The sequence below is a fragment of the Stenotrophomonas sp. S39 genome (assembly GCF_016624665.1).
Taxonomy (GTDB): Bacteria; Pseudomonadota; Gammaproteobacteria; order Xanthomonadales; family Xanthomonadaceae; genus Stenotrophomonas.
Genome location: NZ_JACVTT010000001.1, coordinates 1 through 115,343 on the forward strand (window position 1 = coordinate 1; position 115,343 = coordinate 115,343).

Genomic DNA, 115,343 nt, shown 5'->3' on the forward strand with positions numbered 1-115,343 from the left:
GACCTGGGGCCGGGGGGGGGGGGGGGGGGGGGGGCCGGGGGGGGGGGGGGGGGGGGGGGAGGCCGGCTGCCCTTGGGGGGAGTGGATCTAGTCGGTCGAACCGTAGCCGTGGCAGAATGTGACGAATGTCGCACAATGGGCGCTTCTTTGCGTATCAGCTCATGCGATTGAAGGCGACTAAACTCTGCACTGAAGGGATTCGATATGCCTGCCAAGCAAAGCCACCTGTCCGCGACAGAACTACAAACATTGCGCCTTACCCGCGTGATTTTTCACGTGTGGAACCCGGTCCAAGATCCGGTGCTAACCCTGCTGGACGTTGAGGTGTCTTTAGGCTCGGGTACCTACGGGCCGTTCTTTGAGGAGCGGCTAAAGGCGGCCTCTAGAGGCACTCAATTCAAATTTTCAGGCGAACACCGTCCGACTTCTGAGCTTTGCCAGAGGCTCATTGAGGAGACGGAGAATTTTGTTCCCATTTCCAAGGAGCTGGCGTCGGCCTTTAGCTCGCATCACCGTGGCCGGCAGATGGCGGCGGGCGTGATTATTATTGCCTTGGCGGAAGTCGCCACTGCGGAGGGCACGCTGCCACTTGTGTTTATTCTCAAGCTAGATCACCGGCCGGTGCTGACCTACAGTCTTACGAAAGGGGGGGGTGACGTAAGGGCCCAGATCGATCACGTTCTTGATGCGTTGGTCGAGGATAAGGCTGCGGTCCAGCGCAGCGCGCTTATTGATGTCTCTACTCACTTCCTCTGGGACGTTCTCGCTGCAGAGCGCAACGAGGGGGTGGCACCCGAGTTGCGGCAGTTCTTCAAAGCGTTCTTGAGTGTTGAGCCTCGTGAGGACGCTAGTCTGCTGACTCGTCGGGCCGTCACTACAGTCGGCACCTGGGCCAGAGCCCTTTCCTCCGACGACATCCCGGACGGGGAGGTTGCAGCAGAGTATCGAGGCAGGGCAGTGCAGTACATGCTGGATCACGCTGACTTTGATTCGGATGAGTTCATCAGTACTGTCGTGCGTGACGAGAATCCTGAGAGGAGGGAGAGGGTCAAGAGTAGTCTTCGTGAGCAGTTGCGCGAGAGTGGTATCGAGGGCCAGGTGTTCCAGACTCGACCCAACTCTGTTCCTACGGCCGAGCGTCGGACTAAGATCGTCACCGATGCTGGCGTGCAGATCATCTTTGAAGGGGATCGTGAGACGCACCGCGTCGAGGTTCTGGATGATCCCGAGCACGGTTCGGGTGCTAAGAAGATCATCATCCGCGCACGATCCCTTACAGGAGATGGCTTAGTTTGACTTGGGACATGCCACTGATAGCGATGGTGCGTGAGCTTGCAGAGCGCTGCGAGCGCGATGACGGCGCCACGGACACGCTGACGCTTTCCGGCGACGGCGCAAGCTTGCACTTGCTTCGCCCTGCGGTGGAGGCGCTTCAGGGGCGAGGCCTCCCCATTCAGCTAAGGGCTGGTGGCATGCCTGCTGAGATTGATGACATACAACCTACGGATCGCTGGTCATTGATTGCTCATAAGGGCGGTCTTGTCTCCGTATTCGGTTTCCAGCCGCAGCAGGGCGAGAAGGTGGTGCTGTTTCTTTCGCTTGGTGCGTTTGATTCTTGGGCACGCCGTCAGCTTGATTTGGCGAAGGGGTACGAGTGGCCTGACCGATTGACCATTCTGGTTGCCGGACTGGGCAGCGCGGTCTTTGGGCCGCAGTTGCGCTGCTGTGGTCTGGGTCAAGAGGTGCCGAGGTTTGATCAGAGTACATTGAAGCTGTGCGCGAACGCTGTGTCGGCTCTGGTTCGGCTTCCATTGGAATCTTTGAGCCGCAAAGTGGGGCAGGCCATGCTTTCCGGTGGAGACCTGGCAGGTGATGCCTTTGCATGCTTGAGGCTTTGGGCTGAACGCGATATCGCCCAATTGCTGTCCAATGAAGTAGTCCAGCGTGGTGGCGGCCTTGAAGTTCTGCTCAGGGGCGGGCGGCGAGTTTCCATGCGACTGGAGGTTCCCGCGGACGCCCCCTCTCAAGAGCAACTGCAGCGAGTGCAAGATGCCGCAAGCTGGTGCTTCGCGGAGCACCGGGATGCTCGCCATTCGCTCCTGGTTGATCGCCTTGCTCTTGATGCAGAGGAGGGAGGAGGCTTCATCACGTTTCTGCGTATGTCCTTGAAGTCATCGCTCCAAGATGCCCGCGATCGCTATCGTCTAGTGGTGATTGAGAAAAAGGATGCAGCGATCAAGGAGACCCGCGACATCTTGAAGGAAGTCAGGACTCAGGCGGATGCGTATGCATCTAAGGTCCGTGACCTCACTACTGCCTTCTTGCGTGATCTATTGGCTGCGACTCTCCTGATCGGATTGGGCATGCTAGGTCGTATGAATTCCGATGGATTGGGAAAGCTCTTGGAATCGACGGCTGTCGATGTCTTCTTCAAGTTCCTGGCGGGTTACTTCGTGTTCGCCTGCGTCGTGCAGATATCATCAAATTGGCGAGATCTACATCTGACGACCACTGAATTTCAGCGCTGGTGGCGTATCTCCCGCACGAGCCTTCCTGGGAGCGAAGTTGATCGAATCCTTAGCGACGTCATTACGCCTCGTCGGCGAACGTTCTACATCGCACTGGGTGCTGTGGCGTTTTTCAATCTAATGATTGCTGGAGCGCTTGTGAACTGGAAGGTCATTCTTGACGCCATTCTTGCTTCGCAGGCGTCTGGTTAGGCTATCGAAGAAACTTGATACCTGTCCCGTATCTCACGGAGGATGAATGGCACGGATTCGGAAGATTGAGATTGAGCACTTCAGGTCAATTCAGTCGCTAGTCTGGCACCCCGGGCCTGGCATCAACTGCTTGATTGGTCCCGGGGATAGTGGCAAGTCAACCATCCTGGATGCCGTGGACTGGTGCATGGGGGCGCGCAGGAGTGTGTCCGCTTCAGACACCGACTTCTACGGGCTAGATGTATCTCGGCCCATTGTCATCACGCTTACCCTGGGGGAGCTGTCGGACCGCTTGAAGAGTTTCGAGGTCTACGGTGACTGCCTGCGTGGCTTTGATTCACTTACGGACGAGGTTCATGACGAGCCGGGAGCGCGACTTGAGACGGTCCTATCCCTTCGCCTCACCATCAATTCAGATCTGGAGCCGATGTGGAGTCTGTACTCCGAACGTACGGCGGCCGCCGACCCTCCCAGAATGCTGCAATGGAAGGATCGTGTTGCATTAGCGCCGGTTCGGCTGGGGCAGCATCCCAGCTACCACCTTTCGTGGACACGTGGTTCTGTACTCAATCGACTTAGCGAGGAACGAGCTGAGGTCGGCGCGGCACTGGTACAGGCAGCCAGAGATGCAAGGCATGGATTCGGAGCCCAAGCAGCACCTAAGCTGTCTGAGACGTTGGGCAAGGCCACAGAAGCCGCTAGGGTGCTAGGTATACCCGTTGGAACTGCAGTGACGGCATTGCTCGATGCCCATGCAGTTTCATTTGGTGATGGAATGGTTGCTCTGCATAGTGAAGCAGGTGTGCCCTTGCGGAATCTTGGTACGGGCTCGGCGCGCCTGATGATTGCTGCATTGCATCGGGAGGCTGCCGGTGATACAGGGCCGTTGCTGATTGATGAGGTGGAGCACGGGCTGGAACCCCATCGGATCCACACCTTGCTCGGGAATCTCGGAGCCAAGGCCAGTAGTCCTGTAGCACAAGTTTTTATGACTAGCCATTCCCCGGCCGTTCTCTCCGAGCTCAGCGCGCCTCAGTTGCGCGTGGTAAGGGCTGCTCCAGAGGGACATCAGGTGCTGTCCCCTGGTACCAGTAGCGCAGCTCAGGGGGCCATCCGGAGCTATCCCGCAGCTTTCCTAGCCAAGACAATCCTGATCTGCGAGGGTGCGAGCGAAGTGGGTTTGCTCCTCGGGATTGACCGTGACATGGTCGACCGAGGGGGAGCCTCGCTTAAGTCGCTCGGGATCTGGTGTCTGGAGGCGGGTGGTGGAGATGCTGATCGTGGATTTAGCCGCGCAGAGATATTCCTAAGTCTCGGATTTCGCGTGGCGGTTTTTCAGGACAACGACAAGGCCCCGACAGCTGCGGCTCTACAGAAATTTGTCAAGAGCGGTGGAGAGCTCTTCACCTGGCGAGAGGGGCGTGCATTGGAGGACGAGCTTTTTGCCAGCCTTCCTGCCGCTGCGGTCGGCGCCCTCTTGGACAAAGCTCAGGAGTTGACTGAAGACGGGGTCGTCAATGCTCACATTGCGACGGTCTCCAATGGAAAGCGCACATTGGAAGACGTTCTACAGGAGGGCCGCAGCGGCAGCTACTCCGACACTACGCGAGAGTTGCTTGGTCGCGCATCGAGGATGCGTAAAAACGGATGGTTCAAGTCAGTTGGAAAGATGGAGATGGTCTCGCGCGAGATCGTCTGCCCCAACGCCCAGGAGTCGGACACAGGATTCACCAGCGTTGTGAGGCGTCTCCTGGAGTGGTGCCGTGACTGAGCTTGAGCTGGACATCTTTGCATCAAGGCTGGGCTCAGTTATTGCCCCTGCCGGCTGCGGGAAGACTCAGCTCATAGCTGACAGCCTACGGCAGTACAAGGCGGTCAAGCCAGTTCTTGTGCTGACGCATACCAACGCCGGCCGCGCCGCGCTTGACAGTCGGATGGAGAGGGCGGGCGTGCCACGCAGCGCGTATCGATCCTTTACGATCGATAGCTGGGCGGGCAGGGTCGCTTCAAGGTTCCCGCTGCGGACCGGGGTGTCAGCGAGTGTACTTCGCCATGAAAACAAGGCTCTCGACTATCCGGCCATTCGGCAAGGCGCTTTGCGCGTTCTGCAGTGTGGGGATATCAACGATGTGTTGGCGGCGACCTACCATGGCGTGATTGTGGACGAGTATCAGGACTGCTCCCTCGCTCAGCACGGCATCATTCGGGCACTGTCAGCCCCGCTTCCTGTTTGCGTTCTAGGTGATCCGTTGCAGGCTATTTTTGGATTCCGCGAGCCGACAGTTGATTGGGACCTGCATGTTCGTGCCGATTTCCCCTCGGTCGGTTGCCTGTCTATTCCGTGGCGTTGGCGTCGTGTTGGAGCCGAAGCGCTTGGGGAGTGGCTGCTTGACGTCAGACGGCAGATCTTGGCTGGATCGTCGATCTCGCTTGACGGTGCGCCTAGATCGGTGCGGCACATTCCGCTTAGCGCCATCGAAAAGACAGCGAATCTTCAACGCATGGAAGCAGCGAGAACGCGGGCGCCGAACAAAGATGGCAGTGTCCTGGTCATTGGCAGAAGTGAGACGCCCGAGACTCACCGGAAGCTGGCGAGCGCTACCTTTGGTGCGTCTGTGGTTGAATCGCTTGATCTAAGGGATCTTTCCCAGTTCGCCGCGAGTTTTGAGCCGACAAAGTCTGACTCGCTTCAGGCTTTGCTAGATGTACTGGGCGAAATGATGACCAACCTAGGCGGAGCCGAACTTCGCCGTCGTCTGGAGACACTAAGGGCTGGCAGGGCAAAGAAGCCCGCCAGTCAGCTTGAGGCGGGCTGCATCAACTACCTAGCGGCTCCGTCGTTTGAGGCAGCCTCCGTGCTTGTTGAAGCTCTAGAGGCGAGCCCAGACGTGCGGGTGTACCGATATGAGGCCCTTCGGGTCTTGAAGTCTGCTCTCCAGTTGGCGTGTGGCGGTAGCGTTTCCTTCTATGAGGCTGTTGTCAGGGCCAGAGAGTCCAATCGACACACAGGCCGTCGGGCCGGGAGAGTTGCCGTCGGCAGTACGCTGCTTCTGAAGGGACTGGAGGCCGACATGGCCGTGGTACTTCACGCTGGGGAAATGGATCCGAAGAATCTGTATGTCGCGCTCACGCGGGGGAGTCGCGGAGTGGTTGTTTGCTCGAAAGCCAGCCGTCTGCTGTGAGCTACAGAAGTGAAGCACTTACGTAGCTTTGCATTCTTGGAAAGCATCGCCTTGCCTAGCCTGAACGCGTTCCTCGGGCGGTCAGAGGGTCACTTCTGTACCCTCCGGCTGCAGGTGATCGTTTGCCAGAGACGAATCGCTGGATTATAGGATTGCTTCACCTTTCGGCAGGTGTTGAGTATCTAGGCACGTTGATGCACGTTGGAACTTGGGTGGCTCAAGCGGCCACCGATCTCGCATCGTTTGAGAGCGCATCGTGTAACTTCTTCAATTTTACGTGCTGCCGCCTGTCTGGTGGCAGCAGAGGGCCAAATCGGAATGAGCGGACAATCCTCTCCAGTTGAGCTCTTGGGCATAGCGAGTGGCCTAGCCCCCGAGCTGGTTGACCCCGATGCAGGCGCGCCGCGTTTGCCAGCAGGGGCGCAGCAGCGGCTTCCGCATCCATCTTCCGCGTTTGAGGCGATCCAGGTAAGGCTGCAGGCCTGGGAGGTCGAGTACGAGAGAGCAAAGAGCAGGAACACCATCAAAGCACTGCGTGACGACTGGGCCAGTTTCACGGCGTGGTGTGGTCGAGCACGAACATGGTCGCTGCCGGTTACACCAGGGAGTCTGGTGCGTTTTCTGGGCGATCAGGTCGTGGTCGGCAAAAAGGCTGCGACGCTTCATCGGTACATTAGTAGCATCCGCACGGTACATAAGGCTGCGGGCTTGCGTAGTCCCACTGATTACCCCGACTGGGCGTTGGATTGGCAGGCACTGCTCGACGACCTGACCAGATTCAATCGGGCAGCTCCGGACCAGGCGACTCCTCTTACCAGGGAGCACGTGGCACAGATTCACAACAGTCTTGGCAGCAGTTTGCTCGATCTGCGCGATGCGGCGCTACTCGGCGTAGCCGCCGATACCCTTTGCCGTGAGTCCGAACTGACCCAACTTCGCTTGGAGGATTTCCAGTGCACTACGTCAGGGTGGATTGTGCGCGTGTCCACTGCCAGGGCAGGGCGCTCCGGGGGTCGTATCGTGGTTGATGAGCGTGATGTGAGCGATGAATCCAAAGCGGCGATCGACGCTTGGTGTGACGCCGCAGCGATCACCGAAGGCTTTCTGTTCGTTCCGTTAGGGCGAAGCAGTAGCGTGAATCCAGCTACATTGGACCGCAGCAGACCAATCAGGCCGAAACAAGTTGCTCGGATCATCCGTCATCGCGCATTGAAGGCCGGGGTGCCCGGCGCTGCTTCCATGAGCGGCCACTCCGCGCGGGCCGGCTCAGCAATGGACATGATCGAGAACGGGGCGACTGTCCATGACGTGCAGCTCGCTGGCGGCTGGCGGAGCCAAGAGACGGTCCTGAGGTACGCAGAGGCGGTCCACCGTTCTTGGAGTAAAGATAACGTGACCTCCGACGATGCGGAACTCCGTAAGTCGGTCTCGCGTCGCAAGCCTGGCCGCGGGGGGGACGTCTAGCTCAACCGAAGGCAGGGTGTAATGGAACGGTCCTTGGGCTGAGTTACCCGTTCGGAGCCAGAGGAATAGCCGGCTGTCCCTGACTGGAACGTCCGGTTGGAAACGAACGGTGCGGGCCGGATTGAGTCTTAGCCTGAGCGCGACTTCCCTATCACCTTGCACTTGGCCCACGTTGACTATTGCAGCAACACCAGGCGAGCCCCTAATACGTTCGTGCGCGGGACTGTAACAGATAGATTTGACCGTAACCGGCACGTGTTACGGTTGAATATCGATGTTACGGTCGCTTGTATGAGCGACCTCGACGCCGTTGCTCGCTATCTCCAGGAACTACGGCCCGTCGTGGTCGGTGAGCTCGAACACTGGCCCAGTTCCACGGCGCGGACCCCGTCCCACTTCATAGCCAGCCTGTTCGATCTGGCTGAGATTGATCTGCTGGGCCACCGAGTGCTGCTGGGTAACGTCCCGACGGAGGCGGAGCCGATGACACCCTCTCGACTGATCGGGCAGGGGCATTCGACTGGCTGAAAGGCCGACTTGAGGGTCGTTCTCGTACTCTTGGGGGGTGTCGCGCTACATCCGCTCCAGGCTCATCGAGTCTCGTTTGGATTTCGTTTTGCCTGGCAGCCAGCTGTTCGCTCCGAGCTCTCTGATGAGCCTGCGTGAGCGCGATTCGTCTCCACCGGTGTCCCTGTGCGTTGGGGAGCAGCTAAGCCATCCGGCACAAGCGGTTCTGATCGCCGCATTGCTGCGGCCCGACTTGGAAGGGCGAGGCATCCCTAGGGGCATCCCGTGGGCTCCGCTCGGCCTGGCGCGCGACGCAGGCTATTCGAATATGACCGCCTCGCGGGTCGCCAGTGAACTGGAGGCGGCTAATCAGGTAAGCGTTCAGCGCGAGGGACGAGGGATGAGGGATGAGCCTGCGGTTCCTGAAAACGCGCCAGTCCTCGTGGCAGGTTGCGCTGCCGCGGCTGCGCTCGCCGGCAATGCGCACCACCTGCAACGGCAAAGGTGGGATGGCCATGCTGCCGGCCGATGATGGAGCCAGTCGCCCGCCATGGAGGAGACAAATGCCCGGTCGTGCCCTGTTCGCCTAACCAGTAACGCACAGATCCACATTGGCGACCCAAGGCTCAAGCTGCTCTACCTATACATAAGGCCCTGGGAAGAGTCGAGAAGCCGGCATTGTCCATCCGATTCAGTAATCCGACACAACTGGCAGTGTTAAACCCTCAAACGGATGTTTGAATGACGTGCTATAAGCTGCTTTAGTGGTTTCGTGCCGCTTGAGAATAGGGCTGAGCGAAAGGGGCGAAATGCAAGCACAGGAAGATTGGTATCTAAAGATCAGGGCGCGGGACGTGACCGTCCGCGTGGTGCTGGCTGGGATCGGCCGCGGCACAATGACCAGCTTCCATGTGATGTATGGGCCCAGCCAAGCCGGTCTGGAGATTCTAGTCGAGTCGTATCAGGACGCAATGGTCAAAACCGAATCGCTGCTATCAAAGATGATGGGCGAGGGGTGGTATTGACGAATGAAGCCGACTCCTGGCTAGCGACGGCCTCCGCAGCCAACGCAGATCCGGCCGTTGGGGCCGTCTAAGGCCTCTCTTGCCTCGCTCATCCGCGTAAGATGCTTGCAGCCTCCCATTGCAAACCATTCATGAAGACAGAGGGCTTCCGCCACACCATGCGAGACACGATGGGTGGACATACCTACGTTGTCACCATCACCAGTCCGACCGATGAAGTATTCCGCTACTCGGCGACCGTAGACGGTGTGGACATTGAGGTACGGGAGATGAGTGTCATACGCAACAAGGGCGACGCTATGCAGCTGGCCCTTGCCGCCGTTGAACGGCACATCGCAGACCTGTCTCACAAGATCGCTCGCGATTCGACCACGGTAAGTTGATAGCATCAGCGTTGTTCTGGAGCTCCGGTTCTCGCAACCGGCTGTGGCTACCCGCCGTGAGTGGATCTCTGGCGCGCGTGGGAATCAGGGCCTGCCTCGCCCTGGGCCGCGGCCTTACGCCATGACCTGGCGCAGAAGCAACAAGCCACCGACCGGATTGCCGGCGTGATCAAGCGAGCGGTCCAAGCTTCCCCAGGGGGCCACGAACAGCCGATCCAGCACAGTGTTAGGCTGCATAAGGCAGCTCATGTCCCAAGCCGGGAAGCGCCGGGTTTCGATTACCGATTCCCCAAGCACATGGAGGTTGGTGTGGTCTTCGCTGGCCCTGATGCGTCCAATGGCGCCTTCGATGCCATCGTTTGGTCCCTCCACGTATTGGAGAAAGCGGGTTCCATCGAAGAGCATCGCTCCTGTCACGCCGGCTAGCCGGTTGAAGCGTTGTGCACCGCGCACGATCTGATGGAGGCGGGTGGAATCAATTCCCGCGGCGGCAACGCTTCGGTAGGCGACGGCTCGCAGCATGGATGGGCTCGTTTGAAGTGGATTGAACACGATACTCCCTGGTGGTCCGTCGCGCTTGGCCTATCCAGTCCATCGCCCACCTGACTAAATCGGCTTCACGTGAGGCTCAGCAGTGCAGCACGCTACCTTCTCCCTCGCCGCCTGATGCTAAGCCATACGCCACGGTTGGTAACTTGAATGTGCGAGCGGGACGCGAATCAAAGCTGTGGTGCGGCGGGTGAGACTGGACGGTTTCGCTTGGTCTGGGTCGAGCGCGAGAGCGCGGGTCCGCAGGCGGTTTCCAAAGTGCTGAAAGTCCACGCCCATTGCCACATGTGCGACAGTGATTTCGTTGCAAGCGAGCCCATTGGGCTGACATCGATCTCCGGTGGCGCCGTGCTGAGCTGCAGCCATTGCAGCAACCGCCAGGCGATAGGTCAGAGCCTCTTCGACGATCTCCCTCCAGCATCACGCTGACTGGCGCTTCGATCGACGCGTCAAATGCCGCTGCAAAGGCGATCCCGGCGGCACTGCTTGATCCAAAGGCGCCAAATCTCCTCCAGGCCCAGCATGGCACTCACGTTGCACCCCGGACAAGTGACCCAGACACCCGCGTTATCCGTCTGCAGTCCGCCACCGATGGTGACGGTGGACCTAGCTCGGCACGCTTGGCAGGTCACCAGGATAGCTGCAGATTCAGCCCTCGCCCCGTTGCTTAGCAGTGTGGGATCGACTTGGTGGATTACAAAGACGGTCGAAGATTGCATTGAACGGTCAACGCGAAGAGAGAGCGCTGTAGGAAGCGGAGCGAGCAGTGTGGGGTGTTTCTGACCAGAGATGAACAGGGTGACTGATGAATACGGGCGCATTGCCTGAACTGTTCAATCAACACGATTCCCGGTCTCCAAGCACAGATAGGAGGTCAGAAGTGGGCGGTTTCAACGGCAACAAATGACGCGGCTGGCCTTCACGCCGATATCACGCGATTGTGGCGATCTTCACTTCTAGCGGACAGGGGACTGCTGAGCGCCAATGGCCCGGGCGCTCAGAGGTGCTGCCACCCCGCGGGCCTGCAGGACCCCCGCCATGGACCTCCTTTTGTCTCTTGCTCTTGTGATCTTGGCCGCCGCAGCCGCGTTGGGGTTGATCCAACTCGCAATCGCGCTTTTTAAAGCGCCGTCCTGTCGGCAATGGCTGCGCCGCGGAGGAGCGAAATGATGCGTTCGTTTCGCTACGCCTACCAAAAGGCTCGCACTTGGCACAGCTCCGTGCCGACATCGATTTGGGCCGGATTCCGCTATTCGCTGACGGGCGACACCGGCTATTTCAAGTCGCACGGCGGATGGCGTCTGTCTCGCGTGCACCGAGCGTCTGAATCGGAAGGGGAGTGAGCGCCTCGACGCACCTGGACGCTTCGGCTGAGCTTGGCCAGATCCCCAAAGGATAGGCCCTACGCTGCCCGCTGGTTTGTTTCGCCCAGATGGCGGCCATTCGTGGTGCTGTGAGCCCACCCACCCGTGTGGCCGGAATGGTGGGCAGCGCGTAGGCGTTGCTCTCACCGCTGCCGCTGTCTGATACTGATCCCGCCCGCCGATCGAAGCTCCCACCCCGGCATTGCACGGGGGGGGCAAGCGGAACGAATTGATCAACCCGGACAACAAGAAGCCCGATGATACGCAGTAAGCTTGCTCACAAACGCGTTCTCGCCCAGGGCGGTCCCGTTCTGGTCTGGGTGACCTCGTTTAAAGAAAAGTATGTCTTCACCGCCAGTGGCATCGGGATCCCTGGACAATACGGGGTGGAGCTGCGGCAGGACACGAAAGCAAGTCGGAGAGCGCTGCAAGTGCGCTTTGCGGGATCGAAGTTTCATGAGGTGTTCGTGAGCGATGAATCCGCCTCAGTGATCAGTGTCCATCGGTCTTTGACGTCGGCTGGGCCGCGAGATGGAATCTTTTTTCTCTGCAGCACTTCGGTCGTTGAGGCCGCAGTCCTCGCACACCTCGGGGCGACGCTGCCAACCAGGGCGACTGTCTTGCAACCAGCTTGATTAGGGATGGTCCTACCCATGGCGCACGCTTAAAGGTTCAGGAATACCGCAACGTTGAAGCGCGCCCGCCTGCGTTTTCTACACAGCTGATCCACTCTTGACCGGCCTACACTGGTGCCCAGTTGGAGGTGGCCCTCAATGCCCAAGTGTGCGGTGGTGTTCGTGAGCGCGGCGGTGGAGGGCATCGGTGATGAGCGCTTGGCCGAAGTCATGCGTGCAGGCCGGGAGTTCAATGCCAAGTGCGGCTCGCATGCAGTCGTATGCTTCGACGGCAGCAGGTTTTTAACGTATATGGAAGGCGCAGCGAGTGCGGTGGCTGCCAGCTGCGTTTACACCGAGTCCGTCACCCTGCATACCGAAATCGTCGAGCTGGCGCGGGGATCCATCCAGCAGTTGCGGTTCCCTGCGCATGCATTGCTCTTCCTGCCGATTTCAGAAGCCGAGCTCAAAGCACTGATGAGGTCGAACTGGGTGAATTTTTCCCAACGCTTCGGAGGGAAATTCATCCCAGAAACGGGGATGGAGCGGCTTGCCGCATTGGCCGGCAATCGTCTCGATGACGTCCCGCGGTGATGGGTAACGGATTTCCTCTGTAGGCCGCCCGATTCACGTTGCACAGTGGAAGCAGGGGAGTCATCAACTTGAGGCATTCGACAGGGGCATGCCATGCGGTTGGAATTTACTCACAGCCACATCTACCCAGGGGCCACTGCGTCCCTGACAGGCGAGCAGGCTGAACCGGGCGAGAGATCCACCTGCTTGGTCGAACTCAGTGATGGCGTGGTCCTCTCGACCAGTTGTCTGATTCAAGGGGGTGAGATCATGCTCTCCATGCCGGACTACCTGACCGCCCGTGGGGCAAAGATTCCGGCAAAGGACTGGGTGCTGCGGAAGGATCTGGAAACCGGCGCCTGGAAGGCAAAATCAAAGGTTGCCGTGTAGCACTGGTTGCTCTTCCCAACCCGTCAAGTTGTTGGGTCTGAAGCAATCTTAGGAGCGTGTCATGCCAAACCGTGCGGTGGTTTTTGTGAGTGAGGCCAGCCCCTACCTTGGCCTTGGGCGGCTGGTTGAGTTGATGGCCGATGCGGAACGGTTCAACAGGCAGGCCGGCGTGACCGGGGTGACCTTGTACGACGGGGCCCGGTTCCTGTCCTACATGGAGGGTCCACCGGATGGCCTTCGCGTTGCCTACGCCAGGGCATCCGAAGCGCGCAGCCACCTGAACTTGATCGAGTTGGCACGTGGACGTGTCTCGCAACGCCGGCTGCCGCGGTGGCCGATGCGGCTGTTTGAGGCCAAGGAAGGCCAGCTGTAGAGCATCGCGATGGCAGACTGGGCCAGCTTCGCTCAGCGGGGCGATGCGGACGCAATGAATGCAACGGCGATGGATCTCCTTGTGCGCTTCACGGGAGGGCCGTCTGCCTCCGTCTACGTGCGGCTCCTCTCGAAGCCACTCAGCGAAGGAGGGGCGAAATGAGCATCGCGGCGACTGGTCTGCACCCGGCGGAAGGATGCTGGGGGCTCCTCTCGCGCTCCCGATGACGCGTTGGCAAAGCTGAGCAGATTCCGTCTGCCGAAAGCAGAAGTCGTCCCAACTGGCTTGAACCAGCTGCTGACCGTGTGGAAAATTTGACCCGACCTTGTGGAACGGCAACCCACATGAACATTCTCTTCGTGGACATTGAAACCTCCATCTGTGAGGTGGTTGGAGTTGGACTAAAAGAGCTCGGCTATGACGTCGAATGCTTCGAATCCACCTCAGGAGCCTTGCGCGCAGCGCAAGCGAGGCACGTCGACGTCGTCGTTCTGGATGTGCCCGCCAGCGCTGCCGCCCGACGTAGTGCATACAAGTTGGCAGACGAACTTCGGCGCGATGGCATCGCTTTCTTCTTTACCTCCACGCTTCATCCGAACGATGTGATCAGCCGGCACCGGGATCGGGGTGTTTTGTCCAAGCCCTACGGCGTCAAACAGATCGCTGCCTGGATCGAGGCGCTTGGCAAAGATGGCAGAGGCGAATCGGCCGGCGCGCGCGTGCGTTAGCTGACTGGTAAGATGCCCCCGCCCTCTGGAGTGCATTGGACCGCAGGCTCTACTCTTTACAGTGGGTTCGCAGGAAGCGAACGTCGCTGCTGCACATAAATGCCCGCCACTTGCATGATCAGAAGCACTGTCGTTCAGCGCCGTCACTTTCAAGACGGCGGCCAGATCGTTGTCCTGCACACCGCGTTCAAAGACTGGCGCCTGTATACCTCCTTCGCCATTGGTTTTCCCGGCGCCAGCAATCGGCCGCTTTCTGATCGAGCGGAGCAGGCCAGGCGCGCGCTGTTGGCCGCGGCGAACGAGATCAAAGGCCACAGTTACCAGGAAGCCTTCGTCAGGTCTCCTTTCGCCGCGCTTATTTCCATTCACAGCGCGTTGAGTGCTTCAAGCCACGGCGACGCCGTTTTCTTCCTGTGCGCCGACGAAGCCACGTCGGACGCGGTAGCCAACGCCCTAAAGATCGATTGAGCGTCAGCCGCCATATCCTGCCTGCTTGCCTTGTCAGCTATCTGGTGATGGCCATTCGTGCCGCCAGTGATGGGAGTGGCCTGGCGGCGTCCCTTCGGTTGGATGCCGGCATCCAGGCCCTTTCTGCCTCTTAGCCGCCGAGAGCTCCGAGGCCAATTGGCGTCCCAGCGCCTGACGCTTCCGGATGACACCGTGCGCTCAGATGGAACAAAGCGTGTTAGTGGTGCGCGCGACGTAAGCGCTTTTTTGTCAGTATTTCTTCCTTTTTTCACTCGTCCTTCACGAGACGGGATCGGCTCACGCGGCTACCCCGGTCTAAAGCACTCTTCCGAGAGCACAAAATCTAGAAATGGTGCCGTCATTTCACGCATTCTTCACGCGATCTCCCATCCGCAGTTTGGGGGGACTGTAAGAGTCTTTGGCCTGCCTCCCATTGGCTTCAGTTGCGGCGAGCAGCGCCGCTACTTTGCAGTCGGCCCCGCTGGCTGAGGTCTGGACGGTTTGTTCAAACCCGCAGGATTTACGTCGTCCCAGCGGAGGGCGCAAGGCTGCTTGCGGGCAGCTGATTGCTGGTGGCGCTCGCACCAACTTGCGGGCTCTAAGGAAGTCGTTGAAACAGGTTTTGGTATGCGATGGATGCGACTTTACCGAAAACCAAAAAGAGCATTCGGTACTCCATGGCGCACCATTACGAGCAGGATCAAGCCTGATGAATTGGTTCAGAAATTTAAACATCTCCAAAAAACTGATGCTGGCATTCGCCATAACGACCAGCATGACCTTGGCGTTGGGCATCTTCACTATTGTCCGCGCGTCACATTCGAAGCAGGAGTTGTCCAGGATTGAGTCCGTCTGGGCGCCTGGCAGCTACGCCATCGGAGAGATGCGCGCGCAGTTCGGCGATCTCCGCATCTACGAAACCTCCCAGGTCAGCGAGGCCACTTCCCCTGAGGCCGTCAAGCAATACGAACAGCGGATCGTGGCGGGCAAGGCCAAGATCAACGAGCTGGTGAAGCAATACGAGCGGTCCTTCGCCGATGGCGAAGATGCCGCGTTGTTCAAGCCGGTCAGCGCTGCGTTGAGCGATTACTTTGTCATCCACGATCGGCTTCACGCCGCGCTCCTCGCTGGCGATGCCGAGGCCGCGCAGACGATCTCGGTGACAGAATCCAGGGCAAAGCGCGTGGCGCTGTTCGACGCCATGGAGAAAGTCAGCGAATACAACCTTCGCGGCATGAAGGCGGAACTCGCAACCAACGCAGCAAGTCTCAACAACCTGATGTCGATCACAGGTTTGGTCGTGGCGGTGCTCTGCTTAGTTGCAAGCGTGTTGGGTTGGGCGATCAGCCGTTCGGTCACCCGTCCCATTGGTGAGGCGTTGGCCGCTATCCGCAGCGTGGCCAATGGCGACCTCAACGTGCGAACCGACTACCAGAGCCGCGACGAGGCAGGCCAGATGCTGCTCTCCCTCCGTCAAATGGTTGCCACCTTGGAGCGTTTTTCGAACGACACCAAGGTCATGGTCAAGCTTCACGAGGCCGAAGACATCTCGCACCGGATTCCGGAGGACCTGCCCGGTGTCTACGGCGAGCTGGCCAAGGGCATGAACACAATGGTGTTTGAGCACCTTGAGGCCATCCTGGATGCCATCCAAGTGCTCAACGAGTATGCGGCCGGTGACCTGCGGCGTGATGCGCGACGCCTGCCAGGCTCCCGGGCGGTGCTCCACGAATCAATGGACGCTGCCAAAGCAAGTCTGTTGGCGATCAACACGGAGATCAAGCGGTTGGCAGTGTCGGCTGCCGACGGCGACTTCTCCGCTCGCGGTGACACGTCTGCGTTCCAGCACGACTTTGCAGTGATGGTTTCTGACCTCAACCGTTTGATGGAGACAGCTGACCACAGCCTCAGCGCCGTCTCCACCTTGCTTCAGGCCATTGCCTCTGGCGACTTGACCCACCGCATGGAAGGCGACTTCCGCGGCGTCTTTGCGACGATGAGCCAAGACGCTAACGCGACCGTGGCTCAGCTGACCGATATCGTCTCCCGCATCCAGCAGGCATCCACGGCGATTAATACCGCGTCGACGGAAATCGCGGCTGGCAATGGCGACTTGTCGCGACGCACCGAACAACAAGCGGCCAACTTGGAAGAGACGGCGGCGTCCATGGAGGAGCTTACCTCCACGGTGCGCCAAAACGCCGAGCATGCACGCCAGGCCAGCGAGTTGGCCAGTGGGGCCTCGCGCGTGGCCGGGCAGGGCGGTGGAGTGGTCGGAAAAGTGGTGGAGACGATGGGGGACATCGAAGCCTCGTCACGCCGCATCGGGGACATCATCTCCGTGATCGATGGCATCGCTTTCCAGACCAACATCCTCGCACTCAATGCGGCCGTGGAGGCCGCTCGAGCCGGGGACCAGGGCAGAGGGTTCGCTGTGGTGGCCTCCGAAGTGCGCACGTTGGCGCAGCGCTCTGCCTCTGCAGCCAAGGAGATCAAGGGGCTCATTGAGGACTCTGTGGCCAAGGTCGCTCAAGGATCGGCGCTGGCTGACCAGGCTGGCCAGACGATGTCTGAGATTGTCAGCTCGGTTGAGCGCGTGTCCAACATCATTGGTGAGATATCTGCCGCCTCTCAGGAGCAGGCGTCGGGCATCGAGCAAGTGAACCAGGCTGTTTCTCAGATGGACGAAACGACCCAGCAGAACGCCGCGTTGGTGGAAGAAGCGACCGCCGCTGCCCGTTCCATGGAAGACCAGTCGGTACAGCTGGCAGCAGCTGTCGCGGTCTTCAAGGTGAGTAACGGCGCGCAGGGAAAGACGCCACCAACGGCCAGGGCAGGCACGGCCATGCCGGGTGCCGAGGACGGCTCCCGCCTTTCTCAACCCGCCTACGCAGGCAAGCCAACACCGCCGAAGGCTTTGCCAGCTCGTCCAGCACGGCAGGTATCTGCGGACGCAGCGCACTGGCAGGTGTTCTAACCGCCCGTCCAAGGCGAACGCGTGATGGCTCGCAGAGCACGGTCGCCCGAAGCTGCCGCTGAAGTCACCGTGGGGGAGGCCGCTTGGATGGCGGCCTCATACTCGCAAGCGCGCCGAAAGCTCGGCGCCTTGCGCCGCGAGGCGAGCGGGGGGCAAGGCGGCAATGGCATTGGCCGAGGTTGCGACCGCCCGGTGGCCACTCCGCTTTGGTGAATCATCGGCTCGGGGATGGGGGTATGCCAGCCAATGGTTCCCTCAGGATGCCCAGCCAAGGCTCCACGATCTCCTCGAACGCGAAGACATGGTCCCGGTGCTGGTCCATCCCCTGGAGGTAGTGCCGAATGCTGCGCTCAAACTCGTCTGCGACGTTCGCGTTGCCCGCGTTTGTGCGAAGCAGGAGTACTGTGGCCGCTTCCATCGCCGCGACGCGAATGTGCATGCGGCCCATCGCCTCTTGAAGACGCAACAACGCGTCCCTGACCTCATCGTTCACCGAGCCCTCCAACGAGCAGGCACATCAATGCACAAGAGAATCAATGGCTGCTGCTTGAGCCCGGGATCGTCAGACGAGCACGGTTGGCGGCGATCAAAAGGGCATTGCCAATTCTCTCCGCTTGCGTCGGAGTCATCGTCGAGCCGCACATGGTCGAGTCACCGGCCGCATTGCGAACTTGGTAAAGCCCGAGTGCAACCACTGCTGTTTCGGCGTCAATGCCGACTTCAAACCCGTCCAGTGGGAACCACGTTGCTCCGTCGAATTTCTCCATCGAGCGCCTCATGCACGGAATCGCGTTGTCAGCTAGAGATTACCGCAAAGCGTGGAACTTGGGACGCGCACGCGTCGGTTGCAACTGAAAGCGGCAGCACCGTGCAGCATTCGGCAATCAACCTGAATCGATCTCCAGCCGTTGCTGAATGGATAGGGCACGAGCCGGGTCAATGACGGCGACGCGTTTGCCGTTTCCCAGCTGCACGCCCTGCGGGCAGAGCTCAGCGAACCGGTCGCCGTGAGCGGGAGGCTCGGCACGCCAGGCAGACAGGCTCTCGATGACCAAGACTTCGTCCACTGCAAGGGCGAACAGCTGAACCGCGGACTGAACCAACAGCATTGCTGGACAACCCGTCCCAACTGCCTCGCCCCCGATGATCAAGCCCAAATCAACCACAGGGACGTCTTGCCCTCTGATGGAGACTACAAACTGGCGGTCCCGGGTTCGGGTCAGCGACTCTGGTCCGCGTATTTCCACGGCCGACTCGACATCCACACCGAACAAATCGCAGCCCACACGCACAATCACCAGCTCCAGCAATGGCTCTGGTGAGGCCTGCAGAAATGGATCGAAAGGCAGGGGAACGGTCAAGGTTTCTGTGGGCAGCAAAAGACCAAAGGGCGGTCGCATCATGCCCTTAATGTGTCGCCACCGTTGCAATTCATGCCCTAGGAAATCCGAAGCGTTCAGATTGGCAGGCCAGGGGCCTCACTCTGACAAGACTTGCCCCTCGTCCGAAGACGATGGGTTAGAGATGGCTGTCGCGTCCGTGCCGGCCATTCGCTTCATGAACTCTTCGAACCTCATCCGGCTCACCGCTTGATGGTTTTGGCTGTGCGGGCACACCATCACACCGGCGCCTTCTAAGTCCGTCAGGCCCTCGCCCGGTGCTAGCAGCGAGGTGAGACCACAGCTGCTACAAGTGGCCTCAACAGCATGGAGACGCGCGAGAGCGCCGTCGGAGGTCAGTTCTCCGTTGACAAAGCGAAGCAGAAAAAAGCCGGTATTAGCCACGGGTAGGGTCCTGAAATAGGCCAGAGGCAGTCAGCGGCCTCAGCGATCTCGGAGACTTCCTGAAAGCGATACGCACGCTGCAGGATCCTTCCGCGTGCTTCCATCCGGGACGGCTCGTCGGCTGGAAGACCGAGTATCAAACCGCCTCGGGTCAGAGCGCAAGGAGCTCGGCCAACTCAATGGCGCTGATGGGTCTGGAAAGCGCGAAACCTTGAATTTCGTCACACCCAAGGCCTTGGAGCTTGGCGACCTGATCGCTTGTCTCCGCTCCTTCAGCGACGGTGGAGTAGCCCAAATCATGGGCCAGACCGACGATCGCTTGGACCTTGAGCAACGCGCGTTGGTCTTCGGAAATATCGTCTATCAGCGACTTGTCGAGCTTGAGCGTGTGAATGGGCAACTCGGTCAGGTATCCGAAATTGCTGTAGCCGCTGCCGAAGTCATCCACCGCGAGCCGAATGCCTGACGAGGCCATCCGCTTGAGTTGCTCGCCCGGCAGCGAGTTGACCCGCAGCCATTCTCCCTCGGTGATCTCGACCTCCACGTCCTGGCAATCCAACCCCTGCGCGTGGATTTTGGCCACGAGTTCATCGGCCATTCCTTGCCGTGCGACATCCCGAGCGGAGAGGTTGATGGAAAGGCTCAACGCAAGGCCCGCACGCTTCCATTGCGCCAATTGTGCCAATGCATGGTCGATGACCCACTCGGTGACCCCCTCCATCAGTGCAGTGCGCTCGAAGACGGGGATGAATTCGGCAGGACTAACTGGGCCAAGCTGCGGGTGGTTCCAGCGGATGAGCACTTCCGCAGACACCGGTTGAAGGTTGCTGGATCGAAAGCGCGGCTGGTAAACCAAATGGAACTCGTCCTGCAGCAGCCCGTGCCTGGCGTCGGCCGCCAGACGGTAGCCCCGTCGCAAGCCTTCATCGCGCTGGGCGGAGTACCAGTTGAAGCTCTCGTGGGCCGCGATGGCAGAGTGGAGGCCGATCAGCATCTTACGGATGACGTCATCTGCGTTGTCTCGGCCGAGTTCCGCCTCGCAAATTCCCGCGTGGAAAAGCGGCGACATCGGAACCTCTGCTGCCATCATCGGGCGGGTAAGTCGCACCCGAAGTTCCTCGACCAGGCGCTCGATGGCCTCGCGGCTTGGGAGTTCCACGACGAAAGCAAAGCGGGTCACGCCGACGTGGTAGACCTCTGCCAACCCATCCAGGGCAACTTTCACCCGGACGCCAGCGCGTTTGATGAGGGCTTCCAGGGGAGCCATGCCCAGCACTTGGCCCGCCTCGTTTGCACGCGGAAGATCAAGGACGTCCACGAGCACTGCAAAGCATGTTCGGCCGGGCGACCTTGCTGACCAAGCTTTGAAGTCGATTGAAAACTGGTGCCGGTTGGGGAGGCCGCTGACCGGCTCTCGCCGCCCCGTCAGTGCACGCAGCTCCAGCTGGTCCATCACCGCCATGCCGAGCGTCTCCAGCTGACGCCGCTCGGCTTCCGAAAACTCCCGGGCCTGTTTGTCCATCACGCACAACGCGCCGATGGCGGTCCCGTTCTGCGCGATGAGCGGAGCCCCTGCGTAGAACCTTAAATGCGGGGCGCCGGTGACAAGAGGATTGGATGCGAATCGCGGGTCACGTCGCAGATCAGGCACGACCATGACTTCCGCTGAGCCAATCGTGTGCGCGCAGATCGAATCGCGGATGTTCATCTCGCTCATCGGCAGGCCCTTTCGGGCAATCAGCCGTTGGCGATCAACCTCTACGAGGGACACAAAGGCCACGGGGGCGCGGAAAGTATGCGTCGCCAACTCGGTCAGGCGATCCAAAGAAGCCCCGGTCACGTCGTTCAACGCGTTGAGGCTGCCCAATGTAGACATGCGTTCTTCGGAGCGGGTGGGGGACATGCGATGCAACCGATCAGTAGATGAACAGGTGTATCAACCATACGCCGAGATCCGACGCGCAGCCAAGTGGGAAACTACGAGGGGATTGCCTCCTGCCACAAATGGTCTTGCCTCATTGCGGGGCTGGTCAAGAGTTTCACCATTTCCTTGATCTGAGACGGCGACATTCTGAAGCGTTTATCCGTTTCGCAAAGGTGGATCTGCGTCACGACTGAGTCGGCTACCCGCCATTAGAATTTGGTGTCCTGGGGTGACCGTGAGGGAGGGGATCATGCCCATTCGCGCCATTGCCTATTCCAGTAGTGCAATTGAAGACTTGGCCACTGATCGCTTGGCAAATCTCATCAGCGATGCCGCCGCTTTTAATTTGCAAGCCGGAGTGACTGGAGTCCTGCTCTACGACGGGGAGAGCTTCCTCCAATACCTGGAAGGCCCCGAGGACGGTGTTCGGGTTGCCTATGATCGAGTGTGCCAATCGTCCAGCCACCGAGAAATTGTGGAGCTGTTTCGGGGGCGTGCGGACAAGCGCCATTTCCCATTCTGGACCATGCATTGCGTGACCGTGCGAGACAGTGAGCTCGACGCCGTCGCCCGTGGCGCTTGGTCTGGTGCGTCCGGTTTAACCCGATGGGATGCATCCGACGGTGCCGTGGTGCGGCTCAAGGCCGCCGTTGCCCAGGATCTTCCGTCGACTGATCCGATATCGCTTTGGCGTCAGGGATAGTTGGTTCAGCACCTTTGTGCTGTGGTCGCGCGCACCGACCAAGCAGTGCAGCAACTGCTCGGACCGCGCCCCATGATCCCGCCCAAACGGCCGCGATTTGCACGGCCGTGGGCAAGCGCCACGTCACCGCGTCTCCAACAGCAAGCACCGCCTCAAACAGTTTCACCGGCCTGACCGACTCCTCTCGATGGCGTGTGCGGGACCCTTGCGGCGCCCGGGCAGGGCGCCAGGCGAACATCCAAAGGCTCTCCTGCCAGAGTGGCACCAGAAGGCCACGCTTGGTGTGCAGGACAGGGGACGGAATCGTCAAATCAGGTTTGGCATATCCAAAATGTCTCCGTGGGGCAGAGAGTGGCGCCACTTGGTCAAGCCGTGGTTGGCGCGATCCTCTCTCCGCTGGATGCTCTTGCCCGACCGACGTCTCATTTCTGGTGGCGGGGCAGCGGTGGTGCCCGCTGACAGCCGCTCCCCGAAGCCCATACTCGTCTGAGAGGGGGGACCATGAACACCAAACGCAACGTGCGTGTGAGCGGGTCGGCTGATTACAGGCCTTGGCCAGAATTGAACCATGCTGCCCGGTCGCTACGCCGGATGGCCAGGGAAGAGGCGGGCTTCCGACTTCACCTGATGACCGGGTCCTTGGTGCTGACTGCCATGGCCGTCGAAGCCTTCTGCGCCACCGTGGGGCCGAAAGCGCTTCCCGAAGCTTGGCACCATGGACGAGCCCCAGTCGTACGGAAGCCGTTGGCCCGTCAGCTGGAGCTCATCGGAGCAGGGGTAGGGGTCTTCGTAGACTTCGACCTTGAACCCTGGACGTCGGTGCGCCAGCTGCTGGAGGCTCGCTCAGACCTGCTGGTGCCCAAGCCGGGTTTCGGCGTGGACGAGGTGTTGAGCGTGGACGAGGACGCTGATGCCAGATTCGATGCCCACATGACCGTGCAGGCGCAGCACCGAACGCTTCATGGGATCGCCGATCTAGAACGGGTGGCGGTCGAAGTAAACCGAGGGTTGCTCTACCTATGGGACGCGGCTGGAGGTGACGAACTGGCTCTGAACGTGCTGGAGGCCGCTCAATGGACGGTGACCGAGGTGCCGGGGAGCGGGCAGCCTTGAACCACGCCCGGTTTACCGGGTTGTATCGGGGCGGGGTTTGCGCATTCTGATGCACATGCCAGCATGAATAGGCGACCTTTTATCTGCTTCCTTGAAAATATTGGACGTATTTGTGGCCGCGTGATGTCTCAATCCTCGATCGATACGCGTAGCCCTGCTCTCGGCATCCTCAGCCCGGTTCAGAAAAAAGGGCGGTCACCTGGGCTGCCCATGACACACCGGGCAGCCCATTGCAGAAGAACAGGCCCGCGGAGCAATAGGTCAGAACAATTCGGAGAAGTGCTAGCAGGCAGCGTGTAAAACCGGCATCGGCGTCGCCAATTGGCGGCCTTTCCAGGACAGCAATACTGGCCTTTCGCCGGTAAAACCGATCAATCGCATTTTCCACACACAGCAGCGAGCCGGGGGCGTCGCTGCACGGTGATCATCAAAGACCCCTAGTGGAAAAATTGTGAATGGACTGGGCGTTGGCCGCAGCCTCGTCGGTGGCAACGCACGCGGCGGGAGAGGCGTTCAGCGCCTCAAAATCGATTGCGGAGCCTGCCCTTAAACGATCTTCGGAATATGTGCTGCTGGCCGATCCACCTCAACATGGAGGTTTGTAATCCGATGAATAACGTCCGGCCCAATGCTGGGGCTGATGGTTTCTCCGACTGGGAGTTGCTGTTCCGCCTGGAAATGATGGCCCGAAGCATGCGAGGCTTGTTTGATCACCGGCCCATCGCCCCAGGCGATGATCGCTTCAGTGGAGCATCAGCCGCCCGGGTGAACCCGATGGCCGAGGTGATGGAGCGGCTGGTTCTTTTGGGGGGTGTTGGCGATCCAAGTTCCCTGAAGACCAGCGATGCTCGCCAGGCCCTTCGACGTGCTCTGCTTACAAGCGAGATCGGGCGGGGACTGCTCCTGCCGCCCAACCTCCAAGACAAGCTAGAGCGCGATCTCTGCCTTGCCCTGGCTGAGGCGACTGACTCCATTGCAGACGGGGCCGCAGCAAGCGCAGCCATCAAGGTTCTGGTGGACCCGTGCACGCTCCGGCACCTGGCGGCCTTGGTCGAGAGCAACGAAGGGTCTGGGGTGTCTCCAGCGAGCACCGTGCAAGTCTTCCTGCAGACCTTGGCCGTGGGCCAATCTCAGGAGGAGTCCAACAGCCCCTCGTTCTTCGCTACATCCAACATCGCGGCGACGGACTGAACTCCGAGCTGGCGCATGATGGCCCTCTTGTGGGATTCGACCGTGCGCAGGGACAGGTGAAGCGCCTCAGCGATGTCCGGTGCGGAGCGACCGCCAGCGACGAGCTTTAAGACCAGTTGTTGCTTGGTGGTCAGGGACGGTCGTTGGCGAGCCAAGTCTTCCCGTGTCGCGATCAGCGATGCAGCCACGTAGGTGTATCCCGTTTGGACCGCTGCAATGGCCCGCTCAAGCTCTTGCACGGGGCACCGGCGATGCAGAAATGCCTTGGCTCCTGCCTCCATCGCTTGGGCTGCTACGGCGGCAGTGGCTTCAGCAGGCAAAAAAACGAATGCCGCGTTCGTGCCCTTTGTCAGCATCTCCCGCATCAGGGACACGCAGCTGGTGCCGGCAACGTAAAGATCAGCCAAGACAAGCGCTTCCGCTCCCAGGCTGAGGTCGGCCCTTAACGACTGAGCGGTCGTGGCAACGCTGACGTGCTCAAAATGCTCGCCAACCAAGGATGCAATCCCTTCCGCGACAATGCTGTAGCTGTCGACCACAACCAAACGGCGGTAGGGGAGGGCGGTGGTGCTGGCAGAAGACAAGGAGGGGTCCTTCAAGGTGTTGGGCGCAGGATGTCCGGGCGCGGCTAGAGACTACACCCCCGTCCCCCAACCGAAGCTGTTGGCCGGGAAAGCTAAACCATTTAGCAAGGTGCCGCTGGTGTGCAGGCTGTTCTCGTCGGCAGCAACGGGGCGGTAACTACCCCGAGCCTATGGTTTGCTCACGGCATCGCTCCGATGCCATCTGCGGAGAAGTAGCATGGGAACCAACCAGAATCAGCCGGGCCAGGATCAGCAGAACCAGAAGGGCCAGCAGGGCCAGCATAACCAGCAGGGTCAGCGCACGCCCGGTCAGCGCGATGACGAGAACCAGCGCCAGCAGCAGCAAGATCCCAGCCAGCAGCGTGAGCGCGGTGGTCAGCAGGGCAGCCAGGACGAAGAAGAATAACAATCGCCCCCGATCGCCGTCTCCCGGGCCCGGCTTTTGCCGGGCCCTTTGTTTGGGCAATACCTTTTCGCAGGCTGCCGTGTGTTTTCCTCACCTATGGCCGAAGGGCTCGGGGTGTAAGCTAAGGACACTGGATTAAAACGTGCAGGAGTTGGCCGTGAATCCCTCAACCGCTGGCATGGTCCGCTGGCTTAGTTTTCGTCTTCGCAACGGGCAATCGATTGGCCCCGATCGGCTGCTGCAGGCATGGTCTTGGGCCTGCGAACACCCTCGGTGCGCGGTCCGCCGAGAGTCCATGAACGAAGGGCATTGCGTTTACGCGCTGTACGGTCCCGAATCACTTGCATCGCCGAAATTGGCCGAACAGCGAATGCGTGAGTATTTGCTGGATGCAGGATACATCTTCACCATGGGCAGCCTTGGCAGGCGGGAAGCGGCAGCGCAGTGAGCACGCCGTGAGGCGTCGATGCCTTGACTAGGGAGTGCCGTCCGATGGGTGGGTCGTCGGCTTGCTGGCAAGGTGGCATGAGAGCGCCGCGGCCATGGCGGCCGCGCACAGAGCTGGAGCGTTCAACAGCTGGAACCCAAACCTCGGGAATGCCCAGGCTGCGCTGATCCCTCCGCCCACGAAGGCGAAGAGCACCAACGTCCCCAGGGCAAGCCGCCGCCAAGGCAACGGCGCCCCGCGGGTCGATTGGCCCAGCAGCAGCCCCATGTCCGTGAAAAAGCCTGTCAGGTGCGTGCTGCGAATTGCGGAGCCGCTGTAGTAAGTGGTCATGGCGTTTTGAAGGCCACAAGCCGCCGCTGCCATGCAAGCACCCCGGGTCTCGCCCTGGACGAGCGCCCACGCTGAGGCCATCAGCAGCAGGGACTGGCCAGCAAGAAGGCCCACGTAGTGCCATGACAGATCGCGTCTGCGCAACGTTAAACCAGCGACGTAACCACCGGCCACGAAGCTGGCGACCACTGCACCGAGCTGCAGAGCAAGGCCCCACCGACCATTCCCAACGGCGATCGCACCAAGCGAGGTCGTGCCAGTGAGGTGGCTGAGTGCTTGGTGCTCAAACCCCAGGTAGCCGGCTGCGTTCACCATCCCAGCGCTATACGCTAGAACGGTCGTTCCCACCCAAACACCGCTCGGAACGTGCAGACCCACGCCTTGCTCCTGGCATTGTCACAGTGTCCAGTTTGCCAGCCGGAGCGAGCGTTCGGGGCGTCACGACGCAGAGGGGTGGTCCGACCGGCTTCGCTTTTGGTAGAGAACCACTTGGTTCCGTCCAGCATCCTTGGCTCGGTAGAGGGCTTTGTCTGCCTGCCGGATGGCCAAATCTGCGTCACCCTCGGTATCGGGGAAGTGGCTTACACCGGCGGAAATCGTGACCTGTCCCACCGCAGGGAAGGCATGCTCCTCGATCGCTTTGCGCAGCCGCTCTGCCACAAGCACTGCCCCCCGGGCATCGACCCCGGGCAAAAGCATCAAGAACTCTTCCCCACCGAAGCGGCACAGGACGTCCTGCGGCCGCGCATTGGCGCGCATGCAGTGCGCTAGACCGGCGATCACGTCGTCGCCCACGCTGTGACCGTAGCGATCATTCACGGCCTTGAAATGGTCGACGTCGAACGCGATGACCCCAAAGTGGGCGCCGGAGCGGCTGAACTCGCTCAGCGCACGCTCAAGGCCGCGACGGTTGTAGAGCTGCGTCAGCGGGTCGGTGAGCGCAGCGACGTCCAGCTTTCCAATGCGCTCGCTGAAGGACCTGAAGCTCACCAGCACGGCCCTTTTAAGTTGCGCCGCCTCGAAATACCACGAATTGACCAAGCGGACCTTGGAGATTGCCTCGCTGACGTCCTTGGCCTGTGCGTTCCTGGCCAGCTGCCACAGCGGGGCAGAAATGCTCCTTGAAAAGAACCAGATCAAAACCAGCGAGAGAATGCCCAAGGGGGCGGCGTTGCGCAGCACGGTCGACATAAGCCCGCCCAAAGGGGCCAATGTCGCCTCCAGGGGGCGTTGGGCGACCACGCCCCATCCCACGGCAGGCACCGGTGCAAAGCCGGCCAGCATGTGGACGCCGTGGCTGTTGACGGTGTGGAGAGCGCCGGCGCGCCCCTGGCTTACCGCGCGCACCACCTCGTTGCGGATGGCTGACTCTCCGACGCGGTTAGGTTCGGGGTGATACAGGAGCTTCCCATCCCGACCCACCACGTAAAGGTAGGAGCCGTCCCGATAGAAGTGAGTCCCCAACAGGGTGTGCAGGACGTTCTTTTCTTTCAGGTGAATGGACGCGGTGACATAGCCCGCATAGGCGCCTTTCGCGTCAAACACGGGGTGGGAAATGGTGACCACCAGGTTGCCGGTGGGCGCGATGAACGGGTCGCTGACCAGCGGGGAACGACGCTCCAAGGCCTGTTTGTTCGCCGCGCTGGTGAGGGCTTTGCCCTGAAGCTCGGGCATCGCTGGGGAGGCGGCCTTGACCACGCCTGCAGCGTCCACCACCGCCACGGAGTTGAACGAGTCTGTTTGCTGCTTGAGCCGCTCGGCTTCTTCGTCGGGCGTGGAGGGTTGGTCCAGGTGACGGCCGATGTGTGCGGCGCTGGACGCCAGCTGCTGCTGTGCACTGAGCACGAAGTGCTGAGTGGTTTGCGCGAGCTTGTTGGCGTAGACGCGATTCGCTTCCAGCGTGCTGTCGATCAGCTGCTTACGCTGCACCTGATAACTGGCCCACACGGCGTTGCCGAGCATCACCAACGCAGACAGCGTCGCCAATGCAAGGATCAAACGCTGCAGGTTGAGTTGTCGACTGGATGGAATCACTGGGCGCCCCCCGCGCCGGCGCGTAGATCACCGTTTGTTATCGGCCGGAGTTTTCCGAACTGAAGCTTGATCGTGGGCGGCTGTCCCACGTGATTCCGATGTGCTTGTTTCTGCCAAGAAAGTGCCACGTTGCCCGGACAGTCAATGGTCCTCAGGGCGCGGGTCCAGTGGTCATTTCGAAGGGACCTGAATGGACCGAGTTGCTCGCTGTGCCTGCCGATTTCGGGGAGGTTTGATGTAGCCCAGACGGGAAGCGGCACAAAAACTCTTCAAAGCGTGCGCGGCTGATCGCCTGGTGCGTCGAACAGTGCGGGCAGGCGAGCACGCCTGCACCGTTGAGGTCGGTCAAACCCGCGCCGGGCGAAAGGTCCGATGCACGTCCGCAGCTGGAACATTCAGCTGCCACGCGCGTCAATCGGAGGATACGGCCCTCGTCGGACTGCTCAGCGTCAACCGCTTTCAGCGTGAAAATGCCAGTATTAGGCACGGGGAACCTCTCGAAATCGTACTCGGCGAAGCGGCATATCACCGTTAGAAAATCACCTGACCAGCTCTGGACGTTGGGGCGGTCGGCACAAGGGGGACGATGATGTTGGCTCCCCCGTCGCCATCTTGTGAACAGGTTCGCGCTTAATCCGACGCGTTGGCCACCGGAAAGTGAGGCCGCAATACCGAGCAGAGCAACTCCATTCCTGGGCTGTGGGCCACCGATCGTTGCCCAAACTCGTCCCATCCCGCGTTGATCAATCCAGACACGACCGTTTGGCCGGTGTCCAATCGGGTCATTGCCCAGTAAGGGACGGCGCGCTGAGCGATGGGAGCGTCGAGAAGGGGACTCATCAGTCTGTGCGAGCGGCTTTGCTCAATGCGCCGGATCACGGCTTCCAATCCATCGGAGGGCCCCTCGATGTATTGGAAAAACCGGGTTCCATCAACGAGCATGGCTCCGGTAACGCCCGCCATCCGGTTGAACGTCGCCGACTGGGACACGATGGAGCGCAGCTTTTCATCCGAAAAATCAGGTGCGGTGTAGCTTGAGCACGCAAACGCTCTGAGCATGGAAGGGGTCCTGGTGTGACGGGCATCACTATACGGCGGGTGCGGGTAGCGCGTCCCAGTCATCCGTTCAGGGTTCTCCGGCGCCCTTTCGCGTTCAGGCTCAGTGAGCGGGCCTTGCCGCAAGCTGCGTCTCATCCGGCCATCCGCTTGTGCGAAAGCGCTTGAGTTTGAGGCGGCGATCGCTGGCTGCTTGAGGTCTCTTGACGCTCCCCTTCACCCCGTGGCCTAAATTAAGTGCGCGAGTCGCGGTTGGCTGAGGGCATGAGGCCCGATCGGAGCGGCGGCTCACCCCCTTCGCGCCATTTGCAGGAATTGAAGTGCTTCCCAACCGATCCGTCTTTCCTCGCGCCAAAGGGGCCGCTGCCGAGCGGATCAGGAACCACGACTGGGCGAGCACGCCTTTGGGAGCGTCGGAAAATTGGCCATCCGCGCTCAGGAGCGTGGTGGAACTGATGTTGAATTCGCCAGAGAGCATGTATCTGGTGTGGGGCTCAGAGCTCATCTTTTTGTTCAACGATGCCTACACGCCGATCTTGGGCCCACGTCTGGATCGAGCCATGGGAGCGCCCCTGCGCGAGCTGTGGGCCGACGCGTGGCCGGCGGTGAAAGAGCCGATCGAAAAAGCCTTTAGAGGCGAAGGGTCTCGGTTTGAGAACTTACCCATCGCGATGAACCGCTATGGCCAGCACGAAGACACGTGGTGGACCTTCTCGTTCTCCCCGCTCTATGGCGAGCAGGATGGGGTCGCCGGCGCCTTCTGTGTGACCAAAGAGGTGACCAGCCTGATCACGGCCCAGGAGCGGCTCGCCCGTGAGAACGAGCGACTTATCGCGCTGTTTGAGAAGTCCCCGCTTTTCATCGCCTTTTTGCGTGGTCCTGACCATTGCGTCGAGTTGGTCAACCCCGGCTACAGCAATCTCATAGGACGGCGTGAGGTCACCGGCCGGCCTATCGTTGAGGCCCTGCCCGAGGTGCTGGATCAGGGGTATTTGCGGCTGCTGGATGAGGTCTACCGCACCGGAGAACCTTACATCGGAAGCAAAGTAGCCTACGACAGTGGAATCGCTGAATCCGAAGGGAGTCCACTCCACATCGTCGATGTCGTCTTCCAGCCGGTAAGGGGCGACGACGGCGACGTTTGCGGCATTTTCGTTCAGGGCTTGGACATCACCCCTCAAGTGGCCCTTGAGCGCCACCTGTCGCTCACCGAGGCTCGGCACCGGCAGATCTTGGACAGCGCACGCGATTACGCCATCGTGGCCACGGACCTGGAGGGAAACATCACGCTCTGGAACAGCGGCGCGGCAGAGACGCTGCGGTGGAGCGAGGGGGAGGTGCTGGGAGAACACGCTGACCTTTTTTACCTGGACGAAGATCGCGCATCCCGCCGGTTCGAGCACAATATGAAAGAAGCCCTGCTTAGCGGAGGGCTGAGCGGCGAGCGTTGGTTGCGGTCTCGCAGCGGGAAGAAAATTTGGGCGCACGGCGCCATGACCGTGTTGCGCGGAGAAGAAAACCAAGCGGTGGGTTACGTGGTCGTCTTTCGGGATCGTACTGCGGAGCGCGACGCGTCCGAAGCCTTGGCGCAAAGCGAGCGGCGCCTTGGGGCACTGGTGGCCGCGGCCACCCAGTCGCTTTACTCAGTCTCCCCCGATTGGCAGCACGTGGAGCAGATTTATCGCCAAGGGGACATGGCCGAGCTCAAGGCCACTGGGGGCAACTGGCGTGAACAGCTGATCCATCCCGAGGACAGGCCGGAGGTGGAATTGGCCATTGCTCATGCCCGGGAGTTGGCTTCGCCGTTGGAGGTAGAACACCGCGCCTTGCTGCCAGACGGCGCCGTGCGTTGGATCCAGTTGCGGGCGGTCCCGTTGATGGACAGCGAAGGGAACGTCAGCGAGTGGTTCGGTGCAGCCTCCGACATCACCGATCGCCGCGTGGCTCAAGAGCGTTTGCAGCAGCTGACCGCAACGCTTGAAGAGCGGGTGCAGGCCCGCACTGAAGAAATGATGGCGATGGAGGAGCGGCTGAGACAGGGCCAGAAGATGGAGTCCCTTGGCCAACTTACCGGCGGCATTGCCCACGACTTCAACAACATGCTCACAGCGGTTTCCATGGGTTTGGAGCTGTTGGAGATGCGCGTCGGCCAAGGCCGTCTGGAGGACCTGGGTCGCTACGTGGAGATGGCTCGAACGGGGGCCGACCGGGCTGCAGCGCTAACCCAACGACTTTTGGCATTCTCTCGCCGGCAGACGTTGGCACCGTCGGCCATCCACGTGTCGGCCATGGTGAACGGGATGCTCGACATCCTGTCCCGCTCTATCGGGCCCTCCATTGAGATCGAGACGCGGTTGGAGGCAGTGGAGGACATCGTGCGGGTGGATGCGCCGCAGCTGGAAAACGCCCTTCTCAACCTGTGCATCAACGCGCGAGATGCCATGCCGGATGGAGGACGCATCTCGATTGAGACCGAACTCTCACACGTCGATGACGGGCTGGCGGAGCGTTTGGCGCTGACGCCGGGCGCGTATGTTCGCTTGTCGGTCCGGGACACGGGGACCGGCATGGACGCGAGCGTTGTTGAAAAGGTGTTTGAGCCGTTCTTCACCACCAAGCCGATCGGGCAGGGCACGGGCTTGGGCTTGTCGATGATCTACGGGTTCACGCGCCAATCCGGCGGTCAGGTGGCCGTTGACTCCATCCCTGGGGTCGGGACCACGATGCACCTTTATTTACCGCAAAGCACGGCGGATGCCGATGACCGTATCCAGGAAGCGCCCGAGCTTCCCCTTGCCACGTCGCCTGGTCGCTCGGTCCTTTTGGTAGAAGACGAGACCGCCATACGCACGCTGGTGAAAGAGGTGCTGAGCAGTTTGGGCCACCGCGTGACGGAAGCTGCAAACGGCAGCGACGCGCTCGCTGTGCTTGCCAGCGAAAAGCACTTTGATCTGCTGATCACGGACGTGGGCCTGACGGGCTCGCTCAATGGGCGGCAGGTGGCGGACGCAGGCCGGCAGCGGCGTCCGACCCTGCCGGTATTGTTCATCACCGGCTATGCAGCGAGCGTTGCGGTGGGGGCCGGCCAGCTCGAGTCTGGCATGGAGATACTCACCAAGCCGTTCGCCGCCGGGGAGTTGGAGAGAAGAGTGACCGAGTTGTTGCTGGAAGCCGTCAAAGCGTCGAACGAACCGTTCCCAGCAACTCCCGCAGCGTGAACGGCTTCTTGAGCAGCATGACGTCGTTTTGGAGGAAGTGCGGGTCTGCGCCCGACGCGCCCGCGTAACCGGTGACCAGCAGGACCCTCAAAGAAGGGTGGCGTGCCATGGCGTGCTCGGCGAGATCGCGCCCGTTCATCCCTGGCAGGCCCACGTCCGAGATGAGCAGATCGAAGGCGGGCTGCTGCGCCAGGCGCTCCACAGCCGATTCGGCGTCACTCACCGCGGTGATGTCATATCCGCTTTCTTTGAGAACGTCCTGCGTCAATTCGCGGATCGCGACGTCGTCCTCCACAAGAAGGATGCGAGGGGTAGGGGAGGCAGTCACGGCAAACCCGGTTGATCAAAAATTCGAGGGATCATGCAGGACTGGGAGTAAAGCGCTGGTGCATCCGTGTGATGACGGCAATCACTGGCAGGCGAGCGCGCCGTCTCGCCTTGACGCGGTCTTGGCGCGAGCGCTGGATACTCCATCCCCACCCCTTCCCGGCTGGACACTTCCACTATGGCCCGATCCGCCCCCGAATTGCCGGCAGCGTCCCCCCACGCCCTTCGCGTGGAAATCATGCCGCTGGAGTGCGGTGACACCGCGGTGATCGTCGAATTTGAATCCGAACCACCCCCGTCGTGGCGAGCTCTTCTGACGAAGAAGTTGGCAGACGTGGAAGGGCTTGAGCTGGCTTCCGCCCAGTTTGAAGGGCGGATTCTCTACGTGCTGGGTGCGGAGGGGGGAAGGGGAGGAAGCGTCCACAGGGTGAGTCAATTGTTGCGGTCTCTTCCCGGACATCCTGGGGGCTCAAACCTGCTGGATGAGCCTATGGGCCGGGGCGTCCCGGGGCCGGAGCAGGCGCTCGCGACGCACGCCTGAGCGCATTGTTCAAAAGACGAGTTAAACGCCCGGCCGGACGAGAGGCCGAGGTCGGTTCGATGGCGCTAGCATCGCAGATTGATCACGCAAGGCAGCTATGTACGTTGAGGTATACCACCGGGTGGGATTTTGGGCTCGGATCACAGGGGCGGAAGGTTGGCGCTGGCGGCTGGTGGCGCCACGTGGGCATGTTTTGATGGCTCCCCGGGAGACGTTCGCCAGTCGGCAGGCGTGCTTGGCGGCCTTGGCGCTGCTGCAGATCGGGCTCAGTTCAACGGTGGAGTCGGCCGGAGATGCCCCGAACGCGCTGGGCGCGGCCCCCTCACCATGTCCCGCCCTTTCAGCGCCATGACGGCCGCCCCAGGTTGTGCAAGTCATGGTCACACCGCCGGCATCCAATGCGGACCAGGTCTGAGCCATCGGGGGCATTCGCTTGAGTGCGACTTCCTGGGGCGCAGGATGAGCAGGGGCGGGATAGAAGGGATCAGTTGAGGCTGGAGGCGTTCGCGTGCACACTGCTTTTGAGCAGTCAGGGTTCGAGGGCCATGGGCACTTCCAAGCCGGCCAAAGATTTGAGACGGGTCACCTTGTCGGTGGGAGAGCATGTTTACACCTCCGAGATTTGGCGGATCAGTGAAAGCCGCTGGGTCCTCCTTGCTGTCGAGGTGCACGGCGTGGGTGGGCGCTCGGGTTTGGGAATCAAAGCGCCGTCGTGCCTCCAAGTGTTGGAAGCGGGGGAGCGGATAGCGTCTGAAATTCTCAACAACCCCTCTGACTGATCGGGCGCTGGAGGGTTAAATCGACTGTATGGGTCCCAAGGACGGCAGATGAGCATTTTGAACGTGTTGCTGAGTGCCGACCACTTGGCTGTGACCGTCGATACCCTGGCGCAAGACGCGCAAACCGGGGCGCACTCGGAGGGCGCCAAGTTGCTTCTGCTGCCTCAGCACAACGCCCTCTTGGCCACGCGTGGGTCGGCCCAGTTTTTCTTAAGAATCTACGAGCTCTGTCTCCAGGCCAGTTTCCGAGCGGACTTCACGATAGAGCGGCTGTCCGGCGAGCTCGGCGGCGTGATTGATCGCCTCTGGCCCAACTACGTGAGCGCGGCTGCAGCCGCTGGCATACCCATCAGCGCTATGCACACCGAGTTGGTTTTGGGCGGCTGGTCGGCGCACGCCCAGCGCATGGTCGCCACCGCTTATGCCAAGTCCGAAGATGGTCGTCCCGCCGTGGTCCAAGCGCTGGTGGGAGGCTTGGCGTCGCCAGGCGAGCCCTTGCGGAATCAGCCGGCGGGCATGGGACGGGCAGAGTTGATGGCAGCAGGACGCTTGCAAGCCGCTTACCTCAACGGCGACCGCGAGCAGCCATTGGCGGGCGGTCACCTGCTGGCGGCAATTCTCTCAAAGGGCCAAGCAACCGTTCTGGACCTGGGAAGTCTCTAGGGGTCAGGGCAAAGCGTCGATTTGCTCGGCCACGAACCTCAGTCCATGACGCAAACCAAGCAGAAAGTCTGCATTGGAACCTGGCTGCGGAGGCACATGGTTGTCGACGATCATGGGCATTAGGTGGGCCCATGCCAAGCGCACCGCGGTGGGATTGGCAGAACTGGCCACCAACGCCCTTACCGCGTACTCCAAGGCGTTGGTTTTGCCCTCAGCGTTGGACAGGCGCCTCTCGCACTCGCTCAGGCGGAGCTCCAACTTGACCAACGCATCCGTCTCAGCCTCGTGCATCCCCCTCCTCCGTTGGCTGGCCACCGAAGCGCGGCCTGGCAGCAGTGTGGCCCCAAGCTCGAGCGTAGGAACCGGTGAGCGTTCAGCTGGGCTGCACAGTCAATCGTTCCCTCAGGCGAGCACACAGCGGTCCACTCTTCAATCAAGGCTCGCCCTGAACGGGTGGCGAGGTTGGGTGGCAGAGCTCTTCCAGCCTCGCACGTGCCACCGCCTGGCGGTTGTCACAGAGCGGGCAAGTGAGCACGGCGGCACCGTCCAAGTCCAGAAGGCCGTGCCCTGGCACCAACCGCAGTTGTCGGCCGCACTCCAGGCAAGCGCAGCTGACCCGCGTGACCTGCAAGAGCAAGCCGTCTGCCCGCAATACTCCTTCAACCTGATCGATGAAAAAACGTCCAATGTTGGGCATGAAAATGAACAAAAAGCTGAACCGAGCGGAATGCCCATGATGCACCGCGCCATCCCCAATGGAATCAAAGAGGACGTTTGAATTCTGAAGAATTCAGCTAAGGCCTCGACGGCGTTGGCCGCTCGCTCGATACACGAGCGCAGTCGGATCCCATTATCGCCGGAGCAGAATTATCACCATAAGGCGTGCAGTGCGCTGGTAGCCCGGGCATAGGGCCTCACGGCACTCTCGAAACGCGCTGAGCCAGTACGTTCACCAGCAAAAAGCCAGACCAGCGGCTAGTCGGTTGCGACCACTACTGAGCGTGTGTGTCGCTCGTTGGCCTAACGAGGCCAGTTGCTAGGGGTGCCGATCACGACGATGCCCTGAACTGCCGGGGCGTCACCTAGGGCGAGGGGGAGTCACCCCGTTGGTTCGGCGGCGCCAACTGGGGTCAGCGCCATGGCGGAGAGTTTCACGATTGTCGCGTCCATCGGACGCATGGACATCTTGCTAGGGCGAAGGTCAAGCGCCAGTGAACGCGCTTGGGTCGAACCGCGCGAGAGGGCTAGCCAACCTGGATGGCGGCCAGAGCGTCTTTGGTTGAGAGAGGGCGGCCGTAATGCCATCCCTGGCCGATGGCCTCTGGCGCGATTCGGTAGAGCAGCAGGTCTTGCTCTTCTGTTTCGACGCCTTCTGCGATGACATCCAGCCCAAGCTCACGCGCGATGCGATACATCCCTGGCAACACGGGCCGCAGGGGGGAGTCCTCGTTGACAGCGGCCACGAACATGCGATCGATCTTGATTCCTCGAAACGGCGATTGGGCGAGGTGAGAGAAATTCGCGCTGCCCGTCCCGAAGTCGTCGATCAAGAACCGGTATCCCAGAACAGAGAGGGCCTGCATGTTGCTCTTGGCGGCGGCAGACACGAGTTCTTCCCGCTCGGTGATCTCGATGCGAATTTGTTCGGGCAGCACGCCAAAATCGTTGGCAACGCTGCTGATGTAGCGAACGATGCACTCTTGGGCCATGTCCACGGGCTCGGCATTGATGCTCACGTAGAGGTTCCTGTGCTCCCGCAGAGCGGGCGCGAGGTCATTCATGGCGCGGGCCAAGACGTATCGAAAAAGATCAGGACTCAGGCCGAGACGGTGGGCGATGGGCACGAAGATGGCCGGCGGGATTTCATCGTCTCCCGGCGGGCGCCAGCGGCTGAGCGCTTCAAATCCCACGAGCTCCCGCGTGCCAATTCGACGCAGAGGCTGGTAGGCCAGTTCAATCTCGCTCCTCTTAAGCGCAAGCACCAGCCGTTGCTGGATGGTTTGCCGAGCCGTGATTTGGTGTTTGATCAGCAGGAACGCGAGCAACAACCCGACCGAGGCACCCACTGCCAGGATGGTGGTGAGCAACGCCGAGGGCAGTTCGGACACCACGTGCCTAGGGCTGGTGACGAACGCGCAGACGTCAGCCACCCGGCTGCAATGCTGAGCCTGGACGAGAGAGGGGGTGCCCACGCGGCTGGTCGGAGACAAGGTGCGGAACGTAAACGATCGGTCCTTCGTTTCGATGCTGATGGAGTTGCTGCGCGCAGGGTCCAAGCTCTCGAAGGCAGACGGAGAGGACACGGTGAACGTGTCGCCTTGGGCGATCAGATTGGACCCGGTGTAGGGGGAGCCAACGAGATCCGATGCGTGCCAAAGCCGGACAGCGCCGCTGGAGAAGCGTGGGGCGGGGAGGGTGTAGGGCCGCGAGCGCCCCCAAAGGGCGCTGCAGACAAGGCGTCCGTCTTGGATGCGACCGATGTCGCTCATGTAGCTGGAGCGAAACGCAATCTCTTTCAGCGAGTCAATGTCGGTGGCCGAGCAAGGCGGCTGTCCAATGCGAGAGGCTTGTTCGGCCGCGACGCGCCTTGCAAGGGATATGGACTCCGAGCGCGCCACCGCGGCTTCCGCCACTGCCTCCGCCCCTTCCTTGTCACGCACGTAGAGGATGGCTTGGGCGACGGCGAGCATCGCCAGAAGGCACACCGCCGTGGCTCCTACGACGGTCAGGACGTAGCGAAGCCGATCTTTTCGAACGCTCAAAGCAACCCCCGATCTGAAACGCGCCATCGCTTCGCTGGGCTTTTCGCCTCATTCACCTAGTAAGAGGCATATCGGCAAGCCGCCCATGAACTTCAGTCCTAACCCCACCGGCATGCAAGCCCTGATCGAACAACCATACACCTGCGCCTGAACTGTACAGCTGACGGACGCGAGCCAAGGGTCCGTCAGCGGTGACATCTGCGCCGCTTTTGATCACAGATGATCACTGTTACATGCCCACCTGGTGCGGACGCTTGGTGTTGGCCAAGCATGCGAAGCAGGGCGTGCTCTCCCCGCCGGGCCACGCCATACCCCGCTGCTGTGGCGCAAGAGGCAGGCGGACGCGAAGTGGTCAGCGGAGCCTACTTTGCTGCAGCGGGAGCGCTGGGCTGTTCTTTGATCAGCCAAGCGAGAAAAGCCAACCGGTTCGGCAGAATTTCAGGTCGAACTCCCAAGCGCAAATTGCATTCGAATTCGTCGAAGTAAGCCATTCCAGCGGAGAACTCCGCATTGTTCGGTCGCATCGATTTAGCCCTGGCAAGCGGCTCATCGACAGCCCCGCTGCAACATGCCTCCAACATCTCCATCAGCTGCGACTTACCAAGCTTGGTGAGTCCAAACTGGGCGGGCTTGCCTGGCTGGAACCAAACCAGGTCTTGGTCGCTCAAAGCGGCCAGCCGCGTCTGCGAGGGACGGAAACCTTGGGCTGCCATGCACAGGTCGGCGAAGTGTTCCAGATGAGCGGTCATAGCAGTCATTGTCTTCGCTCATACGAGGCCATGCGCCACTGTGATGCCCTCGGACCGAGGGCGCAAGCCTCGCCACGTTCAGCGTTGGCTGAGGCCTGAAAGCCAGTAAAGGCGATAGCGGCTTCCCGACAGCTCGAGCACTCCCTAGCTAGCGCGCCGGCCAGCGAGCACCGGGCGGGGTGGGGATGCCCATGGATCGATGACCACCATACTCAGACCGGCAGGTCGCCCAGGGTTCATGAGGGGGCTGCTACGGTTCGCCACCTTCGTATGCGTCCCAGCTGATCGAACCTATGGCCTCGCCTGAAGAACTGCGGCCTCCCTTCTCCATGAATTCCAATGATCAGCAGCGTTGTTCTTAAGAAGTACCCCTTGAGCGATGGTGCGAGCGTTTGTGTCTGGCGTACCACGTTCAAGGGCAAGGTCTTCTACACCGCGTGGGGGGTAGGAACCCCTGCAATGGAGCATGTCTCTGAGCGGACGGCGGTGGCTAAGCGTGCGCTTCAGGATCAGGCTGGCCAAGCGGGCATGCAGCACCAGCACGACGTGTTTGTGAGAACCCCCTACGCCGCAGGAATCAGCATCCACTCCACGCTCACGGAGGCCTACCACCACGAGGCCGTGTTTTTCCTCTGCGCTGATCCAGCGGTTGAGCAAGAGCTCATTGCATTTTTGAACGTTGTGGCGTCGTAACGCATCGCGTTGGACCCCACTGGCTTGCAGATCGCTAGGGACGTCTTGGTTTAGGGATCACATCGTGCCCACCGGGCGCGGATCTAGCGGCGGACCCAACGCAGGCACCGGGCGGTCGCGGCTCAGTCTGTCCACCGGGAGCAGTCTGTAAGGTCACGCCCGGCCCTATATGCAGACTTGACAGCGCTACCAGGCGCTTTCGTATGATCGCCAAAGTCATTTTCCTTGGGGGGACGAATGTACTTTGAGGTCTACCGCACAAGCGGGTGGATGGGCTGGGTGCCGTTGGGGAAAAAGTGGCGTTGGCGCCTGAAGTCGATCGATGGCACGACCCTGATGCAATCCCGTGAAACGTTCGACGACCGATCGGGATGCTTGGGCATGATCACCTTGCTTCAGTCGAACAGGTGTCATGTCACAGAGGCTGAAGCGGGGCGCGTGCTGCGCCGCGAGGGGGCAGAATGGTTCGACGATGGGGACGTCGGGCGCTTGATTCCCAATAGCCGCTAGCTTTGCATATCTCTTCTGCTTAGCCCGATGGTCAGTAACACGATCGGTGGCCTCACCGTCCCTCAGGCCGAACGACCTACGTTCACCCGGGCCAAGAGAAGTACCGGATTGAGGTAGAGTTATTTGGAGCCCCGAACGAGCAAAGCGCCCCCGGGCTAAACAGGGCTTTTGAACGAATCACATAACGCTTGAGAGCGCTCGCCTAGCGAAGAATGCTGTTCGACCGGCCGCAGGGATAGCGAACAACAAAGTTCCAGGCCTTTGGGATGATTCACCAATTCATGGCCTTGAGTACTTCTGCGTATTTCCGACTACGCAATCAGGATCCCGATCCCGTGCAAGGTGATGACCGCACTCCTCGAGCAAGACAGCGAAAGCCCAGGCTGCTAGTGATGACCTTTCAGCCGTCAGTTTTAACCTGACCTCTTCCCAGCACATCTTGAACGACGCTGCGGCCAGGCGCCAGATCATGGCGGGAGAGTGGCTCAGCGCCGCTGGAGCCACGGCCAGGATCAACAGCTACCTTTCATTCAAGGGCCGCAGCGCCAGTCAACTGGAACGAACCGGACAACTATTGGGCGTGTACGTGTCCCAGCCTACGTCCTGTTACCGCTATCCGACGTGGCAGTTCCGCCCAGACGGCCAGCTTGTCGATCGTTTGGCTGCGATAATGAGTGTGCTGCATGATTTCTGTCCTTTCCGCGCGCGCCGAGGCGGTGGTGTAGCCCCAGCGGCGCCCCTGGAGTCGTTTGATCAGGAGTGCTCATGTCGTCAAAGGCAGCTGTCGCTGGTCTGATGATTTAGTTATGTACTATGTATCACACACTACAGATAACAGTTTCCGATTCCGATAACTTTCCCTTATCAGGCGACGTGTGCAAATAGCGGCATTTTCGAACGTGGAGAGAGCTATGGCGAAGGGCATTAGCGAGCAGGACGTCCACAATGCGGCGGACGACATCGTCGGCTTGGGCGAGCGCCCGACGGTTGAGCGGATCAGAGCACACTTGGGAACCGGATCGCCGAATACCGTCACCCGCTGGCTTGAGACGTGGTGGCAGACAATTGGTTTGCGCCTGCGTCAACGCGCCATCGAAGCGACTGTGCCTGGGGTGCCCGAGCGAGTGGCCAATCTGAGTCAGCGCCTTTGGCAGGCAGCAATGCAGGACGCAGGGGAGCTGGCCCGGGGCCAGCTGGACGCGGCCCAACGCGGCTTGGAGGATCGCGAGCGACTGCTCAAGGACGATCGAGCGACCATGGCGCGGGAGATTGAGTCGAGCCAGAAACGCGAGCATGAGGCTCAGTCCGCAGCCGCGGCAGCCGTCGCGGCCGGCGAGCTACTATCCGCACAGGTCGCTCAACTCAGTACTCAGATACAGGACCTACTGCGTCAGCGCGATGGCGCGTACGCACGCGCTGAGCGCCTGGAGCAAGAGCTGCAGTCCACGCGCCGGAGCTTGGTCGAGGTCAATGCAGCTCATGAAGAGGAGAGGAGGGCGCTGCAAACGCACGTGAGAGCAGTGGAAGACCGCGCGCATGCTGAAGTTGACCTACAGCGCCAGACGGTACGCACCGCTGAGCAAGAGTGGGGTCGGGAGCGCGCAGGCCTCGCCAGCGCACTACGCCAAAGCGAACAGCAGACGAACGCGGCGGCCGACCGAGAGCAACAGGCCCTGCGACGCCTGGAAGGCGCGGTCACACGAGCCAATGGGCTGGAGGCCCAGCTAACCTCACTAAAGGAAACTACCAGCAGCTTTGCTGAGGCGCTCCGACAAGGCCAGTCCTCACCCCCTGGCCTTACAGATGCGGGCAAGCCGCGGCGAGCAGTGAAAAAGACGCGCAGGAGCACGCCCCGAACACCCGGCGTCGGCAGCGGGGAGGCCTGATCCCGGTAGCAGCGCGGCAGCGCCCGGCGGGGCAAACCTCGACCATGCAGTGCTGCCAAGCTCCAGCGAGTCAAGCCCGGCTTGACTCAGAGGTTACTTCGCCTCCGCTCGCTCGAGCTGCCGAAGGCCTTTTCGGTCGAAGGAAAGCTCCTGCTCTCCAAGCCGAAGCTTCGCCGATGCGGCCGACCCCAGCAGCGCCTCCGCAAGTTGCGTAGCAGGTGTATGGGGGTCGTCGATTTCGTCCCAGGACGACTGGAATAGACCAGCCGACAATCGCCCCGCAAGGAGTTCGGGGAACGGCTCGGATGAGCTCTGCTTCCATTCCAGAACCGTCTCAGCCAACCAGGAGGCCCTCTCGATATCCAGACGAAATTGCTGAAGCTTGAACTCAGCGTCGGCAATTCTTTGCAGCCAACGATTGAGCCACTTGAGGTACCACACCCCCAACGCGACCGCGGCGGCGCCCGCTAGAACCGAGCGAGCGGCGGAGATGATTAGGGAGGCCTGAGGAAGGCCTGCGTCAAACCTGACGGCAGTAAGAACTGTAATCGACATGAGCGCTGCTATGCCGAGCAAGCAGAGGATGTGAACGAGGATGTATTGCTTTCGAGTCTCGGGGGAGACGCGGAAGTTCAGCAGGCGCTCCTTTGTAAGCTCAAGCAAGCTAGATCGAATTTCGCGCCTAACGTGCGTATTGTTTCGGTCATCAAGCGTTTTCTGGAGCGTATCCAGGTCGCTTTGGCGGGCATCCAGCGCAGCTACTCTCTCGACGTGTGCTGCCTGAGCGGCTTCACGCTCTTGATTGAGGCGCTCTTGATCAAGCTGACGCATCTCATCGAACCGGCTCTCACGCACCGCCTCTCTGGCTGCAAACTCAACTTCAAGCTTGGATCTATGTTCCGCAGTCTCAGTCAGTAGGCGCTGACTCGTAGTCTGTAGAGCAAGCAAAACCTCACGGCCCGTTGCCAAGTTCAAGGGCGAGTCGTCATCCACCACGGTAAGTGGGCGGGAGAGCGCGAGCTTCAGTGCATTGTCCACGCGAGGAGCCAGAGGTGCCTGCTCCACAGTAGCTCCACGCATCTGATGCCTGAAGTAAGCAACTCTGTCGTACTCAGCAGACTGTGGGTAGGTAGTAGCTGTTGCCGGCCCGAGGCGATACCAGGTCCAGTTGTGTGGTCCCATCGACAAGCTGGCGCTTACCAGCGCTAAGCCGGCCATATCTATAAATTCGCCAATGGCCTCTGGGCTCACAACCCCAAACTGGCTGGTGAACTGTATTGTCAGCTCATCCGGAAATGCTGCATGGACGCTCTCAAATGCCTCAATCAGCGCACGATCATTGAGCTTGGCTACAAAAATTGAAACTTCTGACATGCATTGCCTCTATCAGACCCCTGAAGATGACAGGACTTTAGCGCTTGTCCGAATCAAAGGCTAACCTTAACGCGGCTAAGGATCGCCAAGCAGGAAGAGAATGGCGCAGCTCTCCTGCAACCGGTCATGATTGGGGGTGGGCATAAAAGACCTGAAGGCCCAGATGATCGAACACAAGGAACGGGGCTGACTGATTAGCCTAGGCACACCAGCCTCTCTTGTGGCCAGCCCCAGAGATGGAATTCGGCCAACATCGAGGGGCCCGGCAGGGCTGAAGGAGCGAGGCACTGGCCGCAGCTATGACTTTTATCGTAAGCAAATTGGCGGGCTGGCCACTCAACGGTCAGTACAGGCCACAGTCCAGCGCTGCTGTAACGGTCTGTCGGGCCGCCTGAGCTCAGGCGGCCGGCAGCATAAAAATCAACATTGCCGTATGGCCCCTCCCTCTGTGGCATGGCAGAGTCAGGCGGCGAGAGGTCTCGCAGCCCCTTATTGAGTTGATTTGATACGCGCGTGGAGAGGCAATATGAAGGTGTGCGGATTGTGCGGAGTTCAGGTGCCACGACTGGCTAACAGCCACATCTATCCAGCATCCATGTCAAAGGAGCAGGCTGCCGGCGGCGAACTCGTGTCCGCTCGCCCGGACCGAGGATTTGTGTCCCTTGTAACCGCCGGATTGCGTGATCGGATCGTATGTGGAAAGTGCGAAGCTCTTCTCCATCCCTTCGATGAGGAAGCAATCAACTTCCGCAGACACGCCCTAAGACTAGATGGACTGATCGGCTATAGGCACAACTCCATCCAACTACCCACCTTGAGGGGTGACGCGGGAAGCTCCACACCTTCGCGATGCAGACCCTGCTGCGATCAGCCCTCTCCGGCTTCACCCCGGAGATTGACCAAAGCCCATTGACTGACTGGATCAGCAAAAGGCTCATCAATCGGCAGTCTACGATCGAAGACGGTCCCGAGGTCTTCATTCGGGTAGTCCTTGGAGACCTCGGAAAAGTGTCCATGAATCCTATTCGTCACGATGTCGACGGACTATCGGTGTACAAGCTTTACATGCCCAATTTCACGATCAACATTGCGGCGTCTGAGGACGGAAAGCTTGGCCTACCGGCGAAGGGCTTGGCCCTGTCAGCAGGAATGGAAGTTCCAGTCTGGAGGAGCAAGATCAGAGATCATGAGTATCGATTTATGGCAGAAGGCCTGTCGCCGCTTGCAAGCAAGGTTGAAGACGTCTTCCTGAAGCTTGGGCGTTCACATCGAGGCAAGAAGCGGGCTAGCCTTTGATGCAGTGAACCTCGCGCCCCTGGGCTGAATGGAAGTATCCGCTTACCGTGGCGTAGCAAGCTACTGACGCACTGAATCGGCATCTGGTCAGTCAAGCAATGCAAGAACGCGGCCATGCACACGGCGTACCCCTGGCACGCCCTCACCCAGCATGTGCGCCAATGCCGAAGTGCCCTTGAATAGCCCCGCCACTTGCACTCGACCAACCCAAGCATTGGCTTGGCTTCGGTCACTAAAGACGGTATGCAACCCACGGTAGATGCCCAACAGAAGTGAAATACGCATCAGGACCTCAGCGCTAACCAGATCAAAATCACCGCGTCGCCAAAGTGCAAGTGCATCAGCGTCTGGCTCGCCAAGGAGAATGGACTGCTCGCGCTCAGAAAGAGACCATTCCTGGGCCAGGCGAAAGAATGTCCGCAGCGCTGGGCCCGCCAGCTCCTCGTAGTCTGTCATACCCATCTCGGCTCTAGTAAGAACGGGCCATCAGCTACGACGCAAATACGATGTGGTCGCACTCATCTGCCGGCCGCGCAAGCATATGTCCGCCCGTTGCAGCGATCCAAGCGCAATGCAACGACACCCCTGGTGCGCGCTGACGCCCGCATAAATTCTGAACAGGGTACTGCTTGTCTAGGGCAATGAATAGCCGATGCCATGGCGTCAACAGGAAAGGCAGTCTCGCCACACTTGGGGTGTGAGCCTACTGGTACGGCGCAGACGTCCGGCAGGAAAGGAGCAACCGTCAGCTCTTGATGCGCCGTTCAAAGTCGGCGATGAGTTTTCCCAACGACAGACCAGTCAGTCGAGCAATGTCACGTAGCTCCACGACGTCGATCCTGCGCTTGCCCGTCTCCACGTCACTGATGAAAGACTGGCTGCGCCCTAGCTTCTGTGAAACCTGGACTTGAGTCAGTCCAGCAGCCACGCGAGCTTCCCTGACAGCCTCAATCAGGGCAGCGTACTCCTTGCGATGGATGGACTTGGCCATGGCCGCGACGTCGTTGAGCGGCCTCAGAACCTATATCCAGTTCTCAGATATCTAAAAACCCGATATTCTGACGACTTCACACAAGGGGGATCCATGAACCAACAGCAGCAACGCCGCAACGCGCTAGCCGGAGGCCGACTTGGCCTTCTTCTTGGCGTGGCGGCTCTAACGACAGCCTGCGGCGGGCCGGCAGACAAGAAGATGGTTACAAACGGAAGCCAGCAAGAGTACCGGGCTTCAATCGATGCCATTGACGCAGAACTGACTCCTCACGAGAGAGAGGCCTTCAACTGGGCGGTTGCTGGGCTGGACCTGGAGAAGCTCAATCAGAGATATCCCAATGCATCCATCAGGGAAGTTGTGCGGAGCCAAGTGAAGGCCGTGAGGGAACAGAGCCCTAAGTCCATCCAGTCCTTGCGAGATCAAGCAAAAGCTCAGGAGCCGCTTCTCCTAGAGCTAGGCAAGATCAAGACGAGTGAAGAAAAATTCGCGATCGAGAGCAGCTTCTTTGGTCCCACGCCGATCATTGAAGCGCGTATCGCCAATGCATCATCACTACCTTTGAGCAAAGCCAGCTGGCTGGCAAAGCTCTACATAGATGGCCAACCGCAGCCAGTTGCGCAATCACGGGTGCTAAGTGACTTCCGCCCTATTGATGGCCTCAAACCGGGCCACCAGGTGACTGCTCGCTTCAAAGTGGGCTTTGTAAAGGGAGATGAGACCTGGACGACGTTGGCCATCCGCCAGGCAGCTACGACGCGCGTTGAACTCAGTGTAGTTCCTGATTCGGCGCTGGACTTCAGTGATAAGCCCTATCTGAAGGTAGATCATCAGAAGGCAATCGAGCAGCTGGAGTACCAGCTGAAGCAAGCTGACGGATTCGCAGACATCTGAATCAATGGAGCCCGGTCACTGACAGCGTGCAGTGCTACCGGGCCGCCTGCTGACAATTCCCCTCACGTAGAGTCTGCTACCTATGCAACCGAGCATCCTTGCGCTGGACCTAGAAGGCACGCTGATTTCGAACGCGGTCAGCCAGATTCCCAGACCCGGACTCTATCCATTTCTTGTGGCGGTCAGGGAACGATTTGAGCGCCTGGTCATCTACACGACCGTACCAGAACCAGCCTTCCGGAAGATTGCCAGCCTACTTGTGGCAGAGGGCTCCGCCCCTGATTGGTTTGCCCATCTGCCGTACGTCGCTTGGAGTGGGGCGACAAAGGATCTAAGCAACATCTCTACTAGCCTAGGTCAAGCTCTCCTCTTGGACGATCATCAAGCGTACGTCCACCCTGGCCAGGAGGAGTACTGGATCGAAGTTGAGTTGTTCGGCGCACCATACAAGCCAAGCGACTGTGGCTTGGCTGCCGCCCTTGACCAGATCAAAAAGCGCCTGGACGCGCCAATTGGCTAGGGAACCGGAATGCCAGAAACAGGGGAGGGTAGGCACAGGAATGACACGCCGCCTTGCTATACGGGCTGGCAACGTACACCAGACCAAACTATCCGCGACGCTGAACATGCGGACAGACTCTTAACTGCGTCACGACAAGGTCGCCCCCATGAAGCCTCGCAACCGATCTTCAAAGGACTGGCCACCAAAGCCCCAGGTCGACACGGGCGCCACTCCTGCCGTCAAAGACACTTCGGAGAAAGCAGTGCACATCCTTCGCGACGCAGCCATGCAGCGCGAGGCGTTAGCAGCGCAAGGGCTCAGCGCCGCTCAAGTCAGCACAATGCTCGGCCCGCTCTCTGACACTCACCGCGGACGAGTAGGCGAGATGCGCCGCGAGGGCCGGCTACTAGGCGTGTACATCGCCCACCCGACACCGAGCTATCGCTACCCCAGCTGGCAGTTCCATCTCGATGGCCGCCCCGCAGATCACTTGGCTGAGATCCTGGGGATCCTTCGCGACTTCGGGCCGTTCCAGCGCGAATCGCATGGCCAGGGCCGCACTACCGGATGGGGGGAGCTCGAGTGGTTCCTATCCCCCCACGTTCTGCTCGCCGGTTTCCCGCCGGCCGAAGTTCTGCTCGCCGATCCACAGCGCGTATTGCTCGCTGCCCGCGTTGAGTTTGAAGCTGCTGTCTGAAGGGTAGTGCATGCATCTTGTGGTGTGGACTAAAGCGGCCAACTGTCGACAGGTTCCAGCCAGTACCGTCTACCCAATGGCAGGAATGTCTCCATCGCAACGTCCAGCATGAGCGGCTGGCGCCAGCCGTGGCCTGGCAGGAAACAGAAATCTGTGGATGCTAGCGATCCAGACTGGGCTCGACCGAGCAGCCACCAGATCGTTTTGCCGATCTCTCGATCAAGCACGCGACGAGCGGACTCTCCGTCCATGTCGGATTGCAGGAAGTCCGGCGAGGCGTTCCGCATGCTAGCCCAGAGGACGTATCGCTTTCGACCGAGGCTTAGTGCCTCCCATTCCGCCAGCTGAGTTGATCGCAAGGAGTCGCCCAAAGACGGATTCAGGCGGTGCTTTCGGAGAAGGTTGGCAAGATAGGCCCGAGCTTCGCTCCTGCTAAGGGAAACTCCCAAGCTGCGTTTTACGCCAGAGTGGCACTCTCCAGCCCATCTCTTGAGCGAACCTGTTAGCAGTGCCTCCAGGTTCGCATCTGGGCGGGACCAGGATGACTGATAGGTCCAAGCCAATGGCTCATACAGCGACCGAGCCGCAGACCTAGGATCTTCAATTGGACTACGACGCAGCACTTGGAGCGTTGCAAGCGTATCCAATGCATCAGAAGCCAAGCCTCCCGAAGCGACCGGCGAGCTTATGCTTCGTGAACGCTCCAGCGCGCACCACGCGCAGGCGAGGAATGGGCCAATAGAACGAACAAATTCGTCCAGTTCTGGCCAAGGCGTAATGAGGGTCGGTTGGTGAACGACATAGGCCACAGAGCCCTCAAATCGCGCTTCCAGTTGTCAGGATATCAATCTGCCAATAGGCTGTCTATCTAACTTTCAGATATTCAGGGCGTCAAATTGCCGGCTCCCGTACCTCCCATTTCAGCCTGATTCGTTGAATCACAGGCCTTGTGAGAGTGTTCCCAGCGAGATTGAGCCCACCCGGAGCACTCTGAGCAAGCGCATGCGTATCCTCATCCTCTTCGATCTTCACCGTGAACTTTGGGGCACGTCAGACGCGAGCAGGAGGCACTTGATGGATCGCGTGCAACCAGACTTGGCGATCTGCAAGCCAGATGCAGTAGTCCTGGCAGGCGATATCGACACCGGAGACCGTGCGGTTCAATGGGCTAGTAAGAGCTTTTCTGGGACGCCGGTGATCTATGTGGCGGGCAATCATGAGAGTTACGGGCACAGCATCGACAGGGTCGAGGAGAAAATCAGGGAAGCCTGCTCCAAAGTTTCCGGCTTTCACTTCTTGAATGCTAGCGAGGTACTCATCGACAACGTCCGCTTCCTTCAGTAGGGGCAAAGGTCCTCCTTATCCCCCAGCACAACATTGTATTGGCGACCCGCGGAAGCGCACAGTTCTTCCTGCGCATCTATCAGTTGGGGCTTCAGGCGAGCTTCCGCACTGACTTCAGCATTGAGCAGCTCGGCAGAGAGCTGGGGCTGGTGATTGACCAACTTTGGCCTGCCTACGAGAAAGCCGCCCGTGAAGCAGGGATGGATGCAGAGGCTATGGGAACCGAGCTCGTCCTGGGTGGATGGTCCCCGCAGGCGGGGCACATGGAAGCCACGGCATACGCCAAGACCGCGGGCAGGGAATTCACTTGGGTGCAGCCACTTGTAGGCGGCGTGGCTTCACCGGGAGAGCCGTTGCAAGGTAGGAGCGACAGCTTTGAACCGGGAGATATCCTGGAGGCGGGCCGCCATCAGGCACAGTGGTTGAACAAGGCGATAGGGCGGCGAGTTGCCGGAGGAAGGCTGTTGGCCGCCTCGCTTCGCAGAGGGCATGCATCCATCGAAGACCTTGGCCCCATCTGAGACGGAGGGCTGAATGCTTGCTCCACTTCGGGACCTGATACTCGACGACTGAAGGCTTTGAGTTCTGCGCATTCAGGTTGATCAGCCTCACGTACGGGCGACACGGCCCTTCGTATAGTCGAATTCTGTTCAACAAAGGCTGGTCCATGCCAATTCGTGCAGTGGCATATGTCAGTGAGGCGCTGGATCTCGATGCCCGCGAGATCGATCAGATTGTTACGAACGCAGCTGCCTTCAACCTGCAGGCCGGCGTGACGGGGGTGCTTCTGTTCGACGGTATTAGGTTCCTACAGTACATCGAAGGCCCGGAGGATGGCCTTGGTATAGCCCTGCAGCGCGTGTACGGCGCCACGTCCCACGAGAACGTTATCGAGCTCAATCGGGGGAGGGTGGGGCGTCGCCAGTTCCCATACTGGTCGATGCACTGGATCCGTGTGGACCAGATGGAATTAGGAAAGGTTGCGATCTCGGACTGGACGGGTTTCGCTCGGGCTGGCTACGACCTACACGGAAGAATCACGGCCGTGGATCAGCTATCGCTGATCGTCTCTCCCCATCTGACGACCTGACGGCGTCGCAAGCCATGCTACGCCCAGGCGTAAGCTGGGCGGCATGCTCCCGTCTATCGGCTACCAAAGCTTCCGCATTGCCCCAATTCCCTCGGGCCGGGTCCAGACGAACAACCGTTGGGGTCTTTGGTGGAGTTTTAGGAGGGGTAGCCAGGTAGCCAGGTAGCCAGAATCACGCCTGACCATGAGGGCTGCCAGCGTCTAGACCCGGCAGCGACGGCCTCATCGGTGCGCGTGATGGCTGCGATGGCCCCGCAGAGACGTCCCGTAAAGACAAATCCACCGCACACAGCCGAACCCACCGCAAAGTAGCTACCAGGGGTGGTTGGTGATCTGCAAGAACTTATAAGACTAATCAGGCGTCCGTTCTTGGCCGAAAGCGGACGTCGATTGCGAGTAGCGCATCACGTATGGGGCGATCAGCTTGATCCGGACTTACATAGATGCCTTACAGCCCCTCAATGACGATCGTTGGCTATTGCGTTAGCACCAGGCGATCCCTTAATGCGTTCGTGCGCGGGACTGTAACAGATAGATTTAACCGTAACCGGCACGTGTTACGGTTAAAAGTCGATGTTGCGGTCGCCTTTATGAACGACCTCGATGCCACTGCTCGCTACCTCAAGGAAATACTGCCCGACGTGGTCGGTGAGCTCGAACACTGGCCAGTTCCACGGCGCGCTCCCGGCCCCGATTCATAGCCAGCCTGTCCGACCTAGCCGAGATTGATCTGCTGGGCCACCGAGTGCTGCTAGCCAACGTCCCAACGCAGGTGGAGCCGATGCCACCTTCTCAGCCGATCGGGCAGGTGCATCGTCTGTCTGAAAAGGCCACGTGAGGGTCCTTTTCGTGCTCTTGGGGGTGTCGCCCCACATCCACTCTGGGCTCATCGAGTCTCGTGTGGATTTCGTTGTGCATGACAGCCAGCTGTTCGCTCCGAGCTTCCTGATGAGCCTGCGCGAGCGCGATTCGTCTCCACAGGTGTCCCTGTCCGCTGGGGAGCAGCTGAGCCATCCGGCACAAGCGGCTCTGATCGCCGCTCGGCCGGAGCCCGACTTGGAGGAGGGCGGCATCCTTAGGAGCGTCCCATGGACTCCGTTCGACCTAGCGCGCGACGCAGGCTACTCGCGCATGACCGCCACGCGGGTCGCCCGTGAACTGGTGGCGGCGACCCTAGACACCCATCATCGAGAGACGGCACCTGGCCCATGACCCTCGCATCCGCCAGTCTGCGCCAGATTGCCTCGTGGCAACTATGATCAAGCTACTAGCAGGAGGATAGTTGGATGGATTTGCCTCAGAACATGCGGACCGGTGAGCTGGCCGAACTCGCCACCAAGCAGATGTTTGTTGCTTGGGGATGGGCAACCGCGGAGGATGGCCAAGACATCGGGTACGACTTGTTTGTCCAGCCGGACTCAAGTCGATATAAGGGCCAGCGCTTTCTCGTCCAGGTCAAAGGTAAAGGTACCGCCCGCCCTAGCCGCAGAGGAATCACCGCTCCGTTAAAGAAGGCGAGGTTGCGGCAGTGCTTGGCCAATCCCCATCCGGTGTTCATTGTTCGATCCACTGCCGATGGGGTGTTGTACTGGCTGCATGCTCAACGGTGGGCGGAGTCCAACCGCGATCGAATTGAAGGCGAAGGCAAGATTTCTCTGGGCATGGACATTGCGCAGCGATTGGAGGACAAGGACGCCTTTATGGCCTATCTCGACAAGGTGCTAGCCCCGATTGAGACCGTGCACGGAGCAGTGGCCGAGCTCGCACGGAAGAGGGGGCAATACCTTAGCTCCTTTGACCCACGACTCTCCGTCGCGGTCTCTACACACGGTGAGTCTGAGACATATACCCTCATGGCAGCTCAGGCCGGATTCTCCGTTCCTATCGAGATGGTCCATCGCGACCTCGAGAATGCGGCAGCAATGGAGGACGCCTTGAAGTTCGGACTGCCGGTGTCCATGGAACTTGAAGGCATGAAGGTTTCCGGCTCGCCGTTGTTCAGCGAGCTTCAACTTGACCAACTGCAGCCAGCAAAAGTTGACATCCATCGAGACGGAAAGCCAGGGACCGTTACCCTGGTAGCCGGAGTGAGCCCGGCGATGTCCGCCCCTTCCATGGAGATAGCAGTCGATGCATATCATGGGACCGCAGGCGCGACGATGCGCAGTCGCGGGCTCACATCGGCAATGTTTGAGCTTCGCGTGGACCTGAGCAACGACCCGCCAAGGTCCATCTTCAAGCTGGGTCTCGACATGTCGCAGTTCAGCAATGGGCCACTTGCTCGGGCCCCTGGCTTGGCCGAATTTGGCACATGGGCTACAGCGGCCCTCCTAGAGGATGGGTTCGTACTGGACACCAGCTTCAGTCGAACTCGAACGGTGTGGCCGCTCTCGAACACTAAGTCTCCAGCGCGAGGGATGCTCCGCCTGGTCCGCGACCTCTGTCGCCTCCAGTGCATAACGCGTCAGCTCAAGTCTGATTTCACGCTTCCCCCTGGCACTCGGCTCGTCGCGGACGACATCACGGCAATTGGGATGCTCTATAACGTGCTGAGCGGTCGCAAAGTAGCTGCTGAACTGCCGGAGTTTAGGGTTGAGGGGATTGTCGATTTCCCTGATCGAGCGACTGACTCCACATACTGCTGCAAGGTCAATCACGCAGTGCTGATAGCGGGCATGGTCGTTGGGACGATTCCTCTACTTATCAAATTAATCGACTATGAGCGGATTGACAGCCCTGTCGAGGGATCAATGATTCTGCGCGGTATCGATGGCAGCAGTGCCACCATTGTCTGACCGAATCTACCGAGCACGACTTACATGTCACTGGAGAGCAGAGTTCGCTCCCCGGCGGACGCACGGGAAAACCCTGAGCCACCTCTGCAGCTCAACGGCTTCAGCTATGCCTCTAAAGGATGAACTAGCGAAAATTCCCTCTGGATTTGCGTTCGAATATCTGCCGCGCCAATTCCTGATCGATGTGCGTATCCCCGCTATGCGGCGCGACGGTGACGAACAGAGATAGCTCTTCCGGAGAGAATGACCAACTTTCAGGAAGGCGCCACTTGCGCTTGGCCGCTCCGTCAGCGCTATTGCAGTCTCCGCAGATCAGTGTTGGCGGGAATCGGCCGTCGCCATGGCAGTGATGCTCGGCCAGAGTCACGGTGAACCCCATTCCATACTCATCTCCATACGCCTTGCGCCACGCGGGCCCACGGATCTCCGTCCAGCGGATCAACTGTTGAGCCGTTCGACCACAACAAGGGCAACGCCAGCCCGTACTGACGGCGTGGTGATACTTCACTCGGCAGTGCATGCCATTGAAGGCAGCGATCTCATCTGCGGTAGGAATGCGCGAGTACTTCAGGGACTTGGCCATAACGCCTCGAAGTGTTTGCGCGCAGTCAGGGGCACGTAGGGCGGGGGGGCCTTTCTAGGGACCGTGGTACCGCGCGCCAAGTGGTCGACCAAGGTTACGGCCTGGTATGCACAGCAACGGTGACATCCTCCCCGACCTGATTGTTACCCAGGCTAACCAGGAGCACGGCATCGTCGAAGTTCGACCGGGCAGCGACGCCGCGCTTCCCGATCTGCCCTTGGGCTCAAGGCTGCGAATCATCCCCAACCACGCCTGTGCCACCGCCGCCCAGCACGGTGCTTACCATGCGGTATCGACCGGCGGCGATGTTGTAGACGTCTGGCCGCGCTTTGGGGGCTGGTGATCGCCATGATCGTCATTACTGAAGCGCAGTCGGCCGCCATCGCCAGCCATGCACTTGCTTTCGATGCCGTCCGGGACGCGCTCATCGCCGCAAGCGGTGGAGACGCTGCTGTGTTCCCGGTGGTGCACGGGCATGGCACCGAGCCCACCAATCGCTTCACTATCAAATCGTCTGCTGGAGGTGGACGAGCAGGGCTGAAGATCGGGTCCTACTTCCCGACCAACGATACAGTGGGGCTGCCCAGGCACAGTTCGACCACGCTGCTCTTCGATCAATCAAAGGGGCGGATCGCTGCCGTAGTCGAAGTGCCAAGCTGAATGCCTATCGCACCGCCGCAGCGAATGCCGTAGCCACGCATGCATTGGCCCGCAACGATGCGAAGGTCCTAGCCGTCTTCGGGACCGGCCACCAAGCACGGTACGAAGTTGAAGCGATCGCACGCGTGCGCCCGATCTAACGTGTCTTGGTCGTTGGCCGTAGCCCGCGGCGTGCCGAGTCGTTCGTCAATGGCCTGCAGCAGTCCCGTATTCCTGCTGAGCTCAGTGACGCTCGAACAGCCTGCAGGACAGCTGACATGATCGTTACCGCCACCAACGCGGCCGCACCGCTGTTCGAGGCTGATTGGGTGCAGCAGGGGACGCACATTTCCAGCATGGGTTCTGACGCGCCAGGGAAACAGGAGCTTCCTGTAGAGCTGCTGTTGCGCGCCGAGCTCTTCTGCGACCTCTCGGATCAATCGCGCAGGATTGGGGAATTCCAGCACGTTCCGCAGGCCGTGCTGACCGAAATTGGCAGGGTGCTCACTGGAACTGCCCAAGGTAGGAGCACTGGCGATTCCGTTACGGTTTTCGACAGCTCCGGAATCTCGCTTCAGGACCTGTTCGTTGCCAGCGCGGTTATCGACCAGGTGGCCGCTGATTCTCAGTAGCAGGTCCAGGCGGCGCTGGTCCGCGCGGCGCCAGCCACCACGACGATGTCTGCTTCTGGCGGGAAGCGGACATGGCAGGGGTAGAGATGATTTCCGGGGCAGGGCAGGGTAGCTTTCGCCCCCAAGCTGGCGACAACAGGCCTACGCATACCGGGACGACCACTACAGGCTTCCATGGCAAAGTCATGATTACGAAGGCTGCCACCCGCACGGAAGTGCCTTGCATCGCGGATCGCATCGAGGTGGGACCCCGGCGGAGAATCTGGATCGGACCAGATGGTTCTGATGGCTGGTTTGAGTGCGAGTCAGCGTGCACCATTGCTCACTGGGAACGACCGCCTTGCAGCGCGTGTTCAAACCATTCCAGTACGCGCCGGCGGTGAGAATCCCCCAGCACCGCACAAATTGCTGTGTGTGGTGATTCGACCCATCTCGTAGAGCCGATATGCGCTCAAGAATGCAGGGACGATTGAGCGAAAGGCCGCACTCCACTTCTATGCAAAAACGCCATTGCTCGTAGGTCGCCGGGACAGCAGGAGTTGCTTTATTTTTCATGGATCGGCTCACGTTGGCTGGTTGACTGCTTTGCTTCGGCTAGCCAGGCACGAAGCACGGGGTCGAGGCCCGTGTAGCGCCGCCCCTGCCACCCGTTCGCGATGACTTCGCCGCCCTGGCCGATCAAGACCAAATTGGGCGGGGCGATGCCTCCGAGGGTCCGAACTGCTGGCAAGGACTGTAGTTTTCTGTAATCGATGGCTGGCCAAGGCATCTCTTGGCTGCGCATGTAGCGGCGCATGTCCAACTCCGACTCATCTAAGCTGACGTATACAACGTCCGTATCAGTCCCAAGCTCTCTGAGTGCAGCGCGTATGCGGATCAGTTCCGGGGTGAACGCGTGGCAAGGGCCGCACCACGAGGCACCGAAATACAATGCAAGGATGCTTGGAGGGCGTGACCACTTGAACCTGACCGAACGGACCTCGTTGGGCACCACCAGGTTCTGTTCGATCTGATGGCGGAGATCATTCTCAGACGATGCTGCGGCGCCGGCGATCATCACCAGGCCGAACACCCAGAAGGCGCGGCCTGATGCTGTACGACCAGCGCATTTAGAAGGCATATCGGATGCTTGCATAGTAGGCGCGTGCGAACCTCGGTCCATAGACGTAGTCGCTGTCGCGGGATGCACCGACCTCCAGGTCTTTTTGGCGCTGGTCGAAGATATTCCGGACGCCAAAAGAAACGTCGATGCTTCGTCCATCGGCTTGGTGGAAATGCCTAGTCCCGCCCAGGTCCGTCACCCAGAAATCTGGCGTTCTATTCAAAGAGGCGGTGTTGTGGTTGAGCGCATACATTCGACCGGTGTACTTCAGCCCAACGTAGGCATCCCAGTTCTGGCTGGGGGACCAAGTTGCCTGCGCCACCCCCGTCCATTCGGGCGTCTTGAGATAATCTCGAGTCGAAATGACCGTATCGCCACCATCGCCGGTGTCGTCAAAAACCACCTGCGCTTGGTCGTAGCGCGAATGGTACCAAGCGATTCCGGCGGTAAGCCGCAGGTTGTCCGTTGCTTGCCAGCCCAAGTTGGTTTCAACGCCGGCAACCCGGGAGCCACTTGAGTTGCTTCGGACCTGATACAACGATCCATCTTGTTCGGTTTGCACCTCGCTGAGCACGAACGTGTCGCGCAGCTTCGTCAGTGATACCGTTGCGTCCCACATCCACGCCGCGTTTGCGGGGTCGGAGCGCCAGTCAAGGCTGAGCATCCCCGTCAATGCTCGTTCCTCCGACAACCCCGCCTCATTGCGGATCCGAATGGGTTCGGCACCCAGAGTATCGACGTGGAGATCTTCGCTGAAGACCTCAGGTGCTCGGAAGCCGGTTGAGATGCCCGCCCTCAGCTTGAGCCGTTCGTTTGCCTGAAACGCAAACGCAATCCGGGGGGAGTAGACCGGGTCGTCAAGGGTGGAGCTTTTGTCGGCACGTAGTCCCAACACCAGGTCCATGGCGTCGCTGAGCGTCCATTCGTCTTGGATGAATGCCCCCAGGTTGGAAAAACTATCGTTCGACGATGTGCCTAAGGCTTGCCCGGCAGCATTGCGGTTCTCGTCCCTGATCGACTCGTGCTTGTATTGAATGCCGAACGCGATCGCATGGGCTCCCCGACGCCAGTTGAACTGGCTGTCGAAGTAGTGAAGCGGATCCTCGGTGTAGCCATACTGATTGAAAGAGGTGGCTGCAGCACCATCGCTGGCCGGGTCAAGTTGGGTTGCGTCAAACCCCGGGGCGGCGGGATCCGTCACGACATCGCCCAGTCCACCGTAGAAACTGTCCCGTTTGATGTAGGCAAAGGAGTACCCGACGGTGAAATCGACATCATCGTTAACAATCTGATCCCAGCGCACGCCGCCCCGGTGATAGTCCGTCTTGATGGACTCGGCAATGTTCGCCAACCACTCAGGTTGGTCCAGTCGATTGCCGCCGCGCCGCTTTTCATGGGTGAACTGATAGTTGGCGCGCAACGTGGTGCGCTCGTTGGGTGTGTACCACCCCTGGAAGCCGACAACTCGCTGCTCCTTTTCGGTGATTTCGCTATAGCCGTCATGATTGAAATCAATGGCGTCATTTTTGGCGGCTTGCCCCACCAGCGAAAGGCCGACGCGGCCGCTTTCTGAGACCACGTCAGCACGGCCATCGATCCCATGGATCGGCTCGCCCTTCTGAACATCCACGTTGTATCGCAGAAAGCCGCCGTTTTGCGTCGGTTGCCGTGGGATCAGGTTGATCACCCCGGCGACAGCGCCCGGGCCATACAGGGAAGAGCCTCCCCCCTTAACTACCTCAATTGTGTCAATGAACGCGGCCGGGATCTGCTCAAGCCCGTAGACCCCGCCTAAGGTTGAAAGCAGTGGGGTTCCGTCGAACAATATTTGGTTGTACGCGCCAGGCAGACCTAGAAGCTGCGCTTCAGAGGTGTTGCAATTCTGACAGTTGCTCTCTACGCGAAGACCATTGATAAGCTCTGCCGCCTTTGAGAAGTCCAATGCAGCGCGCAATTGGATGTCTTCCCCCCGAAGGACCTCAGTGCGAACCGGCACGTCAGACAGCAGCCGTTCTGTCCGGGTTGCCGTGCTGACCTTGACCTCGACGGCATCCAACTGTGTTGCGCTTCTGCGCAGGCCTTCATCGGCGCGAGCACCTGAGACCAAGCTCAACAGGAGCGCAGCCGCCAGTGTCGACAGGGAGGGGCGCGCAGGCCGTAACTCGCGGCGAAAAAGACCGTTGGGGAGGATCATCAGCACTACCTAAGGGGGGTCAAATTCTCGTTAAAATAACGTTATAACATTGCATTTCCTGTTCCTAAAGTCATGCTCAAAGGCGCTGGTCAGGGGAGGGCCGGCGCTGTTGTCACAGAGCACTACTCATGGTCGGCAGCCACCGGCCACATCAAGAGTCGTCGTAGCGTTCCAAGCTTGCCTCAGCGGCGAGCCAAGAGCATAGAGGCTGGTGGAATCCCATGTCGCGATGGGTGCGGATGCAATGTTATATCATTGCACGTAAGGGGCTGCTGGCCCCCTTGACCGTCCCTCACTTCGGAAATCCCCACTTGAACAGAACTGAGTACTTGGTGGCCAGCCTGCTGGCCTCCGCCATTGCCCTGGCGTTGGCCGCGCCGGCAGCGGGCCAAGAGGCCCAGCCATCCCTAGGTGCCACGTCGCAAGGCAGCCCTCGCTCTGACGAGCCTACTGTCACGGATGTGGCTCCAGTGATGGTGACCGGCACGCGTTTCAATGGGAGGCTCATTACAGAGTCGCCTGTGCCCGTCGACTCGGTGTCGCGAGAGGACCTCCGGCGTACTGCGTCTCCCCTTTTAGAGGATCAGCTGAAAGTCCAAGTGCCGTCCTTCAGCATTCCTCGGCCCTCTACAGCGGGCGCCGTCGACTTCTACACGGCTCCGTCACTGAGAGGATTGTCGCCAGGCCAGTTGCTGGTACTCATCAACGGCAAGCGTCGGCACGCATCAGGCGACCTTTCCATCCACAATCAGATTGGTCGCGGCGACGTGGCTTACGACCTGAATGCCATTCCCAGTGCCGCGCTTGAGCGCGTTGAGGTGCTGCGCGACGGAGCCTCGGCTCAATATGGATCGGACGCCATCGCAGGTGTGATCAATCTCCAACTCGCCCGCGACTTGGGAGCCGGGGCCGATACCAGTTACAGCGTGACAGATCAAGGCGACGGCCAGACTCTGGACACAAATGCATGGGTTGGCTTGCCGGTACGAGAGACGGGTTTCTTCCGCGCGACGGTTTCGTATCGAAAGAGCGACGGTACAAACCGGGCGAAGGAAGACACCCGGCAGCAGTACTTTGGCGGGAACGGCTCCCGCATGCCTTCCGGAAATTTCGGTTCCGGAACAGGACTGACTCCCTCCAATGGCGTCCTCGATCCGCGGGAGGCAACGGTCGACCGCAACACGTTCCGGCTCGGTGAACCGGAGTATCGGCAGAAGTCGATCTTCCTCAACTCTGAGCTCCCACTGACCGAGACTGTGGACCTGTACCTCTTCGGAGGCTATAGCCGCCTCAACGGTGAATCGGTAGGGTTCGCACGGAGAGCAGGTCAGGACGAGACCGTGCGTGCGCTTCACCCCGACGGTTATTCCCCCACGGTTCAAGCCGACCTGGAGAACCGATCCTTGGCAGTCGGTGTGAAAGGGCAAGACCTGGGCGGCTTCGCGTACGATATTTCAACGGTCTACGGGGAAAGCCTGGTCGATTCCACTCAAGTCAACTCCAACAATCCCTCCATGGGTGCAGGAAGCCCAACGTCGTCTTATCGGGGCGGCACTCGCTTTGGCCAGTGGACGACCAACTTGGACTTTACCAAGGAGCTCAATGTCTTCCAGGCTTCCCCCATGAAGCTGGCGTTCGGGTACGAGTTTAGGCGCGAAGCCTACGAGCTGGTGCACGGGGACGTTGCGAGCTACCTCAACGGCGGTGTTCCGATCTTGGACGGCCCCAATGCGGGGAAGGTGGCTCCCGTCGGTTTCCAAGCCAACTCGGGCATCGTGCCGGAAGAGGCCCGGAAAGAATCGCGTCACAGCCATGCCGGCTACATCGAGGCAGAGCAAAACTGGGGACCGCTGCTGGTGTCTGGTGCCATTCGCCACGAGCGCTACTCGGACTTTGGCAACACCACCAACTACAAGCTTGCTTCTCGCTTTGAGCTCTCCCAGGAGTGGGCGCTTCGGGCGTCCGTGAGCACCGGTTTTAGGGCACCTCAACTGCCGCAAAGCTACTTTGCCACGACCTCCATGACGATCGTCAATGGTGCCCAAACGTCGTCAAGGCTTTTGCCGGTCGGAAACTCTGTGGCGCAACTGCTGGGCGCAAAAGCGTTGAGGCCCGAAAAGTCGGACAACGTTTCGCTGGGGCTGGTGTACAACAGCGATGCTATCGCCGCCTCTGTGGACGTGTATCAGATCAAGCTTAAAGATCGCATCGCACTGTCCTCCACGTTCCAGGGTGCAGCGGTGGGCAGGATCCTCACCGACAATGGCTTCGCCGGGGTGAGCTCGGTCAGCTATTTGACGAACGCGGTCGACACGACGACGCGCGGTGTGGATTTGACGGTCCGGTATCAAAAGGAACTGTCAGACGCGAGCCGTTTTGTTGCCACGTTCAGTGGCAACTACAACAAGCAAGAGTTCGACCACATCGCAGGCACCCCGGACGCCCTGACGCAACTTGGTGTGACAACGCCGCTGTTTGATCTGACGCAGCAAGTGCGAGTCACGGACAGCATGCCTCGGGACAAGATGAGCTTGGATCTCGGGTGGGAAAAAGGGGACTGGGAGTTCCACTTCACCAACACACGGTATGGGAAGGTGGGGGCGGTCGCCTTTACCAGCCTCACGCAGGCGCAGATCGGCGTTCTTGCCCCTGGCTACTCAACCAACGCGGTGGCCATCGAGGGGAGTGATCGCAGCCAGCTGATCCAGTACTTCAGTGCGAAGATCATCAGTGATCTGGCTGTCACCTACAAGCCGACCAAGAACTGGGTGCTTTCAGTGGGCGTCAACAACCTCTTCGACGTGTACCCCGACAAAAACATCGCTTCGACCGTGGAAAGCGTGGCTGCCGGCACCAACGGGTCGGACAACGTTGGAATTTTCCCCTACAACTACATCTCGCCCTTTGGATACAGCGGCAAGACGTACTTTGCTCGCGCTCAGTTGCGCTTTTGATTAAGGATCCATTGCAATGAAGAAGAAACGACTCCCAACTGCCATTGCGTTGACGTTGGCTTGTGCGGCTTCGCTCACCGGTATCGCCGCGTCGGCTCAGAATGCCTCCGTGAGCAAAGACGCCACTCGCATCGGGCGAAGCGCCGTGCCGAAGGCCGCAGAGTTCCAAGAGCTTTATGACTTCGACGCTGCAGCGAAGACCCTGCCCGATGCAACGTTCCCCTATGAAGCGCGCCTTCACCGCGCGCACGTGATCATGCTATCGGAGCAAGGGATCATCACTCGCGAAGAAGCCGGCCAGATCCTCAAGGGGCTTGAGGAGGTGGACCGAGCAAGCCAGGCCGATGCAAGCCTGCGGACCTATCTTCCGTACGAAGCTGCGCTTATCCGGGAAATTGGGCCGGTCGCTGGAAAAATGCACACCGGGCGGAGCCGAAATGACCTGGCGAACGCGGTCAACCGCATGTTCTACCGAGACCAGGTGAATCGCATCGTCGAGGCGCTCATTGCCCTGAGGCGAACGGTCGTAAAAAAAGCCGAAGAGAACACCGATACCGTGATGGTGGTTTACACCCATCGAAAGGAAGCTCAGCCGATCACGCTGGCACACTATTTGATGGGAATCTCTGAAAGCTTGGGCAAGTCCATCCAGCGCTACGAGGAGTTGTACGTTCGCATGAATCAGACCCCCCTGGGTTCTGCAGCCGCCGCGGGGACGAGTTGGCCCCTCAACCGTGAGCGCACGGCCGATCTCTTGGGGTTTGATGGCCTTGTCGTCAACACGGTGGAAGGGACGGCTGGCTGGGATCACATCGCGGAGTTGGCGTCGGACAACGCCATCTACTTGAGTGGGCTGGGACGTTTGGCCTCTGAGATTCAGTTGTGGACTACCGACGAGTACCGCTCGGCAGAACTGGACGGCGCGTTTGCGGGGACTAGCAGCATCATGCCCCAGAAGAAGAACCCCGATTCCCTGGAGCGAACCCGACAGATTGCAGCGAACTCGGTTGGCGCTCTCACCTCCGTTCTGACCTCACTCAACGCTATTGAGTATCAGCACAGTGTCGCGCGTGTGCCGCTCGAGCCCCGTTCAATCGATGCCTTGCTTGCAGCAACCCATGCCATGACCGGCGTCGTGCGCACGCTTCATCCCAATAAACCGCAGATGCTCAAATATGCCGCCGAGAACTATTCGACCATGACGGACTTGGCGGACTTGCTCGTCAAGCAAGGGAACATCGATTTCCGCGAGGCGCACGAGATCATTGCATCGGTGGTCGTCAAAGCATTGGATGCGGGCCTGCGCGCAGACCAGATCAATGCATCAATGATTGAGGAGGCCGCCAAGGCGAATTTGGGCCATTCGTTGGGGATCACCCCCCAGCAGGTCAGCGATTCCCTTGACCCTGTCAAGAGCGTGGAGCGTCGCAATGGCGTGGGCGGTCCGGGCAAAATGGCTGTCGCGCAAATGATTGCTTCGACAAAGGTGGAGATAAACGGGGCCTCGCAACGCTTGGCAGAACGGCAGGCCAAGCTGGGCCAGTCCTCAAAACGTCTGGATGAGCAGGTTGCCAGATTACTCCGCCCCTAAGCACCACGGCCGGCGGACTCAGACCGCCGGCCCTCTTCAAAGGCTTCGTATGACTTCACAAACCCGCCGCCGCGTGGCAGTCGTGGGCGGAGGCGTTATTGGGCTCGCGACGGCGCGGTCCCTCGCCGAACGAGGAGCGGACGTGACCTTGTTCGAGCGTTCCCACATTGGCGCAGGGACGAGCGGATTGAGCTTTGCTTGGGTCAATTCCAACGGAAAGAACCCTCAGGCGTACCACGACCTCAACTGCGCTGGCATGCAGGAACACGTCCAGCTTCAGGTCCAAGCCCGGTCGCAGACCCAAGCGGCGTGGCTGGAGGCATGCGGCACCTTGGAGTGGGCCCGGGATGCTGAACAGGTTGCCCGCCTTCGCAGACGCGTCGATTTCCTGAAGCAGCGCCATTATCCCGTCAACCAGCTTTCCTTTGCAGAGCTTCATCGTCGCGTGCCGGATCTTCAATGGGACGGCTGCATAGATGACGTCTGGCAGTACCCCACGGAGTGCTTGGTTCACCCACATGTGCTGATGGGGTGGCTGCGGTCGCAAGCCTCTTCGCTCAGCTGCGTGGTCCGCGAAAATACGGGGGTCGTCGCGCTGGATGAGGCGCCCCAGCGCGTGACCCTGCAGCTAGCAACTGGCGACCAGTGGCGAGGCGAAGCATGTGTTTTGGCCACCGGGCGATGGATCCCGGAGTTGACGAGAAGACTAGGCACTCCTTTGGCGATGATCAACGCTGACGAACCCAATAAGCGGGCTTGTGGCTTCTTGGCGACGACGCAGCCGTTGACTGCTCAATTGGATTGCAATCTCATTACGCCAGAACTCAACATACGGCCCATCGGTGGGGGGCGCCTCATGCTGCAAGCACCCGATCTAGACCAATACGCGCACCCTGCATATGTACCAGCCCTCGATGGCTCGGTTGGCCAGGAGTTTGCAGCACGGCTATCACGCCTTTTCACTTACGTTCGTCCTGCATGTCTTCAATCCATCCAAGTAGGGCAGCGGTCGAGGCCTGCCGACGGGCTCCCCGCCGTTGGCTACTTGGTGCCGGAGGGGAGAGTATATGCAGTCGTTACGCACAGCGGCATCACACTGGCCCCCTTGCTGGGCCGGCTTGCGGCGGAGGAGCTGATGAGCGGCGAAAGGCACCCACTTCTTTCGTCCTTTTCTCCCGCTCGATTGATAGGGAAAACGCAACACGATTTTTCCGAGGTCGAGACCATCCACTATCCGGCCGCACAGTAGCGAGGACGCCTGGCGCTTCCGCCACCGCAGCCTAATGGTGAGCTGGTTCTGAGGGGAGTGGGTAGCCGCCGGGCGCGAGGAATGGGGAGCCCTCGCGCCCGGCCGCAAGCGACGACTGCCTTTCCAGTTTAGCAGCGCAAATTAGCACATGAGAGTGGATTGCATGCGCCTTTGGTAAGGTCGATCAGACCTAACCTCGCCGCTGCTGCTGCTCAGTCGGTATTTCTTTCAGCAGGCCAGCCATCTCTGACGAGAGTCCTCCCTCTCGCGGGCCAGTGCGCTCGCTGCTGACCGTATCACTCGCCGGGTTAGCGCGGTTAACGCCTTTTTCATGCTTTCCTTCAGAAGCTTCGGCCGAGAACCGCTACGCTGGATGCTCCTGCTGATAGGGCTCGCCGTGGCAATCGCGTTCTACATGGGCAACTTTCTATGGATCGAATCACGTCGCAGGAATCAGTGCGATGCCAGCATGCCGAAGCAGAAGCGAGCCACAGTTTGCTCGAATCCATGTCCACCGGTGTGCATCTGGACTGCGTTACCGGCATTCGGCAACACTGGCCGCTACCCATTGGCTTCCTAGCCTGGTCGCCAATGTCCCGGCATGGCACGAAAGCATCTACCATGCAGTCTTCGTGCTGGTAATTGTTTGGGCACTCCTACGCGGGGATCCACGCTTAGCGGATGAGCTGCTGTACGTCGGCGCTGCGGTGACGGCACCGATCCCCGGCCGTAGCCTCGCGGCGTTGGCCGACCTGCCAGGCAGCTGGAATCATTCAAGTACTGGGATAGCTTTGGATGCGAGCGCAATTGTCGCTGCTGTCATTCCCTGGCATCTGGCGAGGCATGCCGCGAATCGTGCGGCGGTGGTCCACAAAGACAGCATTTGGGTGGACCGCCAAAGGGGAGGAAGGTAGATGTGGGGGCGGGGACTAGGTATGCCGTTGGAGCTGATTGCGTGTCCCCAGGCCCTTTCCGGTGAGGTATTCCTGATTGGTAAAGCTTGGTGCCGACCGTCGTGGCAGTCGATGGCCTTCGTCGCTGTTCTCCATATCTTGGCTCCCCAGAGTGATTGGATGAATTGAGCCACACGATCTGCTGAACCCAGGCGATTGGGTGACAGCGGAGGGGGCGGAGCCACGCACAGTGAGCTTGAGTGGCTTGGCGACATTGGGCCGAGTACACCTGTGCTGCAAGAAAGCAGCACAGGATCTTTCCCGCCGTGTCTCCCGACTTTCCCCGTCTTCTGGAGGATTGATTTTCGGGAGAGGGGGCAGTTAGCCGACTACTCCGGGACGACCATTTTGTAGCTGGGCCAATAGATCCACTGGCCCAGCTATGCGATATTTTCAAAATCCTAGCAAAGTCCAATTCGCGCCTTCTAAGCGTTGCGTCATTGCTTCAATCCTCGGTTGCGCAATAGCGCATCCGCGGTTGGCAAACGGCCTCGGAAGCGGATGTAGCTCTCTGCCGGATCACGGGTGTTACCGCGCTCGTAGACCTCCTGCCGCAACTTTCGCGCAAGCTCCGGATTGAAGACATCACCGGTCTCAACGAAAGCATCGAATCCATCCGCGTCCATCGCCTCGGCCCACGTGTAGGCGTAGTAGCTGGCCGAGTAGCCGCCGTCGAAGATGTGGCTGAAATGGGGCAGACGATGACGCATGCCAACCTCCTTCGGAACGCCGAGATCGCGCAGCTGCGCCTCTTCCCAGTCACGTGCATTGAAGTTCTTTGGAAGTTCACTCAGCGAATGCAGCCGCATGTCAAGAATCGCAGATGACAGCTGCTGCACCGTTTGAAAGCCCTGATTGAACGTCTGCGCCTTCAGTAGCGCCTGCAGCATGGTCTCCGGCATCGGCTCTCCCTTGGCGTTGCGTGCATGTTCCCGGAGGATGGAGGGGGCGGTGATCCAGTGCTCGTAGACCTGAGAGGGAAACTCCACGAAGTCACGCGAGACCGCCGTCCCGGAAAGGCTTGGGTAGCGGGCCGTCGACAGCAGGCCATGCAGCGCGTGGCCAAACTCATGGAAGAGAGTCTGCGCCTCATCCAGCGAGAGCAGCGCCGGCTGGCCCTGTGCTGGCTGGGGGATGTTCTGGTTGTTCACCACGATGGGGGTATCGCCGAGCAGCGTGTTGGGAACGCGAATGCTATTCATCCAAGCACCTGGGCGCTTCGTAGGACGAGCAAACCAGTCGGCGTAGAACAGACCAACCTTGCGGCCGTCAGCCTCTCGAATTTCAAAAACCCGCACCCCGGAGGCGTACACCGGAATGTCCTTGCGCTCCACGGTTGTGAGGCCAAAGAGCTTTTGGGTGGTCTCGAACAGCGCGTCAACCATTCCTTCCAGAGGCATGAATTGCTTTACTTGGGCCTCATCGAGGGAGAAGCGCTCGCTTCGGATCTTCTCGGCGTAGTACCGCCAGTCCCACGGTTCGACTTTCTCGATACCGTCATTGGCCGCAAGAACCTGAATGTCGTGAAGCTCTTCCTTGGAACGCTCCAGCGCTGGGCGGTATACGGACATCAGAAGACCGAGCGCCGCCTCGGTGTTCTTCGCCATCGAGTCTTCCAGAACGAAGTCCGCGTGACTCTTTGCACCCATCAGCTTTGCCCGCTCGGCGCGCAGGCTCACGAGCTGGGAGATGATCTGGCTGGTGTTGTTGGCATTGGAATTGTCACCCCGATACGTAAATGCCCGCCATATCTTCTCCCTGGCCTCCCGATTCGGGGACAGCGTCAAGAAGGGCTCAGCTGCCGAGCGCGTAGCTGTGAAGAGATACTCCCCGGGCTTGCCTGCAGCTGCCGCGGCTACGGTGGCGGCGCTGACCTGGTCGGCAGGGAGGCCCTGCACCTCATCAAACGAAAGGGCTACATCGTTGGCCTTTTGGTCGGAGAGAAGCTTCTGGCCAAAGTCAACGCCGAGCTTCGCCAACTGTTCGTTGATCTCCGCCACCCGAGCTCTCGAGGCAGGGGAAAGTGCAGCTCCGGCCCGGACAAAGCTGGAATGCGTTTCCTCAACCAAGCGCAGCTGCTCGGGTGTAAGGCCAAGCCGGGCGCGCTTCTGGAAGACGGTATCTACGCGCTTAAAAAGGTTCTGGTCCAACAGAGTATCGTTGGACAACCGTGCAAGCTTGGTAGCGACGTCCTTCTGAATAGCCTGGTTGGCATCAGTGGCATCGGCGGACGCAACGGTGAAGAACGTACTCGAAACTCTTGCCAATTGCCTTCCAGAGCGCTCCATCGCCTCAACAGTGTTCTCAAATGAAGGCATTGCGCTGTTGCCAGCAATTCGAAAGCTGTCGGCCCGCGCCTCGGCAATAGCTAGATCAAATGCGGGCACGTAGTGCTCTGGGCGAATCAGGTCGTACGGCGGTGCGCCGTCCGGGGTGTGCCATACCCCAAGTAGGGGATTGGAATTGGGTGCCTGTTGAGCTTGTGCAACGGTCTGCGCAGCCAGCGCAGGCATGGCTGCAACGAGGCTCGCTGCAATCGCGGCAGAGAGGATGCAGATGCGTAACACCATGGTTTGACTCCGGGGCTGATGGGTTGTCGAGCGGATCGAAAGCGGCGGGGGGCGTGTGCTGGCTCGCGTCGCCGGCATGGCAAAGAGGGTGGTACTTACCCTTGAGTGGATGTTATAACATTGCATCTACGGGCTTGGGGGAATCGCCGCTCAGCAATCGGCTCTGACTCTGCATCGACCTCAACCCTTGGTGATCGTGATCCATCACTCCTCATGCGAAACTGCCGGCCACTGTTAGCTATAGAATCCGCATGACGACAACGCGCAACATCCTCTCTACGAGCATCGCTATGGGGATCCTTACAGCCCCCCTGTACTCACCCCATGCACTAGCACACACCGCAGCACCGCCTGCCGCCTCTACGCTGGATGCCATTAATGTCAACGGCATGGCTGAAGATGTAAGCAAGATTGCCTCGACGGTCACCATTGTCAGCGCCCAGCAGATCCAGCTCAGTGGCGGCAATCTCGGAAAGGTCCTTGACGGGCTCCTTGGTGTCAGGTGATCAATGAGATTGATCGTTTACGGGATGCTGTCCTGCTACTGGCTGGGGACAGCCCATACAGGGAGTACCTGCTGCGTTGGACGCTACGCGCACTGGAAACGGCCGGATTACGGCCTATTGACGCCAAGGAAGTACTCATAAGTATGGAGCCCGTTTCATCGAAAGCCAGCTGGCAATGTGCAACCGGGCCGCAGCCAAGCTCACCGATCGCGCACTGGCTTTAGCGATTATGCGACACACGGCTGACCTGCAGGCGCACGCCCTGGCAGCGTCAAAGCAGCTAGGCGGCCTGCTGCACGGATGTGACTACATCGTTGCGACCGAGCCGGCGTGAGCAGCAAGCACCGTGCGAAAGAAAGACGATCCACGCTCTGCGGACGAAGCACAAATAAAGGGTAGCCCTGTGAAAAGCACTTCGCCCCAATCCATCGCGGGGAACCTCGCGGTACCGCAGCGAGACGGGGTAGAGCTGAAGATTGAAGCAATCAGCAGTATTTGTGACAAGCGGGGGGTTAGGCTGACCCAGGCCCGTCGTCGCGTGCTTCGTATGCTGGTCACAGCTACAGGTCCTCTCAAGGCCTATACGATCCTAGAGGCCGTTCGGAGGGAGAGCCCTAATACGGCTCCGACTGCGGTTTACCGCGTGCTTGAGTTCCTGCGGCGCAACGGCTGGGCGATAAAACTGAATTCGATAAACGCTTTCCTCTTGAGACCCGCTGGGCCTCCGTGGAGCTGCACTTTTCTGGTGTGTGAGAACTGCGGTTCCGTGGAGACAATCCACGTTCCAGTACTGCCCGCAGGCTTCCTGGACGATCTCCACGTTCATGGGTTCACCCCAGCAAGCCATGCGTTGGAGATATCCGGCACCTGTTCGGCGTGCCGGAATTTGCAGGCCCAAGAAGATGGAACGGACCAATAGGCGTCAGTTCCTTTAGCTGCTTGGCGTCGCTCTTCTCACATCCCGCGCCGACTTGAAGCGCTTGCTGACCTCCGCCCAGTTGACCACCGACCACCATGATTGGACATAGGCAGGGCGCTTGTTCTGGTAATTGAGGTAGTAGGCATGCTCCCACACATCAAGGGCTAGGAGTGGGAATCCCGGTGTCTTGGCGGACGGCATGAGCGGGTTGTCTTGATTTGGCGTGACCGTAACGATTAGCGATCCGTTACGGTCAAGGACCAACCATGCCCACCCTGATCCGAACACCGACAAGGCAGCGGCGGAGAACTCTTCCTTAAACTTCTGTAACGAACCGAAGTCACGCTCGATCGCCGTCAGCAGAGCCTGGCTGGGCTCTGCACCTTCCCCGGGAGGTGCGAGCAGAGACCAAAACAAGCTGTGGTTGTAATGCCCCCCGGCGTTATTTCTCACAGCCGTTCCAGCGCTATCGGAGGAGGCAAGAAGCTGCTCCAGGGTGAGGCCACGTAGCGTGGCGGAATCCTTGATAGCCTTGTTGAGGTTGTCGACGTAGGCCTGATGATGCTTGTCGTGGTGAATCTGCATCGTCTCCGAGTCCACGACTGGTTCCAGCGAAGCAGCTGCGAAGGGCAGCGCCGGTACCAGGAAGGGCGCAGTCTTATCCAGCAGATCATCGCCTGGCCGAGCATGTCCGACTGGTGCGACGAGAATCGTGGCCGCGATGAAGAATAGATTGAACGCTCTCATAAGCCTACCTCTCGGTGTGGTGGATTGTGACTGAAACGGCGGGTGGATCAGCCCGCTGTCCGTCAACTCTGAAATTCGGGCAGAGTCATCGGCAACTGGCCGGTGATTTCCCTACGACCTCGGAAACAATCAGTGTCAGCGCATCTCCAATCGCAGCAGACAGTTCCCTCTCATGCGCCAGACCAAGTCTGTCCATCTCGGCCTCGCAAAGACTGACTATTCGCTTCCTGGCACCTGCCCTGGACGAATCGCACTGCCACTGTGGTTCGCCCAGCGGAAGCGCCGCATAGGCAACCGATCTGCAAGGCTGCGCAGGCTGGCCAAGGCGAGCTGGATCATGGGGCCTCCTCCAGCGGGCGTGACGCGCGATTGATCAAGTCCAGCACGCTGACCTCGTCAAACAGGGGCTCAAGCGAAGGGTCATGGCTCACCACGATCGCGGTGGTACCGGCCTGGCGGCAGGCCTTGCTCAGGAGTCTGAGGAATGACCGGGCGGATTCGGGGTCCAACGCGGAGGTAGGCTCATCTGCCAGCAGCAACTGCGGCTTGCCGATCAGGGCACGGGCAGCGGCGACGCGCTGCTGTTGTTTTCCCACACTCAAGCGGCCCGCTAAGCGAGCCAACAACGCATCGGCATTTAGCCCCAGCGCTTCCAGCAGCAGCGATATCCGCTTATCCCGCTCGGCCCGGCTATGCGCCCGGAGTTCGCGCGAGACAAAGTTGAGCCCCAGCGCGATGTTGTCCCGCACGCTGAGGAAGAGCAACAGGTTGAACTTCTGGAAGATGACTCCGCAGTGGTTAGCCCTGAACCGGTTATGCGCGGTACCCGCCAGGCTGGACAAGTTATGCCCGGCCACCTCGATCCGGCCCGAGGTCGCGTGCAGCACACCAGACATCAGCCCAAGCAGGGTGCTCTTGCCACTTCCGCTGGTGCCCTGTAATAGCAATTGTTGCCCCTGCTTCACTTCAAACGAGGGATATCCAGGATCGCTTCGTGCCCCGGGTAGCCAAACCGGACCGACTCCAGGCGAGCCGCGGCGGTTGTCACCGTGCCAACTCCACCCGCTGCTGCGCGCCGCGTAGTTCGACGCGGTCCTGACCATGCGCAGTGGCGGTCTCTACGACCGTTTCATGCAGCCCGGGGAAGTGGCGGCCCAGCGATAGCTGGAGGTGGTCCAGCGTGGACGTGCTCTTGCACTGGAACTGCAGCGCTGCTTCAAAGCCAGCGTGGTGATGGCCGACGTGCCCCACGTCGTGAGACGAAATGGCGGTGGAGAAACCCTCCGTTGTCACCTTGTGGGCCTTGAGCGAACACCCGGCACTGGCCGGAAATGCGATCCAGTTACCGCTCTCCAGCACCCGGACGGCCTTCTTCAGCGCAGCGGTCTCCGCTTCCGTTGCGGGCGGGCGTTCGAAGGCGAGGATGCCCATGCCCGGTGCGTTGAGCCGAACGTCAATGACTCGGTCGTCCACGCCAATCTGAATCTGGGCCTGGCCGTGGACGTGAGGTCCTTGATGCCTCACGTCGTGGGCCGATGCCAGTGCAGGAAGGGCGGCAAGTACAGCGAAAAGCTTCTTCATGATTTAGCGATGTTATAATATAACGGAATGCAGCTTACCTCTCGCACAAGTAGAAGTCACACCGCCCCATCGAAAGGACGCACTCTGCACAGAAGGTTTGACCTTGCAGCCGCATGGCTGTCGCTTACCTGCGCGCTGCATTGCATGTTGCTCCCCCTGATCTTGGCGTTGCTTCCGGGCGCGATGCTGGCGCTAAGGTCTTTCCAGCACCCGTGGCACGGGCCGCTCACCTGGCTGCTGCGCCTTTCCCGATGGGAGTGGGCCATCGCCGCCGTCGCGGCGGCGTTGTGCGTCACCAGCGTTGGCATCGCGTGGCAACGGCACAGAAGGTCACTGCCCATGGCACTCGCGGTGGCCGGCAGCGGCTGTCTGTTGCTGGCGTCCCTGCACCCGCAGATCAGGGACATCGTGGTTCTGCACGGACTGCTTTCCGCCATTGGGGGAACGCTGATGGCGTCCGCTCACCTGGTGAACAGGGGCATCACCTCCCACGCCGCTTGAGCGGCAAGGTCCCGCCGCGCAGCGGGGCCCCTCACGTACCCACGTCACCGCGTTCCAGCGCCCGCCCCGGGGAAAAGAAGTCGCCGGGATCTTTCGCCATGCCCTGCACGAGAATCATGATGAAGGCCCGTGTTCTATCCGCTTCCATTTCCGCACTGCTGATCACCGCCGCCCCAGCGCTCGCCCAGGAGGCAGCGCGTACCCCGACCGACCTGGACCAGCTCACCGTCACCGGTGACAGGGGCGTGGATCCTAGCCTCACCATATTGCCGGTCCAGGTGCTGACCGGGGATGAGCTCGTGCACCGCCGCAAGGGTGGGCTCGGCGAAACCCTGGAAGGATTGCCCGGCGTGCATCTCGACAACTTTGGCGGCGGTGCCTCACGGCCCGTCATTCGTGGGCAGACACTGCCGCGTATCGAGGTGCTCTCCGATGGCGCGAACCTCTTCGACGCCGCCTCGGTGTCGCCGGACCACGCCATCACCACCGACCCGATGCTGCTGGAGGCCATTGAAATCATTTGTGGCCCCGCAGCGGTGTGTATGGCGGCAGTGCCATGAGCGGCGCGGTGAACCTGATCGACGGGCGCGTTCCCAAGCGCCTGCCGACGAGTGGCGTCACGGGTGCGGCGGAAGTGCGCCTGGGCTCCGGCGACCAGGAAAGGACCGGCGTTGGTCAGGTCACCGCTGGCGTCGGCCAGTTCGCTGTTCATGCCGAAGTGGCCCGTCATCACAGCGATGACTACGACATCCCCGGCGGTCAGCTGAAAGACTCCTTCGCCGAAGGAACCACCTCGTCCTTCGGTGCCTCCTGGATCACCGACAAGGGATACATCGGCGCTGGGTACACGCTGCAGGAGAGCGACTACGGCCTGCCGGGCCATTCGCACAAGAACGGGGTCTGCCACACGCACGGCATTGACCTGCATTGCGCGGCGCATGGTGCCTACGAGGATCCGTTCGGTTCTTCCGATGACCACACCGCGAAGATCCGCCTGCGCAGCGAGCGCGCAGATGTTCGTGCCGACTACGATGACCCGTTGCCGGGCTTCCAGCACCTCCGTCTGCGCCTTTCGCATACGGACTACCGGCACGATGAGATCGACGGCCCGTCGCTGTTCAATCGCTACACGAACGAGGTGGACGACGGCCCCATCGAGCTGACCCACAACCCGGTGTTGGGCTTCACGGGCACGCTGGGCGTGCAGTACACCGATGGTGAGTTCAGTGGGCTCAACGTCAACAACATGCACGTCCCGTTCCCCGAGAATGGCTACGGGCTGGACAGCGCCCAGCGTCACGACACAAAGAACATCGGTGTGTTTTTGAATGAAAAGCGGTCATTCGGCCCGGTGGATCTGCTGTTCGCCGCACGAAAGGACTGGCGGGAGATCAGCATTCCCCGGCCGACCTTCCGGCATGCGCTGAATGCCGAGTACCAGGCGTTGTTTGCCGAATGGTACGGTCCCAACTGGGAGCAGTACCTGGAAGACGAAAGCGTCGAGGGCTTCGTCAAGAAGAATCCCGGTTCCAAGGTCAATCCGTTCTCCGCCTCGGTGGGTCTCAACTGGAATCTCGCCGAAGGCTATTCTGCTGTCCTGAGCCTAGGTCGAACCCAGCGCGCTCCGAGCGTCCGCGAACTGTATGCCTACGGCAACAACTTGGCCGCCAATAGTTATGAAGTAGGGTTGGTGCGTTCGCGAAGTGCTTCCCCGACGTTCCCGGAAGGCCGTACTGATGCCCTGGAGACGGCACGTTCCGTGGACCTGAAGCTGCGGAAGGTAGGCGGGCCGGTCGATTTTGAAATCGGCCTGTTCCATCAGGACATCAAGGATTACGTGTTCGCCCGGTTGATTGAGACTGACAGTGAAACCGGCGTGCCGCACAAGTACCTTCTTTACACGGCAGCTGATGCCACATTCACCGGCGTTGACGGCCAGATCAGCCTGCAGCTCAATACAGCGCACAGAACGACGCTGTTCGGTGACTACGTGCGCGCCAAGGTGAAAGGCGAGGACGATAATCTGCCACGCATTCCCCCCGGTCGCCTGGGCGTGCGCCACCACTGGTCGAATGGGCCGTACTCCGCGGATGCCGAGTACTACCACACGTTCTCGCAGGATCGCATCGCACAGTACGAGACCCGGACCGGCGGGTACGACATGCTCAATGCCACCCTGGCGTACCGCTTGGAACTCACGGAGCGCCAGTCAGCGGAGTTCTACCTGCGGGCGACGAATCTGCTCAACAAGACCGCGTATGTGCATACGTCGTTCGTCAAGGACCAGTCGCCGCTGAGGGGCAGGAGCATGGTGATCGGGGTTCGCTACGCGTTCTGACTCGGACGTAGCGGACGGTGGCCGCCTGGCCGCCGCCCGGAATGTCAACGAACTCGCGCAGAGTCGACCGGAACAATAAGCCATAACCCTTGGCTGATAGGGTCGGTCAACAGACGACTGCCGATAGACCCCGTCACCTCTCGAACGCAAAACCCAACATCGAAGTAGTCAGCGAGCACCCCACCGCTCGGCTGCCCCCCCCCCAGAGCACGACCAATGAAAATCTTCGGACAAAAGCGCTATGACGCGAACGAAAGCGCCAGTTACGCAGCGTAACAGGATCAGAAATGGCAAGGGGTTCAACGGAGTGATCGCTTATGTCTGTGCCTTCGCCACCGGCAACATATGAAGTTTCCCATCGGCGCCACGCTCCAGCAGGACCATATAGCCCAGCAGTTAAATTGGGCTGCCGAAGAAGAAATCCATGGTTCGGGGTTGATGAAGTATCAACTCATTCACGAGTTGGGTAGGTGACGTTAAGCCTGCAGAGCGAATGCTAAGTAGGTGGAATAGAGACCGACAAGCCAAGGCCATTTAATGGACGACAACATTCAGAATTGCGGCTCGGTTTTCCAGGCCAGGCCTATTGGCGAGCGGATGGATAGATTCGGGTCCTCCGAAGGAAAAATTCTTGAGCACATTCTTGACTCATTACACCAACCGCGCGGCCTGACTTATCACTTGACGGTCAGGGGGCGTGGACGGCTCCCTTCTGTGTACCCTGTATCGGACTTGGCTACCGCTTCCATAAGCGCAGCATCCTTGGCACTGATGTCGCTTATTGAAAGGCGCCACGGTAGTAAACTAGAGGTGAGCGTGGACCGCGCGCTTGCGTCAAGATGGTTCAAACAATCCATCTATCCTGTGGACTGGACTCTAACTCCCAGCTGGGACGAACTGGCGGGGGACTATCAATCCTCAAATGGTGGGATCCGCCTCCACACCAACGCACCCGCGCACAGAGCTGCAGCCTTGCGGGCACTGGGCCTTTCGACCGCCCACAAGAAGTTGGATCGCGATTTGGTTGCTGAAGCGGTCAGTACCTGGGAGTCTGCAAGCTTGGAGTCGGAGATTGTGTCACAGGGGGGATGCGCAGCTGAGATGCGTTCCACCCGGGCGTGGCTCGATCATCCGCAAGGCCGTGCTGTTGCCCGAGAGCCGTTAGTCGCTCATGAGCGTGCAGGGGCTAGTACAAGAAGCTCGAGGTGGGCTATCGATTTGTTACACCCACTGCGCGGTGTCCGCGTGCTGGATCTAACGCGAATCCTTGCAGGACCGGTGGCCACGCGTTTCCTGGCCGGTTGCGGCGCAGATGTGCTTCGTATCGATCCGGTGGACTGGAACGAGCCAGCGCTCGCACCTGAAGTCACGTTAGGCAAGCGCCGAGCTAGAATGGATTTGCGAAGCCGGAAGGGCCTGAAAGCTTTTGAACGGCTTTTGGCAGAATCCGACGTCTTGGTTCATGGCTACAGATGCGATGCATTGGAGAGTCTGGGGCTTGGCCCGCAGCGGCGGCGAGAACTCAATCCAGGCCTAGTGGATGTCAGTCTCGATGCCTACGGCTGGTCGGGACCGTGGGCGACTAGACGTGGCTTTGACAGCTTGGTTCAGATGAGCTGCGGAATCGCGGATACAGGCATGCGGGTCAATGCAGCTGGCCGGCCAGTCCCGCTTCCGGTGCAGGCCTTGGACCATGCTACTGGCTACTTGCTCGCCGCTGCGGTTCTGAAGGGGCTGGCAAATGTTCTGGATGATGGCCATGGTGGAAGTTTCAGGACATCTTTGGCTAGGACGGCGCTTCTTCTTACGAACAACTGCTCCAGTGGTGAGTGCTCTGGGGAACCATTAGCTGAGTTGATGGAGCAAGACTTCGCTGCTAGCTTGGAACCAACCGTTTGGGGCTCTGCTCGTAGGCTGAAGGTTCCCTACGCGGTTGATGGTGTGCAACTTGAATGGGCTCTGCCAGCAGGAAACCTTGGCGACAGCGTCGCCACTTGGTAGTTCTGAGAAAGCTTAGAAGACTGCAAGTTCAGAGCATCATGGGTCGAAGTGCTGCCGAGTGCGTTGCATGGAGCCGCTAATGTACGGCATTGAACGGGCAGGTCAGCTTGCAGCTCAACCAGTGCTGCCGGGTACTGCATGCTCAACGCCACTCTGGCGTATCGCCTAGACTGACGGAGCGGTAGCCAGCTGAATTCTATCGGCGGGCGACAAATCTCCTCAACAATAACGCGTATTTGCATACATCGTTCGTCAAGGACCGGTCGCCGCTGCGGGGCAGGAGCGCGGCGATCGGAGTTCGCTACAACTTCTGATCCAAGGCGCAGCGCGGCCGCCGGCAGGCGGCCGTCATTCTGAGTCTGTGACAAAAGCGTTAAGAGTGATATGTTATAGCATTACGCCATCTTTGACTCTTCCAAATGTCTCGTTTGCTTCATCTTCGTGCGCCTCAGTGCACGCTGGCTATTGCTGTTTCGCTTGCCTGTAGCTCCGCGGCCATCGCCGCCCCGGGAGCCCTTGAACTCGATCCCATCGTCGTCACAGCGACCGCAACCGATCGCTTGGCCAGCGATGCTCCGGCATCGATCAGCGTCATCGCGCGCGAGCAGATCCAGGCGCGTGCCGTGCTGGACCTCAGTGACGCGCTGCGTGGCACCACCGGTGTGACCCTGGCCGGCGTCGGCTTCGGCCGTCGTGGCATCCGCATCCGCGGCATGGACCCCGAGTACACGCTGGTGTTGCTCGATGGCCAGCGGGTGAATGCCGCCAGCGATGCGATTGCGCATGCCGACTTCGACCTAGGCTGGATGCCTGCTGCCGCGATCGAACGGATCGAAGTGGTACGCGGCCCCATGTCGTCCTTGTATGGCTCTGAAGCCCTCGGCGGCGTCGTGAACATGATCAGTCGACGGGCCACCGACGACTGGCAAGGGAACGTGGTTTACAACGGTGGCGTGGTGGGCGGCGACCGTGGCGGCAATACCACGCAGGCCGGCCTCTATGCGGGCGGGGCGCTCATACCCGGCACGCTTGGTCTCAGCGTGTTTGCAGAACACCGCCAGAAGGACGCCACCAAGGATCCTGCCGATGAGCGGCTTGACGAGCAGGAGCAGCGCCGGGTAAACACCGGTCGCGCCGTGCTGACGTGGACGCCAACTGACAGCCAGCGCGTCGACCTGTCACACCTGGAGGGCAAGGAGTTCCGTAAGCGCAATGCACTGCAAGCGGGCAACGCGCCTTATGTCTATGAGACCATCGACGACATTGAGCGCCAGCAGACCACGCTGTCCCACGAAGGCACATGGAGCTGGGGCCAGACCCGATTCAGCGCCTACCAGAGCAAGCTGGACCGGGAGAACCGCCGTGATGTCGGCGAAGCAACTCGACCGCAGAGCCTTCGGGATGACATCGTTGACGGTCGTGCGACTCTGAATCTCGGATCGTCTCACCGGGTAAGCGTAGGTGGCGAATGGCGTCGCGAACGTCTTGATGATGCCTCAGCCGCAGCCTCGGGCAAGGTGCAGGCCATCCAGACTGCGCTCTTCCTGCAGGATGAGATCCAGATCACTGAAGGACTCTCGGTGGTTGTGGGCGATCGCGCAGATCACCATTCCGAGTTCGGCTGGCACCACAGTCCGCGCGGTTATGCCGTATGGCATGTCAGTGACGCGTTCACGTTGAAGGGAGGTGTTGGCACCGGCTTCAAGGCACCGAGCTTGAAGCAGCTCTCGCCGGAGTACTCCGCCGTGGGTGGGGGAGGCCGCTTCACCATCGTCGGCAATCCGCTGCTAAAGCCCGAGCAGAACACCAGCTATGAGCTCTCGGGGGCGTGGCAGCACGATGGCTGGTCCATCCAGACCACGGTCTTCCAGAATGAACTGAAGGACCTGATCCAGACGGTTTGCGTGCGTGCCTGCGGTCTTCGTGGGCGCGAACTGCGCAATTACACCAATGTGGCAGAGGCAAGGATCCGTGGCGTGGAGCTTTCCGGAACGATTCCGCTCGCTGAAGGCCTTCGGATCGACGCCAACTACAGTTGGTTGGATACCGAGGACAAGGAGACCGGACAGGCCCTGAATGAGCGCCCCAAGCGGAGTGGAGCAGCCAATCTGGTGTGGGAGTCCGGTCCGCTGCAGGCGACGCTTCGCGGCGAGTACATCGGCCCACAAAAGCAGGCGTCCGGCACTACCCAGGTGACGTTGCCCGACTATGCGCTCGTCTCGCTGGATACCCGCTGGGCCATCACTCCCAAGCTCAGCATGGTGGTCGGCATCGACAACATTGCGGACAAGCGGCTTGACGAGACCGGTGCACTGTACGCGTATCCAGAAACCGGTCGTTACGTGCACGCTGGCTTTGATCTGGCCTTCTAAGTGCGCGCACTAGCCTGGCTGCTGCTGCTCGGCCTGACTGCCTCCCTGCCTGCATGGGCAGGGGGACTGCGGGTGGAGGTGGTGACAAATGATTTCGTCATGCCTGCGAAGATTGTGGCGGTTGATGCCCTGATGGCACCTGAGGGCGTGCGCGTCGAGCACCGGCTGGTGGGCGGTGGGCGTGCGTTGCCCGACGGATGGCCGGCAGGCGTCGACCTGGTGATCGTCGACAGCCCCAGACCCTCAGATGCCGAGCAGGTCATGGCGGCGATCAAACCCGCCCTGCTGCGCGGGCAGACGCCCTGGGTGAAGGTCGGTGCCGGACCGTCCGCATCGGCGGGCCTGGACACCGGCCACGCACGCCGCGTGGCCAGCTATTACGCCAATGGAGGCGCGTACAACTTCAGGGCGCTGGCCGAATGGCTCCGCCGATGGTCTGCACAGGATCCCGCGTTCGATACTGCTCCCACGCCACGCGTGCTCCCCGCAGTCGGGTACTACGCGGGGCCTGGCCAGCCAGCGTATGGCAGTCGACTTGAGCTGGAAAATGCCTGGGAGCAGGCCGGGCAAGCCGCCTGGCCCCGCGTAGCGGTGCTCATCGCCGCCAACAGCGTCAGTTCAATGCAGACCCAGGTGGTCGACGCGCTCATCACGGAAGGGCGACGGAAGAAGGTTTCCCTTTTTGGAGTCTGGTACGACCAGGCGCTGGATGATGGACTTCGTAACGCGGTTGCCTCGATCAACGTTTCCGCGGTCGTCAATCTCACCCATCTGCAGAACGGAGCGGCGCTTCCGCAGGAGTTCGCTGGCCTGGATGTTCCGGTAATACAGGGGTTGAACTACCGCCAAGGCAACAGCGAGCAGTGGCGCAAAGCGACCAGCGGCGTCCCGATGTCCCAGATGGCGACATTCGTCGCACTGCCGGAGACTTGGGGCACGTCGGACCCGACGGTGGTCTCAGCAACTGACAATGGCAGCCTGCAGCCTATTCCAGAACAGGTGCAAGCCCTGGTCGACAAGCTTGTCCGGATCGGAAAGCTGCGCACCGTGCCTGCCGCCAGCAAACATCTGGCCCTCCTGTTCTGGAACTCGCCAGATGGAGAAAAGAACCTGTCGGCTTCGCATCTGAATGTGGCGCGCAGTGTCGCCTCACTGCTGCCCAAGCTTCAGGCCGCCGGCTACACAGTGGAACCCGCCGGTGAGAAGGCGATCGTCGAAGGCGCGCAGGCACTGCTTGGCGGGTACTACCGTCCAGAGACGCTGGAGAATCTTCTTGCACGCGACCTGGCGGTGGCGCTTCCCTTGGAGCGTTATCAGCGCTGGCTGGCTACGCTTCCACCAATACGTCTAGCCGAGTTGAACAGCCGGTGGGGAGATCCTGCGCGCAGCCCGTTTGTCCGCACCGTCAAGGGAAAGAAGAGCTTCGTGTTGCCGCGGCTGCGCCTGGGTAACCTGCTGGTGATGCCGCAACCGCCCAGGGCAGGGCAGGTGGGCAAGGCCACCCATGACCTGGGCGCGGTACCCAGCCATTACTACCTGGCGGCCTATCTCTATCTTCGGGATGAGTGGCAGACAGATGCCATCGTTCATTTCGGCACCCATGGCACCCAGGAGTGGACACCCGGCAAAGACCGCGGACTATGGACCGGCGACTATCCATGGCTGACGGTGGGCGACGTTCCCGTCTTTTACCCCTACATCCAGGACAACATCGGCGAGGCCATGCAGGCCAAGCGCCGCGGTCGCGCCGTGGTCGTGAGTCACCAGACGCCTGCATTTGGGCCGTCGGGGCTTTACGACGAGCTTCGGGACCTGCATCAGCTGGTGCACGAATACCAGCAGCTGGATGATGGGCAGGTTCGCGACACGACTGCCGCGCAGCTCCAGGAGGCAGCGCTCAGCTCGGGTATCGCCGACGACATGGGGTGGAGTGCTGTGGACATGCAGTCCCGCTTTCCGGCCTTCCTGCAGGCGTTGCATGATCACCTGCACGAACTGGCCCGCCGCCAGCTGCCGCTGGGCCTACATACGTTCGGTGAGTCCGCCCCTGAAGAACTGCGGTTCATGACAGTGATGCAGCAGCTTGGCCCGGCCTACCTGCAGGCACTCGGGCTGGATGCAGAAGAAGCCAACACCGGCGACGCGGAGCAGATCCGCAATGGACGTCCTTACCAGATACTGCAGACGTACCTTCGCGGGGACGGGGCGTCCATCGGGCACCTGTCAGAAGCAGTGCGAACGCAGCTGGAGCGTGCCCGGCAGTTGGATGTCGCCCTGGCGGACACGCAGGAGGTCGAGTCCCTGTTGAGGGGCCTTGCTGGTGGCTTCGTTCCGCCGGGCGCGGGGGGCGATCCCATTCGTTCGCCCGAGGTGCGCAGTGGTCGGAACCTGTACGCGTTCGAGGCTGACCGGCTGCCAACGCGGGCCGCATTTGAAAGCGGGCGCGTGGCACTGGATCAGCTCATTGAAGCCTACCGCCAGGAGCACGGCACCGCTTTCCCGGAGAAGCTGGCCATCAGCTTGTGGTCCAGCGAAGCCATTCGACACCTAGGGGTGCTGGAGGCGCAGGTCCTTCATGCGATGGGGTTGCGGCCGAAATGGAACGAGGCCGGCAAGGTCATCGCACTGGACATCGTGCCGGACGTGGAGATGAAGCATCCCCGCATCGATGTCGTGGTGCAGGCCACCAGTGTGTACCGGGACCAGTTTGACCCCTTCCTGCGCATGCTCGCGGATGCGGTGGAGCGCCTGAGCTGCATGCCGGCCGCTGCGTCCAATCCCATCGCGCGCAACTCCGCTGCGGTCGAGCGTGCCCTGCGTCAGCGTGGGATGTCTGAAGAGCAAGCAAAGGCACTCTCGAAACTGAGGGTGTTCAGTAATGCGCCTGGTGAGTTCGGGAGTGGTTTGGGCCGCGCAGTGCTTGATCGCGCCGAGGGAGCCTCAAAGGACGACGCCACGCTGGCCAACGGATTTCTGGAAAACCTGCAGTATGGGTACGACGCCAAGGGCCGTGCCGTTACGCTACCAGGCGGCAACCTCTTCGCGGAGCAGCTTCGTGGCGTTCAGGCAGCAGTGTTGTCGCGCTCATCCAACGTCAATGGGCTGCTGAGCACGGATCACCCCTTCGAGTACCTGGGCGGGCTGGCCTTGGCCGTGAGACACCTGGACGGGGAGACGCCCTCGCTGTTCATTTCCGACCTGCGCGAAGCGACCCCAAAGACCACGACGGCAACCCGCTTCCTGGCAGACGAGCTCCGTGCTGGTCTGCTCAATCCGGCGTGGACGGCGGCCATGAAGGCCGAAGGCTACGCGGGAACGCTGGAAGTGCTGAAGACAACTGACAATCTGCTGGGCTGGCAGGTCACGGCACCGGGTACCGTACGCGAGGCGCAATGGCAGGCTGTGCACGACACCTATGTCCGCGATGCAAGGGGACAAGGCATATCGAGCTGGTTCGAGCAGGACAATCCAACTGCCCAGGCTCAGCTCATTGGTCGGCTTCAGGAAGCCATTGCCAGAGGTTACTGGGCCCCGGACGATCTGACGCGTAGGGAGCTTCAGGGCCGCCTCGACCAGCTGTTGGCACTGATCCGGCCAGATAGCAATGCCACGGCCCAGCAACACTCCCAGCTCGGCAGGGCAGGCTACGGAACCTTGCAGGGACCAGGAACCCCCATGCCCGCGGCCGCAAATCCCGCATCTGCTACACCCTCAGCAAGCTCTCCTGCGCCGGTACCGAGTGTTCGGGGACAGGTCATGCGCCAGACCGCTCCTGCACCGCCTGCCGAGTCCAGCAACAGCACCTGGCTGGCATTGCTCACGATCCTGATGCTCATCGCAACCGGTGCGTGGCTGCAGTCCCGATCCCATGTATCCCCCTCCATGCAAGAACGATGAACCATGAATGCCATTGAAAGAACGCTCTACGAGCTCTCCCATATCTTCCTCGCGCCCGTTCTTCTGCTCATCCTGGCAGCACTGGCCTACGCCTTCATCGCGCTGGGAGGATTCCTGTGGGAGGCCTTCAAGCGCTGGCGCGGCCAGTACAGCTCGGCGCTGATGCGCTGGCACGCCGGTGCCGGCGGAACCACGGATGACGCAGAACTTTGGATACTCAAGCGACTGGAGCTGCTGCGCATTGTTTCGCGCACGGCACCCATGCTGGGCCTGGTGGCCACCATGATCCCGATGGGGCCGGCACTGCTGGCCTTGACCAGGAGCGACGCGCAGAGCGTCGGTGAGAACATGGTCGTCGCATTCTCGTCGGTGATTCTGGCGCTGGTTGCCGCCAGTCTGACGTTCTTCGTCATGACCATTCGCAGGCGCTGGCTGCTTGAGGAGCTGCGTCACTTTGAACGACAGCAGGAGATGGGCTGATGCGCTTTCTCGAAGACGACGAAGCCGACGACCCCATTCTGTCTGTCGTCAACCTGGTCGACCTGTTCCTGGTGGTGACCGGCATCCTGATGATCGTCATCGTGAAGAATCCGGTGAACCCGTTCTCTTCAGCCGATGTCACCGTGATCGAGAACCCAGGTCAGGCCGATATGCGGATCACGATCAAGAAGGGCGAAGAGCTGACCAAATACGAGTCGACAGGCGAGATTGGAGAGGGGGGAGGTATCAAGGCCGGCGTGACCTACCGGCTGCCGGACGGCCGAATGGTGTACGTACCAGAGGGCGGCGCGCCGGAGTCCGCAGCCCCGTGATCAGCGTCCGTCGGAATGAGGCCGCGGACCTTCGTACGGCACCACGGTGCCGGAGTACCTCTTGATGGAGGTGGCCGTCAGCTGGTAGGACGACATCGCCATCGAAGATGCCGACAATTTCACCGCCATCGTGCCTTCTATCCACACCGGCACCTCCAGTGCACCGATCTCTCGCGGCCGCTGCAGCAGCACATGGACGACTTGATTGGAGGGTGGGGCAGGGACGTGAAGACAGGCACCGTAGAACGGGACGAGGAGCAACTCTTTAACGTTGCCGCTGTCGTCGAAGTCCAGCGGCACCACATACCCGGGGAGTCTCACCCGTTGACCATCCAGCGTGGCATCCGTGCCCGACTTCAGTGTCTTCCGAAGCGCAGCGGCCTGCGCCTCGTACTCTCGTACGCGTCTGTGTCGAATCGCCTCGTACAAGCCGGCCGTCAGTGTGGCTGATACCTTGGCGTTATGTTCAGCCTCACCGGCAGGCTGGAGGTCACTCCACGCCAGCGTTCGTACACGTTCACTTGCACCTGATGATGATGAGACGAGGAGCAGGGCGAGCATTAGCGTCTGCACCGTACCGTGTGGTAGCGGTCAACGCGTATCGACGTGTTCAAGGGATCACCCTCAGAACTCGTTCCGTTTCCGGCGATATCCGGAGACGAGCTCATTGTTTGTATCGGCGACGCTCTCTGAAAACTCAGACGCCGATGCGGTCAGCTTCGGAATGGACGAAAGGTCGGTTCCGGGGCCAATTCGTTCCGTGGAAGGCACATAGAAGTTGGCCGGAAGGTGGACCCCCTCCACGACCGCGTTGTGCCGGACTACGCTGCCAGCCCCCACCACGCAGTTGAAGAGCACACTGTTGAAGCCGATGAAGACCCGCTCTTCCACCTTGCAGGGTCCATGGACGATCGCCCGGTGGGCAATGGAGGTGCGTTCGCCGATCACCACCGAAGCACCGTCCTTGGAATGGACAACCACTCCGTCTTGGATGTTGGAGTGCGCCCCGATGCTGATCGGCTCGATATGGCCGTTGGCATCCATCTCGTCGGCGCGAATCACCGCGTAAGGCCCGACAAAGACATGTTCCCCGATCTCCACCCGGCCGCAGACAATGGCTGTGGGATCGACAAAGCTGCTTTCGTGAACCACCGGCAGGTCGCCACGCGGGTTGCTTCTGATCATTGTGGACGCTCCGAACTCGACAGTGCAGGCTTGAATGCATTCGGGAAGAAGGCGTCCAGCCCTGCCTGAATGATGGGTTGTGCAATCTTCTCCGTGATCAGCACCATGCGACTGGCCCTGTGTCCTTCGGGCCATTCTTCCAGCCAGGCCTCCGGACTGATCACCCCCTGCACACCGTGGAGCACCAGCGGAGCGGTTTCGGCCTCAACATTCAGAATGGCCTTGTAGCGGAGAATCTGTGATCCCAGCAGGGCGGCCACGGTGGAGAGCCAGGCCTGAAGCGCACTTCTGGACACCGGGGCGTTGGATTCAAATCCCATGACCTGGTAGCGACCGCCATGGGCGGGTTGGGGTGCGCCGGGAACACCGATACCCCCCAGCATTCCCAGGAAGGGCGATACCGGCTGGGGCACCTCCAGCGCCAACGCGGGCAACTGCAGCAGCGGTCTGCGCAGCTTCAGCTCCGGGTCGAAGATCGCCGTAGATGCGATCCGCCCGTGTTCGATCTCCTGGATCCGGGCGAAGGGATTTCGAATGCCCAGATCCGCATGCAGGGCAGAGGTGACGTTGCTCTCGGCGGCGTCACATTTGGTGACCAGGATCAGGTCTGCCACGGCCACTTGTGCAGCGGCCTCATGGAACTTTTCAAGGTTCTCACGGCCCGACGCCGCATCCACCAGGGCGACGACGGCTTCCAGATGGAAAACATCGTGCAGGGCCGGGTCCACCGCCAGCGCCTTGGCAATGGAGGACGGATCAGAGACACCGGATGTTTCAATAACCACCCGCTCGAACGGACGGCGATCCGCCAGACGCCGCTGCTCCAGCGCATCGAGCAGGGCGCGCGTCAGGTCGCCATGCAGCGTGCAGCAGACGCAGCCATCGCTGAGTTCGACCACGAGCTCATCCTTGGCTTCGATCATCAGCAGGTGGTCCAGGCCGACCTGGCCGAACTCGTTGATGACAACAAGCGTGTCCGTCAGCCCTCCGGTGGCGCCGAGGTGATTCATCAGCGTTGTCTTGCCTGCACCCAGGAAGCCCGTCACTAATGTCACCGGAATGGTGGCCGTCCTCATGACGCGGCTCCCCAGGCAACGAAGGCGACAGCGTCGTGCGGATGCAGGCTTTCCAGATGCCTGACCTCGATGGAACCGGCCGTATGCTTTAGGCTAAAGGCCGACAGAAGCAGGCGGGCGGCATCCTCCACGAACATCAGGTTCTGGCCGTTGCGCAGGGCAAACTCCTGCTCATCGGCGCGTTTCACTGGACCCTGTGCAGGCGTACTCAAAGCACACTCCGCATCCTCAATGAGCGACGCAAGGTTCCAGCGCTCCATTGGGCTGACCGAGACCTTGATCCTGGCAACGTTCCTCTGGCTGTGCGGGGTGGCCAGTGTGCCGTTCGCCCCGATCCACGCGGCTGCGTCTGCCACGGAGATTTCGCCCCGGCCGTCATGGTGCTTCCGGAATGCCTCCTCCATGAGTGCCTTGCCAGCGACGCCGAGCAGGGGCAGGTGGAGGAATAGGTGACGTCCACGGTCAGCCAGATGACAGGCTGGGCGTCCTGGAGGGTGGCCTCGACCTCGATGGCGTGGCTCGCCCAACCCTTCAGCCCCTCGGTGATCAAGGCAAACGCAGGTCTCACGAGCTCGGTTCGCAGCACCAGCCTGGCCGCATCCGTACCGCACTCCCGGTGACTGGCCACCGCATCCATCAGCAGGTGACACAGATCCGCCGGCTCAACAGGTGTTTTCGTGGCCGCGAACAGCAGCGTGTACAGGCGGGACATGTGGATGCCCTTGACGCCCGCTTCCGGCAGATTGACCAGTACGTCGAAGCTGCCTGGGGCAGCCATACGCATCAGCGGATCGCCCAGGCGCACCGGCATGCGGATATCCCGCATGCCCACCCAGTTCAGCGCGTGCGCGGCCGGTGCCCGCCCTTGGGCGGAGACATCGGGCAGCACCTTGGGCACCGTCCCCACTGTCATCGCACCCACTCCGGGAACGGATCGGGCAAGCGCTGCCATGCGGAAGGGCCTGCCGCGAGCTCGGCCTCGGTAAGCAGGCAGGCATCCAGCTATGGAATGTGCCGGTTCAGACCACGCGACTCCGAAGGAGATATCCTGATGACCGGCCGAAGAACCCTCGAATCTCACTGCCGCTATCAGCGCGGCACTGCAGCTGGGCAGCAGTAGGGAGTGGACGCTCGCACAGGCACCGCGTCCACTCTGTATGTCAAAACCATGGGTGAGCTATTTCCGGATCAAGATATTTTCGATAAAAGCGAACTCTCTGGTTGGTCGTTACATAATTGAGCAGCAGCAAGGACTCCCGCTACAGGGACGGCACAGTAATTCTTTGAAGATCAAGCTTTGCTCTAAGAGCATAGTGCTTTCGGGTCACATCAACGGTGGTGGTCAAGCGCGGATCTAGGTAGTCCTTGAACAGTGGCGGCCGGGTTCTGCCCAGATACAGCTGACGGTCTTGCTTGACTACCGCAGGCAACAAGACGTCGGACAGATCGCTGTCGGACGCATCGGTAACTAGACAGGGCGCATGGAGGAAGCCAAGCCTGCGCAGCAGGTACAGCCGATGCGAGCCATTGGTCAAGATGATCCGGCGGCCAACACGAGTGGCGCTAATAAGGTTGTCGCTGAAACCCAAGTAGATAACAAGTGCATGGCTGGCCGCGCCGAAGGGCTCATAGTCGGCGATGGCGCGAGGGTCGACCGTCGCTACGTCCAAAAACCTGAGGTCGTTGGACGCAGATGCAAAGGTGTAGCTGCCATCGGACTGAGTAAAACGCACATCCGGATGTGCGTGGCGTCCACTTCTCGTTGCTAGCTCCATGATTTCGCGTGCATCGGGTTCAGCAGCCGTCGCCGCAGCAAGCTGATCGATGTGGCGCAGGTTGATGCATTCCTGGAAGACCACCAGCCTATCGATTTCCACCATCTTCCAGCTGCGGGGAACCACGCTCGTCATGCGGTGCATCGAGGGCTGACGGAGCGCCTGTTCAGCCAGTGGCGACATCTCATCCGGTAGGGCGAGGGCGTTCACGGTATCGGCATCATCTGCTTCGCCCTGATTAAGGCGATGCACCAAGGCTCGAGCGTTTCGCCACTCCTCCACCAGCATGGCCTCATCAAGGCTGTTTGGTGGGCAACGCTCTCTAACGAAGCGGACGAACTTGGGCAACGGAAACAGGCCCTTCAGCAGAAGGGTGGGATCAAGGCCATCGTCATTGATCTCAATGGGCATCCATCTCACTCTCTTAGGAGTCGCTTCAGAGACGCCCGATCACGATCGACCGTCACGCCAAAATAAGATGTTATATCGTAACATTTGGGTGCCTTGCCGGCAATCGTCCTGAAACATGCAGGGCGACGCTGGCTCGGCTGCCATGCATCCACTGCATCGCGCGGGTGCATCCACTGACTAGAGGAGATGTTCATGAACGAACTGATTGAACTGGGCGTAGTGGCTGGAGAGCAGAATCATGAAGGCCAGGATGAACTGATCGAGCTGGGCTCGGTGGTTTCCGAAACCAAGGCGCACAACCACGGCACGTTGTGGGATGGCGTCTTCCCGACCACCTCGCCCTGATCCATTGCTCCATGCATGACCTGCGGTGCATGCCCCCTGCATGCACCGCTCTGATGCCTGCAGCAGCACGAGATGACGCGCGCAATGGACCAGCCTGAAGCCCGATACTTCCTTTCGAAGCACGCACATGTCTGTTTGACCGGTGACGCAATGGTCATTCTTGACCAGGCCTCCGGCAGCTATCTCTCGATTGATCGGCGCGGGGCGGCTGGGCTTGGCGGTCTGGTGCATGACTGGCCCCTGACCTCCGACGGAGCGCCAAGGCCGAGGATGCTTCAGTCGCTGCTTGATAGGCGCCTGATCACCCAAGATCCGCTGCGTGGCAAATCCGCAGCATGCGCCGCGTCCGCGTTGCCACGGCACTGGGTGCGCGAGGGCGAGGCGCGCGGATGTCCACCGATCACAGCCCGCGATCTGCGCCGCTTCCTGGCCTCAGTCACGCGTGCGGCCTGCAGCAGGACGTTCCTGCCTTTCAGGTACACGGTTTCCGCAGCGGGCAGGCGCGGCCAAGCATCCACGCCGGACAAGGTGGACTTGCAGCAGCTTGCTCTGCTGGTTCGCGTGTTCGATTGGCTGCGACCAATCGCATTCAGGAAGACCGATGAGTGCTTCATATACTGCCTGGCCATGCGCGAGTTCCTGTCGCGTTACGGCATCGTTCCTGCGTGGGTGTTCGCGGTGCGGACCCAGCCGTTCGCAGCGCACTGCTGGTTGCAGCATGGCGACCAGGTCCTGACCGACATCCCTTTCAACCTGCGCCGGATGACGCCCATCCTGGTGCTGTAACCGGCCTGAGGCATGTACCGATACATCGCTCTGTTCTGGAACGAACATTCCGAATCCGCCCACGCGCAGGCTCTGCACGTCATGGAACGGATCACGGCAAACCGCCCGGGAATCGACTGCGTGATGAGGGGCAGCGGGGCCGCGGTCTATGCCCAGAGTGACAACCCTGGCTACTTGGAATACAGCCGGTCCGGCTCGCTGGTGATACTTGGCAAGCTGTTCAACAAAACCTTCGGTGCCGATACCATTCCTTCACAGGCATTTCCCGATGCCGCCTCGGCAGAAACTGTCTGCAGTACGCAGGGCAGGAGCTTGGTGGAGCAATACTGGGGCCGCTACGTTGCGCTGGGCTACCAGCCGGATACCGCCAGCTGGTTCGTGCTGCGCGACCCGACGGCGGAGATTCCGTGTTACATGACCACGGTCGATCAGTTCACGGTGGTCTTTTCGAGCATGGAAGACTGCCTTATGCTGGGTTTGCGTGAGTTTAGCGTCGACTGGTCGTTCCTGTCCTACTCGCTGTTGTTCCCGTTCCGGGACGGCCTGCAGACAGGCTTCGAGCAGGTCACCGCGCTCGAGGCGGGCGAAGCGGTGACGATCCGTGCTGGCCGGCCGGTTGGCCGGCGCTTCCAATGGGACGTGGTGCGACAGGCCAGTGAAGCGCCCATCGAAGATCTGGAGGAAGCCGTGCAGCTGGCGCGTGCAACGCTGCTGGGCTGTATCGGTGCGCTGGCGAGCCAGCATCGATGCATCCAGCTTCAGTTGTCCGGCGGGCTGGACTCCTCCATTGTCCTCGCCGGCCTGCTGCATGCGCCGTCCGCACCGGAGGTGAAGTGCGTCCATCACTACGATGCTGGCATTGGTGCCGATGAGCGCATGTTCGCGCGCATGGCCGTTGCCGGTGCCCGTGAATCCTCCGGAAGAAGCTGCGAGTTCGTCGAGTACCAGCGGCAGCCGCATTGCGCGCTGGAAGAGATCATGGACTTCCCGCGAACCGCCCGTCCCGCGCATTGCTCGGGCTACCTGCTGCATCGGCGCGACGTTGATTTCGACGCAGATACGGTGCAGTTCACCGGTGTCGGCGGTGATGCGGTCTTCCTGCGCTTCAAGGGCAATGCCGCTGCCATCGACTATGCGTGGCGGCGAGGGATCGACCGCGACTTTTTCCGTGTCGCTTTCGAAACTGCGCAGTCGGGCGATTCGCTTTACGGGGTATTCAAGGATGCCTTCGCTCATGGCGTGTTCAAGAAGCCTGCCAGCATCAACGGCCGCTGGGGCAACCCGTGCGAATGGGTGAAGGTGAATGCTTCCGAACAGGATGGCACGCCGCCGGCTTGGCTGCAGCACGCACGCGCACAAGGGCACAGGCTCTCTCCGCACAAGCTGGCGCACATCGGCCGGATGATCTTCCCGACCAGCGTGCTGGATCCGTTTGAGGGTGCCGGACGCTGGCACGGCGTATCACCCATCAGCGCACAGCCCGTGGTGGAACTGTTCGCCCGCCTGCCGCTGCACCTGCTGATGGCCGGCGCGGAAGACCGGACGATTGCGCGTCGTGCAATGCAGGGCCTGCTTCCGCAGTCGCTGCTCTCGCGCAAGGTAAAGTCCTACCTAGACGATCACTCGGTGGCCGTCACCCAGCGGCATCAGCAGTTCATCAGGGGCCTACTGGTGGATGGCCTGCTGGCACGGCGGGGCTACATCGACAGCGAATCGGCCGACGCGGGCATCCGCAGGGTCAGCCCCGACCACTCATCCCAGGTGCTGGGCATCTTCGGTCCGCAAGTCAACATCGAAGCCTGGCTCAGGCGGTGGATGGGCGCACCAAGCATGCCCGCGGCCGGCGTCGCCTAGATGCTCCCGCTCATTTCCTCAAGGTAGAGGCTCTCCAGGTCATTGGCGGTGATCGTGCTGGCATCCAGTGTCCTGCGCAGCCTGCCGGCCTGCATCAGTCCGATGGTCGTTGCCACTTCGCGGGCACGGAACAGATCGTGGGTGGCCATCAGGATCGCCGCGCCGCGGTCGCGCTGGCGCACGATCAGCTCGTGGAATTCGGCCGAAGCGGTCGGGTCCAAGCCGGACGTTGGCTCATCAAGGAGCAGCGCCTTGGCTTCCTTGATGATGGCCAGCGCGATGCCCACCTTCTGGCGCATCCCCTTGGAGTAAAGCCCGACGCGTCGCCCGAACGCCTCGGGCGCCAGCCCGGCGGACCTGAGCGCTTCCTTCAGCCGTGCGGGCGAGCGTTGCTCCACCGCAGCCAGGCGCGCGAAGTAATCCAGGTTTTCATAGCCGGTCAGTTCGTCATACAGCGCTACGTTCTCCGGGATGTACAACAGGCGCCGGCGCGCCTCCTGCGGCCGCTGCCAGGCACTGAGCCCGTCAACCTCGGCGGATCCGGAGGTGGGTTCGAGGAAGCCCAGGAACAGCTTGATCGTGGTCGATTTGCCGGCACCGTTGGCTCCCAGCAGGCAGAAGATCTCGCCGGGGCGCACGATGAAGCTCACATCATCCAGCGCCCGATGCGTGCCGTGTTCCTTGACCAGATGCGTTGCAGTCAGCATGTGTGATGTACCTCAGGGAGTGGCCAGCCGACGCCGCATCGACCAAGCCGAGATCAGCAGAAGCAGGGTGGCGACGGCCAACGCGGCCAGGTCTATCAGTACACCGCGTTGCAGGGCGCTTGCCGTGTCCTGGAATTCGAAACGGGGCAGGGCGTCGTACTCGTCCAGCGTCTGTGGCACGTCACGGTCCAGATAGTCCTTGTGCAGCTGCCGACGTGCCTGCCAATACGCGAGGACCTGCCGCTGGAACGCCAGCGCCCGGTCGGCGTCGGATCCGGCGAGGCGGTCCAGTGCATCTTGCACCGCGACCGACGGCAGCAGCAGGCGCGCCCGGTCGAGTGCCTGGCGCCGCACGTCCTCAGCCTTCGTATGCGCGGCGATTAAGGGCGCGATGGCCTGATCGGCCTGGACAAGATCGACGTAGGCCACGCGAACGGCGTCTGCAATGCGCGGCGTGGGCGAACGCGTGGCGGGTGGTTCTGCCGCGTGGCGCAGCTGTTGCTGGCGGGCAGTGTCGGCCAGCTGTGCCTTCAATGCGGTCGCCAGCTGCATCTGCGAGGGCGGTGGAACCCTCATGTTCAATGCCGCCAGGGCCAGCGATGGGGCCATGACAACGATCAGCAACCACAGTGCGCCAGCGGCGATCGCGGCCTCAGTGGTGCGCCGGGCGAAGCAGCCGATAAGCACCGCCAGCGCCAGCCAGAAGCTACCGTAGGCGAGCACGATCAGGGCGAGCACAGCTAGGCCGGAAGGACTCGTTGCCCCCGAGCCAGCGGCAACGGCAAGGATGATGACCAGTGCAGGCAGCAGTACGACGGCGCTGCGGGCCGATGCCTTCACCACGATCAGCCGTCCTGCCGGGATGGGCTGTGACAACACCAACGCTGTGATGCCGCGCTCGCGTTCGCGCGACCAGAGGTCGAAGGTGGTCGCCAAGATGACCAAGGGCAGCAGAAACACAATGACGAAAGCCAGGTCGAATCGGCCAGCGGCCTGCACGGCAGGATTGCCGATGTCGGACCACACATGCCTGAGCAGCTGGGTACGGTCACCCAGCGCAACCACGTCGGCGGTGTAGGGGTAGGCTTCCGCCTGCCCGATCGACAGCGCCGCCATCGGGCCGGGACGAAGCACCGGTTGGATGCGGGGCAGTACCGACGGTGCCTTGCCAACGAATCCCCTGCTTCGGTGCATCGCACCCTGTTCTTCCGCGTTGATCAGGCTGATGGCTGCCTCGCGCTGCCCGACCCACGCGCTGCCATTCCATGCGGCGTAGGCCGTCAGCACCACCAGCAGGCCAAGCAACACCGGCAATGCCCGGTCACGCAGCAGGCGACGGATCTCATGCCCTGCGATCGACAGGCTGCTCATACGGCACTCCCGAGATGCCGCGTCGAAGTAAAAACCAGCCCCAGGGCCAGCAGCACCCAGGCCAGCAGGATGGCGAAGTTTACCGACTGTGACGCAGCGATGTGGCCCAGCGGCGGCTGTTGCGGGCTGTATGCCACGGAGCGGGTAAGGGTCGCGATATCGGCCAGATGCTTGCTGCCGTTCGCGGCCTTGTGCTGTTTCACTTCCAGGTTGAGTGCCTGGATCAACCGGTAGCGATAGTCTTCAACCCCGCGCAGGAAGGCCAGGTGTGCAGGGAAGTCGGTGCGCGCCAGTGCCCGTGACGCGGCCTGCAGCGCAAGGGTGGGGGACAACGTTGCGAAGGCGCGTTGCGTGACGGCCTGCCGCTGGTAGGTGGTATAGATGCGTTCGAAGTGGCGGTTGTAGGTCTCGGTGGAATTGGCTTCGGCGAACTCCAGCGCGACACCACGGAAGTTGACCGGAAGATCGTCTACGGTTTTCACCTGGTAGCGTGCCAGCATCTCTGCTTTCAGTGCATCCAGCCGCTTGTCCGCCGGGTCGTGACCATCGGCGCCGTGCTCCGCGTCCTCGGTGACCGCCGCCCGGAACGCGGGTGCGGTAGGCGTGGGGTCCAGCGATTCGGCCAATGCGGGGGCCACCCGTGGCGCGAGCAGGGTGGCTACCACCCAGAAGCCGAGCAGCATCACCAGTGAGGTGCGTGCTGCGCCGAAGCGCGCCGAGACACCGATGGTGATGGCGCAGAACACTAGGAGATAGAGCGCATAAGCCGCGACCATCGTAACGAGCGCCATGATGTCGGCCGTGCCGAGGGTGCGGCCGGTCATACCCGGAAGACTGACCGCCAGCAGGGCGAAAACCAGCAGCAGCGATGCCGTTGCCAGCGCGATCAGGCGGCCACCGATCAGCACGTGGGCCGATGCACCACTGCCGAGTTCCTGGCGGAGAGTCTCGCGGGCGACATCGCCGGAAAGGCTGGCGAATCCGGCAAGGATGATCAGCAGGGGCGCCACGACCTGCAGTGCCCATGCTGCAGAGAAGCCATCGAACCGGCTGAGCGCGGCGCCGGCGTCGACGGGTCGGTGCCTGGCCGGGTTCTGCGCGTGGCCTTCAATGAACACCGACGTGCCGACGAAATCCGTGATGCCCGGATCGAGTGCCGCCAGCGGCCGCACCGGCGCGGGAATGGCGCGGCCGACATGCGCGGCGGCATGCGGATCGATCGTGCCCAAGCTGTCCCACAGCTCCGCCTCCTGCTCCGCTACGATCTGGCGCTCGAGGGTCTGCTGGGCCAACCGTGCTGCGCCCGTGCCAATCGACGCTCCCGCAAGCAGCAGCAGGGTCAGCGCTAGCCACAACAGGCGCCGCTCGCGCCACATCAGCTTCAGCTGGGTCGCGGCAACGGCCAGCGTCTGGCGCAGGGCCGATGCGGGCCTGGAGAGGGCGGGAAAGCCATTGCTCATGGCGGGCGCCCTACCAGCGATGGGTCAAGGTCACGGACAGGAACCGGCCGAGCGCCGTTGCATTGGTCGGGTCGAAACCTGTGTTGATGCTGTTGACGATGAAGGGCGGATTCCTGTCGAACAGGTTCTGCACGTTGAAAGCCAGCGAGGTACCCTGACCGGCGCCGGCAGAACCGCTGAAGTCATAACTGAGATTGAGGTCGACTGTCGTCCACGAGTTGACATGGGAGTCGGCCCGGTTGGCGGGATCGCGATAGCTGTCCACGTAGTTCACGAATAGCCCGCCGGCAACCTGCCGGTGGCTCATGGCGAGGCCACCGCGTACCTTCAGGTCGACCGGGAAGTACACCATGTTCACCGCGTCGACCTCGGGCGAGGTGGCGGTCACGCGGCGCATGGAATCGATGATGTATTGTCCGGCAAGGTTCAACGCAATACGGGTCTGGCCGGCGTCGAAATCGTAGGAGGCATTGAAATCGACGCCGCGCTGCGAAGTGAACGCGTTGTTGCGGAAGCGGTTGTCGAGGATGACTTCGCTGCTGGTCTCATCGGTTCCTGGCGTCAGCGCGTAAGGGCCCACCCGCGATACGAACAGGCCCAGGCCGGAGGCGCCCAGCTGGCGCGCCTGTTGGATCTGCTGCGGCGTCGGGTTGACGGTCAGCAGGTCCGCGTAGGGCGCGGTGGACTGCAGGAACAGCGACGGGAAACTGCCGCCGAAACCGCTTCCGATCCGGTCGGCATACTCGATGTGGTAGTAGTTTGCGTCGATCTTAAGGCCCGGCAGCGACGGGGGCGCTAACGAGAAGCCACCGGTCCAGGTCTTGGCACGTTCGGGCCCCAGATCCGGGTTGCCGTTGGAGAGCATCATCAGCACCGTGCTTCCGTTGGCCGCGCTCGGGTTGGGTACCTTGGCCACCACCACCGTGTTGTTCAGCTGCATGTCTTGGTAGACCGGCGCCCGGTAGGAGCGGCCGTAGCTGGTGCGGAATGAAAGTCCTTCCGTTGCTTCCCACAGCAGGCCGAGCTTGGGATTGAGGGTGGAACCGAAATCGCTGTAGTCGTCGTAGCGCGCGGCCGCAGTCAGCGACAGCCGGCGAACGCCAGGCATGTCTGCCATCAGCGGAATGTTGAGCTCAGCGAACGCGGAACGGATCGTGCGCTGCAGGTCCAGCGGCTTCTCAAGCCCACGGTGGTCGAGCAGTTCATAGCCATCGCGGCGGTAGCCCGCACCGAATGCCGCACGCACGCCGCCGCCCGGCAGATTGAACAGCTCGCCGTCGGCGATAACTTCCAGATAACGCGATTCGGAGTTCGTATCCGTCGGCGGTGCGGTGCTGGCCGAGCTGCCGGTGATGGTGGTTCTCTCGTAGGAGACGTCGCTCCTGCCGAATCCGGAATTCAGACGGGCCTGCCACTGGCGCGGAAGCTCGAGGGTGAGCCCGGCGAACACATCGAACTGCCGCGTGTGCGGGAACAGTCGGGTCTCGTCAGCAGTCCCGGAAATTGTTGTGTCCATCTCGCGCTGGGCAAAGGAGCCGGTCAGGTTTAGCGTCAGCACATCACTGAGCTCCTGCACGCCGTCCAGATACAGGCTGTGCCGCTTCGAGCCGGGATAGATGTCGTACGGCCTGACCGTTACGTTCCGGGAAAATTCCTTGTCGACCGCAGCGAGGTTGCCCTGCTTCAGGAATTCGTAGCTGGCCATCAGGTGGCCACCCTCCCAGGACCAGCCGGCCGACTGCGATGCCTGGTACTCGTCCATGTTGCCTCGGGTGACGCTGCCATAGCGCAGCGATGTCTCATAGCCGGTGAAATCGCGGCGCAGGACGATGTTGACCACGCCGCCGACGGCGTCGGTGCCGTAGATGGCAGAAGCGCCATCGGTGAGGATCTCCATGCGCTCAATGGCACTCAGCGGGATCAACGAGATGTCGACGTATTGGTAGCGGTTCGAGGAGGTCACACGATGGCCGTTGATCAGCGTCAGCGTGGTGCCCGTGCCGAGGCCACGCAGGTTGATGGCCGTGCCTTGGCCGAAGTTGTTGCCGGTATCACGGTCGACACCGAGGTTGCCGACATTGGCGCCGTTGGCTCCGCCACCGAAGTTCTGCGGCAGCTTCTCGAAGAGCTGCTGCAACGAGGCCATCCCGGTTCGATCGATGGCCTCCCGGTCGATCACGATGACCGGGGAGGCGCCACCCCCGATGGCATCGCGGATGTTGCTGCCAACAACCATCACCTTGTCCAGCGTGGTGGTATCGGATCGCTGATCGCTCTCGGCAGGATGGCCGGGAGTGCTGGCGTCCTGTGCCATTGCCAGAGCGTTGAGCTGCAGTGCGGCGGCCAGACTGGCGGCCACGAGTGCCGCCGGCGTGGCGGTGGATGCGTTGTTCATGCGCCGGTCCATCGATCTCATCGGATGTTGATCTGCGGCACGAGACATCGCGCCTTCAATGGCGATGTTATATCATATCATTCAGGGTGCGTAACGACATCCCGCTGTGCCGAGAGGCGGGGGCGGGCGCGCCGCCGCCACACAGGAGCCACTGGACAGATGCCGGACCGACCCTGATGAAAATGTTTGCGCTGCCGCCACCGGTCACCGAGATCCTCACCGAGTACTGGAAGGCGGACCGCAGGCTGCTGCTGTTGATCGCCGCCATCGTCGTGCTTTCCAGCCTGGCCACGGTGGCAGCACCGTACCTGTTCTCGCGCCTGATCGACCGCATCAGCACGGAAGGCATCCGTCAACTGGCGGGAGGGTTCCTGCTCTACGCGTTAATGCTCGGCGCCGCAAGCATCCTGCAGAACACGGTGCAGTACCTGTCGTTCCTCAGTGGCGAGAACTTGGGTTTCATCACCAGCACCCGCTACTTCGCGCGGCTGTTGAAGAAGACCCACAGCTTCTTCCTGGATTACAACGCAGCCGAACTGCAGGTGGCCGGGGAGAAGGGCCGCAACGCCCTGAAGATCGTGGTGCAGCTCGGCCTGGTGGTGTTCATTCCCAGTGCACTACAGATCCTGCTGACCTTGGCGACACTGGGCGCACTTATCAACCAGCAGGTGGTGGCGATCGTGCTTGGCTATGGTTCTGTTGCGGTCACGCTCTCGGCCATCGCCACCCGCCGTGCGCGGATCCATCGTGACGCTGCGATTGAGGCAGGCCAGCAGAATGCGCGCTTCGTCGGCAATGCAATGAACGCGATGGAGACGTTGCGCCTGTTCGGCGGCACCGCGTGGATGGTCCAGCGCTTCGAGGACAAGGCACAGGTGATCCGCGACAGTTGGCGCTCCTACGTGCTGCAGCGGATCGGCTTCATCGTGCTGCTGGGCACCTGCCTGATGGTCGAGTTTATCGTCACTTTCGCATTGTTGCTCCCGCGTTACCAGAGCGGCGACCTGAGCGTCGGCGACATCGTGCTATTCAACCTGCTATTACTGCAGCTAAACATGCCTTTTGAAATGATCGCGCGCTCGATCGATGACGTTGCTCGTTCGTGGGCACTACTGACGCCGCTGTCGGCGCTGTGGGCAGCGCCCGAAGAACGTCAGCCAGCGAGTACCGTCGGATTCCAAGGACAATGCGACCGGATCGAGTTTCAGCATGTTAGCCATTTATACGGCAATGGCCGCGGCATCTCCAATGCCTCCTTCCATACGCGGCGCGGTGGCATCAATTTCCTGATTGGGGAGACCGGGGCAGGGAAGTCGACGCTGTTCAAATTGGTACTGAAGTCGATCGAGCCCCAGCACGGTCGGATCATTGTGGACAGCACCGACCTGGCCCACATCGACCGGGCCGCGTGGAACGCGGCGGTTGCGGTCGTTCCCCAGGATGTTGTCTTGCTAAACGAAAGCTTGGCGGACAACATCCTGCTGGGGCGCCCCCGCCACGATAGTCGCTTGCGTCACGCAACCGGCAAGGCGTCGATACTGGCATTCATAGACTCACTGCCTCAGGGATTCGAAACGAAGGTTGGCGAGCGCGGCCTGAAGCTCTCTGGAGGAGAAAGGCAGCGCATCGCCATCGCGCGCGCGCTCTATGGAGAACCCGCAATCCTGCTCCTGGATGAGGCCAGTTCGGCGCTGGATGAGACTACGGAACGCGAGATCATATCGCACATGCGCGAACTCGCAGACGACGTACTTGTTTTGGCCATCACACATCGGCGGAGCGTGGCGACCAATGTCGACAACGTCATCGACATCACAATATGTCCAAGCAAAATCACGCATCGCTAGGTTTCGCTACGCGTATTGTCTTGGCATTGGGACTAGCGCGTCATCCCGCCAGGAAACCTGGAGCTCCAACTGAATCGGTCTCACCGCAGGCTTAATCTCCTCCCGAGACTCGAATGGAAGGTTACCGACGGGATTAGGAGACTACCGAAGGAACGCCATCAGTAATATCAAAATGCCAACGAGCAAACCGGTCGAGAAAACTGACGTGAACAGAGACCGCTGTGCCCTCTGTCACGACACCGGCACGCGCGGCGTATCCCGGTGTCTGGCCCGCTGGATGTGCAGTGGTTTGAACTCGAACGTGCTCTTCCCGAGGCAAATACGCCTGACTTCGCCTATAGCTTTGGCTACGAAGAACCAGACCTGACCCGGATCGAGGACCCTATGCAGAAGTCAGTCTGGTCGCTTTTTGACTGGCGACAGGAACGGCAGCTTGATGACGAAGAGCGCCGCAGGCATCAGTTCCATGTGTCCAGGCCGAAGGGCGGCCCCGTGATCGCCTGGTACCTTGGTCGGGACTACAACGGAATCCACTTTCCCCGTGGAAGCGTTGAGGTCGATGATGCTGTGTGCGGGCAGCTGACGCGAGCAGCTGCACAGGCCTTCCGTTCCGCAGCAGGAGAGATGCTCCTGTACGTGACGGACGAGGCAGTCACCTTCCACGCATTTTCGCCCTACCTTCGTTCCGTCGCCGTCGACACCGCTGTGCAGGATGCACTGGACGAGTGGTTGCTTGCCGGCGGCGCCGGAGGCGGGAATGCTGCTTGAGAAGCTGAGCTCGCTGCGCGAGTCCATGGGCTGTGGGTCTACGGAAGCGAGGACCTGTGCTTACTGTTGTACAGCTTGGTCAAGCGAACCCGCCCGCGCATCGTGGTCGAACTGGGCACCGGCTTTGGCGTCACCGCGGCCCGGATGGCCGGTGCATTGCTGGAGAACAGCAGCGGTGTCATTCACACCTACGATAATGGCTCGCACTTCTCCAGTGAGCCAGGCATTAGGTTTGTCGAGGGCCTGAAGGGACCGCTTGCCGATTCACTGCGGGAGATGGGGCAGAACTATCCCGCCTTCCTGCAGCACGTATTCCAGTGGGCCGGGGGCGAGAATCACGTTGTCGCCAGCTGGCAGGAGATCGGCTTTGCCGAGATTGCGCAGGCCCCGGCCTTTGACGGCGGAATAGACATGGTCTTCTCCGACTTCAATCACTCCCAGGACAGCATCCAGGCTTTGCTGGCGGCGTTTCTGCCGCGCATGGAGGAAAGCGCTTCGATCTTCATCGACAGCGCCTCCACCCAACGGCTCAGCTACCTGACCCATGAGGCCGTTGTGGACGCTCTGAATCAAAATAAGATACCCAGGACGTTCAACAAGAATCGTAGCGAGCAGGACATTGACGCGCTGCTGCGTATGGTCCAATGCTCGCGCTTCCGGCTGATGCATCTGCTGGAAGCCTGCGATAGAGCGCAGAACAGCACGGCGTGGATCTCGATTGAACCGGTGGACGTGATTCCGACAGCGGCCACCTTCCTGCATTAGAGAGATGTATATGTTCGGCTATTACTTTGCTCTGGCCCGCACCAGGCTTATGGAAACCAAGGGAATGAGCGCAGCGCTGATCCTGGCGCTGGGATCGGGCATCGCATGACGATGCTGACTGTCGTGCGGACAATGACGTGGGATCCATTCCCGGGACGGAGCGAGCATCTCTATCACCCCTTCATTGACGCGCTTCCCGCGTCTTGCGACGTCAGGCCGGGCAAGGACCCGCGCGTGACTCTCACCTGGATGGATTCGCAGAACCTCCTTCGGCAGGCACCCGCCTCCCTCCAGACCGCGCTGGCGTCTGCCCGTCTGCTGGTGGACGCGCAGCGCAGCGTGCAGATTCCATTCTTCACGCAGGGTCAGTATGTCACAGGAGATGCGTTCGCCATGTTTGGCATTCCCATGGCGCAGGGCAGGGCCTGGGCGCGTGAAGATGATGCTGCGCACGCCCGGGTTGTCGTGCTGGGCCAGGATCTCGCTGCTCGCCTGGGCAGTGAAGGCCTGGTGGGAGCCACCGTCCGGCTTGGCGGCCAAGCATTTAGGGTGGTCGGTGTCGCCGGTCCGTGGAGCCCGCGCCCCCGGTTCTATACGGACCTTCAGCAGGATGTATTCAAGGGGCGCGAAGACTTCTTCATCCCGATTAGTGTTGAAGCGGAATTGCAGATGGCGGTGTCCAGCAGCGTCTTCTCATGGAGCAGTGACAAGCCCCTCAATCGTCTGCAGGACGCCCGCACATCATGGGTCCAGTTCTGGTCGAGTTGCCTGACGCGGCCAGTGTCGAGCAGTACGAGCGCTTCCTGGGCAACTACGCACGTACACAGCAGCAGGCCGGAAGGTTTGACAGGACAACCGCGCCGCGGATGGTGTCCTTGAGGGACTTCCTGGTCGAGCATCGCATCATCCCCAACGAGGTGAAGCTGCAGCTGGCGCTGTGCCTGGGCTTCCTGATCGTTTGCCTGCTGAACATGAGTGCCCTGATCTTCGCCCGCTTCATCCGCCGTTCCCATGAGATATCGGTCCGTCGGGCGCTGGGTGCGCGTCGGCAGGACGTCATCTATCAGCTCTGCACCGAAGCACTGATCATCGGCGGCCTGGGCGGGGAGGTAGGGCTGATCGTTGCCGAAACCGGCCTCTACCTTGTACGGATGCAGCCGGAAGACTACGCCTCGCTTGCGAACATGGATCTGAGCATGGCCGCTCTCACCCTGGGTTTGGCGTGCGCCTCCAGTGTCATCGCTGCGTTCTTCCTGCGCTGCGCGCTACCTCAGGCCGCCTGGCCATGCAGATCAAGGCGTCAGAATGAACATTGCAGAAGTCACCCTTATCGTCCGCGCGCTCACCCGCAACCGCTTCATCGCGTCCATCCTCCTGGTGCAGGTGCTGGTTGCCACGGCGTGCGTGACGAACCTTGCGTTTCTGCTGTCCGAGCGGCTGGGAACCCTCACTTACAAGACGGGCCTAAAAGAAGCGAACTTAGGCGTCATCGAGACCGAATACCTAGGGCCTGCAGCAGCCAACCCTGCAGCCTCGATCAGGACCGACTTGCAGGCCATCCGCCAGCAACCAGGCGTCGAACAGGTAATCGCAGCAGAGTCGCTTCCGCTTGACCAGCAAAATTGGTCCGCCGGGTTCACCAACAAGCCGCTTAAAGGCAATGATATTTCCGGCATCGTAGAGGCCGAACCGACCGTCTATACGGCATCCTCGCCTGCAGCCAAGGTGCTGGGCCTGACCCTTGTTGCCGGCCGTGACCTGTCTGCCGGAGCATTCGTGCCGATGGAGGCTAACGCCGACTATGCCGGGCTCTACAAGGCGAGTGAGGCCGTTGTGTCGCAGGCACTGCCGGACAAGCTATTCCCGGAGGGTGGCGCCGTCGGCAAGTTCCTGTATGCCTACGCGCAGCATCCCATCCAGGTGGTCGGTGGTCAAGACGCTTTCCCGGCCTGTCCTGAAGACCGATGCAGACAATGACATGTCACTCATTCTGCCGCTGATTCCGGACGGACCTCGCGTGATGTTTGCCATCCGTGCCGCAGATGGGCGAGTGGCGGATGTGATTGCGTCCAGTGAGGTCGCGCTGTCGCAACGCGATGCGAACCGCATCATCGCCCGCAGCACCTCGTTCCGCGAGCTGCGCGCCGACTACTTCCGCCACTATCAGACCATGGCGATCATGTTCCTGAGCTCCGGGTTGGCGCTGTTGGTGGTAACCGCAACGGGCGTCTATGGACTAGCCAGCTTTTGGGTCCGCAAGCGGTATCGGCAGATCGGTATCCGGCGCGCACTCGGCGCCCGCAAGTCCGACATCCTGCGGTACTTCTTGGTGGAGAACCTGATTCTCACCGCTACCGGCTCTGTTGTCGGCACCGCACTGGCCATCGGCCTGAACATGGCCGTGGCCCGGTACTACGAGGCAGCCAGAATCGAGGCGCCATTTCTCGCGATTGGCGTGCTAACCGTACTTCTGTTGGGCTAGGCCGCAGCCTATGTTCCGGCCCGACGAGCAGCCAAAGAAGCGCCGGTGGCGATCCTGCGTAGCGCGTGATACTGACTCGCCGGTCATCCGGCCAGTGCTTCTGCCGGCGCACCGTTTCTTACGAGCGGTGCTGGTCAACGGTAGCGTCAAGCCCGCACCGCTGCGTGCGGGGCACGCGCCAGCGCGTCACCAGTCAGCAGTACGACCCGTTGAACCGCTTGGCCCAGACCCTGCAGGATGTGGCCGGGGTGGAAGCAGAGATCCGAAGCCAGTACAACGCGCTGGACCAAGTCACCCAGGTGACCGACCCGAAGGGACTCCACTCCACCTATGCCTATAACGGTTTCGGTGATCTGACTGGACAGATCAGTCCTGACAGTGGCGCCAGCAGCTTTACCGTTGATGTGGTTGGCAACCGCAAGACCTCCACCGACGCGCGTGGCGTTACCGCCACCTATTTCTACGATGTGCTCAACCGCCTGACCGGCATCGCCTATCCGGACCCCAATCTGGACGTAGGCTACAGCTATGACGTGGCACCAGCGATCTGCACTGCCGACGAGCGCTTTGCCAAGGGGCGCTTGGGGCAGGTGCTGCATGCCAATGGCAGCACCAAGTACTACCATGACCGGTTTGGTCAGATCACCCACAAAGTGCAGATCATCAACGTTGTGGCCAGCACGCTGCGTTATGCCTACAGCAAGTCCGGGCGCCTGACCGCATTGACCTAGCCCGACGGCAGCGTGGCCGACTACGTACGCGATACCCGGGACCGCATCAGCCAGATTGGGCTGACGCGTACCGGCCAACCGCGCCAGATCGTTATGAACAACGTGACCTATGCAGCCCTAGGCCCGGCTACCGATTGGACCTACGGCGATGGCCGCCAGTTGCAGTGCGCGTTGGACCTGGACTACCGCCCGCAGGCCGTGCATGGCCCGGCCGCAGGCGGCCTGTCCCTGAGCAATGGCTATGATCCGGTGTATTCGATCACCGAGCTGAAGAACGGCGCAGGCTCTGAAGTGTTGGCCAAGTGCGCTTATTACGCGCTCGGCCGCCTGACCCCGACCCAAGACAGCGCGACCGGCACGCCGATCGAAACCTACGGCTACGACGCTACCGGTAACCGAATCTCGCTGACCAATTCAGCAGGAACCGCCAATTACACCTATCCGGCTACCAGCCACCGACTGACCGCCGTGGATGGCGAAGCACGCTGTCATGACACGGGGGGCAATACCACCAGCATCGGCAGCAAAGCATTCACGTATAGTGATGCCAAGCGCATGAACGCGATGAAGCAGGGCAACTCGGTGCTGGAGAGCTATGGCTACAACCATCGCGGTGGGCGTGTGCTGCGCACGCCAGCGGGTGGTAGCGCGCAGACTACGTGGTCGGTGAGCTCGAACACTGGCCAGTCCCACGGCGCGCATCCGGCCCCGCTTCATAGCCAGCCTGTTCGACCCGGCCAAGATTGATCTGCTCGGCCTTCGCGTGCTGCCGGCCAGCGTCCCAACGTAAGCGGAGCCGATGCCATCGTCTCGGCTGAGCGGATAGGTGCATCGACTGGCTGAAAAGGAGGACTTGAAGGTCATTCTCGTGGTCTTGGGGGGCTACATCCGCTCCCAGCTCACCGAGTCTCGTGTGGATTTCTTTGTGCCTGGCAGCCAGCTGTTCGCTGCGAGCTTCCTGATGAGCCTGCGCGAGCGCGATTCGTCTGGCATTGAGTTATTTGCCCCGAGAGAGAACTCGAAGGCCAATGGAGTTCCATCCAATGATCAAGTCAGTTCAGATGAACGCTGGCTCGCAACGCTACTCGACTAACGTCGTCAACTGCAACGTGGCTACGTTTGCTGTAATTGACACTAGGCCACTGCACCCATAGGTTCAGCAAAAACGCAAAGCTATGGTTGCCCGTCTACTGGGCGGCTGCTTGGGCGATGAATTAATCCACCGGCCCTCACCCGGGTACAAGCTCAGGTCGGGTGCCGCATTAATAGATGCGGCAAGGTTTGTTGCCACCCGCACAGCGCTAAAGGCGTGGGGCGGTGAGATCCTTGGTGGCCGTAGTCCAGATCGGATTGTGCCAGAGGGCAAGCCGAAAAATCCTCTGGCTCATTTGCCGAAATGAGACAATCGATTCGCATGAACAGAGGGAGGGCTTCCAAACAGACGCTTGTACTCCCTGCTGAACTGCGACGCGCTTTCATAGCCCACGGCGTAAGCGACCCCCGCAGTGTCACGGAGCGGAGCGGAAAGACGGCTTCGGGCCTCATAAAGCCGAACGGTCTTCTGGTATTGCAACGGCGACATCTCCATCACAGCTTTGAAGCTTCGGTGATACACGGAGACGCTCATGCCGGCTTGCGCGGCCATTTCTTCAATGCTGATTGATCGCGCGTAGTGTTCGCGTATCCAACTCGCCGAAATCCTGATTCTGTCTAGCTTGGGGTTGGCGGACACGACGCTGCGTAAGGCCGCCGCCATGGGACTGCGCATCAATCGATACAGGATCTCCTGCTTGATCAGCCGTCCCATGTAAGCAATTTCGTCAGGTCGATCTCGCAATTCGCACAAGCGTCTCCACGCATCGAGAAGCAGCGGATCGGCATCCGAAACCGAAAAGCTGTCGTTACCGGCGAGATCGTTGGCCTCCGTCAGATGCAGAGCCAGGTCCGATAGCATATCCGCATCGAGCGACAGCACCAGAGCAAGGTAAGCCCCATTGTTGCGGTTGACCGTGACGCGAGCCATCACTGGCATATCGACCGCGGAGATGAAATGCTGCCCTTCGCCGTAGTCAATGATCCGTCTGCCGGCTTGTATCCGTTTCGCACCGCTCACCACCAGACAGACCATGGGCGCGTAAATCATGGGGACCAGTTCGGCGCAGGCCAGCATTCTCCCGACCTCAAAGCCCGGAATGGCAGGGGGGCAGCACTGTGCCGACAGCCGTTCGGCCAGCCGGCGGAGATGGCGGAGTTCGGGGTTGGTCATTTTGGGAGCATCCGGCAGCGGAGATAAATTGTTGCTGCTTGGGCAGAATTAGGCAAGGAAAAGGCAGCTTTTGGCATGACACACCCCAGACGATGCCGGTACTCTTGGTCTCAAGGAATCAAAAGGACGTTTTTAAATGAACACTCGTAAACTTGGCGCAACAGGCCCCGCGGTTTCTGCCATCGGATACGGTGCCATGGGCATATCCATGGCCTACGGTAGCAGTGATGAGGCCGCTTCGATCGACACGATCAGGCATGCCCACGCCCTTGGGGTCACCTTGTTCGACACAGCCGAACTCTATGGCTGGGGCGAGAACGAACGGATTGTGGGACGGGCACTCAAGCCGGTGCGCGACGAAGTCATCATCGCCACAAAGTTTGGCTTTACGCCAAGCTATGGCCTTGACAGCCGCCCGGCGCATATTCGCGAGGTAGTGGATAACAGCCTGCGCAATCTCGGGGTCGAGACCATCGACCTGCTATACCAGCACCGTGTCGATCCCCAGGTTCCGATCGAGGACGTGGCAGGCACGGTCCGCGAACTGATTCAGCAGGGTAAGGTGAAGTTCTTTGGCCTGAGCGAAGCCGGGCCTGAGACGATCCGGCGTGCGCATGCGGTGCAACCCGTAACAGCCCTGCAGACCGAGTACTCACTTTTCGAACGCGATGTCGAAGTGCTGTTCCCGACACTGCATGAACTCGGCATCGGCTTCGTCGCTTACTCGCCCTTGGGGCGTGGTTTTCTGACGGATGTGGTCAAGCCTGCTGCCGAATACGAAGAATCGGACATGCGACGCAGCGACCCGCGCTGGCAACCCGGCAACTTCGAGAGAAATGTCGATTCAGTTCGTCGCCTGACGGCCTATGCCCGGTCCAAGGACGCGACCGTCACTCAGCTCGCATTGGCATGGCTGCTGGCCAAGGGCGAGAACATCATCCCGATTCCAGGTACCCGGCACGAGAAGCGCATTGCGGAGAATGTCGCCGCCGCTGATCTCGTCCTGACCCTGCAAGATCTTGCCGAGATCGAAGCGATCATTCCCAACGGCGGCTTCGGTGCGCGGTATGGCGAGGGCAGCGTGCCGAAATGGTTCTGATGCTTCCGGTACAACATAGCGTGACAGCACGCTATTGAGCCATGGTCGCCGTATCGGGTGGCTGAACGGAGAATTTGCAATGTGCAATCGATGCGAACTGCCAACGCCAGCCGATGCGACACAAGCGGACGATCAGGGTCTTGCGCTGGGTTTAAATCGACGTTTGTTTGTCACCGCTAGCGCAGGACTGATTGCCCAGATGTGGCTGGGCGGGGATGCATTTGCAGCTACCGATGACAGCCCAAAACCGGGGAAAGGCATTCCCGCGCTCGGTTACGCTGCACTGGCCGCCGGTGTGGCTTTGAAGCCGTTCAGCTTCATGCGTCGCAATCTGCAGCCGGATGATGTCCTCATCGATATCCAGTATGCCGGAATCTGCCATACGGACATTCATTTCATGAAAGGGGACTTCGGTCCGCTGGGCTATCAGATGGTGCCGGGCCACGAGATCGTTGGCTGCGTTGCTGCGGTCGGTAGCGCGGTAACAAAGTTCAAGGTTGGCGACTTGGCCGGCGTCGGGTGTATGGTGGACTCATGCGGAATTTGTGCAAAGTGCAAGCGTGGGCTCGAACAGTATTGCGACAATGGTGCTACCTATACGTATGCTTCGAAGGATCGATTTAGCGACGACACGCAAGGTGGATACTCAAACAGGATCGTTGTGCGTGAAGCATTTGTCATCAAGATTCCGCCAGGGGCAAATTTGGCTGCGACGGCGCCTCTGCTATGTGCTGGTGTGACAACCTTCTCGCCCATGCAACACTGGAATATCGGAAAGGGCAAGAAAGTCGCAATCGTTGGGCTTGGAGGGCTCGGACACGTCGCACTGAAGCTTTTCAAAGCGCGCGGGGCCGAGGTGACCGTGTTTACGACAACCGCGGCGAAAATCCCCGATGCGATAAAGATGGGCGCAAGCGAGGCGGTGCTCTGGAGTGACAAGGAAGCCTTCAGTCGTCTGAAAGATCAATTCAATTACCTGCTGTCCACAGTACCTTATCCGTTCGATGTCGATCCATTCATGGATCTTCTGGATCTGGATGGGGTATTTACAAACGTGGGTGTTGTGCGGCCACTGCAGGCGAAGCTGGATTTGATTGGACGCCGGAAATCAATCACTGGCTCTGCGATCGGCAGCATTTCCGAAACGCAGGAGGTTATCGATTATTGCGTCTCGAGAAACATCGGTGCTGAAGTTGAAGTTATTCCTATTCAGCAAGTGAACGAGGCCTATATACGAGTACTTAACAAGGATGTCAGGTACCGCTATGTCATCGACATGAGTACATTGCACGCATAGGCCATCGGCGCACCGACAATGCGACCGTCAACACCGAGCTGTAGATAGCCTCTTGCCATGATCAGGAGGCCTGCCCGAACTCGGTCCTGTCGAATGCGATACTAACTTCGGGCCGGTCGATCGTGGTATTGAGCTTCTTGGGTTGGCGCCGCATAGCTGCCTGATCTGTCTGACTTGGCCGGCATAGCCAAAATCATCAGGTCGCGCCAACAGGCGGTGATTCAGGATCCTCAGTCTCAGGTCATGTGACCGGCGTCGGAGCACGTCTGGCTGGCGCAGAAGAGTGGCTCGAGCATGGATTGAGCAAGTCAAGCTAACAACTGCAACTTCTGATTGCTCCACTTTTACCAGCTACCGGATGGTCTGAGCTACTACTCTTTTTCTGAAACTGCATCATTCTGCTCTGCCGGCCTGGCAGCTTACTACATAGAGCATTCGGCCGTGTACTTGTTCACTGTTGCCAAGCGCACCGAAGTTCATGACCGGATTTGCTCAATGTAAAAATTGAAGGGCGCAGTCTACTTCTTGATGTTAGCCGAGCAAAGGTATGGCGCTCAGTATCAACTAGAGCAAGGTGAAGCTCAACGCACAGTGTCAACCTCGCAAGGTTGATGATGCCTGGTGGCAAGTGACCATCACTGCGCGAGGGAGATCGACGAGCTTCACGTGAAGCGATGGCATGCACTGGTGCAGAAGCTGAAGCTTCGAACGGCCCATATTGTGTGACATGATTAGCTCGCATGCGGGTCACGACCTCACCAAGCTTGACGTTGCTTACTGCGCGATTCCATCAGGCGCATGCCTGACTTGAGGATAACGGTTATGTTATTGACTAAATGAGCTCTGGAGCGGTCAATCGACATACCTGTATCTCATTTGGCTAGCCGTTCTCGCAGAGCCACGCGCCTTTGAAACGGCGCTGTACAATAATTCGACGCGCCGGCGCTTTCCTAGCTTTCGCAAACTGTGAGGGCAGAGGATAGGACACTTGCGCTGGCGCAGCTTCATCAGCAAGAACCAAGTGCGCGCAGCCGAGTTGCACTCAGGCGGCCGTAACTTGCGACTCTGCGCAAGTTACGGCCATAAAGGGTCATTAGTTTTTTCAATTTCCCTCATGAAAGACAGGATAAGTCCAGAGGGTGCGCTCGCCATAACTCGATTGAGCTTCCCACCAACGCAGTCGCGCTAGAGGATCGGCGGCGAATGCGGAATTTTCTGCCAGCGCTTTTTGAAATTCAGCGCGCAACCCGCTGTCACTTCCCATCATCCTGTCAGCCAGTGGCGCCAAGAGGTGCCGTGGCAGTGCAGCTTCCGGGGACAGGGCTCGGTCATACCAGCCCAATGCCAAAATTGAGTCCTGGCTGCTGGGTTCAAGTAGCGCGGCAGCCAAGAGCTGAAGTGGCTGGTCCGCAGGCACGCGCACTGTGCCGGCCAGGAGCCGGACCTTGGCTCGAGACCGGTTGAATCCTCCTCGCTGGAGGCCGTTTGTCATTCGTGTTCGCTCAACAAGAGAGGTCCGCTCACCGCTTATCGTTTCAGTGACGATACCGTGGGCGTGCAGCAAGTCGATGATGTTCTGATTTCCCGGGGGGATCAGCCAAGCAACCGGAAGCTTGGCGACCTCAGTAGTCCTTGTGCCGTAGACAGGCAGTCTTTGCGTCTGAGGCATACCCGTCCAGCGTAGCTCACGTGCGCCAGAAGCAGCTGATAGATAGCTGCCATAGTCATAGCTCTTGAAATCTCGATATTCGATGGGAGTCGGATCCCGTTCCCATCGAACGGCGATGCTCATCGAACGAGCAGAGCGGTCGGCCTCTTTCGCTCGCTCGATGATTGCGGCATCTCGGGCAACTGTGTGCAGTGACTGTTTCAGGAGGGCATAAGTGCCGAGGACGCGCTGTCGATAACTCTTGAATCGATGGTTTTCAACTAGAACCGTTGGGACGCTGATGAAGTCTCCATAGCCAGTGGAGTAGCGAGGGCTCTCGATGCTTATGCGGAGTCCCTGCGAGGGGGCATCCTCATTGACCCAGCTAGGATAGATCGCTGGGGAGTGACCTGCTGCAATGAGCGCTGCCTCGACGTCCTGACTGTACTGGCCCATCAGCCAGTCTGCAGTCGAGCGAGAGCGTGCGTACTTTCCCCAGCCGGCAAACGTCCAGGTAACATCGTACTGATAGTCAGTTCCATCGCTCGCATGCACGTCGATGTATAGGGCGGGGTCAATCTGATGCAGGAGCTTCACCACCGCTCTAACTTCCGGCGACTCCAGTCGAGCGAAGTCTCGATTGAGATCCAGCCCCTGGGCGTTGGTCCTCGTCCCCTTTCGGTCAGGTCCGCGCTGACTTGGCCTTCCAGACTTCTCGGCCTCGGAGTGACCGTCCACATTGAGCACGGGGATGAAGACAACATCGACGTGCTCCAGGAGATCTGCCTGCCCACGTACTGCGATGTCCCGGAGCAACATCATGCCGGCATCCAAGCCATCGATCTCGCCAGAGTGTATGCCTGCTTGGATAAGAACGACCGGACGGGTTGTCCCTCCCTTGCTCGCCTTGGCGTAGAAAATATCCCGCCCTTGGGAAGTCCGCCCGAGCTGATGAATCGAGATCATCTGTGACGATTTTGATAGGCGATGCAGGTATTCCATTGCCTCGTCATAGGTGGGAGCGCTCTGGAAGCCGCTTTCTTCGGCAAGGGTCTCCCAGCCATCGTGGAACTGTTGAGTCGGACGTTCATGCCCGCCCCAACTTATTTCAGGCGGAGGTACAGATATTCCGGTGGCACCTATAGACTCAAACGACAACAACGCAAGAGCTGCGAACAGTGATGAACGGACGATCATGACGATTGGGGCCTCTAATTTCATTCGCCTACAAGCTGAACGTTATAAATTAACATAAAGGCTTCAAGTGCGCCCGCGCCGACGTCTTCACATTCAATTACGTTCTACCAAGCCGCTGGTGGAGTTTGGATGTCGGGCTACTTGAAGAGGCTCTTCGTCAGGAAGGTTTGTGCGTAAGCATGCTTGGCATGTGCCCCCTGTATTTCATTAGGCTACGCGTACGGTCAGTGGAGTTCACGGGCCCATACCAACGTCTGATCCCTCCAGTAGGAACCGGCGTACGGTTGATATCGGGCGCCGAAGGTGTCAGTACCGTGTGCTTCGATCGCGTGCTTAACCTGTGTCATAAGGCCCTGTCTCGGGCGCGAAGCGGGTAGTTCAAGCTGCTCGCAGCCTTTGCTCGTCGCAACCTAGTAATTCGCATGGAAGCGGACGATGACGGTTTCGAGTGGTCGGACGCCGCTATCGCTACCGTTGCAGCGTGCACGCGTACAGCCGCCCTAGGCCGAAGCTCTGGCTAGTTGGCGTTCAACCTCCTCCACATCACAGTCGCAACGAGTTTTTTAAGAAAACGTTCAGCTCCTCTCGCCATATCTGTTGACCCGAATACTCACCGTGGCTGACGTGATGAATCTCTAAGCAGGGTGGGCTCGCTCGTCCGGATACTCCGCCGCGCGACCCCGATTGCCAAGTTGCCATTGGCTTATCGGATCAACTGATTCGCCCGGAATCCCTGGGTTGCAGACATTGGCTACGGCCCGTGAGATCGACGCAGCCCGTTGGACCGCCTTGCCGCCCAAGGTCAACTCAGGGAGCGCCAGTTGCCAGTGCGGAGGAGTACCTCCCCCGAGCGGCCTCGACGCAGAGGCGTGGGAGCGCGCACAGAAGTATGTTCACCGCACGCCGTTGCAGATCGCCAAGTCCTACAGTCCGCATATCGAGCAACCGTTTGGGTGGCGCGGCTTATCCCCGGTGCCGGGCAGTGCCTCTTTCCGACGACTGGAAGTGAGCAATTACGCCGTCAGGATGAACCGCATAACCTTTGCGAGCATCAGCCTGTCAATTTCGCCGGCTACACCCGGATGCCGGATCGATCTGACCGAAAGGCCGTCCAGCAACGATGCAACCAACGCACAGCGCGACACAATCTCAGGCGTGCGTTCGCCCAACAGGCGCTCAAACGACCGGCGCACATCCGCATCGCTTTCCTCAATCAGTTTGGCGATCTCGGGGTTGCGCACGGACTCGGCCAGGATCTCCATCGCCAAGCCGGCGTGCTCGCGCTCCATGTAGCGTCCGGCGGTGCGCTCTGAAAGGTTAGAGATGGCAGTGACAACGTCGGAACCCTCGGCGGCCCGCTCCACGTCCTGAACGAGCAGGGCAAGCTCGCTTTCTTCTTGTGCTACCAGAGCCTCGACGATGTCTTCCTTGCGGGCGAAGTAGTGGTAGATGTGCCCCGAGCTCATCCCGGCCGCGGCGGAGATCCGCGACATGCTCGAACGATGGAAACCATCGCGACGGAAACAGTCCGCCGCCGCATTGACCACTTGAGCTTTGCGTCGCTTTGCAGTGGGAGTTTCAGGACTTTCTGACATCACTTCACCCTAGTAGGCGTCTGTCTCGGCGCAGCCCGAAATTATGACCGAGGCCCGTTCGCCGACGTTGTTGCTGTTCAGCCTCGGTTTATCTTTCCGTGAGATAGACTCGCCGGGTCAAATTGGGTCGGTCGCTCGACCTACTCACGATGTCTCCTTCTTTCCCCCGTTCAGACAGCAAAATGACCTTTCCTCGAGTACGCGTGGTGGCCACGGCCGCCGCGATGATTGTCCTTTCCAGTGCGTTGGCCGGCTGCGGGTCCGACGGTGCCGAAGTGCAAACCGCTGCAGCCCCCGAAGTGGGTGTGTACACCGTCCACTCCGAGTCCTTGACGCTCTCAGATGAGCTACCAGGCCGCACCGCACCTTACTTGGTGGCCGAAGTCCGCCCCCAGATCGGCGGCATTCTTCAAAAGCGCTTCTTCGAGGAGGGCTCTTACGTGGAGCAGGGCCAGCCTCTCTACCAAGTAGATCCGGCCCCTTATCAGGCGGTGCTGAGCCGCACCGAGGCCACCCTGTCTGCCGCGCGCCTGCGTTCGGAGCGGTACGACATGCTGGTGGAGAACCAAGCCATCAGCCGTCAGTCGCGCGATGACGCAACCTCGCAGTTCCAGGAAGCAAAGGCCGCTGCGCTCAGTGCCCGGATCGACATGGGATACACCCGGATTCTGGCCCCGATCTCCGGCCGCATCGGGCGCTCTTCAGTGACCCAAGGGGCACTGGTGTCGGCCAATCAAGCCAATGAGCTAGCGACAATCCAGCAGCTGGATCCGATCTACGTCGATATTGTCCAGTCCTCAACCGCCGTGCTGAAGCTGAAGGCCGATGCGGCCGCCGGCGTTCTCCAAGTCAAAGAAGGCAATGGCGCGGAAGTGTCGCTGACGTTGGAGAACGGCGCGGAATACCCGTACAAGGGCACACTGAAGTTCTCCGAGGTGAGCGTCGACCAAGGCACCGGCTCGGTGACCCTGCGCGCGGTGTTCCCGAACAAGGACGGGATCTTGCTGCCCGGCATGTTCGTGCGCGCCAAAGTTCCTGCCGGCACCAATGAGCAGGCTTTGCTGGTCCCGCAGCGCACGGTCAGCCGTGACAATCAGGGCCGCCCCTACGTGCTGACGGTGGACAACGAGCAGATTGTGCGCCAGCAGTCCGTTGTAGTGGACCGCGCGGTAGGCAATCGCTGGCTGATCAGCAGTGGCATCAAGCCTGGTGATCGCCTGATTGAGGAGGGCATCCAGAAAGTCACCATCGGCCAGCAGGTAATCGCCAAGGGCGACAAGAGCGGTGGCAAGACCTCCGGCATCACCGTGGCACGCCACTAAGAGAACACATGTCCAGGTATTTTATCGACCGCCCCATCTTTGCGTGGGTGCTGGCAATTGTTGTCATGCTGGTGGGAGCGCTGGCCATCATCGGCCTTCCGGTCAACCAGTATCCCTCCATCGCCCCGCCAACCGTGGGCATCATCGCAGCTTATCCGGGTGCTTCGGCACAGACAGTTCAGGACACGGTGACGCAGGTCATCGAGCAGCAGATGTCCGGCTTGGATGGACTGCGCTACATCAAGTCGGAAAGCAACACTGATGGCACGGTGACCATTCTGGTGACCTTCGACCAGGGCATTAACCCTGACATCGCCCAGGTGCAAGTCCAGAACAAGCTGTCCCTGGCCACGCCTATGCTGCCGCAGGTAGTGCAGCAGCTGGGCCTGCGCGTCGTGAAGTATCAGGTCAACTTCATGGCCGTGGCAGCGCTGGTGTCCGAAGACGGGAGCCTGGACACCAACGCCTTGGGCGACATTGTGGTCTCCCAACTGCAGGATCCGTTGAGCCGCACTCCCGGCGTAGGTGACTTCTTCGTTATGGCGGCGCAGAACTCTATGCGCATCTGGCTGGACCCAGCCAAACTCAACAATTTCAAGTTGATGCCTAGCGACGTCATGCAGGCCGTGCGCGAGCAGAACGTCCAGGTCTCCTCAGGCCAGTTGGGCGGCCGCCCGACCAGCAACGGCGTAGACTTGAACGCGACAGTGCTCGGCAAGTCTCTTTTCCAGGAACCGAGCCAGTTTGAGAACATCCTGCTGAAGGTCAATGACGATGGCTCGCAGGTTCGCGTCCGCGACGTCGGCGGGGTAGAGCTGGGTTCGGAGAGCTATGCCATTACCGGCCAACACAATGGCAAGCCCAGTGCGGGCATTGCGCTGCGATTGGTGAGCGGCGGGAACACGATCGACGCGGTGAAAGCCGTGCGCAAGACGCTGGAAGACCTCAAGCCCACTCTGCCGGCGGGTGTAGAGATTGTTTATCCCTACGATGCAGCCCCGGTGGTTACCGAGTCCATCGGTGGCGTGGTCCATACCCTGCTAGAAGCCATCGTGCTGGTCTTCTTGATCATGTACCTGTTCCTGCAGAACTTCCGCGCGACCCTGATCCCAACCTTGGCCGTTCCCGTGGTGCTGTTGGGAACCTTCGGGGTTATGGCGGCGCTGGGCTTCACCATCAATACGCTTACCCTGTTCGGTCTGGTGCTGGCCATCGGCCTGCTGGTTGACGATGCCATCGTGGTGGTCGAAAACGTCGAGCGCATCATGGTGGATGAGGGGCTCGATCCCGTTGAGGCCACTAAGAAGTCGATGGACCAGATTTCCGGTGCCTTGGTTGGCATCGGCATGGTGCTCTCGGCGGTATTCGTGCCGATGGCCTTCTTCGGCGGCTCCATTGGCGTCATCTACCGCCAGTTCTCGCTTACCATCGTCACGGCCATGGTGCTGTCGGTCATCGTGGCACTGGTGTTCACGCCAGCGCTTTGCGCGACTCTACTCAAGCCAATTCATGGTCACCACGAGAAGAAAGGCTTCTTCGGCTGGTTCAACCGGACCTTCGATCGGAGTGCTGGGGCGTACGAGCGCGGCGTGATGCATGTCACCACCCGCCGCCGCCGGTTTGGGGTCGTCTTCCTGGCAATCGTGTTGGGGTTAGTGGCGCTGTTCCCACTAATGCCTAGCTCGTTCTTGCCCGATGAAGATCAGGGCTCGCTGACAGTTCAGCTGGAACTCCCGGCTAATGCCTCTGCCGAAAGAACCGAAGCGATTCTGGACGAGGTCACCCGCTATCTCATCGAGGACGAAAAGGATGTCGTCGAAGCAGTGTTCGGTGCCAGCGGCTTCAGCTACTCAGGTCGTGGTCAGAACTCGGGTCTGCTGTTCGTCAAGCTGCATCCGTGGAAAGACCGCAAAGGCACTGTGTTCGAGCTTCAAAAGCGCGCCAATGAACGCTTCGCGTCCATCAACGGGGCCCAGGTTATCGCCTTTGCGCCTCCGGCAATCGTCGAGCTGGGTAATGCCACCGGCTTTGACTTCTTCCTGCAGGACCTTAGCGGGGCCGGTCATGCCAGCCTGATGGAGGCTCGCGACCAGCTGCTCAAGGCTGCTGCCGAGTCGCCGGCGCTGGCCATGGTCCGTGCCAATGGCAAGGTCGACGAGCCGCAGTACCAGATCGATATCGATGACGAGAAGGCGCGCGTCATGGGTGTCTCCTTGTCCGACATCAACGCAACGATGACTGCGGCATGGGGCTCGTCCTACATCAACGACTTTATCGACCGTGGCCGCGTCAAGCGCGTCTATGTCCAGGGTATGGCCAACTCTCGTGTAACCCCGGATGACTTTGCCAAGTGGTTCGTCCGCAACCATGAGGGTGAGATGGTTTCGTTCGCAGCCTTCGCCAGCGGCCGCTGGGTAATGGGTTCGCCCAAGCTGGAGCGCTACAATGGCGTCCCCGCCGTTGAAGTTCTGGGCGAGCCGGCGCCGGGCTACAGCTCGGGCGACGCCATGAAGGCCGTGGAAGAGATCGCAGCCAAGTTGCCGCCGGGCTTCGGTATTGCTTGGACAGCACTATCGTACGAAGAGCGCGCGTCTGGTTCACAGGCTCCGGCCCTCTATGCGCTGTCGATTCTGGCAGTGTTTCTGTGCCTGGCCGCACTGTATGAAAGCTGGACCGTTCCCCTCGCGGTCATTCTGGTAATTCCCATTGGTGTGATCGGCACGGTGATCGCCACGCTGATGCGAGGTCTGGATAATGACGCCTTCTTCCAGATTGGTTTGCTGACCACCGTAGGCCTGTGCGCCAAGAACGCCATCTTG

Annotated in this window: 95 protein-coding genes and 4 pseudogenes (1 of these 99 running past the window's edge); 61 read left to right on the forward strand and 38 right to left on the reverse strand. The window is 60.4% G+C overall.

The genetic code is table 11. From position 1 onward, the window contains the following. Positions 1-204: 204 nt before the first annotated feature. From IAE41_RS00005 to IAE41_RS00045, 9 genes are all read left to right on the forward strand, one after another. A complete protein-coding gene (locus IAE41_RS00005; protein ID WP_200731498.1) occupies positions 205-1,296 on the forward strand; it encodes a nucleoid-associated protein in 1,092 nt (363 codons plus the stop codon). Positions 1,297-1,304: 8 nt separating this feature from the next. Then, a complete protein-coding gene (locus IAE41_RS00010) occupies positions 1,305-2,720 on the forward strand; it encodes a hypothetical protein (RefSeq protein ID WP_200731499.1) in 1,416 nt (471 codons plus the stop codon). A gap of 46 nt (positions 2,721-2,766) precedes the next feature. Next, a complete protein-coding gene (locus tag IAE41_RS00015) occupies positions 2,767-4,491 on the forward strand; it encodes an ATP-binding protein (RefSeq protein ID WP_200731500.1) in 1,725 nt (574 codons plus the stop codon). Next, positions 4,484-5,902 (forward strand): UvrD-helicase domain-containing protein, encoded by a 1,419-nt coding sequence (locus tag IAE41_RS00020; protein ID WP_200731501.1) that lies wholly within the window; start codon positions 4,484-4,486, stop codon positions 5,900-5,902. Before IAE41_RS00015 ends, IAE41_RS00020 begins: the two co-directional genes overlap by 8 nt. A 318-nt stretch (positions 5,903-6,220) precedes the next feature. Then, positions 6,221-7,366: a tyrosine-type recombinase/integrase gene (locus IAE41_RS00025; RefSeq protein WP_200731502.1), complete on the forward strand. Its 1,146-nt coding sequence runs from the start codon at positions 6,221-6,223 to the stop codon at positions 7,364-7,366. A gap of 291 nt (positions 7,367-7,657) precedes the next feature. Then, on the forward strand, positions 7,658-7,894 hold the full coding sequence (locus IAE41_RS00030) for a hypothetical protein (RefSeq protein WP_200731503.1): 237 nt from the start codon (positions 7,658-7,660) through the stop codon (positions 7,892-7,894). 386 nt (positions 7,895-8,280) lie between these two features. Next, positions 8,281-8,463 (forward strand): hypothetical protein, encoded by a 183-nt coding sequence (locus IAE41_RS00035; protein WP_200731504.1) that lies wholly within the window; start codon positions 8,281-8,283, stop codon positions 8,461-8,463. 219 nt (positions 8,464-8,682) lie between these two features. Beyond that, a complete protein-coding gene (locus IAE41_RS00040) occupies positions 8,683-8,898 on the forward strand; it encodes a hypothetical protein (protein WP_200731505.1) in 216 nt (71 codons plus the stop codon). Between the two features lie 131 nt (positions 8,899-9,029). Then, on the forward strand, positions 9,030-9,281 hold the full coding sequence (locus IAE41_RS00045) for a hypothetical protein (protein ID WP_200731506.1): 252 nt from the start codon (positions 9,030-9,032) through the stop codon (positions 9,279-9,281). 114 nt (positions 9,282-9,395) lie between these two features. Here the strand turns inward: IAE41_RS00045 and IAE41_RS00050 are convergent, their stop codons facing one another. Beyond that, entirely contained in the window at positions 9,396-9,803 is a 408-nt protein-coding gene (locus IAE41_RS00050; protein ID WP_200731507.1) for a BLUF domain-containing protein, read from the reverse strand. Positions 9,804-11,967: 2,164 nt separating this feature from the next. On the opposite strand from IAE41_RS00050, the gene IAE41_RS00055 reads away from it, so the two are divergent. The 6 genes from IAE41_RS00055 to IAE41_RS00080 all read left to right on the forward strand — a co-directional run bounded on the left by IAE41_RS00055 (position 11,968) and on the right by IAE41_RS00080 (position 17,317). Beyond that, a complete protein-coding gene (locus tag IAE41_RS00055) occupies positions 11,968-12,402 on the forward strand; it encodes a BLUF domain-containing protein (RefSeq protein WP_200731508.1) in 435 nt (144 codons plus the stop codon). A gap of 186 nt (positions 12,403-12,588) precedes the next feature. Beyond that, positions 12,589-12,771 (forward strand): hypothetical protein, encoded by a 183-nt coding sequence (locus IAE41_RS00060; protein ID WP_200731509.1) that lies wholly within the window; start codon positions 12,589-12,591, stop codon positions 12,769-12,771. A gap of 61 nt (positions 12,772-12,832) precedes the next feature. After that, positions 12,833-13,144 carry a BLUF domain-containing protein gene (locus IAE41_RS00065; RefSeq protein ID WP_234458182.1) on the forward strand — a complete coding sequence of 104 codons (312 nt, stop codon included), beginning with the start codon at positions 12,833-12,835 and terminating at the stop codon, positions 13,142-13,144. 344 nt (positions 13,145-13,488) lie between these two features. Next, positions 13,489-13,872, forward strand: a complete 384-nt coding sequence (locus tag IAE41_RS00070; RefSeq protein WP_199932148.1) for a hypothetical protein — start codon at positions 13,489-13,491, stop codon at positions 13,870-13,872. Positions 13,873-13,986: 114 nt separating this feature from the next. After that, a complete protein-coding gene (locus tag IAE41_RS00075) occupies positions 13,987-14,340 on the forward strand; it encodes a hypothetical protein (RefSeq protein WP_200731510.1) in 354 nt (117 codons plus the stop codon). Positions 14,341-15,049: 709 nt separating this feature from the next. Further along, entirely contained in the window at positions 15,050-17,317 is a 2,268-nt protein-coding gene (locus tag IAE41_RS00080; protein WP_200731511.1) for a methyl-accepting chemotaxis protein, read from the forward strand. A gap of 214 nt (positions 17,318-17,531) precedes the next feature. Here the strand turns inward: IAE41_RS00080 and IAE41_RS00085 are convergent, their stop codons facing one another. The 4 genes from IAE41_RS00085 to IAE41_RS00100 form a co-directional block, all read right to left on the reverse strand. Continuing rightward, a complete protein-coding gene (locus IAE41_RS00085; RefSeq protein ID WP_200731512.1) occupies positions 17,532-17,810 on the reverse strand; it encodes a hypothetical protein in 279 nt (92 codons plus the stop codon). A gap of 40 nt (positions 17,811-17,850) precedes the next feature. Next, positions 17,851-18,084, reverse strand: coding sequence for a hypothetical protein (locus IAE41_RS00090; RefSeq protein ID WP_200731513.1), 234 nt, complete (start codon positions 18,082-18,084; stop codon positions 17,851-17,853). Positions 18,085-18,201: 117 nt separating this feature from the next. Next, a complete protein-coding gene (locus IAE41_RS00095) occupies positions 18,202-18,720 on the reverse strand; it encodes a chemotaxis protein CheW (protein ID WP_200731514.1) in 519 nt (172 codons plus the stop codon). 532 nt (positions 18,721-19,252) lie between these two features. Then, complete coding sequence (locus IAE41_RS00100) at positions 19,253-21,004, reverse strand: sensor domain-containing phosphodiesterase (RefSeq protein ID WP_234458183.1); 1,752 nt, start codon at positions 21,002-21,004, stop codon at positions 19,253-19,255. Positions 21,005-21,275: 271 nt separating this feature from the next. Here IAE41_RS00100 and IAE41_RS00105 point away from each other — a divergent pair, with 271 nt between their 5' ends. The 3 genes from IAE41_RS00105 (at position 21,276) to IAE41_RS00115 (ending at position 24,032) form a co-directional block, all read left to right on the forward strand. After that, a complete protein-coding gene (locus IAE41_RS00105; protein ID WP_200731515.1) occupies positions 21,276-21,728 on the forward strand; it encodes a BLUF domain-containing protein in 453 nt (150 codons plus the stop codon). A gap of 501 nt (positions 21,729-22,229) precedes the next feature. Then, positions 22,230-22,841 (forward strand): hypothetical protein, encoded by a 612-nt coding sequence (locus IAE41_RS00110; protein ID WP_200731516.1) that lies wholly within the window; start codon positions 22,230-22,232, stop codon positions 22,839-22,841. Between the two features lie 609 nt (positions 22,842-23,450). Further along, positions 23,451-24,032: a hypothetical protein gene (locus tag IAE41_RS00115; protein WP_200731517.1), complete on the forward strand. Its 582-nt coding sequence runs from the start codon at positions 23,451-23,453 to the stop codon at positions 24,030-24,032. Here IAE41_RS00115 and IAE41_RS00120 read toward each other — a convergent pair. Then, positions 23,972-24,616 (reverse strand): response regulator transcription factor, encoded by a 645-nt coding sequence (locus IAE41_RS00120; protein WP_200731518.1) that lies wholly within the window; start codon positions 24,614-24,616, stop codon positions 23,972-23,974. The two genes, IAE41_RS00115 and IAE41_RS00120, sit on opposite strands and share 61 nt — an antisense overlap. A 157-nt stretch (positions 24,617-24,773) precedes the next feature. Continuing rightward, positions 24,774-25,025 carry a hypothetical protein gene (locus IAE41_RS00125; protein WP_200731519.1) on the reverse strand — a complete coding sequence of 84 codons (252 nt, stop codon included), beginning with the start codon at positions 25,023-25,025 and terminating at the stop codon, positions 24,774-24,776. A 292-nt stretch (positions 25,026-25,317) separates the two neighbouring features. Between IAE41_RS00125 and IAE41_RS22675 the strand changes: the two genes are divergently transcribed. Then, entirely contained in the window at positions 25,318-25,470 is a 153-nt protein-coding gene (locus IAE41_RS22675) for a hypothetical protein (protein WP_325166958.1), read from the forward strand. Positions 25,471-25,497: 27 nt separating this feature from the next. Here the strand turns inward: IAE41_RS22675 and IAE41_RS00135 are convergent, their stop codons facing one another. From IAE41_RS00135 to IAE41_RS00145, 3 genes are all read right to left on the reverse strand, one after another. Next, complete coding sequence (locus tag IAE41_RS00135; RefSeq protein WP_325166959.1) at positions 25,498-26,178, reverse strand: YoaK family protein; 681 nt, start codon at positions 26,176-26,178, stop codon at positions 25,498-25,500. Positions 26,179-26,238: 60 nt separating this feature from the next. Continuing rightward, entirely contained in the window at positions 26,239-27,786 is a 1,548-nt protein-coding gene (locus IAE41_RS00140) for a sensor domain-containing diguanylate cyclase (protein WP_234458184.1), read from the reverse strand. Between the two features lie 678 nt (positions 27,787-28,464). After that, positions 28,465-28,893: a BLUF domain-containing protein gene (locus tag IAE41_RS00145; protein ID WP_200731522.1), complete on the reverse strand. Its 429-nt coding sequence runs from the start codon at positions 28,891-28,893 to the stop codon at positions 28,465-28,467. A gap of 452 nt (positions 28,894-29,345) precedes the next feature. Here IAE41_RS00145 and IAE41_RS00150 point away from each other — a divergent pair, with 452 nt between their 5' ends. Next, on the forward strand, positions 29,346-32,108 hold the full coding sequence (locus IAE41_RS00150) for a PAS domain-containing sensor histidine kinase (RefSeq protein WP_200731732.1): 2,763 nt from the start codon (positions 29,346-29,348) through the stop codon (positions 32,106-32,108). Here IAE41_RS00150 and IAE41_RS00155 read toward each other — a convergent pair. Continuing rightward, the gene (locus tag IAE41_RS00155; protein ID WP_200731733.1) at positions 32,065-32,412 is read right to left on the reverse strand and encodes a response regulator; all 348 of its coding nucleotides are present in this window, start codon (positions 32,410-32,412) and stop codon (positions 32,065-32,067) included. The genes IAE41_RS00150 and IAE41_RS00155 overlap by 44 nt on opposite strands. 1,391 nt (positions 32,413-33,803) lie before the next feature. Here IAE41_RS00155 and IAE41_RS00160 point away from each other — a divergent pair. Beyond that, the gene (locus IAE41_RS00160; protein WP_200731523.1) at positions 33,804-34,418 is read left to right on the forward strand and encodes a hypothetical protein; all 615 of its coding nucleotides are present in this window, start codon (positions 33,804-33,806) and stop codon (positions 34,416-34,418) included. 3 nt (positions 34,419-34,421) lie between these two features. On the opposite strand, the gene IAE41_RS00165 is transcribed toward IAE41_RS00160, so the two are convergent. After that, positions 34,422-34,709, reverse strand: a complete 288-nt coding sequence (locus IAE41_RS00165; protein ID WP_200731524.1) for a hypothetical protein — start codon at positions 34,707-34,709, stop codon at positions 34,422-34,424. A gap of 175 nt (positions 34,710-34,884) precedes the next feature. On the opposite strand from IAE41_RS00165, the gene IAE41_RS00170 reads away from it, so the two are divergent. Then, entirely contained in the window at positions 34,885-35,196 is a 312-nt protein-coding gene (locus tag IAE41_RS00170; RefSeq protein ID WP_200731525.1) for a hypothetical protein, read from the forward strand. Between the two features lie 466 nt (positions 35,197-35,662). Here IAE41_RS00170 and IAE41_RS00175 read toward each other — a convergent pair whose 3' ends face one another. Both IAE41_RS00175 and IAE41_RS00180 read right to left on the reverse strand, forming a co-directional pair. Beyond that, positions 35,663-37,108 carry an EAL domain-containing protein gene (locus IAE41_RS00175; RefSeq protein ID WP_200731526.1) on the reverse strand — a complete coding sequence of 482 codons (1,446 nt, stop codon included), beginning with the start codon at positions 37,106-37,108 and terminating at the stop codon, positions 35,663-35,665. A gap of 434 nt (positions 37,109-37,542) precedes the next feature. After that, on the reverse strand, positions 37,543-37,938 hold the full coding sequence (locus tag IAE41_RS00180) for a hypothetical protein (RefSeq protein ID WP_200731527.1): 396 nt from the start codon (positions 37,936-37,938) through the stop codon (positions 37,543-37,545). Between the two features lie 330 nt (positions 37,939-38,268). Here IAE41_RS00180 and IAE41_RS00185 point away from each other — a divergent pair, with 330 nt between their 5' ends. Together IAE41_RS00185 and IAE41_RS00195 are read left to right on the forward strand one after the other, a co-directional pair. Further along, positions 38,269-38,622 (forward strand): hypothetical protein, encoded by a 354-nt coding sequence (locus IAE41_RS00185; protein ID WP_200731528.1) that lies wholly within the window; start codon positions 38,269-38,271, stop codon positions 38,620-38,622. 1,421 nt (positions 38,623-40,043) lie between these two features. Next, a complete protein-coding gene (locus tag IAE41_RS00195) occupies positions 40,044-41,018 on the forward strand; it encodes a DNA-binding protein (RefSeq protein WP_200731530.1) in 975 nt (324 codons plus the stop codon). 93 nt (positions 41,019-41,111) lie between these two features. Here IAE41_RS00195 and IAE41_RS00200 read toward each other — a convergent pair whose 3' ends face one another. Next, a complete protein-coding gene (locus IAE41_RS00200; RefSeq protein ID WP_200731531.1) occupies positions 41,112-42,392 on the reverse strand; it encodes a hypothetical protein in 1,281 nt (426 codons plus the stop codon). 849 nt (positions 42,393-43,241) lie between these two features. On the opposite strand from IAE41_RS00200, the gene IAE41_RS00205 reads away from it, so the two are divergent. After that, positions 43,242-43,688 (forward strand): hypothetical protein, encoded by a 447-nt coding sequence (locus tag IAE41_RS00205; RefSeq protein WP_200731532.1) that lies wholly within the window; start codon positions 43,242-43,244, stop codon positions 43,686-43,688. An 87-nt stretch (positions 43,689-43,775) separates the two neighbouring features. Here the strand turns inward: IAE41_RS00205 and IAE41_RS00210 are convergent, their stop codons facing one another. Both IAE41_RS00210 and IAE41_RS00215 read right to left on the reverse strand, forming a co-directional pair. Next, positions 43,776-44,144: a hypothetical protein gene (locus IAE41_RS00210; RefSeq protein ID WP_200731533.1), complete on the reverse strand. Its 369-nt coding sequence runs from the start codon at positions 44,142-44,144 to the stop codon at positions 43,776-43,778. A gap of 289 nt (positions 44,145-44,433) precedes the next feature. Beyond that, positions 44,434-44,679 carry a helix-turn-helix transcriptional regulator gene (locus IAE41_RS00215; RefSeq protein WP_116862248.1) on the reverse strand — a complete coding sequence of 82 codons (246 nt, stop codon included), beginning with the start codon at positions 44,677-44,679 and terminating at the stop codon, positions 44,434-44,436. Between the two features lie 93 nt (positions 44,680-44,772). On the opposite strand from IAE41_RS00215, the gene IAE41_RS00220 reads away from it, so the two are divergent. The 7 genes from IAE41_RS00220 to IAE41_RS00250 all read left to right on the forward strand — a co-directional run bounded on the left by IAE41_RS00220 (position 44,773) and on the right by IAE41_RS00250 (position 52,001). Beyond that, complete coding sequence (locus IAE41_RS00220; RefSeq protein ID WP_200731534.1) at positions 44,773-45,573, forward strand: hypothetical protein; 801 nt, start codon at positions 44,773-44,775, stop codon at positions 45,571-45,573. Between the two features lie 82 nt (positions 45,574-45,655). Then, a complete protein-coding gene (locus tag IAE41_RS00225) occupies positions 45,656-46,093 on the forward strand; it encodes an NIF family HAD-type phosphatase (protein ID WP_200731535.1) in 438 nt (145 codons plus the stop codon). A 148-nt stretch (positions 46,094-46,241) separates the two neighbouring features. Continuing rightward, positions 46,242-46,772 (forward strand): hypothetical protein, encoded by a 531-nt coding sequence (locus IAE41_RS00230; protein WP_234458185.1) that lies wholly within the window; start codon positions 46,242-46,244, stop codon positions 46,770-46,772. 1,002 nt (positions 46,773-47,774) lie between these two features. After that, the gene (locus IAE41_RS00235) at positions 47,775-48,116 is read left to right on the forward strand and encodes a metallophosphoesterase (protein ID WP_200731536.1); all 342 of its coding nucleotides are present in this window, start codon (positions 47,775-47,777) and stop codon (positions 48,114-48,116) included. 38 nt (positions 48,117-48,154) lie between these two features. Beyond that, complete coding sequence (locus IAE41_RS00240) at positions 48,155-48,637, forward strand: hypothetical protein (RefSeq protein WP_200731753.1); 483 nt, start codon at positions 48,155-48,157, stop codon at positions 48,635-48,637. A gap of 146 nt (positions 48,638-48,783) precedes the next feature. Continuing rightward, positions 48,784-49,206, forward strand: coding sequence for a BLUF domain-containing protein (locus IAE41_RS00245; protein ID WP_200731537.1), 423 nt, complete (start codon positions 48,784-48,786; stop codon positions 49,204-49,206). 1,286 nt (positions 49,207-50,492) lie between these two features. Continuing rightward, positions 50,493-52,001 (forward strand): DUF4365 domain-containing protein, encoded by a 1,509-nt coding sequence (locus tag IAE41_RS00250; RefSeq protein WP_200731538.1) that lies wholly within the window; start codon positions 50,493-50,495, stop codon positions 51,999-52,001. A gap of 124 nt (positions 52,002-52,125) precedes the next feature. On the opposite strand, the gene IAE41_RS00255 is transcribed toward IAE41_RS00250, so the two are convergent. Then, positions 52,126-52,584, reverse strand: a complete 459-nt coding sequence (locus tag IAE41_RS00255; RefSeq protein ID WP_200731539.1) for a hypothetical protein — start codon at positions 52,582-52,584, stop codon at positions 52,126-52,128. A gap of 106 nt (positions 52,585-52,690) precedes the next feature. Between IAE41_RS00255 and IAE41_RS00260 the strand changes: the two genes are divergently transcribed. From IAE41_RS00260 to IAE41_RS00275, 3 genes and pseudogenes are all read left to right on the forward strand, one after another. Next, positions 52,691-52,927, forward strand: coding sequence for a hypothetical protein (locus tag IAE41_RS00260; RefSeq protein ID WP_200731540.1), 237 nt, complete (start codon positions 52,691-52,693; stop codon positions 52,925-52,927). A 5-nt stretch (positions 52,928-52,932) separates the two neighbouring features. Continuing rightward, a complete protein-coding gene (locus tag IAE41_RS00265; RefSeq protein ID WP_200731541.1) occupies positions 52,933-53,244 on the forward strand; it encodes a hypothetical protein in 312 nt (103 codons plus the stop codon). 44 nt (positions 53,245-53,288) lie between these two features. Next, positions 53,289-53,855, forward strand: a pseudogene (locus IAE41_RS00275) (hypothetical protein). Positions 53,856-54,177: 322 nt separating this feature from the next. Here IAE41_RS00275 and IAE41_RS22385 read toward each other — a convergent pair. From IAE41_RS22385 to IAE41_RS00285, 3 genes and pseudogenes are all read right to left on the reverse strand, one after another. Then, positions 54,178-54,410: pseudogene (locus IAE41_RS22385) on the reverse strand (hypothetical protein). After that, positions 54,400-54,990, reverse strand: coding sequence for a thioredoxin-like domain-containing protein (locus tag IAE41_RS00280; protein ID WP_325166960.1), 591 nt, complete (start codon positions 54,988-54,990; stop codon positions 54,400-54,402). Before IAE41_RS00280 ends, IAE41_RS22385 begins: the two are co-directional and overlap by 11 nt. Further along, positions 54,965-57,151 carry a TonB-dependent receptor gene (locus IAE41_RS00285; protein ID WP_200731543.1) on the reverse strand — a complete coding sequence of 729 codons (2,187 nt, stop codon included), beginning with the start codon at positions 57,149-57,151 and terminating at the stop codon, positions 54,965-54,967. The genes IAE41_RS00280 and IAE41_RS00285 overlap by 26 nt, the downstream gene beginning before the upstream one ends. Positions 57,152-57,483: 332 nt before the next feature. On the opposite strand from IAE41_RS00285, the gene IAE41_RS00290 reads away from it, so the two are divergent. From IAE41_RS00290 to IAE41_RS00300, 3 genes are read left to right on the forward strand one after another with little or no spacing between them, the layout of a single operon-like run. Continuing rightward, complete coding sequence (locus IAE41_RS00290) at positions 57,484-60,105, forward strand: TonB-dependent receptor (RefSeq protein ID WP_325166961.1); 2,622 nt, start codon at positions 57,484-57,486, stop codon at positions 60,103-60,105. Between the two features lie 16 nt (positions 60,106-60,121). Further along, the gene (gene argH, locus IAE41_RS00295; protein ID WP_200731544.1) at positions 60,122-61,696 is read left to right on the forward strand and encodes an argininosuccinate lyase; all 1,575 of its coding nucleotides are present in this window, start codon (positions 60,122-60,124) and stop codon (positions 61,694-61,696) included. Further along, the gene (locus IAE41_RS00300; protein ID WP_325166962.1) at positions 61,665-62,945 is read left to right on the forward strand and encodes an FAD-binding oxidoreductase; all 1,281 of its coding nucleotides are present in this window, start codon (positions 61,665-61,667) and stop codon (positions 62,943-62,945) included. The genes argH and IAE41_RS00300 overlap by 32 nt, the downstream gene beginning before the upstream one ends. 1,390 nt (positions 62,946-64,335) lie before the next feature. Here IAE41_RS00300 and IAE41_RS00305 read toward each other — a convergent pair. Further along, positions 64,336-66,468, reverse strand: coding sequence for a M3 family metallopeptidase (locus IAE41_RS00305; RefSeq protein WP_200731546.1), 2,133 nt, complete (start codon positions 66,466-66,468; stop codon positions 64,336-64,338). A 251-nt stretch (positions 66,469-66,719) separates the two neighbouring features. On the opposite strand from IAE41_RS00305, the gene IAE41_RS00310 reads away from it, so the two are divergent. Next, a complete protein-coding gene (locus tag IAE41_RS00310) occupies positions 66,720-66,974 on the forward strand; it encodes a hypothetical protein (protein ID WP_200731547.1) in 255 nt (84 codons plus the stop codon). Between the two features lie 931 nt (positions 66,975-67,905). On the opposite strand, the gene IAE41_RS00320 is transcribed toward IAE41_RS00310, so the two are convergent. The 3 genes and pseudogenes from IAE41_RS00320 to IAE41_RS00330 all read right to left on the reverse strand — a co-directional run bounded on the left by IAE41_RS00320 (position 67,906) and on the right by IAE41_RS00330 (position 70,221). Continuing rightward, positions 67,906-68,640 carry a superoxide dismutase gene (locus tag IAE41_RS00320; protein WP_200731549.1) on the reverse strand — a complete coding sequence of 245 codons (735 nt, stop codon included), beginning with the start codon at positions 68,638-68,640 and terminating at the stop codon, positions 67,906-67,908. 335 nt (positions 68,641-68,975) lie between these two features. Further along, a pseudogene (locus IAE41_RS00325) lies at positions 68,976-69,688 on the reverse strand (ATP-binding cassette domain-containing protein). Further along, a complete protein-coding gene (locus tag IAE41_RS00330) occupies positions 69,685-70,221 on the reverse strand; it encodes a DUF2796 domain-containing protein (RefSeq protein WP_200731550.1) in 537 nt (178 codons plus the stop codon). Before IAE41_RS00330 ends, IAE41_RS00325 begins: the two are co-directional and overlap by 4 nt. A gap of 27 nt (positions 70,222-70,248) precedes the next feature. Between IAE41_RS00330 and IAE41_RS00335 the strand changes: the two genes are divergently transcribed. The 7 genes from IAE41_RS00335 to IAE41_RS00370 all read left to right on the forward strand — a co-directional run bounded on the left by IAE41_RS00335 (position 70,249) and on the right by IAE41_RS00370 (position 82,142). Further along, positions 70,249-70,722, forward strand: coding sequence for a MerC domain-containing protein (locus IAE41_RS00335; RefSeq protein WP_200731551.1), 474 nt, complete (start codon positions 70,249-70,251; stop codon positions 70,720-70,722). A 119-nt stretch (positions 70,723-70,841) separates the two neighbouring features. Further along, positions 70,842-71,282, forward strand: coding sequence for a Plug domain-containing protein (locus tag IAE41_RS00340; RefSeq protein ID WP_200731552.1), 441 nt, complete (start codon positions 70,842-70,844; stop codon positions 71,280-71,282). 8 nt (positions 71,283-71,290) lie between these two features. Continuing rightward, complete coding sequence (locus tag IAE41_RS00345) at positions 71,291-73,060, forward strand: TonB-dependent receptor (RefSeq protein WP_200731553.1); 1,770 nt, start codon at positions 71,291-71,293, stop codon at positions 73,058-73,060. Between the two features lie 2,420 nt (positions 73,061-75,480). After that, complete coding sequence (locus tag IAE41_RS00355) at positions 75,481-77,433, forward strand: TonB-dependent receptor (protein ID WP_200731555.1); 1,953 nt, start codon at positions 75,481-75,483, stop codon at positions 77,431-77,433. Further along, positions 77,434-81,330: a cobaltochelatase subunit CobN gene (cobN, locus tag IAE41_RS00360; RefSeq protein ID WP_200731556.1), complete on the forward strand. Its 3,897-nt coding sequence runs from the start codon at positions 77,434-77,436 to the stop codon at positions 81,328-81,330. It begins immediately after the preceding gene. A gap of 3 nt (positions 81,331-81,333) precedes the next feature. Further along, complete coding sequence (locus tag IAE41_RS00365) at positions 81,334-81,810, forward strand: MotA/TolQ/ExbB proton channel family protein (protein ID WP_200731557.1); 477 nt, start codon at positions 81,334-81,336, stop codon at positions 81,808-81,810. Then, positions 81,810-82,142, forward strand: coding sequence for a DUF2149 domain-containing protein (locus IAE41_RS00370; RefSeq protein ID WP_200731558.1), 333 nt, complete (start codon positions 81,810-81,812; stop codon positions 82,140-82,142). The genes IAE41_RS00365 and IAE41_RS00370 overlap by 1 nt, the downstream gene beginning before the upstream one ends. Here the strand turns inward: IAE41_RS00370 and IAE41_RS00375 are convergent, their stop codons facing one another. The 6 genes from IAE41_RS00375 to IAE41_RS00400 all read right to left on the reverse strand — a co-directional run bounded on the left by IAE41_RS00375 (position 82,143) and on the right by IAE41_RS00400 (position 86,589). Next, the gene (locus IAE41_RS00375) at positions 82,143-82,703 is read right to left on the reverse strand and encodes a DUF3299 domain-containing protein (protein ID WP_200731559.1); all 561 of its coding nucleotides are present in this window, start codon (positions 82,701-82,703) and stop codon (positions 82,143-82,145) included. 63 nt (positions 82,704-82,766) lie between these two features. Beyond that, entirely contained in the window at positions 82,767-83,327 is a 561-nt protein-coding gene (locus tag IAE41_RS00380) for a carbonate dehydratase (protein WP_200731560.1), read from the reverse strand. Next, positions 83,324-84,403 carry a GTP-binding protein gene (locus tag IAE41_RS00385; protein WP_200731561.1) on the reverse strand — a complete coding sequence of 360 codons (1,080 nt, stop codon included), beginning with the start codon at positions 84,401-84,403 and terminating at the stop codon, positions 83,324-83,326. Before IAE41_RS00385 ends, IAE41_RS00380 begins: the two co-directional genes overlap by 4 nt. Beyond that, positions 84,400-84,720, reverse strand: a complete 321-nt coding sequence (locus IAE41_RS22390; RefSeq protein ID WP_234458211.1) for a GTP cyclohydrolase, FolE2/MptA family — start codon at positions 84,718-84,720, stop codon at positions 84,400-84,402. The genes IAE41_RS00385 and IAE41_RS22390 overlap by 4 nt, the downstream gene beginning before the upstream one ends. Further along, entirely contained in the window at positions 84,612-85,355 is a 744-nt protein-coding gene (locus tag IAE41_RS00395) for a GTP cyclohydrolase, FolE2/MptA family (protein ID WP_200731562.1), read from the reverse strand. The genes IAE41_RS22390 and IAE41_RS00395 overlap by 109 nt, the downstream gene beginning before the upstream one ends. 307 nt (positions 85,356-85,662) lie before the next feature. Beyond that, positions 85,663-86,589, reverse strand: a complete 927-nt coding sequence (locus IAE41_RS00400) for a hypothetical protein (RefSeq protein WP_200731563.1) — start codon at positions 86,587-86,589, stop codon at positions 85,663-85,665. A gap of 192 nt (positions 86,590-86,781) precedes the next feature. Between IAE41_RS00400 and IAE41_RS00405 the strand changes: the two genes are divergently transcribed. The 3 genes from IAE41_RS00405 to IAE41_RS00415 all read left to right on the forward strand — a co-directional run bounded on the left by IAE41_RS00405 (position 86,782) and on the right by IAE41_RS00415 (position 89,574). Then, positions 86,782-86,934 (forward strand): hypothetical protein, encoded by a 153-nt coding sequence (locus tag IAE41_RS00405; RefSeq protein ID WP_200731755.1) that lies wholly within the window; start codon positions 86,782-86,784, stop codon positions 86,932-86,934. A 150-nt stretch (positions 86,935-87,084) separates the two neighbouring features. Then, on the forward strand, positions 87,085-87,720 hold the full coding sequence (locus tag IAE41_RS00410; protein ID WP_234458187.1) for a lasso peptide biosynthesis B2 protein: 636 nt from the start codon (positions 87,085-87,087) through the stop codon (positions 87,718-87,720). 12 nt (positions 87,721-87,732) lie between these two features. Beyond that, positions 87,733-89,574, forward strand: a complete 1,842-nt coding sequence (locus tag IAE41_RS00415; RefSeq protein ID WP_200731565.1) for an asparagine synthase-related protein — start codon at positions 87,733-87,735, stop codon at positions 89,572-89,574. On the opposite strand, the gene IAE41_RS00420 is transcribed toward IAE41_RS00415, so the two are convergent. Genes IAE41_RS00420 through IAE41_RS00435 form a run of 4 tightly spaced genes read right to left on the reverse strand, consistent with a single transcriptional unit; the run spans position 89,571 to position 95,507 of the window. Then, positions 89,571-90,281, reverse strand: coding sequence for an ABC transporter ATP-binding protein (locus tag IAE41_RS00420; protein ID WP_200731566.1), 711 nt, complete (start codon positions 90,279-90,281; stop codon positions 89,571-89,573). The two genes, IAE41_RS00415 and IAE41_RS00420, sit on opposite strands and share 4 nt — an antisense overlap. A 12-nt stretch (positions 90,282-90,293) precedes the next feature. Continuing rightward, entirely contained in the window at positions 90,294-91,652 is a 1,359-nt protein-coding gene (locus tag IAE41_RS00425; RefSeq protein ID WP_200731567.1) for an ABC transporter permease subunit, read from the reverse strand. Then, a complete protein-coding gene (locus IAE41_RS00430) occupies positions 91,649-93,112 on the reverse strand; it encodes a DUF3526 domain-containing protein (RefSeq protein WP_200731568.1) in 1,464 nt (487 codons plus the stop codon). Before IAE41_RS00430 ends, IAE41_RS00425 begins: the two co-directional genes overlap by 4 nt. Before the next feature lie 10 nt (positions 93,113-93,122). Next, on the reverse strand, positions 93,123-95,507 hold the full coding sequence (locus IAE41_RS00435) for a TonB-dependent receptor (protein WP_200731569.1): 2,385 nt from the start codon (positions 95,505-95,507) through the stop codon (positions 93,123-93,125). 176 nt (positions 95,508-95,683) lie between these two features. Between IAE41_RS00435 and IAE41_RS00440 the strand changes: the two genes are divergently transcribed. From IAE41_RS00440 to IAE41_RS00480, 8 genes and pseudogenes are all read left to right on the forward strand, one after another. Next, entirely contained in the window at positions 95,684-97,354 is a 1,671-nt protein-coding gene (locus IAE41_RS00440; protein WP_234458188.1) for an ABC transporter ATP-binding protein, read from the forward strand. Positions 97,355-97,615: 261 nt separating this feature from the next. Continuing rightward, complete coding sequence (locus IAE41_RS00445; protein WP_200731570.1) at positions 97,616-98,122, forward strand: hypothetical protein; 507 nt, start codon at positions 97,616-97,618, stop codon at positions 98,120-98,122. 75 nt (positions 98,123-98,197) lie between these two features. Next, the gene (locus IAE41_RS00450) at positions 98,198-98,887 is read left to right on the forward strand and encodes a class I SAM-dependent methyltransferase (RefSeq protein WP_200731571.1); all 690 of its coding nucleotides are present in this window, start codon (positions 98,198-98,200) and stop codon (positions 98,885-98,887) included. A 105-nt stretch (positions 98,888-98,992) separates the two neighbouring features. Next, positions 98,993-99,766, forward strand: a complete 774-nt coding sequence (locus tag IAE41_RS00455) for an ABC transporter permease (protein WP_200731572.1) — start codon at positions 98,993-98,995, stop codon at positions 99,764-99,766. A gap of 426 nt (positions 99,767-100,192) precedes the next feature. After that, complete coding sequence (locus IAE41_RS22395) at positions 100,193-100,864, forward strand: hypothetical protein (protein WP_234458189.1); 672 nt, start codon at positions 100,193-100,195, stop codon at positions 100,862-100,864. Between the two features lies 1 nt (position 100,865). Next, positions 100,866-101,369 carry an FtsX-like permease family protein gene (locus tag IAE41_RS00470; RefSeq protein ID WP_200731575.1) on the forward strand — a complete coding sequence of 168 codons (504 nt, stop codon included), beginning with the start codon at positions 100,866-100,868 and terminating at the stop codon, positions 101,367-101,369. 179 nt (positions 101,370-101,548) lie between these two features. Next, positions 101,549-102,754: pseudogene (locus tag IAE41_RS00475) on the forward strand (RHS repeat protein); the annotation flags it as partial. A gap of 199 nt (positions 102,755-102,953) precedes the next feature. Next, positions 102,954-103,193, forward strand: a complete 240-nt coding sequence (locus IAE41_RS00480; RefSeq protein ID WP_200731576.1) for a hypothetical protein — start codon at positions 102,954-102,956, stop codon at positions 103,191-103,193. A 291-nt stretch (positions 103,194-103,484) separates the two neighbouring features. Here IAE41_RS00480 and IAE41_RS00485 read toward each other — a convergent pair whose 3' ends face one another. Beyond that, positions 103,485-104,366: an AraC family transcriptional regulator gene (locus IAE41_RS00485; RefSeq protein WP_200731577.1), complete on the reverse strand. Its 882-nt coding sequence runs from the start codon at positions 104,364-104,366 to the stop codon at positions 103,485-103,487. A 136-nt stretch (positions 104,367-104,502) separates the two neighbouring features. On the opposite strand from IAE41_RS00485, the gene IAE41_RS00490 reads away from it, so the two are divergent. Then, entirely contained in the window at positions 104,503-105,465 is a 963-nt protein-coding gene (locus tag IAE41_RS00490) for an aldo/keto reductase (protein ID WP_200731578.1), read from the forward strand. Between the two features lie 319 nt (positions 105,466-105,784). Then, a complete protein-coding gene (locus IAE41_RS00495) occupies positions 105,785-106,762 on the forward strand; it encodes an NAD(P)-dependent alcohol dehydrogenase (protein ID WP_234458212.1) in 978 nt (325 codons plus the stop codon). A gap of 1,102 nt (positions 106,763-107,864) precedes the next feature. Here the strand turns inward: IAE41_RS00495 and IAE41_RS00500 are convergent. Both IAE41_RS00500 and IAE41_RS00505 read right to left on the reverse strand, forming a co-directional pair. Next, positions 107,865-109,607: a M14 family metallopeptidase gene (locus IAE41_RS00500; protein WP_234458190.1), complete on the reverse strand. Its 1,743-nt coding sequence runs from the start codon at positions 109,605-109,607 to the stop codon at positions 107,865-107,867. A 1,013-nt stretch (positions 109,608-110,620) separates the two neighbouring features. Beyond that, a complete protein-coding gene (locus IAE41_RS00505; protein WP_200731579.1) occupies positions 110,621-111,202 on the reverse strand; it encodes a TetR/AcrR family transcriptional regulator in 582 nt (193 codons plus the stop codon). 149 nt (positions 111,203-111,351) lie between these two features. Here IAE41_RS00505 and IAE41_RS00510 point away from each other — a divergent pair, with 149 nt between their 5' ends. Then, complete coding sequence (locus IAE41_RS00510) at positions 111,352-112,524, forward strand: efflux RND transporter periplasmic adaptor subunit (protein ID WP_234458192.1); 1,173 nt, start codon at positions 111,352-111,354, stop codon at positions 112,522-112,524. Between the two features lie 8 nt (positions 112,525-112,532). After that, a protein-coding gene (locus IAE41_RS00515) for an efflux RND transporter permease subunit (protein ID WP_200731580.1) crosses the window boundary here: on the forward strand, positions 112,533-115,343 show its 5' portion. 315 nt of this gene lie beyond the right edge of the window; the window shows 2,811 of its 3,126 coding nt (coding positions 1-2,811); its start codon is at positions 112,533-112,535; its stop codon lies beyond the right edge, outside the window.

Coding starts and splice junctions, on each gene's coding strand:
- IAE41_RS00005 (WP_200731498.1), top strand. CDS start 205: ATGCCTGCCAAGCAAAGCCACCTGTCCGCGACAGAACTACAAACATTG.
- IAE41_RS00010 (WP_200731499.1), top strand. CDS start 1,305: ATGCCACTGATAGCGATGGTGCGTGAGCTTGCAGAGCGCTGCGAGCGC.
- IAE41_RS00015 (WP_200731500.1), top strand. CDS start 2,767: ATGGCACGGATTCGGAAGATTGAGATTGAGCACTTCAGGTCAATTCAG.
- IAE41_RS00025 (WP_200731502.1), top strand. CDS start 6,221: ATGAGCGGACAATCCTCTCCAGTTGAGCTCTTGGGCATAGCGAGTGGC.
- IAE41_RS00030 (WP_200731503.1), top strand. CDS start 7,658: ATGAGCGACCTCGACGCCGTTGCTCGCTATCTCCAGGAACTACGGCCC.
- IAE41_RS00035 (WP_200731504.1), top strand. CDS start 8,281: ATGAGCCTGCGGTTCCTGAAAACGCGCCAGTCCTCGTGGCAGGTTGCG.
- IAE41_RS00040 (WP_200731505.1), top strand. CDS start 8,683: ATGCAAGCACAGGAAGATTGGTATCTAAAGATCAGGGCGCGGGACGTG.
- IAE41_RS00045 (WP_200731506.1), top strand. CDS start 9,030: ATGAAGACAGAGGGCTTCCGCCACACCATGCGAGACACGATGGGTGGA.
- IAE41_RS00050 (WP_200731507.1), bottom strand. CDS start 9,803: ATGCTGCGAGCCGTCGCCTACCGAAGCGTTGCCGCCGCGGGAATTGAT.
- IAE41_RS00055 (WP_200731508.1), top strand. CDS start 11,968: ATGCCCAAGTGTGCGGTGGTGTTCGTGAGCGCGGCGGTGGAGGGCATC.
- IAE41_RS00065 (WP_234458182.1), top strand. CDS start 12,833: ATGCCAAACCGTGCGGTGGTTTTTGTGAGTGAGGCCAGCCCCTACCTT.
- IAE41_RS00070 (WP_199932148.1), top strand. CDS start 13,489: ATGAACATTCTCTTCGTGGACATTGAAACCTCCATCTGTGAGGTGGTT.
- IAE41_RS00075 (WP_200731510.1), top strand. CDS start 13,987: ATGATCAGAAGCACTGTCGTTCAGCGCCGTCACTTTCAAGACGGCGGC.
- IAE41_RS00080 (WP_200731511.1), top strand. CDS start 15,050: ATGAATTGGTTCAGAAATTTAAACATCTCCAAAAAACTGATGCTGGCA.
- IAE41_RS00090 (WP_200731513.1), bottom strand. CDS start 18,084: ATGGAGAAATTCGACGGAGCAACGTGGTTCCCACTGGACGGGTTTGAA.
- IAE41_RS00095 (WP_200731514.1), bottom strand. CDS start 18,720: ATGATGCGACCGCCCTTTGGTCTTTTGCTGCCCACAGAAACCTTGACC.
- IAE41_RS00100 (WP_234458183.1), bottom strand. CDS start 21,004: ATGTCCCCCACCCGCTCCGAAGAACGCATGTCTACATTGGGCAGCCTC.
- IAE41_RS00105 (WP_200731515.1), top strand. CDS start 21,276: ATGCCCATTCGCGCCATTGCCTATTCCAGTAGTGCAATTGAAGACTTG.
- IAE41_RS00110 (WP_200731516.1), top strand. CDS start 22,230: ATGAACACCAAACGCAACGTGCGTGTGAGCGGGTCGGCTGATTACAGG.
- IAE41_RS00115 (WP_200731517.1), top strand. CDS start 23,451: ATGAATAACGTCCGGCCCAATGCTGGGGCTGATGGTTTCTCCGACTGG.
- IAE41_RS22675 (WP_325166958.1), top strand. CDS start 25,318: ATGAACGAAGGGCATTGCGTTTACGCGCTGTACGGTCCCGAATCACTT.
- IAE41_RS00145 (WP_200731522.1), bottom strand. CDS start 28,893: ATGCTCAGAGCGTTTGCGTGCTCAAGCTACACCGCACCTGATTTTTCG.
- IAE41_RS00150 (WP_200731732.1), top strand. CDS start 29,346: ATGTTGAATTCGCCAGAGAGCATGTATCTGGTGTGGGGCTCAGAGCTC.
- IAE41_RS00160 (WP_200731523.1), top strand. CDS start 33,804: ATGAGCATTTTGAACGTGTTGCTGAGTGCCGACCACTTGGCTGTGACC.
- IAE41_RS00165 (WP_200731524.1), bottom strand. CDS start 34,709: ATGCACGAGGCTGAGACGGATGCGTTGGTCAAGTTGGAGCTCCGCCTG.
- IAE41_RS00175 (WP_200731526.1), bottom strand. CDS start 37,108: ATGCTCGCCGTCGCCCAAGCCATCCTCTACGTGCGTGACAAGGAAGGG.
- IAE41_RS00180 (WP_200731527.1), bottom strand. CDS start 37,938: ATGACTGCTATGACCGCTCATCTGGAACACTTCGCCGACCTGTGCATG.
- IAE41_RS00185 (WP_200731528.1), top strand. CDS start 38,269: ATGATCAGCAGCGTTGTTCTTAAGAAGTACCCCTTGAGCGATGGTGCG.
- IAE41_RS00195 (WP_200731530.1), top strand. CDS start 40,044: ATGGCGAAGGGCATTAGCGAGCAGGACGTCCACAATGCGGCGGACGAC.
- IAE41_RS00200 (WP_200731531.1), bottom strand. CDS start 42,392: ATGTCAGAAGTTTCAATTTTTGTAGCCAAGCTCAATGATCGTGCGCTG.
- IAE41_RS00205 (WP_200731532.1), top strand. CDS start 43,242: ATGCAGACCCTGCTGCGATCAGCCCTCTCCGGCTTCACCCCGGAGATT.
- IAE41_RS00210 (WP_200731533.1), bottom strand. CDS start 44,144: ATGACAGACTACGAGGAGCTGGCGGGCCCAGCGCTGCGGACATTCTTT.
- IAE41_RS00215 (WP_116862248.1), bottom strand. CDS start 44,679: ATGGCCAAGTCCATCCATCGCAAGGAGTACGCTGCCCTGATTGAGGCT.
- IAE41_RS00220 (WP_200731534.1), top strand. CDS start 44,773: ATGAACCAACAGCAGCAACGCCGCAACGCGCTAGCCGGAGGCCGACTT.
- IAE41_RS00225 (WP_200731535.1), top strand. CDS start 45,656: ATGCAACCGAGCATCCTTGCGCTGGACCTAGAAGGCACGCTGATTTCG.
- IAE41_RS00230 (WP_234458185.1), top strand. CDS start 46,242: ATGAAGCCTCGCAACCGATCTTCAAAGGACTGGCCACCAAAGCCCCAG.
- IAE41_RS00235 (WP_200731536.1), top strand. CDS start 47,775: ATGCGTATCCTCATCCTCTTCGATCTTCACCGTGAACTTTGGGGCACG.
- IAE41_RS00245 (WP_200731537.1), top strand. CDS start 48,784: ATGCCAATTCGTGCAGTGGCATATGTCAGTGAGGCGCTGGATCTCGAT.
- IAE41_RS00250 (WP_200731538.1), top strand. CDS start 50,493: ATGGATTTGCCTCAGAACATGCGGACCGGTGAGCTGGCCGAACTCGCC.
- IAE41_RS00255 (WP_200731539.1), bottom strand. CDS start 52,584: ATGGCCAAGTCCCTGAAGTACTCGCGCATTCCTACCGCAGATGAGATC.
- IAE41_RS00260 (WP_200731540.1), top strand. CDS start 52,691: ATGCACAGCAACGGTGACATCCTCCCCGACCTGATTGTTACCCAGGCT.
- IAE41_RS00265 (WP_200731541.1), top strand. CDS start 52,933: ATGATCGTCATTACTGAAGCGCAGTCGGCCGCCATCGCCAGCCATGCA.
- IAE41_RS00280 (WP_325166960.1), bottom strand. CDS start 54,990: ATGCAAGCATCCGATATGCCTTCTAAATGCGCTGGTCGTACAGCATCA.
- IAE41_RS00285 (WP_200731543.1), bottom strand. CDS start 57,151: ATGATCCTCCCCAACGGTCTTTTTCGCCGCGAGTTACGGCCTGCGCGC.
- argH (WP_200731544.1), top strand. CDS start 60,122: ATGAAGAAGAAACGACTCCCAACTGCCATTGCGTTGACGTTGGCTTGT.
- IAE41_RS00300 (WP_325166962.1), top strand. CDS start 61,665: ATGAGCAGGTTGCCAGATTACTCCGCCCCTAAGCACCACGGCCGGCGG.
- IAE41_RS00305 (WP_200731546.1), bottom strand. CDS start 66,468: ATGGTGTTACGCATCTGCATCCTCTCTGCCGCGATTGCAGCGAGCCTC.
- IAE41_RS00310 (WP_200731547.1), top strand. CDS start 66,720: ATGACGACAACGCGCAACATCCTCTCTACGAGCATCGCTATGGGGATC.
- IAE41_RS00320 (WP_200731549.1), bottom strand. CDS start 68,640: ATGAGAGCGTTCAATCTATTCTTCATCGCGGCCACGATTCTCGTCGCA.
- IAE41_RS00330 (WP_200731550.1), bottom strand. CDS start 70,221: ATGAAGAAGCTTTTCGCTGTACTTGCCGCCCTTCCTGCACTGGCATCG.
- IAE41_RS00335 (WP_200731551.1), top strand. CDS start 70,249: ATGCAGCTTACCTCTCGCACAAGTAGAAGTCACACCGCCCCATCGAAA.
- IAE41_RS00340 (WP_200731552.1), top strand. CDS start 70,842: ATGAAGGCCCGTGTTCTATCCGCTTCCATTTCCGCACTGCTGATCACC.
- IAE41_RS00355 (WP_200731555.1), top strand. CDS start 75,481: ATGTCTCGTTTGCTTCATCTTCGTGCGCCTCAGTGCACGCTGGCTATT.
- IAE41_RS00365 (WP_200731557.1), top strand. CDS start 81,334: ATGAATGCCATTGAAAGAACGCTCTACGAGCTCTCCCATATCTTCCTC.
- IAE41_RS00370 (WP_200731558.1), top strand. CDS start 81,810: ATGCGCTTTCTCGAAGACGACGAAGCCGACGACCCCATTCTGTCTGTC.
- IAE41_RS00375 (WP_200731559.1), bottom strand. CDS start 82,703: ATGCTCGCCCTGCTCCTCGTCTCATCATCATCAGGTGCAAGTGAACGT.
- IAE41_RS00380 (WP_200731560.1), bottom strand. CDS start 83,327: ATGATCAGAAGCAACCCGCGTGGCGACCTGCCGGTGGTTCACGAAAGC.
- IAE41_RS00385 (WP_200731561.1), bottom strand. CDS start 84,403: ATGAGGACGGCCACCATTCCGGTGACATTAGTGACGGGCTTCCTGGGT.
- IAE41_RS00395 (WP_200731562.1), bottom strand. CDS start 85,355: ATGGCAGCGCTTGCCCGATCCGTTCCCGGAGTGGGTGCGATGACAGTG.
- IAE41_RS00400 (WP_200731563.1), bottom strand. CDS start 86,589: ATGCCCATTGAGATCAATGACGATGGCCTTGATCCCACCCTTCTGCTG.
- IAE41_RS00405 (WP_200731755.1), top strand. CDS start 86,782: ATGAACGAACTGATTGAACTGGGCGTAGTGGCTGGAGAGCAGAATCAT.
- IAE41_RS00410 (WP_234458187.1), top strand. CDS start 87,085: ATGGTCATTCTTGACCAGGCCTCCGGCAGCTATCTCTCGATTGATCGG.
- IAE41_RS00415 (WP_200731565.1), top strand. CDS start 87,733: ATGTACCGATACATCGCTCTGTTCTGGAACGAACATTCCGAATCCGCC.
- IAE41_RS00420 (WP_200731566.1), bottom strand. CDS start 90,281: ATGCTGACTGCAACGCATCTGGTCAAGGAACACGGCACGCATCGGGCG.
- IAE41_RS00425 (WP_200731567.1), bottom strand. CDS start 91,652: ATGAGCAGCCTGTCGATCGCAGGGCATGAGATCCGTCGCCTGCTGCGT.
- IAE41_RS00430 (WP_200731568.1), bottom strand. CDS start 93,112: ATGAGCAATGGCTTTCCCGCCCTCTCCAGGCCCGCATCGGCCCTGCGC.
- IAE41_RS00435 (WP_200731569.1), bottom strand. CDS start 95,507: ATGAACAACGCATCCACCGCCACGCCGGCGGCACTCGTGGCCGCCAGT.
- IAE41_RS00440 (WP_234458188.1), top strand. CDS start 95,684: ATGAAAATGTTTGCGCTGCCGCCACCGGTCACCGAGATCCTCACCGAG.
- IAE41_RS00455 (WP_200731572.1), top strand. CDS start 98,993: ATGACGATGCTGACTGTCGTGCGGACAATGACGTGGGATCCATTCCCG.
- IAE41_RS22395 (WP_234458189.1), top strand. CDS start 100,193: ATGAACATTGCAGAAGTCACCCTTATCGTCCGCGCGCTCACCCGCAAC.
- IAE41_RS00470 (WP_200731575.1), top strand. CDS start 100,866: ATGTCACTCATTCTGCCGCTGATTCCGGACGGACCTCGCGTGATGTTT.
- IAE41_RS00485 (WP_200731577.1), bottom strand. CDS start 104,366: ATGACCAACCCCGAACTCCGCCATCTCCGCCGGCTGGCCGAACGGCTG.
- IAE41_RS00490 (WP_200731578.1), top strand. CDS start 104,503: ATGAACACTCGTAAACTTGGCGCAACAGGCCCCGCGGTTTCTGCCATC.
- IAE41_RS00495 (WP_234458212.1), top strand. CDS start 105,785: ATGCGTCGCAATCTGCAGCCGGATGATGTCCTCATCGATATCCAGTAT.
- IAE41_RS00500 (WP_234458190.1), bottom strand. CDS start 109,607: ATGATCGTCCGTTCATCACTGTTCGCAGCTCTTGCGTTGTTGTCGTTT.
- IAE41_RS00505 (WP_200731579.1), bottom strand. CDS start 111,202: ATGTCAGAAAGTCCTGAAACTCCCACTGCAAAGCGACGCAAAGCTCAA.
- IAE41_RS00510 (WP_234458192.1), top strand. CDS start 111,352: ATGTCTCCTTCTTTCCCCCGTTCAGACAGCAAAATGACCTTTCCTCGA.